Source organism: Streptomyces sp. NPDC043853, from assembly GCF_056436025.1.
Map to the genome: position 1 here is coordinate 116,933 of NZ_JBWKDJ010000013.1, position 102,396 is coordinate 219,328.

Sequence of the window (102,396 nt, forward strand, 5' to 3'; positions counted from 1 at the left end):
CGCTGCGGGCACATGGGCCTGCCGCGCCGCCGGATCCGGCTCGCCGAGATCAGCGCGGCCGAGTTCGTGCCCAAGGTCACCCCGCAGCAGTGGGGCGGCTGGGGGCTGCGCTGGCGCCCCGAGAAGGGCACCTGCGTGGTGGTCCGCCGGGGCGAGGCGCTGCGGCTCCGGCTGGACGACGGGAAGTTCTTCACCGTGACGGTCGACGACGCGGAGAACGGCGTCCGCGTCATCCGCGCCCACCTCCGCGCCCTCGCGCCGTGACGCGGCACGGGTGACGGCCGCGCCGGGCGCGGCAGCAGGTGACAGGCTGGGCAGGCGCCGGGGCGCGGCAGCAGGCGACGGGCAAAGCAGGCGACGGGCGCGGCAGCAGGCGACGGGCAAGGCAGGCGGCACACGGCAGGCAACGGGCGAAGGGCGCCGCGCTTCGGGCCGCACAGCCCGGCGACGTACACTCCGCGAATGAGCAGCAGTGCCACCAACGTGGTCGACAACGAGCCGCCGCAGCCCCCGTCCGGTGCCCCCGCGACCACCGACGCCCTCGCGACCACCGACGCCCCCGCCACCGACGCCCCCGCCACCGCGCGGCCCGGCGGGAGCCTCGCGGACCGCGTGCGGTCCGGCCGGGCGGCGGTCCTGCTCCGCGCCGCCGGCGCCGCGCTCTCCGGCGGCCTCCTCTACCTGAGCTTCCCGCCGCGCCCCCTGTGGTGGCTCGCCCCCTTCGCTCTCGCCCTGCTCGCCGGCTGCCTCCACGGACGCCGCGCCCGCGCCGGCTTCGGCCTGGGGCTGCTCGCTGGCCTCGGCTTCCTGCTGCCGCTGCTCGTGTGGACCGGCGAGGAGGTCGGCCCGGTGCCGTGGCTCGCGCTGTCCGCCCTCGAAGCCGTCTTCATCGGCCTCACCGGCCTCGGCATCGCGCTGGTCAGTCGGCTCCCCGCCTGGCCGCTGTTCGCCGCCGCGGTGTGGATCGCGGGCGAGGCGCTCCGGGCCCGGGTCCCGTTCGGCGGGTTCCCCTGGGGCAAGCTGGCCTACGGCCAGGCCGACGGCGTGTTCGTGCCGCTCGTGGCCCTCGGCGGCACCCCGCTGCTGTCCTTCGCAGTGGCCCTGTGCGGGTTCTCCCTGTACGCCGTCCTGCGCGCGGCCCGCGCCCACCCCCGCCGGGCCGGCGCCGTCCTCGCCGCCCTCGGCGTCGCGGCCCCGCTCGGCGCGGCCCTCGCCGCCCGGCCGCTGGTCTCCGACAGCGCCCAGGACGGCACCGTCACCGCCGCCGTCATCCAGGGCAACGTCCCCCGGCTCGGCCTCGACTTCAACTCGCAGCGCCGCCAGGTCCTCGACAACCACGCCAAGCGGACCGTGCAGCTCGCCGAGGACGTCAAAGCCGGCCGGGCCGCCAGGCCCGACTTCGTGGTCTGGCCGGAGAACTCCTCCGACCTGGACCCCTTCGCCGAGCGCGACGCGTACGAGGTGATCGACAAGGCGGTCAAGGCGATCGGGGTGCCCGTCGCGATCGGTTCCGTCCTCGCGCCCGAGGACCGGCCCACCCTCCGCAACACCATGATCCTCTGGGACCCGGTCAAGGGCCCCACCACCACCTACGACAAGCGGAAGATCCAGCCCTTCGGCGAGCGCATCCCGATGCGGTCCGTGGTCCGGCTCTTCAACTCCGACGTGGACCGGGTCCGGCGCGACTTCGGCCCGGGCAAGGAGCCCGGCGTCTTCGACATGGCCGGCAGCCGCGTCGGCATGGTGACCTGCTTCGAGGCCGCCTTCGACGACGCCGTGCGCTCCACCGTCCGGGCCGGCGCCCAGGTCATCGCGGTCCCCAGCAACAACGCCACCTTCGGCCGCTCCCAGATGACCTACCAGCAGCTGGCCATGGACCGGATCCGGGCCGTCGAGCACAGCCGGACCGTCCTCGTCCCGGTCACCAGCGGCGTCAGCGCCGTCATCCGGCCCGACGGCGAGGTGGTCGCGCAGACCGAGATGTTCACCCCGGACGCCCTGGTCACCCGGATCCCGCTGCGTTCCGGCGAGACCCCGGCCACCCGGCTGGGCCCGGCGCCCGAGTACGCCCTCCTCGCCGTCGCCGCGGCCGGGTTCGTGCTCCTGGCGGTACGCCGCCGCGGCTCCCGCGGCTCCCGGGGCACCGCCGCGTAGGGGCACTGCGGGCGGTCGCGCCGGGCGGCCGGGCCGGTCGCCGGGCGGTTGCGCCGGGCGGTGGCGCCGGGCGGCCGGGCCGGTCGGCCGTGGCAGGCCGGGCCGCGCGGGGCGTTCGCGGCGGCGCACCGGTCACCGCGTAGGGTCGGGGGATGAGCACCCCCGAGTACATCCGCAGGATCCGCGCCACCGCGGGGCGGCAACTGCTCCTGCTGCCCGGCGTGACCGCCGTCGTCTTCGACGACGAGGGCCGGGTGCTGCTCGGCCGTCGGGCGGACACCGGGAAGTGGTCCGTGATCGGCGGGATCGTCGAGCCGGGCGAACAGCCCGCGCTGACCGCGGTGCGAGAGGTGTACGAGGAGACCGCCGTCCGGTGCGAGGCGGAGCGGGTGGTGCTCGTCGAGATGCTCGCGCCCATCACCTATCCCAACGGAGACGTCTGCCAGTTCCTGGACACCACCTTCCGCTGCCGGGCGACGGGTGGAGAGGCCCGGGTCAACGACGCCGAATCACTGGAGGTGGCCTGGTTCCCGGTGGACGACCTGCCGCTGCTGCCCCAGTTCGCCGCCCACCGGATCCGGCAGGCCCTCAAGGACGAGCCCACCTGGTTCGAGCCGGCCGCCGCGCCGGACGGGGGCACGCCATGAGCGGACCGGCCCGGACCGGTCGGCCGCGCCGGCCGCGTTGGACACGCTGGGCGCTGCTCAGCGCCGCACTGTACCTGCCGGTGTTCCCGGTGGGCTGGACGATCGGCGCACTGGGGATGGCGGGGATGGAGGAGGGGCCGTACGGCCCGGCCTTCGCCGAGCTGTGGACGGCCATGCCCGGCTTCGCCGCGGCCTTCGGCGGGCCGTCCCTGGCGATCCTGCTGCTGTGCGGCCGGTGGCGGCACCGGGACCGGGTCGGGTTCCGGTTGGCGGCAGGCCTGCTGCCCAGCCTGCCCCTGCTCCTGCTGGTGCCCTTCGCGCCGCCGCTCGCCGTGGCGCTCGGGCTCGTGCACCTGGTGTACGCGCTGACGGTCATGCCGGCGTACGGTCCCGGCCCGGGAGTTCTGCGCACGCTGCGGGAGAGCATGACGGAGACCTTCCGGGCCGAGCCGGTACGCGAGCCCGTACGCGACTGACCCGGGGCTCAGTCAGAGCTGCGGATCCTGCGGATCCCGGAGGACTTGGGGAAGCAGGAGGCCGCGTCGAAGTTCGTCGTGGTCGGTGCGGTCCGCGTCGACACGATGGTGAACCGGGGGGCGGTTCCGGTCGCGTCCTCCACGCGCAGCCGGAAGAGCTGCCCGGCATTGCGGAAGAGGCCGAGGTCGCCGTTGCGGTGGACGAACACGCCGCCGAAGTCGGAGCCTCCCGGAAGGACACCGGGGAAGAAGTCCACGCTCTCGTCGGCGATGTCGATACGGGTGAGGGCGCCCGAGTCGGTCGACCCCCAGAGGAAGCCGTCGCGGAAGGCGATGTCGAAGATGTCGAGCGACGGGTCCTGGAGTTCGGGGACGTCGACGGTTCCCGTCACGGAGCGGCTGACGACGTCGATCCGGTAGATCACCCCGGTGTCGTCGGCCAGGACGTAGTAGTTTCCGGCGTCGTCGAACGTGCCCGAGATGTAGAGGGCGGGCGGCAGACCGGCGATGGGGCCTAGCGATTGGGAGGTCCCGTGGCGGTCGAAGCGGATCAGGACGTTGCCGCCGGTGCCGAACGTGGTCGCGTAGACGAATCCGTCGCGGGAGTTCTGCCCGAGGGCGTTGTAGAGGGTGGTCTGCCGGGACAGCTCCTTGAACTCGACCGTTCCCGGTCTGCTGACGGCGGTGGCGAACACGTTGGTCGGGTTGCCGAACGAGACGTACACCTTCCCGTTGCACGCCGCGGGCCGCGCGGTGAGACCCCCGCGCGCGTCATCCGCCGCCGCCGGCACGCCCGACGCGAGCCCTGCGACGAGGCCGACCACGCCGAGCGCGGCCAGTGGCCGCAACCGCCTCTTCCTCCGGTCCGCCCCGATCCTTCCTCGGTTCATGCCCATGTCCCTTCCACTGGGTGCCGGGTGCCGGTGATACCGGAACACAGGCGAACACAAGGGACATCGGGTGCGGGCTCACGGCTCGGGTATCCGGCACGGAGTTCCCTCCAATGCCAGACCGCCCGCGCGCGGCCGGATTCCCGCTCGCGGGAACAGTTCGCGGGCCGGGGCGGCCAGTACGGCGCTGTACGACACGTCCGGGTCCGTGCCCCCGCCCTCGTGGCCGCCGAGCACGCCCGCCAGCGCTCCGTCCACCAGCCATGGGCTGCCGCTGGTGCCGCCGCTGAAGTCCGGGCACGCGATGCGGCGCTGACCGGCCCGCCACAGCCGGGTGCGGTTGGTGCAGCGGAGCGGGGAATCCCGGGAACTCGGGTAGCCGAGGAGCGTGACCAGCGCGTCGGCCGGCTGCTCCGGCGCGACCGGGAAGCCGCCGACCACGTCCTCGATCCGCCGGCCGTCCAGCGGGGCGACGGTGGCGAAGGCGATGTCCGCGTCCGGGTCCCGGGTCTGCCGCCAGGCGGGGGCCACCTCCGCTCCCGTGAGCCGCCACGTCCCGTACGGGGCGGTCCCGTCGCGGTAGCCGGGGACGAAGACGGTGCCCGTGCCCGTGTCGGTGTCGGTGCCGGTGCCGGTGACATCGCCGAGGCAGTGGGCGGCGGTGGCGATCACGTCGCGGCCCGCGCTGTGCACGACGGAGGCGGTGCAGAAGTGGCCGCCGTCCGGTCCGCCCGCGAAGAGGGCGCCGACCCGGTCGGCGACCGCGCCGGGCGAGGCCCCGGCGGTGGTCCCGGGCGGCGATGCCGCGGAGGCGTCCGGCACGTCCACCGAGAGCAGTGCGGCGACCGCGACCATCGCGAGCGCGGCCCGCCCGGCGATTCGGCCGGGGCGGCGGAGGCGATGGCCGGGCCGGCAGGGGCGATAGCTGGGCCGGCGGGGGCTATGGCGATCCATGGGCCGACCCTCGACGCCCCACCTGTGCGGGACCCCCGGGTTCCCTGGGAATCACCTGTGAATCCGACCCTCCGCGTTGGCGAGCCCCTGCCTTTTCGCCGCGCGCGGGCGATACTCGCTGAGGTCGGTGCCCCCGCCGACCGGCCAGCTCGGTGGCTTCGCCGGGCCCGGCCAGGGCGGTGGCTTCGCCGGGCCCGGCACGGCCCGGAGCGGGAGTTCCGCCCGGACGGGGTCCGGACCGCTGCCGGACCGGGGCGGGGGGTGGCTGCGCGAGCCCTCGCGGGGCCGGGGTGCCGTGTGCCCACCCGTGCCGCCCCAGCGGCACGACTGCCCACACGGCCGGCGGGACGGGGCCGGCGCGCCCGACCCACACAGCGGCGGCAAGGGGGCCGGCACGCCCGCCCCGCGACCGTGGCAACAGCCGACACCCTCCTATGGTGGCGGGGTAGGGCAAGCCTGCCCACACGGCGGCGAGGGGTCGGCGCGCCCGCCCCACGGCCGTGGCATCGGCCGACACCCCTGCGGGGGCGGGGGCCGGCGGGCCTGACCGCACCCGCTGCGGGGGTGGCAACGGCAGGAGGTCGGGGTGCGGGCACACGCCCGCAGGAGCCGGCCGCGCCATGGCCTGCGCCGCCGGGGACGGGTCAGGGCTTGCGCTCGTAGAGCGTGACTCGGCGGCCGCGGACCTGCTCGTCCGCCACGACGGTGAACCGTTCGCGAAGGACCGCCAGCTTCATCCGGTCCCGCGCCGCCGAAGCCGGCTTCGCCACCCTCGCCGCGTCCGTGACCAGCAGGATCCGCCGCTGGCCCAGCATCGCGGCGCGGATCCCCGCCGGGTCCCCCTCCTCGCCCTTCAGGGTCCCGGAGGCCACCGGGGAGCGGTCCAGGGCCAGGTCCGCGAGGCCGGCGAAGGCTTCGGGGGAGACCAGCGCGGTGTCCCGCCGGGCCGCCGGCACGAACAGCACCCCGTCCCCCGCCCGCTTCAGCCGGTCCACCTCCGCCGAGACGGCCAGGACGTCGTCGACCCGGCTGCCGGGCGCCCGCTTGGCCAGCTCCACCGGCAGCAGCGCGACCACCGCCACGCCCACCACCACCGGCACCAGCGCCCGCGCCGCGCGCGGAGCCGGCCCGGCCAGGGCCCGTACGCCCGCGCCCAGAGCAGCGCCGATCAGCAGCGCCAGGCCCAGCATGCCGAACAGCACGTACCGGTCCAGGAACAGCGGCTGGAACAGGGACAGCCCGATCAGACCCAACTGGGGCACCGCCAGCAGCGGCAGCCCGACCGCGGCCGCGGACAGCCGCCGGGCACCGCCCGCGTCCGCCCTCCGCGACCGGAGGTCCAGCCAGGCGCACAGCCCGCCGATCGCCAGCAGCACCCCGGGGCCGATCATCATGTGCCAGGTCAGGGGCGGTATCCACGACACCTGGTCGGACTGGGTCCGGCTGAACAGGATCAGCGGGAGCGCTCCCGCGACGGCCGCCGCCGAGGCCGCCGCCCAGCGCAGCCACAGCGCACGCCCGGCGCGCACCCACCACAGGGTGGCCGCGTGCGCGGGCAGCAGGAGCAGCGACAGCCAGTTCAGCAGGGCGCAGAGCAGGACCAGGGTGCCGTACGCCGCCCAGTACGGCCACGTCCGCGACCGGGTCGGCGTACGAGCGGCCCCGAGCTGCCGGACCAGCAGCAGCGTGGACAGTCCGGCGCCCGCTGCGACCAGTGCGTACGGCCGCCCCTCCTGGAGGTAGAACTGCACGGCCGGCAGCAGCCCGAGTGCCAGGCCGCCGCCCAGCCCGGCCCAGTGGCCGGCCAGCCGCTGCCCGATCACGCCCACGCACGCCGCCGCGACCGCCATCGCCAGCACCGACGGCAGCCGCAGGGTCGCCGTACTCGCGCCGAACACCTCGAAGAGGAGGTGCATCAACAGGTAGTAGAGGCCGTGCACGGCGTCCACGTTGCCGAGCATCTGCCAGATCTCGCCCGCCGACCGGCCCGCCACCTGCCAGGTCGCCGCCTCGTCCCGCCACACGCTGTCCTGCCGGGACAGCCCCCACAGGCCCAGCCCGAGGGTCCACAGGGCCGGGATCAGCCACACCGTCCAGGGGCGCCGGGGCCCGGACACGGGCGCGGCTGTGTGCGAAGTCATGAAACGGTCCGGTCCTCGGTGCGCTCGTCTTGGCGGAAGGCACCAGTCTATGGACGCCACGGAGGGGTTCCGGACCCCTGGTTGTGCACCGCGGAGCGTGATCGTCCAGGCCCCCCGCGCCTAGCCTCACCGCCAGGAGCAGCACCCGCGGCGCACGCAAGCGCCCCGGCGAGCGTCTTGAGCGAGGGCCTTGGGCGCCCGGGTGCGCGGAAACGAGGGGCGGTACCTGGTGAACTGGCTCATCCACGACTACCGCGAGAGCGATCTCGCCGCGGTCGTCCACCTGATCGACACGACGGCCGAGCTCGGCCAGGAGTCCGTGTTCTCGCTCGCCGAGTGCATCAGCGCCCTCACCGACCGGCAGCCCGCCGTCGTCGCCGTGCACCAGGGGGTGCCGATCGGGGCCGCCCTGGCCACCGTCTCCGGGGAACGGGCCTGGGTCATGCGGATCGCGATCGCCTCCGGCTGGCGCGGCCGCGGGCTGGCCAGCGCGCTGCTGGTCGAGCTGGAGCGGCGGCTGATCGCCGCCCGGGTGGGCCGGATCGCCTACGTGCTTCCCGAGGAGGACCTGCTCGGCGAGGGCCTCCTCAACGCCGGCTACACCCGGCAGCCCGCCGTCGCCTACTTCGAGAAGACGGAGCCGCTGCACGGGCCCGCGGCCGGCCTGCTCGACGACCTCGGAGGCCGCTTCCTGCCCAACGACCTGTGGGTCAAGGTCGCCGGGATGGAGACCGAGAAGGACCTCATCGAACGCCGCGTGGTGCTGCCGCTCGCCGAACCCGAGCGGGCCGCGCAGCACGGCGTGCAGCCGCCGCGCGCCATCACCCTCTTCGGTCCGCCCGGCACCGGCAAGACCACCTTCGCCCGGGCCATCGCCTCCCGGCTCGGCTGGCCGTTCGTGGAACTGCTCCCGTCCCGGCTCGCCGACGAGGGCAACCTGGCGGCCGCGCTGCGCACCGCGTTCGCGCGGATCGCGGAGCTGGAGCGGGTGCTGGTCTTCATCGACGAGGTGGAGGAGATCGCGCCGGTCCGCACCGAGCCGGCCCAGCCCGGCGGCATCCACGGGGTCACCAACGAACTCCTCAAGCTGATCCCCGGCTTCCGGGAGGGCGGCGAGCGGCTGCTGGTGTGCGCCACCAACTCGATCCGTTCGCTGGACCCGGCGTTCCTCCGGCCCGGCCGTTTCGACTACCTGATCCCCATCGGCACGCCCGACGCGGGTGCGCGGGCGGCGATCTGGTCCCGCTACACCGCGGGCCGGGCGGACGTCGACGTGGCGGCGCTGGTGGGGGCGACCGAGCTGTTCACCCCGGCGGACATCGAGCACGCGGCACGGATCGCGGCACAGGTGTCCTTCGAACGGGACCTGGGGGCGGTCGGTGCACGCTCGGTCTCCGCGATACCGCCCGGCGCGACCACGGAGGACTACCTGGCGGCCGCCGCCCAGTGCCGGCCCACCGTGACCCCGGCCATGACGGGCGAGTTCAAGGCGGACATCACCGCCCACGCCCGGGTCTGAGCCCCGCCCGACCCGGCCCGACTCGGCCCGACCCCGCTCCGTCCAGGCCCCGCCCCCTGGCCTCAGCCCTCAGCCTCAGGCCAGGGGCCGCCGGGCCCGGGGCCCGGGGGCCGGTGGCATACGCTCGCGCCATGGGATTCGTCGTCTTCATGACCCTGCCGGGGTTGGCGCTGCTGCTGACGGCGATGGCCTTCGCCGACCAGGCGCTCGTACGCGCCGGCCGGGCGGGCGTGCTGCCGTGGCGGTGGAACGGGCGGCAGGGCCAGATCTCCTCGACCGGGTTCGAGCAGCTCCACGCGAGCTTCTCGCCGGGCAAGCAGAACGAGCTGCGCGAGCGGCGGAGCGCGCTGGTCATGCGGGACGACGAGGAGGACGGCGCCCCGCCGCGCACCCGCGTGGACCTCGACTCCGGTACGGCGGTGATCCGCCTCCCGGGCACGCCCTGACCCCGCGTCGGCGCCCGCACGTCCGTTCAGGGGAATGAGGCGCGGGCCGCTCAGGTGCCGCGAGGGGCCGCCCGATAACCGGGACCGGAGCCCAGAGATCCGTCCCCACATCGGGAGGCACGATGTCACACCCCGCCGACACCTCTGCCCCGGACTTCATCCCCCGCGCCGCCCCACCCGTCCGCGCACACCTCGCCGCGTCCACGGGGCTGACCGAGTTCCTCGCCGGAGCGGGCACCCTCACGCTGGACGAGCGCCGGCTCATCGTCGACCAGGCACTGCTCATGCTGGAGCAGAACTACGTCCACCTGCCGCTCAAGACCGCGATGCACGCGGTCAACCCCCTGCAGCGCCTGCGCTTGCTGCGCCGCCGGCTGGACCGGCAGACCCGGACGACCATGCCCGCGGAGTGGATGTTCCACGCCGAGATGTCGGAGATCTTCCACTCCTTCAGGGACCTCCACACCAACTACCTGCTCCCCGCCCCCTACTCCGGCAAGGTGGCCTTCCTGCCGTTCCTCGTCGACCGGTACGAAGAGGGCGGAGCCGAGCACTTCATCGTCACGCATGTCGCGCAGGGCTTCACCGCCCCGGGCTTCGAGCCCGGCGTGGAGATCACCCACTGGAGCGGCATCCCCGTCGCCAAGGCCGTCGAGCTCAACGCGGCCCGTTTCGCCGGCAGCAACCCGCCCGCCCGCCGCAGCCGCGGGGTCCAGTCGTTGACCCTGCGGCCGCTCCGCATGCACCTTCCCCCGTTCGAGGAATGGGTGACCGTCAGCTACGTCGACGCGGGCGGCACCCAGCGCGAGCTGCGGGAGATCTGGCGGATCGTGGACAACATCGCCCTCCCGGCGTTCCGCGGCGACGCGCGGGCGCCGATGGGCACCGCGCTGGCCGAGGGCCTGGACCTGGACATGGACGAGGCCAACCGGGCCAAGGTCATGCTGTTCGCGCCGAAGGTCCTCGCCCGGAAGAGGGCCCTCGAAGCGGGCGAGGCCGCCCCCGAGGTACGCGCCGGTGAGATCCCCACCTCGAAGCCCGACGTGTTCCGGGCGCAGGAGGTGCAGACCTCCTCCGGCACCTTCGGCTACATCCGGATCTTCACCTTCATGGACCGCGACGTGGAAGGGTTCCTCGCCGAGTTCGTCCGGCTGCTCCAGCGCATGCCGGACCGCGGCCTGATCCTCGACGTCCGGGACAACGGCGGCGGTGTCATCTTCAACGCCGAGTTCGCGCTGCAGACCCTCACCCCCCGCCGGATCACCCCCGAGCCGGTGCAGTTCATCAGCAGCCCGCTCAACCTGCGGATCTGCCGGAAGTTCCCGCAGGAGATGGGAGCCTGGCTGCCCTCCCTGGAGCAGGCCGTCGAGATCGGTGCGACCTACTCCAGCGCCGTGCCCCTCTCGCCCGAGGACGGCGCCAACCGGATCGGGCAGCAGTACTCCGGCCCGGTCGTCCTCATCACCAACGCCCGCTGCTACTCGGCCACGGACATCTTCGCCGCCGGATTCCAGGACCACCGGATCGGCCCCGTACTCGGCACCGACGACAACACCGGGGCCGGCGGCGCCAACGTCTGGGAGCACAAGCTCCTCGTCGACCTCCTCGAGGACGAACCGGACACACCGTACGTGCCGCTGCCCAAGGGAGCCGGCATGCGCGTGTCGATCCGCCGCACCCTGCGGGTCGGCGCCAACTCCGGCACCCCGGTGGAGGACCTCGGCATCACCCCCGACGAGACGCACCGGATGACCCGCCGCGACCTGCTGGAGGGCAACGCCGACCTGTTCGACCGCGCCGGACAGATCCTCAAGGGCGTCGAACCGCACGGCGTGGCCATCACGGACGCGACCGCGGCCGGCGATGCCCTGCGGCTCAAGGTCAAGACCACCAACATCGACCGGTTGGACGTCTACGTCGACCAGCGCCCGCGCGCCTCCGTCGACCTCTCCGACGGTCAGGCCGACGTCACCGTCCCCGAGGCGGGCGCCGCCCGGTCGGCCCGGGTGGAAGGCTTCGCCGCCGGAGAACTCGTCGCGAGCATGACCGCTCAGCTCAACTGAGGGTGGATCGGTCGTGACCCCAGCGGTGGGCCGCGGACGTGGCGCACCGCTGGGCCTGGCGCACCGCTGGGCGTGGCGCACCGCTTGACCTGCGAGGCAGTGGCCGCGTGGCTTGCGTGGCGGTGGAGGCCGGCGGATAGTCCGAGGTATGGACGAGCGCGAGGCCGCGCTCCGGCAGGCGTACGAGCACGCCGTCCGCTGGCTGGCCGGTCTGTCCGATTGCCGGATTCCCGCCCGCGCCTCGGTCGACGAGGTGGTGCGCGCACTCGGTGCCGCACTGCCCGACGGTCCCGCCCGCCCTGCCGAGGTCGTCGACCTGCTGGCCACGGCCTGTGAGCCGGGGCTCACGGCGTTCCCCAGCGGCCGGTTCTACGGCTTCGTGGTCGGCGGCACCGAACCGGCCGCACTCGCCGCGGACTGGCTGGTCAGCGCCTGGGACCAGAACTGCGTGATGCGTTCCGTCTCGCCCGCCCACACGGCGGTGGAGGACATCGCCGGCGCGTGGCTGCTCGACCTGCTCGGCCTGCCGCGGGAGAGCGCGGTCGGTTTCACCACCGGTGCCACCATGGCCAACTTCACCTGCCTCGCCGCCGGGCGCGACGACGTGCTGGGCCGCGTCGGCCGGAACCCCGCCCGCGACGGTCTCGCCGGCGGGCCGGGCGTCCGCGTCCTCGCGGGCGCGGACCGCCACATGGCCGTCGACCTGGCCCTGCGCTACCTCGGCCTGGGCCGCCCCGAACTCGTCCCCGCCGACGCCCAGGGACGCATCGAGCCCGGACCGCTGCGGCGGGCCCTGGCCGCCGGTGGGCCGCGGCCCACGCTCGTGGTGCTGCAGGCCGGGGACATCCACTCCGGCGCCTTCGACCCCTTCCCCGAGGCGGTCCGGGCCGCCCGGGAGGCCGGCGCCTGGGTGCACGTCGACGGAGCGTTCGGGCTGTGGGCGGCGGCCTGCCCGGCGTACGCGCACCTCACGGCGGGCTGCGCGGACGCAGACTCCTGGGCGACGGACGCCCACAAGACCCTCAACGTCCCCTACGACTGCGGCCTCGCCGTCGTCCGCGACCCGGCGGCGCTCCGGGCGGCGATGGGCCTGCGCGGCGACTACCTCATCCAGGACGAACGCGGGGACCCCGTCGACAAGGTCCCCGAGCTGTCCCGGCGCGGCCGCGCCTTCACCGTGTGGGCCGCCCTGCGGTCGCTGGGCCGGTCGGGCGTGGCCGACCTGGTCGGGCGACTGTGCGGACACGCCTGCGCGTTCGCCGCCGGCATCTCCGCGATCGAGGGCGCGAGGGTGCTCAACGACGTGGTGTTCACGCAGGTCTGTGCGGAGTTCGGCGACGAGGCGCGCACGGACCGGGTCATCGCCCGGCTGCTGGAGGACGGGACGACCTGGATCAGCGGCTCCGTCTGGCACGGACGCCGCGTCATGCGGATCTCGGTGAGCAACTGGTCCACGACCGACGAGGACGTGTCCCGCACGCTCGCCGCGATCCGCCGCGCCGCGGCCGACGTCTGACCGGCCCCCGTCCCGCCGAAGGGCACCGGGGCCGGTCGTCCGGCCCCGGGCCCGAATCGCCCGATCAGTAGGTGCCGGCGTGCACGAGGTGTCCGTAGAACCGGTTGCCGACGGGGGAGTTGGGGTCACCGGTGAACCCGTACGAGACCGGCCGGTCCGCGGCGTCCGCGCGGAGCCGGGCGATGACCTGAGCAGGGGTCATGCCGGCACAGGGCCCGGTGAGGCACAGGGCGGCCACACCGGCGACGTGCGGCGAGGACATCGAGGTGCCCGACAGGACCGTGGTGGTGCCGCCGGAACCCCGGGTGAACCGGGTGGACAGGATGCACACCCCCGGAGCGGCGATGGTGTGGGCGGCGTCCGCCGACCCGATGGCGGTGAAGTTGGAGAACGCCGCGAACCGGTCGTCCGTGTACAGGCGGGCACCGGGCGCCGTCCCCACGACGTCCGCGTCGTTGTCCTCGGCCCCGACCGTGCCGGCGACGTGCGTGCCGTGCCCGTTGTCGTCCTGCGGGTTTCCGGGCCGCCCCATGCAGGAGAACCCGCCGGCCACGTTGAGGTCGGGGTGGGTCATGTCGATGCCCGTGTCGAGGATCGCAACGCCGGCATCCACCGAGCCGCTGCCGTCACCGGCCCGCGTGCTGCCCTGGTCCGCTTCGATCCGGTCGACTCCGGAGGGCAGGACCTGGGCATCGGCCCGGACCAACCGGTCCTCGCCCACCATCAGTACGCGGGGATCCGCCCGCAGCCGCGCCAACTGGGACTGCGGGATCATCGTGGAGTAGCCGGTGAAGGCGTGCCGGTAGCGGAAGCCCGGCTCGCCCTGGTAGCGGCGGCGGTGGTCCTCGACGACCGAGTCGAGCCGGGCCCGGGCGGAGTCCCGCAGGACCACCACGTAGTGGCCCATGGCCTGCTGCCCGCCCGCGGGTTCCGCTGCCACCGGCCCGGCCGACGTCCCGGCCAGCACCCCGGCCCACACCACCGTCGCGGCGGCCAGCTTCCGCGGCAGCCGCTTGCCCCATTGTCCGAACATCACGCCTGACTCCCGTTCCCGTCACCGGCCGCGCCCCGGACCGTCCGGATGCACACAGGAGGAAAGCGCACGGCCGCCCGCGGATGCGCCCGGGAAGCCCGGGCTCCGGCGAGGCTCCCCCGAAAGGCCCACACCCGCACGCCCGATGGGCGGCATCCGCGCGCCCGCAGCCGCCGAGCCACCGCACCCGGTGGGGGAGCACCTCACCCCAGGGGGGTATTGTCGTCCGGTCACGGACGGCAATCGGATCGTCTGTTCAACCCGAGGGAAACGACATGACCGATCTGAACTCGCTGCGGGCAAGCCTTGCGTCGGGTGAGCACGAGTTCGCCGACACCCTGGCCTTCGTCGCCGCGCACTACGAGTACCGGCCGCAGGCGTTCCGCAACGGGGAACTGGAAAATGCCGCAGGCGAGAACGAGGGTTCCTGCAAGACGCTGGGACTGGCCCTGCTGGAAGGGCTGAGCGACCAGGAAGCGCTGCTGGCATTCGGTGAGCACTATCGCAGTGTGCTCGCGACGCCGAACGACACCGATCACGGCAACATCCGCAACCTCATGGCCCACGGCCTGGCAGAGGTGAGCTTCGCGGAGCAGCCGCTGACCCGCAAGAGCTGAACGGCGACGGCACCGTCAGCGGGGTGGGTCCGGCCTTCCCGGCGCGCCCCGGGCCACGGCGAGCGCGTCCGACGAGCTGCCCGCGCCCGGACAGACCCTAGGCGCAGTGGTAGGTGAATTCGGCGGCGGCCGTGCGGGGTTGCGGTTCCAGGAGGTGGACCTCGGCTCGGGCGGGGAGGGTGCCGCGGCCCCGGAAGGTCCACAGCAGGTGCAGCCGGGCCTCCGTCTGGCCGCTGGTGACGCGTTCGGTCAGCGGGGCGGAGCGGGTGCCGTCGCTGCGCACCCAGCGGTAGCGGATCGTTCCGGGGCGGCCGTCGGTGCGCACCACGGCGGTGACCTCGGCGGCCGAATCGCACGCCGGGCCCTTGGGGTCGGTGCTGACGGCGAGCTCGCGCACCTCGACCGCCGGCCCGTACCGCTGCCAGCCGAGGTAGAGCAGTACGGCGGCCAGGACGGCGGCGGCGAGCGCGTACCGGCGCAGCCCGCGGCGCCGGACCCGCGGTGCCGCGTACGCCTCCCCCACCGGGAACCGCAGGGTCGCGTGCGCGGTCACGCCGGGGCCGAACCGCAGTACCGAGCCCTCCACCCGGTCGGGGCGCGCGTCCGGCGCCGGCGCCGGGCCGGAGAACCACTGGCTGCCCAGGACGGTGGCGCTGTAGTCGTCGTCGCTCATGAGATCGTGCACCGCCTGATGAAGACCTGCTGGTACGAGGAGCCGTTGCCCGCCGCCGGCCTGGTCGTGGCCCGCACGGCCCAGTAGCAGCCCCGGCCGGTGAAGGTGTGGCTCCGCACCGAGGGGGCCGCGCCGCCCTGCTCGTAGGGGAGGGTGTCGGTGCCTTCCCGGGTGCCCAGGACGCCCTTCTCGTCGCTGGTGAACCACTCCAGTACCACCGTCACCGGTGATCCCTTGGCCTCCACGGACACCGTGGCCTGTCCGGTGGTCGGACCGGTCTGCCGGAAACCGGTCACGGACACCGCCCCCACCACCGCCGGGGGCGTGGGGGACGGCGGGGGAGTGGTGGGCGGCTTCGTGGTCGGGCCGGTGGTGGGTGTGTGGCGCGGATCGGTGACCGTCGGAGCCGGACTGGGCCTGGTGGTCGGCCAGTGGGTCGGCGTCGTCGACGTCGTGGGCGGCGCCGGCGGCGTCGATGGCGGGGCCGTCGTGGGGGCGCCGGGTGTGGGTGGGGGCGTGCTCGTCGGGGAGTGGCTCGGGGAGGCGGTCGGCGAAGGGGACGACGGCGGAGCAGGGGCCGGGGAGCCCGGCTCCGGGGCGGCCGGGCTCGTCGTGGCGAAAGAGCTCAGCGCCTCCGCACCGCCCGTCTGTCCGCCCGCGGCGGCGTCCGCGAAGACCAGCAGCGCCCCCACCACCAGGGCCGCGCCCGCGGCGAGCCAGCCGCGCCGCCCCGGCGCCCACCCGGAACCGGGGCCCGGGCCCAGTGAGGTGTCGGCCAGCGCGGTGGTGCCCACGGCCGGCACCCCCGCGGAGGGGAACAGCAGCGGCAGCAGCGCGGCCAGCGCTGCGAGCTTCCGCTGCCCGCGCTCCTCCCAGTCCGGCCCGTACGCGGCCCGGGCGACGCCCTCCAGTTCGGCCACGAACGCCTCGGCGTTCTCCGGCCGTTGCTCCGGGCGCTTGGCCAGGCCCCGCCGGATCAGCGGCCGCACCGGCTCCGGTGCCGCGTCGGCGGGAACCGGGGCCTCGACGTGCTGCAGGGCCAGTTCCGCGAAGTTCGCCCCCGTGTACGGCTTGTGCCCGGTCAGGCACTCGAAGAAGACGGCCGTCGCCGCGTACACGTCGGCGGCCGGGGAGGCCGGCCGGCCCTGCCACTGCTCGGGCGCCATGTAGGAGGGGGTGCCCGCCACGCCGGGGGTGGTGCCGCGGCCCGCGGCGATGCCGAAGTCCACCAGCTTCGACGTGCCGTCCGCCGCGACCAGGACGTTCTCCGGCTTGTAGTCCCGGTGCACGACCCCGGCCCGGTGCGCGGCGGCCAGCCCGAGGAGGGACCCCTTGAGGACCGTCAGCGCCGCCTCGGCGTCCAGCCGGCCGCCGGCCGCGGCCTCCTGCGCGAGCAGGGCGCGCAGGGCGAGGCCGTCCACGAGCTCCATCACGATGGCGGCTCCGTCGGGCGCCTCCACGTACTCGTACAGGCCCACCACGTAAGGCGAGCGCAGCCCGCCGAGCAGTCGGGCCTCCGCCCGGAACTCCGCGACGAAGGCGGGATCGCGGCGGAACCGGTCGCTGAGGTACTTCACCGCGACCGGCGTGCCCGTGGCCGTGTGCAGCGCCAGGACCACGCGGCCGCTGCCGCCCGAGCCCAGTTCCCGGGTCTCGGTGTAACCGGGGACCGTCCATGCGTTCATCGGTGCGCCGCCCCCCTGGGTGTCCTTGCGAGTGGTCTGCCGACCGTGGCTGCCGACCGTGTGCCGGCCGTCACTGAGGACACGGTTTCCGCCACGGCCGGTTCCCAACCTTGTGGTTGACGGGGGCGTGCCCCCGCCGCCGTGTGGGCAGGCGTGCCGCAGGGCGATGGGGGTCCCCCGGACGGAGTCTGGGGGAGGTGGGCACACGGCACCGGCCCCGCGCCGCACGCGCAACACCGCTTCCGCCCCCGGTTCGCCTCCGGCGGGTCAGGCCCGGTCGGGCGGGGCCGGAAGGCTTGGCCCCCCCCTGCGGCGGCACGCCCGCACACGCGGCGGTGGGGCGGCACGCCTGCCCACGTCGGCGGCGTGGCGTCAGGCTGCCGCGCGGGTGGCGCGGTTGGTGATCAGGGTGTGCAGCCGGTCTGCCGCGGCTCGGCCGAAAGCCGGGTCGTTGATGTGCGTGTCGTAGTCGAACACCTCGGTGCCGCTGCCCCGCAGGCCCTCGCGCAGAGCCGTGAACAGGGCCCGGTCCGCGGACGGATCGTGGTACGGGCCCTCCGGCGCGCCCAGTGTGGACAGCCCGCGCAGCGGTACGCACACCTCCGTCGGCCCGGTCGCCCCCCGCAGCTTGTCCGCCACCAGCCGCCCGAGGTCGGCGCATTCCTCCGCGGTGGTGCGGATCACCGTGATGGACGGGTTGTGCACCCGCACCCTGCGGTACCGGGCCCGCTCGGGCAGCGTCTCCGGCGGCCCGAACTTGACCATGTCCAGTGCCCCCAGGCTCACCACCTGCGGGATCCCGGCCCGTCCGGCCGCGGTCAGCCGGTCCGGACCGGCCGTCAGGATGCCCCCGCACAGCTCGTCCGCGAGCTCGCTGAGCGTCAGGTCGAGGACCCCCGCGAACACCCCCTGCCCGGCCAGGGACTCCAGGGTGCGTCCGCCCGTCCCGCTGACGTGGAACACCAGGACCTCGTAGCCGAGTTCGGTCAGCCGCTCCCGGGCCGCGTCCACCCCCTCCGTGGTCACCCCGGCCATGCTGGCCGCGACCAGCGGCCGCCCGCCCGAGCCCAGCTGCCCCGGCCTGACCTCCCGGGAGGCCTCGGCGAACCCCTTCGCCATGCCCGCGGCCGCGTCCGCCGCGTTCGCCAGCACCGGAGCGGAGACGCTGTTGATGCCCGCGATGTCCACCACGCTGTACATCATGGTGATGTCCGAGGAGCCGACGTACAGGGACACGTCCCCGGAGGCCATCGAGGACACCATCAGCTTCGGCACGCCGAGGGGCAGTGCGCGCATCGCCCGGGTGGCGATGGACGTGCCGCCGCTGCCTCCGATCGCGAGCACCGCGTGCAGCCGGCCCTCGGCGTGCAGGCGTAAGAGGACGGCCTCCGCGCCGCGCGCCATCGCGGTGACGGCGGCGCCGCGGTCGGCGGCCGCCCTCAGTTCCGACAGTTCCGTTCCCGCCGCCCGCGCGACCGCCCCGCGCGGGACCTCCGCGGGCACCCGTGGCTCACCCATCACTCCCGTGTCGACCATCAGGACATCGACGCCGGCGCGCTCGAGCCGCTCGCGCAACCAGCCGTACTCCAGACCTTTGGTGTCCAGACATCCCACCAGCACGACGTTCGTCATATGAGCAATGTCCAGGCGGACGGCACGGCTGACAAGCCCGCCGGGGATCATTCGGCCAGCAGCCCCGCCAGCCTTTCCAGGAACGGCGCCTGGGCCGCGATGATCAGCTCCCGGGCGGCCTCGGGACGGAACCAGGCCACCCGGTCCAGCTCGGGGAACTCCTGGTACCGGCCCGAGCCCTGCGGCCACTCCAGGGTGAAGGTGCCGGGGCGCACGTGCTCCGGGTCGAGGTCCGCCTCCACCGCCCAGACCGTCACCAGCTTGCCGTTCGTCTGCAGCACCTCGCCCAGCGGCAGGTACGGGCCCTCCGGCGGCGGCAGGCCCAGCTCCTCCCGGAACTCGCGACGGGCCGCCTCCTGCGGCTCCTCGTCGTACGGCTCGTACTCACCCTTGGGGATCGCCCAGGCCCTGGCCTCCCGACGGGCCCAGAACGGCCCGCCCATGTGGCCGAGCAGGACCTCCACCGCGCCGCCGCCGGCCGGACCCGTGCGCCGGAACAGCAGCAGCCCGGCACTGTACTTCCGCGTCATGGGCCGAGCCTTCCCCGGGCGGAGGCCTTCCAGGCCACCTTTCAGTGGTCGTGCGGGCCCTCGCGGTGCACCGGGCCGTGCGGGGCCGAGCAGTGCGGGTCGGCCGGATCCGGCTCACCCGGACGGCCTACGCTGAGCAGAGCCTCCTGGGCGTGGTCCACCTGGAGGGTGGTGTGGCTGATGCCGTACTCGGCGCCGAGCAGCTTCTCCAGGTCGCGGCGGACCGCGTGGCAGTCACCGGCGGGTTCCACCAGCACGTGCGCGGACAGCGCCGCCTCGCCCGAGGTGATCGTCCAGATGTGCAGGTCGTGCACCTCGGTGACCGGGCCGTGCGCCACGAGGCGGTCGCCGACCGCGTCGGGGTCCACGTGTGCGGGGGCCGCCTCCAGGAAGATCCGCCCGGACTCGCGGACCAGCCCGTAGCCCGCCTTCACCATCAGCACCACCACGACCAGCGTGGCGATCGCGTCGGCCTGGACGAAGCCGGTGGTCAGTACGATCAGGCCGGCCACGGCGGTGCCGATGAACGCGTACAGGTCGTTGAGGATGTGCTGGTAGGCGCCCTCGACGTTGAGCGAGGTGCGGTTCGCCCTGGAGATGCACCAGGCCGCGAGCACGTTGACCACGATCCCGGCCAGGGCGGTGACCAGGACCAGCCCGCCCGCCACCTCCGGCGGATCGAGCAGCCGCCGCACCGCCTCGTAGGCGAGCCAGACCGCGAGCAGCAGCAGGGTGAGCCCGTTGGCCTGCGCGGACAATATCTCGGCGCGCTTGAGCCCGTAGGTGAATCCGCCCCGGGCGGGCCGGGCCGCCAGCCGCATCGCGATCAGCGCCAGCACGATGGACACGGCGTCGGTCAGCATGTGGGCGGCGTCGGAGATCAGGGCCAGCGAGTCGGCCACGATGCCGACGACCACCTCGGCGGCCATGAAGGCGCAGATGAGGGAGAGCGCGAAGGCGAGCCAGCGGCGGTCCGCGTCGGCGGCCACGCCATGGCTGTGGCCCCCGTGGCCCCCGTGCCCGCCGTCGCCGTCGTGCGAGTGACCGTGGTCGTGATCGTGTCCAGCCATCTCTTCCCCCGCGTGTCCGCCGGGCCGCGCCCGGGGTGCCCGTGTCCGCCGACCGCCGACCGCCGACCGCCGTTCGTCGTTCGTCGGCTGTCGTCCGTCGGCTGTCGTCCGTGTCCTGACGCGTGAAGTGAACCTCACCTTCGCGAGATCGGCAAAGGCTGCAACGGGGACCGTTGTCATTACCCATAAGCGTGCTCTGACCTGCGGTTATGCCCCGACGGAAGGATCGTGGGAAAATCTGCTCATGGTCCAGCGCCCGAGTGTGCCGACCGCGCCCGAGCTCGTCCTGGAGACCGACACGGGCTCCACCGTGATGAATCCGGGCCGCGTGTACCACGTAGGCCGGGACCCGCTGAGCGACGTCTTCCTCGACGACGCCCGGGTCTCCTGGCACCACGCCAACCTCCATACCGACGGGGACCACTGGACCCTGGAGGACGAGGGGAGCACCAACGGGACCTGGGCGGACGGCCACCGGGTCCGCGAGTGGGGCGTCGGCCCCGGTACCGAGCTGCGGTTCGGCAGCGTGTACGACGGCCCGCGCGCCGTCCTGGTCGGCCGTGCCCAGGAAGCACCGGCGTGGTCGGCCCCACCCGCCGCCCCCGCCCCACCCGCATCGTCCACCCCGGAGTCCCCGGCCGCTCCGCCCCGTGCCGCCGCTCCCGGCTTCGCGGGGCCCGCCCCCGCGGGTGCCGCCGGCCCGACCGGCGTGGCCAACCCCTCGCTGACCGCCACCTTCCGCGAGCCGACCACCGTCCGGCCGGTCCCCGCCCGGACGGCCGTGCGCATCGGCCGCTCCTCCGAGAACGACCTGGTCCTCGAAGACCTGGTGATCTCCCGCCGGCACGCCGAGTTCCGCGCCCTCGCCGACGGCACGTACGAGATCGCCGACCTCGGCAGCCACAACGGCACCTACCTCAACGGCACCCGGATCGACCGGGCCGCCGTCGCCCAGGGCGACATCATCGGCATCGGCCACCACTCCTTCTGCCTGGTCGGCGACCAGCTCCAGGAATACGTGGACACCGGCGAGGTCTCCCTCGACGTCCAGGACCTCACCGTCAGCGTGGACGGCGGCCGCCGGGTCCTCCTGGACCACGTCTCCCTCCCGGTCGGCGCCAAGTGCCTGCTCGGCATCGTCGGCCCCAGCGGCGCCGGCAAGTCCACCCTGCTCGGCGCGCTCACCGGCCTCCGCCCCGCCGACCAGGGCACCGTCCTCTACGACGGCCGCGACCTCTACCACGACTACGCCGAACTGCGCAGCCGCATCGGACTGGTGCCCCAGGACGACATCCTGCACGCCCAGCTCACCGTCCGCCGCGCCCTGTCCTACGCCGCCGAGCTCCGCTTCCCCGAGGACACCGTGAAGGCCGAACGCCAGGCCCGGGTCGACGAGGTGATCCGCGAGCTCGGCCTGGAACAGCGTGCCGACCTGGCGATCCACAGCCTCTCCGGCGGCCAGCGCAAACGCGTCTCCGTCGCCATGGAGCTCCTCACCAAACCCTCCCTGCTGTTCCTCGACGAACCCACCTCCGGCCTCGACCCCGGCATGGACCGGTCCGTGATGCACATGCTGCGCGGCCTCGCCGACGACGGCCGCACGGTCATCGTCGTCACCCACAGCGTGCTCAGCCTGGACGTCTGCGACCGGCTGCTGGTCCTGGCCCCGGGCGGCAGGACCGCCTACTACGGCCCGCCGGACCAGGCCCTCGGCTTCTTCGGCTACGACCAGTGGCCGGAGGCCTTCGAGGCGTTCGAGGCCCGCACCGACCGCGACTGGGCGGCGGAGTACCGCGCGTCCGCCTTCCACGACCAGTACGTCGCGGGCCTCGCCCGGCAGCCCCTGCTGTCCGCGGAACGCCCCGCCGCCGAGGGCCGGACGGCCCCGCCGCCGCCCCCGGCCCGGAGCTGGGGTGCCCAGCTCTCCACCCTGGTCCGCCGCTACGCCGCCGCGCTGAGCGCCGACCGCACCTTCCTCGCCATCATGGTCGGGCTGCCGTTCGTGATGGGCGCGATGGTGCGCGCCCTGGCCGGCTCCGAACTCACCCCCGACACCGCCACGAACGCCCTGCTCATCCTGTGCGTCGGCGGAGTGCTCACCGGCGCCGCCAACGCGGTCCGTGAACTGGTCAAGGAACGCGTCATCTACCAGCGGGAACGGGCCGTAGGACTGTCCAGATCCGCCTATCTGACCTCCAAGGTGGTCGTCCTCGGCGCGATCACCGTCGCCCAGGCCGTGCTCCTCACGGTGGTGGGACTGGCCGGAGTGGACCTCAACGCCCCGCGCGGCCAGGGGGTGCTGATGCCACCGCTGATCGAGATCACCCTCTCCGTCGCGCTGCTGTCCTTCTCCGCGATGATGCTGGGCCTGGTGATCTCGGCGCTGGTCCGCAAGGAGGAGGTCACGATGCCGCTGCTGGTCCTCCTCACCATCGTCCAGGTCGTGTTCTGCGGAGCCGTACTGGACCTCGAAGGAGCCATCGTGCTGGAGCAGATCGCCTGGCTCGTGCCCGCCCGGTGGGCCTTCGCCTCCATGGCCGGCACCATCCAGCTCGGCGCGATCGTGCCCCGCCCCTACACCAAGGACCCTCTCTTCGCCCACGACGCCGACGTCTGGCTGACCAACATGGGTGTGCTGGTCGTGCTGTCGGCGGTGTGCTGGGTCCTGGTGAGCCGCCTGCTGCGCCGCCAGGAACCCGCCATCATGCGGAAGTAGCCGCCCATGACCAGTCCCGATGCCGGTCCCGAATTCTCCGCGCTCCCCGACTTCCACCCCACCCACGTGGTCCCGCGGGAGGGACTGCCCGCCTGGGAGGCGCCGGACGCCTCCCGCCCCACCATGCCCCTGGACGCCTTCCTGCCCGTCCGGCTGCTCTCCCGGCGCGGCGCGTGGGGCGAGGTCCAGTGCGCCAACGGCTGGACCGCCTGGGTCGACGGCCGGCTCCTGGTGACCGTCCCGCAGCCGCCCCCCACCGGCGGACGCCCCCTCGAACGCTCCGATGACGTCCGCCCGCTCCTCGCCCGCTCCGCCGACTCCCTGGACCGCTACCGCCGGGCGGCCGAGGACCACGCGGCGGGCCACACCGACCCCGACGCCTTCCGGACCGCCACCCGCGGCCTGCGCGCCGGCATCGTCCTGGACGGCGAACAGGTCTGGCTGTACGACGAGTCCTCCGGGCGCTGGATGTACGGCGACGGGACCGCGCTGGCCACCTACGCCGTCGCCGGCGGACCGGAGCGGACCGGACCGGGGGCCGCCGCAGCCCCCGGCGGAGCCGCGGGCTCGGCGGCTCCCGCGTCCGCGGCCTCCGCTGCGCCCGCCGCGGACTCCGGTTACGGGCCGCCCACACAGGTCGACGTACCGCGGGAGGACGCCGCACCGCCCGGCGGACCCGGTACGGAGACCCCGGACCACGCACCCACCCGGGTCGACCACCCGCGCCCGCCCGACGGAGGACGCTGATGCCGGCCCGGCCCGGTGATGACAGCTCTCCCTTCGTCGACGGCCGCCCCTCCGGCCTCCAGGGCAAGCAGTTCGCCGGCTACCGGGTGGAGAACGAAATCGGGCACGGCGGCATGGCGGTGGTCTACCGGGCCACCGACCTGCGCCTGGACCGCACCGTCGCCCTGAAGCTGCTCGCCCCCGAACTCGCCCGCAACGACACCTTCCGCAAGCGGTTCGCCCACGAGTCACGGGTGGCCGCGGCCATCGACCACCCGCACATCGTCCCCGTCTTCGAGGCGGGCGAGGCCGACGGCATGCTCTACATCGCCATGCGCTACGTCCGCGGGCTCGACCTGCGGACCCTGCTGGACCGGAGCGGGCCGCTGCCCCTGGACACCGCCACCCGGATCACCGGACAGGTCGCCTCCGCGCTGGACGCCGCCCATGACCACGACCTCGTCCACCGTGACGTGAAACCCGGCAACATCCTCATCGCGGAGGGCACCGACCCCGACCATCCGGAGCACGTCTACCTCACCGACTTCGGGCTGACGAAGAAGTCGCTCTCCCTCACCGGGTTCACCAGCGTCGGAGAGTTCGTCGGCACCCTCGACTACGTCGCCCCCGAGCAGATCTCCGGCAAACCGGTGGACGGGCGCTGCGATGTCTACGGCCTGGGCTGCGTGGTCTTCGAAGCCCTCGCCGGCGGCCCGCCGTTCGAACGCGACGACGACATGGCCCTGCTGTGGGCCCACCTGTACGATCCGCCGCCCCCGGTGAGCGCCCGGCGGCCCGGCCTGCCGCCCGCCCTGGACGACGTACTGGCCAAGGCGCTGGCGAAGGTACCCGAGGACCGCTGGGCCACCTGCCTGGAGTTCGCCGCCGCCCTGCGCCGCGCCGGGGCCGGCCACACCGACGCCGGCCCGGACCCCGGCGGCACGCAGCCGCTGCCGCCGGCGGACACCGGCCCGGCGGCGCCACCGCCCGAGCCGCCGCAGTGGGCACTGCCGGTGTTCCGGCGCGACTAGGCGGTGTCTGACAAATGATCACGGACTGGTTCACGGAGCCAGAGGATCAGTGAGGCCAGGACCACTCCGGCGCGGTAGCGGTCGGCGAGCTTGTCGAACCTGGTTGCGATCGCGCGGAACTGCTTGAGGCGAGCGAAGCATCGTTCGACCACATTGCGGTCGCGGTAGACCTCCTTGTCGAAGGCGGGCGGCCGGCCGCCGATGCGTCCTCGGCGCCGGCGGTTGGCCGCTTGGTCGCGGCGTTCGGGGATCGTTGCGGCGATGCCCCGACGCCGCAGCAGGTGCCGGATCGCCCGGCTGGAGTAGGCCTTGTCGCCCAGGACTCGGACCGGTGTCGTGCGCGGGCGGCCGGCTTCGGCTCGCGGAACACGGATCCCGGCCAGGACCTGGCCGAACGCGGTGGCGTCGTTGACGTTGCCGGGCGTGAGCACGATGGACAGGGGCAGGCCCCGGCCGTCGACGGCGAGGTGGACCTTGGTGGTCAACCCGCCTCGGGACCGGCCGAGGGCCTGGCACGTCTGCGAGCGGCCCGAATTTTCCACTTCACCCCCGTCTGCGACCCCTTTTTACGTGCGCCGGCGGCGTGCTGGTGGGCCCGGTTGATCGTGGAGTCGACGGCGATGGTCCACTCCACCCGGCCCACCGCGTCGTCACGGACCTGCACATGCTCCAACAGCCTTGCCCACGTGCCGTCCGCCTCCCACCGGGCGAACCGCTCGTAGACCGTCTGCCACGGCCCATAGCGTTCGGGCAGGTCACGCCACGGAGCCCCGGTCCGCAACCGCCACAGCACACCATTGACCACCTGCCGGTGATCACGCCACGGCCGACCACGCCCGTCCGCCTGCGGCAACAAGGGCTCTATCCGCTCCCACGCCACATCCGCCAACTCACCTCGACCTGCCACAAGATCAATTATCGGACAAGCCTTGGCGCGCTCTGCAGGTGCCGCCCAAGCAGGCTGGCGGCACCTGCCTGCCAGGGAGAGCAACCTGTCGAGCAACAGCTGTGCCACAGGGCGCGTTTCCCTCTGGCGTGGCAAATGCCTATCCCTGTTGAATGCCTGGGTAGCTGCTTCTAGTTGGGTGTTCGACGGGGGGCCAGTGAGCACAGGGGCGGGGTCTGAATCCGAAGCTCCGACCGAGGCATCAGGCCCACCGCCGGTCGCACCACGCCGACCAGGCAGGCTGGGGGAGATCGCGGCAGTGCTGTCTGCTCTCGCGGCCGTAGCCGGCGTGCTGCTGGTGGTCTTCGGTGTCGCGAGCCCTCAGCCCTCGAAGGGCGGGGGCGGATCTGCTTCCCAGCCTGAGCCGACGGTCACTGCACCCCCGACGGCAGCCGGCTCTGCACCACTGTCTTCACCGCCGCCGACTACACCACCAGCGTCGCCATCTGTGCCGCCTGGCACGGTGCTTCGCACCGAGAGCTTTGACCTCGCCAATGGCTACGGGTTCAAGGTCGGCAGCGCGCCACTGCGTCCAAAGCCGAACGACACCGAGCACGATTGGCATGTGTGGAACAGCGACGTGTCGATGACCACCCTCCAGGCGGTGGGAGGAGCGCACTTCGTGCTCCTAGGCCAGGACGAGGACCCCAGCTTCGCAACCTGCCAGCGCCGCTCCGCGTACGTGGATTATCTCGAAAGCAACAAGCTGGACGGCAGGAATGTCTGCGTCTACACCACAAAGGGCATGATCGCCCTGATACACGTCGACTCAAGTACCCGGCTGGACCAGTACTCCTACAATTTGGGAGTGACGGTCACGATCTGGTCGGCCTGAATCAGAGCCGATGTATCGCTCGCGGCTCCTTAAACTTGGGGCATGACCCCCCATGCTCTGGCTCCGCTAACCCAGCCAGGTGACCATTTGTCAAACAGGCTCTAGGCCGTCATCAAGCAGTGGCGCGACCTCGCCACCCGATCCGACAAGACCGCCACCACCTACCTCGCGGCACTCCACATCGCCGGAATCCTCGTCTGGTCCGCGAGCTGATCCAACGCCTCAGGCCACCGCGCCAAGAACCGCCAAGGTCAGGGCGATACCGGCCGTTGCCCCCAATACCAGAGCGGCGACAGCCGCCGCCCGGCCGACACCCTGCTCGAACGGGACACTCTGCACAACCTTGTGCAGCACGGGCGCCACCACCGCGATGAGGCCGAAGCCGAGAGCGTGGAGTCGACTGCGCCGGCGCCGCGGCCCATCAGCGAGCGGCGTCCGGCACCGCAGCCCGCCGCGGCCGCCGCCGGGCGTGCGGAGGAGCTCACCCCGTGGTGCGGTCCGTCCTGCGCCGCTGCACCGGCTTCGCCAGCAGGGCCCCCAGGAACCCCGCCACCGCCCCCCACAGCAGCGCGAGGCCGACGGTGCGCCAGAGCACCGCGCGCAGCTCGATCCGGCCGCCGAGGGCGTCCGTCTCGCCCAGGCCCAGCAGGGACAGCCCGAACCGGGCCTCGATCCGTCCCAGCAGACACACGGTCAGCACGGCCAGGGCCAGCGCCACCGCCAGGTGCAGCGAGTGCTGCCAGGGCCGTACCCGCGCGGAAGACCGTACGGCGGCCAGGAAGCCCGTACCGAGCAGCAGTACGGCGGCCAGGACGACCAGCCACCAGGCCCGGGCGTCGTGCTCGGCGAGCGCGTGCACGTCGAGCGTGGACACGCTGCCGTCCGGGGTGCGCAGCACACGGTCGAGGGCCGGGGGCATGGGCAGGCCGAACGGGCCCTCGACCCGGCCCTCCCAGGCACCGCCGAAGCCCACGGTGAACGCGAGCCAGGCCAGGTTCGGCAGGCCGAGCAGGATCACGGCGAGGGTCTCGGGCGTCCGGTCCCGGGTCACCGCGGTCACCAGCCCGACGACCACGCCGATCGCGACGTACGCGAGGAGCAGCACGACGGTGGCGTAGGCGGCGGGCCGCACCGCCTCGTGGAACCGGACCAGTCCGGCGGGCAGCGGGGCCCGCCGCGAGACCAGCAGGGTGATCAGCAGCAGGCCGAGGATCCACAGCAGGCCGAAGAGCAGGGTCTGCGGGACGTCGGCCCGGAACCCGAGGGTGGGGGCGGTGTCGAGGAGGTCACCGAGGTCGCCCAGCTCACCGAGATCGCCCAGGTCGGAGGCGTCACCGGGGTCGCCCGGGTCGGTGGACCCGTCGGTGCCCTCATCCTCGTCGGTGTCGCCGTCCTGGCCCAGCGGGGTGCCCACGGAGATGCCGAAGGTGTGGCGGGCGGCGAACGCGAACCCGGTGAGCACCACCAGCCAGAGCACGACCAGGGGCGCGGCCCGCAGGAGGAGTTCCCCCGGCGCCGCGACGGCCCGGCCGCGCAGCGGCCGCAGAAACCGGGAGCCGGTGGCGAGCGCCCCGGCCAGGCTGACGGAGAGCGGCAGCACCGAGAGCACGGCCTCGGCGCCCGCGAGGAAACCCGCGTCGCCGGACACCTCGACCGAGCCGCCGGCCGCCATCACCACCACCGCGGCCACCACCCGCGGATAGGCCCCGCCGGGCAGGTCGGCGGCGCCCGCGAAGGCCAGGCCGGCCGCGGCGAGCACGGTCATCGCCGCGAACCCCGCCAGGACCGCGAGCGCGGCATCGCCCCAGGTGCGTTTCGCGGAAGGGCGCAACGGTTGGGTCACGTGCCACGGTAGGCATCCTCCGCTTGCGGGCACCACCGCAGCGGCGCACACAATGGTTCGCAGGAGTGACAGCAGCGACAGGGGGTCGGCCGGCCGCTCGGGAGGGCATCCGTGACCACACAACCCTCGGGCACACCTCCGTCGGAACGCCCCACCGGACCTCCGGCAGGCCCGCTCTCGGGCGGGTCCTCAGACGGGTCCTCGGGCGGCGGTCCGCCGCCCCCGCCGCCTCCGTCCGCCCAGGGACCCCCCAGCGGGCCCATCGGACCCGCCGGTACGGGCGGGACCGGCGGGTCCTCCGGCGGCGGTACGGGCGGCCATGGCGGCCCCGGCGGCCCCGGAGGGGACGGAGGCTCCGGTTCCGGTGGGGAGAACGGGCGCCCGTGGTGGCGGTCGCTGCCCCGGGCGATCACCGCGGTGGTCGTCCTGGCGGCCGCGGCGGTGCTGGCCGTGGTGCTGATCCGGCCGGCCGGGACACCGGTGACCGGCGGCGAGCTCTTCCTCCAGCCGGCCGGGTCCACCGGCCAGGACCCCTTCACCGAGTCCACCGCCACCACCGGCGGCGACCAGATGCCCCCGCCCGCCACCGGCAGCACCCCCACCGCCCCGGCGACCGGCATCGTGGCCACCCGGCCGGTCAGCGGCGGTGAACCGGGCCTGTACGGCGGAACGAGGGACCAGGCCAGCTGCGACGTGGAGAAACAGATCGCCCTGCTGACGGCGGAGCCGCAGAAGAACGCGGCCTTCGCCTCCGCCCTCGGAATCCGGCCGGCCGCCGTCCCCGGCTACCTGCGCTCGCTGACCCCCGTGCAGCTGCGCGTCGACACCCGGGTGACCAACCACGGCTACCAGGACGGCCGCGCCACCAGCTACCAGGCCGTGCTCCAGGCGGGCACGGCCGTCCTGGTCGACAACCGCGGCACGCCCCGGGTGCGCTGCGCCTGCGGCAACCCGCTGAGCGAGCCGGTGGCCCTGCAGCCCGACTCCAAGCGGTACGGACCGCTCTGGCCGGGCTACCACCCTCAGCAGGTGGTGGTGATCGCCCCGTCCAGCACGATCGTCAAGACGGTCCCGATCTACGACCACAGGGAGGGGCGCTGGTTCGAACGCCCGCCCGGTGACCACAAGGAACCGGACAAGCCGATCCCGCCGCCGGTCATCAGACTCCCCGAGATCCCGCCCCCGGTCACCGGCACCCCGACGGGCTCGGGCATACCCACCGGCTCGGGCATACCGACGGGGTCCGGTACCCCCACGGGCACGGATACCCCCACGGGCACGGGTACCCCGACCGGCACCGGTACCCCGACGGACTCGGGTAAGCCGACGGGATCCGGGACGTCGACGGAGACCGGGAAGCCAACCGGATCCGGGACTCCAACGGAGACGGAAACGGGCACGGGTACGCCGACGAAATCCGGGACCGCGACCGAGCCCGGTACGCCGACGAAATCGGGGAGCGCAACGGACACCGGTACGCCGACGAAGTCCGAAGCGCCAGAGACCGGGACGGCAACGGACACCGGAACGCCCACCGGCACGCCCGCGAAACCCGGGACCGCCACGGAAACCCGCACCCCCACCCCCACCGGCACCCCCACCGGCTCCCGTACGCGCACCGTCACCCCCGGGGAGACCGGCACGCGCACGCAGAACGAAGAGGAGGAGGGGGAGGACAGGGGCGAGGAGACCGGCACTCCCGCCGAGCCCCGGCGGACAGGGCCGAGCAGGCCCACCGTAACCCCGCCGCCGGCCACCTCCACGACGCGCCGGCCGACCGTGCCCCCGACCGCCTTCCGGCCCACGTCCCGGCCGCCCACCCCCTCCCCCTCCCTCTCCCAGTCCTCGTTCCGTCCGTTCCGGACCGACTCCGGAACGCCGAACACCCCGCGCTGACCGCCGACCAGACCAGACCAGACCAGAGCAGGCCAGGCCAGGGATACGGTCAGGAGATCCGCTCCACCGACGCCGCCACGTCCGCCAGGTCCTTGGCGATCGCCTTGGCCACCGCCCTGGAGCCCAGGCCACCGAGCAGCCGCGCGAGCAGCGGCAGCTTGCCGCCGGGCAGCGGCCGGGCCGAGAACGTCATCCGCACCGCCGTCCGGCCAGGCGTAGGTGCCGTCAGCCGGAACTCGGAGAAGTAGTGCATCCCGTGGTTCTCCGCCTCGGTCACGTAGCGCACCGGCGCGTCGCACACCGTCACCCGCATCTCCTCGGTGGCGGACTTGCCGAACATCCGGCGGGTCTCCCGCCACCGGGTGCCCACCCGGAACGGTCCGGGAGTGAGTACCTCCACCGCGTCCACCCCGCTCACCACCAGCGGCATCGACTCGAGATCCGTCAGCGCGTCCCAGACCGCCGGCATCGGTGCCGCGATCTCCCGTTCGACCGAAACCTCACTGTTCGCCATGGTCCGGATTGTCCCGCCGCCCCGACCCCCGCGCGCGGCGCCGATCGGGCCGATCGGTGAGACAGTGGCTGCATGGCCCACCAGGTCGACTGGCCGGCCCGGCCGGACCTGAGCCTCGCGCTCAACCGCATGGGCACCTTCGACTGGGACCTCGACAGCGGACAGATGCATCTGGACCCGACCGCGCTCGAGGTCTACGAACTGCGCCCGGAGGAGTACAGCGGTACGCCGGTCGGCCTCAGGCTGCGCATCCCGCCCGCCGAGGAGGCCCGTATCGACGCCCTGGTGTCGCAGGCGCTCAAGGACGGCCGCGACCGCTTCGGCGCGTACTTCCGGATCCGCCGCCGGGACGGCTCTCCCCGCTGGACCCACATCCAGGGCCACATCCTGCGCGACACGGCCGGACGGCCGTACCGGATCATCGGGATCGTCCGGGACGCCGCCCACGACCCCCGCGAGCCGCAGTCGCAGGGCCGGCAGAGCGAAGGCCGCCGCCGGATGACCGGGGTGGTGGAGCGTACGACGGCGATCCTGGCCCACGCGCGCACCGTCAACGACGTGACCGATGTCCTCAAGGACCCGGAGGCGCTGGGCCATCTGGGTGCGGTCAGCGTGATGCTCGGCGTCATCGACGGCGGCCGGATCCACCTGGTCGCCGAGGGCCAGCTCGGCTCGTACGTGCCCGAGATCGAGTACACCCGGATCGACGCCGCCTTCCCGATGAGCGAGGCGGTACGCACCCTGCAGCCGGTCTTCATCCGGTCCCGGGAGGAGTTCCAGCGGCAGTACCCGCTGCTCTGGCCGTACATCGAACCGCTTTCCGTGCGCAGCGGGGTCTACCTGCCGCTGATCGCCCAGGGGCGTCCCATCGGCGCGCTGGGTCTGCTCTACACCCGGGACGGCGACTTCTCCGCCGAGGAGCGGAACCTCCTCGTGGCCCTGGGCAGCGGCATCGCGCAGAGCCTGCAGCGGGCCATGCTCTTCGAACAGGAGCACGACCTGGCCGAAGGGCTGCAGCGGGCCATGCTGCCGCGGCGCATCCCGGAGGTGCCCGGTGCGCGGATCGCCGTGCGGTACCAGGCCGCGCGGATGGGCCGGGACATCGGCGGGGACTGGTACGACGTGATCCCGCTCGGCGAGGGGCGCGTCGGGGTGATGATCGGCGACGTGGAGGGCCACGACACCGATGCGGCGGCGGTGATGGGGCAGCTGCGGATCGTGCTGCGGGCCTACGTCACCGAGGGGCACACCCCGGGCACGGTGCTGGCCCGGGCCTCCGCCTTCCTCCGGGAACTGGAGACGGAACGCTTCGCCACCTGTACCTACGCCGAGGTGGACCTCAACTCCGGCATGGTCCAGATGGTCCGGGCCGGCCACCTCGACCCGGTGGTCCGGCGCGGCGACGGCAGCTGCCACAGGGTGGCGGTGGCCGGCGGCCTCCCGCTCGGGCTGGCACCGCGCGAGCACCTCGGTTTCGGTCCCGGATCCGGCGGAAGCGGATCCGGGTATCCCGTCACCAGCCTGGAGCTCCACCCGGGTGACACGCTGCTGATGTGCACGGACGGGCTGATCGAGCGGCCCGGCGAGGACCACGACACGGGCTTGCGCGCGTTCATGGAGGCGGTGCGGGACGGCCCGGCGGACGTGGACGGTCTCGCGGACGCGCTGGTGGACCTGGTCGGTGACGCCGGCGGGGCGGACGACATCGCCCTGCTGCTGCTGCGCCGCAGGGGCAGCCCGGCACCGCGCGGGAGCGGCCCGCTGCGCCAGCAGTTCGTCCCCGGCGACCCGGACGGCCCGGCCACCGCCCGCCATCTGATCCGCGCGGCGGCGGCCGCGTGGGGCGCCCTGGAGCGGGCCGACGAGATCGTGCTCGCGGCCGACGAGCTGATCACCAACGCCCTGGTGCACACCGACGGCGGCGGGCAGGTCAGCCTGCGGCTCACCCCGGAGCGGCGGATCCGGATCGAGGTGGAGGACAGCTCCAGCGCGCTGCCGCGCCGCCGCGACGCCGGGGACTGGGCGGTCTCGGGACGCGGCCTGATGCTGGTCGACCGGCTGGCCCGGGACTGGGGCGTGGAACCGCGCGGCAACGGCAAGTGCGTGTGGTGCGAGTTCGTCGTCCCGGATCCGGGAAGCCCGGCGGGCGGACAGCCGTAATCGTCCGACCGTCGGTCCGTCCGACCGTCGGTCCGTCCGACCGCCCGGGCGCCCGGGTTCCCGCATCGCGCGGCTCGGTTCAGGCGGCGGCGTGCGGGCCGTGGACGGACATGACCTGCTGCATGGCCGTCAGCTGCCGGACGAACCGCATCGCCAGGAGCGCCGCCACCAGCATGAGCAGGTTGCCGCCGGCGCCGAGCAGCGCGGCGTCGCGCAGCTGTTCCGCCGTCTCGGCGGCCTCGTAGACCTCGTCGGCGATGTAGCCGGCGACCGAGCCGACCGCCCACATCACCCACCACGCCGTCACCGGGGCGGTGGACACCTTCCGGAACTCGCCCCCGGGGCCGTACTGCGTGCTCGCGTGCCAGGTGTCCTTGGCGATCCCGTACGGCATCACGAGATTCACGAACGGGAAGAACCAGGCCGCGACGGCCCACCCCGCCGTGCGACGGAACCCGTCCCGCCGGAACACCTCGCCGTTCACCCGGACCCGGTAGAACCAGACGAGGAAGACCACGCCTGTGGCGAGGAAGAGGACCCCCAGGACGCCCCCGACGGCGATCAGCGTCCCATCCGCGGCGTCGAGGTCCTTCCCGGCGGCCGGTCCCTCGGTGAACGCCCGGTGAGCCGCGAGGTGAACCCAGACGCCTGCCGCCACGGCCGCCGCCAGCAGCGCGACCACCAGGGAGAACAGGATGCCGAGGGCGGTCGCGAGCCCCTGCACGGGACGCGTCGCGGGCGGGGCCGGGGCCGGATACGCGGTCGGATCGGAGGACCGGGGGCCGAAAACGTCGGCGGACATGCTGGAAGAACCCCCTACGGGTTGAAGTTCGGTAAGCGGTGACTGGTCACCGGGCGCGCGGCAGCACGCGGATCGCCCATTTCACGGCGACGGGTCGGACGCTACCCGTGGGGATCAGCAGGAGGAAGTGGTCCGCCGCACAACCATTGCGGCGGTCAAGGGTCAGCGTCGTGGGCCGGGCCGGGCCGGATGGGCTCGGGTCGGCGCGGTTCGGTGGCGGCCGCGCAGGCATCTCATCGCTTTTGACGACGAATGGCTGAACAACAAGCCCTGGCCGGTTGGCTCTCCTGTGTCGTCGCCGAGCGCACGTGCCGACGGGCCGATGCTGCCTGGATGGTGACTCTTCGTCCGATCATCGGCGTGGCACTGCCGTTGCTGCTCTCCGCCCTGCCCGCCACCGGCGCGGCGGCCGCGGGGACCCCCGGACCGGCTTGGGTCACCGGGGCGGCCGGCGCCGCGGGTACGGCCGGGGCCGCCGGGGGCGCGGGAACCGAAGGCGGCGCAGGCGGAGTCGGGGGAGCGGGCGGAGCAGGGGGCGCCGACGCCGCCCGTACCGTCCGCCGGATCGCCCCCGGGGTCCGCCTGGAGTCCTACGACCGGGTGGAGGCCGACCGCTGGCTCCGCATCGACGAACTCGTCGTCGACCTCGATGCTCCGGGCCTCGGCGTCGAGTACCTCGGCGGATCCGGACCGGGGTTCGCCACCGCTCGCGGAGGGGCCTACGGCACCGTCGCGGAGGCCGCCGCCCGCCACCCGGCCGGCCCCGGCCGGCGCGTGGTCGCCGCGGTGAACGGGGACTTCTTCGACATCCGCCGCACCGGCGCCCCGCTCGGCCCCGGCATCGCCGCCGGCCGGCTGCTGCACTCCCCGGCACGGGGCGCGGGCGCCGCAGTCGGCTTCGGCCCCGGCCCGCTCGGCCGCGTACTGCGCCTCGCCCTCGACGGCACCGTCACCCTGCCCGGCGGTGCCGTCCGCCGGCTCGTCGGACACAACTCCGCCCGGCCGCCCGCGCACGGCATCGCCGCCTACACCGCGGAGTGGACCGGCATCGGGGCCACCCTCCCGCCCGGCGCGGACGTCGAGGCCGAAGTCTGGAACGGCCGGGTCACCGCCGTCCGCCGGCCCGCACGCGGCATCGCCCCGCTGCCCGGCGGACTGCTGCTCGCCGGGCGCGGCAGTGCCGCCGCCGACGTGGCCGCGCTCCGCCCCGGGGACCCCGTACGGATCAGCGTGGGGCTCACCGCCGGGGCCGGAAGGCCGGTGCCCACGGCCGCCGTCGGCGGGCGGGAACGGCTGGTCGTGGACGGGGTACCGCAGAACCACGACGGCACACGGAACAACACCCCCGCCCCGCGCACCGCCGTCGGCTTCTCCCGGGACGGGCGGCAGGTCCGCATCATCACCGTGGACGGACGCCGGCACGACAGCCCCGGCATCACCCTCACCGCACTCGGCCGGCTGCTCCGCGAACGGGGCGCCCGTGACGCACTCAACCTCGACGGCGGCGGCTCCAGCACCCTGCTCGCCGGGCACCCCGGCGGGGCGGCCCTCACCCTGGAGAACTCCCCGTCCGACGGCAGCCTCCGTACGGTCCCCAACGGCCTGGTGCTGACCACCCGGCTGGGCAGCGGCAGGCCCGCCGGATACCGGGTGGCGGCGGTCGCCGGAACCACCCGCGTCTTCCCCGGCCTCACCCGCACCCTCACCGCCACCGCCCACGACGAGATGCTCGGGCCCGCCGTGGCGGCCCGCCCCGACTGGTGGACCGCCCCCGGCAGCACGGGCCGCGCCGGGCGGGACGGGGTCTTCCACGCCGACCGCCCCGGCAGCGCACGGGTGTACGCGGGGCGCGCGGAACACCCCGGCCGCGCGGGACGCAGGCCCCACGCGCCCCGCGCGCCGCGTACCGGCGAGCTCCGGCTGGAGGTGCTCGGCCCGCTCGCCCGGGTCGAGGCCTCGGAGGACCGCATCACCCTGCCCGCCCTGGGCGAGCAGCGGTCCTTCCAGCTCCTCGGCTCGGACGCCGAGGGCAACCTCGCACCGGTGGAGGCCCGCGACGTCCGCTGGCAGTACGACCGCTCGCGGTGGCGCGTCACCGACGACGGCCGCGGCGGCTTCACCGTGACCGCCCTGTCCGCCGAAGGCACCGCGGAACTCCGCGCGACCGTCCCGGCAACCGGAGCCACGGCCCGGCTTCCCGTCGCCGTCGGCGGCGACCCGGAGCCGACGGACACCGAGGCCGAACCCGGGGACACCGGCGGGACGGAGCCCGCAGACCTCGGCGACGCGGAGCCGCCGGCCCCCGGAACCCCACCCGGCGATCCGGCGCGGGCGCCTGAAGGCGTCGGCGGCGCCTCCGGACCGCGGGGGCCGGCCGGTGGACCGGGACGGGCGCGGGCCGGTGCTCTGCGGTGGCCCGCCGCCGGCGGGCGGACCGGCGGAGCGGGAACCTTCCTTCCGGCATCCGGGCCGGTGCACGGCTCCGGGACGCGGGTGGTCGGGATCGGCTTCGACCGCTACCCGGCGGGCGTCCCCCGGGGGTTGGCGGCCGCCGTCGCCGCCGTGTGGTACGGGCCCGGCCGGGCCGGCCGGGGAGCCGCCACGGCCGCCGGTCCGCCGCGTGGCGAGGGCGTGGTCCCCGCCTGGCTGCCGAAGCGGCCGACGGGACCGGGGACGGCGGCCCCGGCGGGCGCCGGCGCGGCCGCGGACGAAGCCCGCCACCGCCCCTGGCGGTTCGTCCTGTGCCCCGGCGGCATGTCCGACGCCGAAGCCCGGCGGGCGGTGGACCGCGCCGGAGCGGGGCCGGTGGACTTCGTGCTGTCCGGCCCCGTCGGCCGGGGCGGCACGCCGAGGTCGGTCGCCGCCGGACCGGCCGCGCGACCCCCGGCGGAAACGCCCGCGGAGACGCAGAGGGAAGCACCCGCGGAAGCACCCAAGGAAGCATCCGCGGACACACCCACGGAAACGTTCCGCCCGATGCCCGGAACCGCCTCCTTCCGGCATCGGGGCGTCCGCTTCCTCCCACTGGACGGCACCCGCCCGACCCTGGACGGCGGCGGCCTCGTCCGCCTGGGAGCCCTCCGCGCCGGCATCGCCGAGGCCGCCGGGGACCCGGAGACCGGCGCCCTGGCCGTCGTACAGCGGTACGCCGGACCGGACCACGTGGACGACCGGGAGGCACGGGCCCGGGAGCGACTGCTCGCCGAGTTCCGCCGCACCAGCGGCAAGAGCGCAGCCCTGATCACCCTGGACGCCCCGGCCCCCACCACGACCCGCGCGGACGGCGTCCTGTACCTCGCGACCACCCACCGGGCGTACCCGGTGCTCGACGTGGACACCAGGTCACCGACGGGCCGCCCGTGGCTCTCCGCACCGTCTCGGCCGTCGCCGCCGGGCAGTTGAGCGAAGGAGGCCGTGGCCGCCCGGTAGTGTCCGGCGCATGACCGACGCCCCTTCCGTCCGGACCCCACAGCCGCACGGCATACGGATCAGGCCCGGCGGCCCCGCCGACGCACCGGCCATCCTGGACCTGCTCGATTCCGCCGTCGCCTGGATGAACGCGCGCGGCAACACCGAGCAGTGGGGCACCGTGCCGTACTCGCGGCGGCCGGGCGGGAGGGAGCGGGTCGGGCGCTACACCACCGAGAACGCCCCGTACATCGCCGAGCTGGACGGCACTCCGGTGGGCGCCATGGTGCTGGACTCCGGGCCCAGCCCGCAGCTGCCGATCGCGGCGGCCGGTGAGCCCGAACGCTACGTGCGGCTCCTGGTGTCGGACCGCCGGTACGCCGGACAGGGCGTCGGGGCGGCGCTGCTGGACCGTGCCGTGGAGGAGACCCGGCGGGCCGGCGTGGAACTGCTGCGCGTGGACTGCTGGGCGGGCGGCGGGGGCGAACTGGTCGCGTACTACGAACGCCACGGTTTCCGCCGCACCGAGACCTTCCTGTCCGACGCCTGGCCCGGACAGGTCCTGGCCCGCCGGGTGGTCTGACGCGCCGGCTGGTCCGACACGGGGGTCCGACACGGCGGGTCCGACGCGTCGCGGCTGATGCGCCGTGGCTGTCGGGCCGGGGACGGCGGGCCGGTCCCTCCCGTGCGGCCGCGCGTCAGAGCTCCACGAGGGTGACCTCGGTCGCCTTCACGCTCGTCCAGACCGGGGCCCCGTCGGACAGGCCGAGTTCGGCCGCCGCGTCCGGGGTAATCTCCGCGACCAGATCGGGGGCCTCCGCGGAGGTGACCAGGACGCGCAGCCGACTGCCGACCGTGGTCATCTCGCGGACCGTGCCCGGCCACACGTTGCGCGGGCTGCCGCCCGGACGGTCCCGGTGCACGGACACCGACTCCGGTGCGATGATCGCCAGGGCCCGGCTGCCCTCGGCGACCGGGTCCGCCACCACCAGACGGCCGCCGGCGTCCAGCACCAGGCCGTCCGCACCGGCCTTGCCGGGCCACGCGTTGCGGCCCAGCATCCGGGCCACCCACGGCGAGCGCGGATGCCGCGCCACCTCGGCCGGCGGCGCGTCCTGCAGCGCTTTCCCGTCGGCGAGTACGAGAACCCGGTCGGCCAGCGAAACCGCCTCCACCGGGTCGTGCGTGACGATCAGGCAGACCCCGCCGAAACCGGCCAGGTGGCTGCGCAGCGTGTGCCGCACGTGGGCCCGGGTGGTCTGGTCGAGCGCGGCCAGCGGCTCGTCGAGCAGCAGCAGCCGCGGCCGGGCCGCCAGCGCCCGGGCCAGCGCAACCCGTTGGGCCTGGCCGCCGGAGAGCTGCGGGGGCCGACGGTGGGCGAGGTGGCCCACACCCAGCCGGTCCAGCCACTGCCGCGCCTCCCGGCGCGCCTCGGCGCGCGGCACTCCGCGGGCGCGCAGACCGTAGGCGGTGTTGGCGAGCGCGCTCAGGTGCGGGAACAGCGCGCCGTCCTGCGGCACCCAGGCCACCTGCCGCCGGTGCGGGGGAAGTGCCGTGACATCGGCGTCGCCCAGCCGCAGTTCGGCATGGGCGCGCGGGGTGAGACCCAGCAGGGCGCGCAGCAGCGTCGTCTTGCCGGCGCCGTTCTCACCCACGACGGCGATGGTCGTGCCGGGCTCCGCGGCCAGCGTGAGCTCGTTGAAGCCGGTCACCTCGGCGTGCAGCGGCCACCGTTCGGCCGGTACCGCCCGGCCGGCCGGGGCCACCCCGGCCTGCGCCACCGCGGGCTCGCCGACGCCGACGCCCACGGCGTCTCCGTCCCCGGCGCCCCCGGCAGCCGGTGCCGCCGACGCACGCGCCACGGGCGTGCCGCTCCACCGGCCGCGCAGCGCGATCAGCACCGCCATCGCGATGGCGAGCAGCAGCAGCGACAGCGAGGTGGCGGCCTCCGGCTGGTCCTGCAGCAGCAGGTACACCTGCAACGGCAGGGTCTGCGTGGTCCCCGGCAGGTTGCCCGCGAAGGTGATCGTCGCCCCGAACTCGCCGAGCGCCCGCGCCCAGGTGAGCGCCGCGCCCGCGATCAGGCCGGGCGCCACCATCGGCAGGGTCACCGTCCAGAACACCCGGAACGGCGCGGCCCCGAGCGAGGCGGCCGTCTCCTCGTAACGCTGCCGGAGACCGCCCAGCGCCCCTTCCAGGCTGATCACCAGGAAGGGCATCGCCACGAAGGTGGCCGCCACCACCGCGCCGGACGTGTGGAACGGCAGCGTGATGCCGAACGTGTCCTCCAGCCACGGTCCGAGCAGCCCGCGCCGCCCGAACCCGAGGAGCAGCGCCACACCGCCCACCGTCGGCGGCAGCACCATCGGCAGCAGCACCAGCGACCGCACCAGCGCCTTGCCCGGGAAATCGACCCGGGCCAGCAGCCACGCGAGAGGCACGCCGAGCAGCAGCGACAGCCCGAGGGCCCAGAACGACACCAGCAGGGACAGCTTCAGCGCCTCGACCACGCCGGGCGTGGTGAGGTGGTCGCCGAGTTCGCCCCAGGAGGTCCGGACGAGGATGCCGACCAACGGCAGGAGCAGGAACGCCACGGCGAGCAGCGCGGGCAGCGCGAGGGCGACGGGCGGGCGGGTACGGGGTCTGCGCATGTGGGTTCCTGGCAGGGCGGAAGCGGGGGCCGGGGAGGACAGGGGAGGACAGGGGCGTGCGGGTCGATCACCGCGTGTTCGCCCGGGGTTCGGACGGCCGGCGGCCGGTTACGGCTGCTGGAAGCCGTACTCCTGGAAGATCTTCTGCGCTTCCGGCGTGCTCAGCCAGGCGACGAACGCGGCCGCGGCCTCGGCGTTCTTGGACGCCTTCAGCGTGGCGGCCGGGTAGGAGGCCACCGCGTTCTGCTCGTCCGGGATCTCCACGGCCTCCACCTTGTCCTTGGACTTGGAGGCGTCCGTCTTGTAGACGAGACCGGCGTCGGCCTCGCCCAGCTCGACCTTGCTCAGCACAGCACGGACGTTGGGCTCCTGGGAGACCGGCTTCACCTCGACCTTCTGGGCGTCGAGGATCTGCTTGCTGTAGCGGCCCACCGGAACCTCGGGCGCGGCGAGGACGACCTTCAGCTTGGTGTCGGCGAGGTCCTTCAGGGCGCCGACCTTGTGCGGGTTGCCCTTACCGGTGGCGATGACCAGGCGGTTCTTGGCGATGATCGCCGGCGTGCCGGTCTCCGCCCTCAGGCCGTCCATGGTCTTGGTGTCGGCGGTGACCAGCGCGTCGGCCGGGGCCCCCTGCTTGACCTGGGCGGCCAGTTCCTGCGAGCCCGCGAAGGAGAACGTGATCTTCGTGCCCGGGTGGCTCTTCTGGTACGTGTCACCGGCGGCCTTGAACACGTCGGTGAGCGAGGAGGCGGCGAGCACGGTCAGGTTGGCGCCCTTCGGGGCGCTCGAGGACGGTGCCGAGGCCTTCGACGCGTCGGCCTTGTTTCCGTCCTTGTCGCCACCGCAGGCGGTGAGCGGGACCAGCAGGGCAGCGGACAGCACGGCGGCAGCGGCGCGGCGGCGGGTCAGGAACGAGGTCTTCGGGGACATGAGCGGTACTCCGATGGGTGCGGCGCGGTCCGGCGTCCGGGGATCGGACGGTCCGGCGTCAGGCGCGGTCGATGTGGACGTTGGTCGACTTCACGCGGGCGGTGGCCCGCACGCCGACCTGGAGTCCGAGTTCCTCGACGGCCTCCCTGGTGAGCAGGGAGACCAGCCGGTGCGGACCGGCCTGGATCTCGACCTGGGCGGATACGTCGCCGAGCTTCACGGCGGTGACGATCCCGGGGAAGGCGTTGCGGGTCGAGGTGTACGGCTCGTCGTCCTCGGTCGGGGCGTTCTGGCCCAACTCGATGGAGAAGGCGGCCAGGTCGCGGCCGTCGATGAGCCGTCGGCCGCTGTCATCGCGATGGGTCGCGACCCGGCCGGCGTCGGCCCAGCGGCGTGCGGTGTCGGGACTGACGCCGAGCAGACGCGCCGCCTGACCGATGGTGTAGGACTGCATGTGCGACAAGGTAGGGGGATGCGTGGCGCATTTGCAATTCTCTTGGGATCATCTCCATGGCAGGTGCTGAGGCTGTTGTCGCATCTGCCAAAAAACGTTCCGGTTCGCGGCGCCCGGATCGGTAGAGTCGGTGTATGGCAGCCACGGAAAGCGAACAGACTTCGGCACGGGTCGACGCCTGGATCTGGGCGGTCCGCCTGACGAAGACCCGCTCGATTGCGGCGGCGGCCTGCCGCGCGGGACATGTGCGCGTCAACGGCGACCGTGCCAAGCCGGCCCAGTCGGTGAAGCCGGGTGACGAGGTCCGCCTCTTCCACGAGGGTCGGGAACGGATCGTGGTGGTCCGGCAGACGCTCACCAAGCGGGTCGGTGCTCCCGTCGCCGCGGAGGCGTACGTCGACAACAGCCCGCCGCCGCCCACCCGCGTCGAGCAGGCCGCCACCGGCCTTCGCGACCGCGGAACGGGCCGTCCGACCAAGCGCGATCGGCGCGAACTGCAGGAGCTGCGCGGGCGCTGACCGGCCGCGGGCACGGACACCCTCCGGTGCGGGGCGGGCCCACGAGACGCCCGCCCCGCACCCGCTGCCCCGTCACGTCTTCCGGTAGCTGTACGCCTCCGCCGCCGAGGCGGCCACGGCGTCCAGTGGCGCCCCGGCCGAGGCGGTCACCAGCGCGGAGACCGCGCCCTCCACGAAGGGGGCGTCCACCAGAAGGGCGCCCGGCGGCAGCTCCTCCTCGGCGATCAGCGACTTCACCGTGAGCACCGAGCTGCCCAGATCGGCCAGCAGGGCCACCCCGGCGCCGCGGTCCACGGACATCGCCGCGGCCACGATCAGGTCCGCGCTGGTACCGAGCCCGCCCTCGGCGGTGCCGCCGGCGGCGGCCAGCGGCGCCACCGGCCCTCCGGCCGCCAGGCCCCGGGCCAGGTCCGCGACCGAGCGGGCCACCTGCGCACTGTGCGACACCAGCACGATCCCCACCAGTGGACCCGCGCCGCCGTCCGTACCCGGACCGTTCATGCCCCGCCCTCCTGTCCCGCTCCGTGCTCCGCTCCGTCCGCCGGGGCCACCGGGGCGTCCGGCGCGTCTGCCGCTGCTGCCGCTTCTGCCGCGTCCGCGAGTGCGCCCAGCAGCAGGGCCGAAGAAGTGGCGCCGGGGTCCTGGTGGCCGATGCTCCGCTCGCCCAGGTAGCTGGCCCGGCCCTTGCGGGCCTGCAGGGGCACCGTTGCCAGGGCTCCGCTCTCCGCGGCGTCCCCGGCCGCCCGGTAGGAGGTGCCCATCGCCTCGACGCCCGGCACCAGCGCGTCCAGCATCGTCGCGTCGCCCGGCGCCGCACCGCCCAGCCGGGCCACCGCGTCGACGCCCGCGGCCAGCGCTTCCCGCAGGTCCCCGTCGGAGACCTCGGCGGCCGTGCCGAGCTCCTTGCCTGTGCGCCGCAGCAGCGTTCCGTACAGCGGTCCGGACGCCCCGCCGACGGTGGAGATCAGCGTCCGCCCGGCCAGCTGGAGCACGGCCCCCGGCAGTTCCGGCCGCTCGGCTTCCAGTTCCCGTACGACCGCGGTGAAACCGCGGAGCAGATTGCTGCCGTGGTCCGCGTCCCCGATGGGGGAGTCGAGTTCCGTCAGCCGGTCCGCCTCCCGCTCCACCGCGGCCGCCACGGTCGCCATCCAGCGCCGGAAGAACTCTGCGTCACGCACCGGATCTCCTCGCACCTGACTCGGCCCCGACCCTCACCTGACTCGGACCTGACTCGGGCCTGCCCCGGGCCTGCCTCGAACCGCCGCCTGCGGTCACCATACGGTCAGCAGCCCCAGCGCAGCGCGACGGTCCGCACGGGCGCGTCCCACCATCGCAGCAGCTCCTCGTCGGCCCGGCACAGCGTCACCGAACACCCCGCCATGTCCAGGGAGGTGACGTAGTTGCCGACCAGGGTCCGGGCCACCGGCACTCCGCGTTCCGCGAGTACCCGGTGGACCTCCGCGCCGAACCCGTAGAGCTCCAGGAGCGGGGTCGCGCCCATTCCGTTGACCAGCGCGAGGACCGGACCGTCGGCCGGCCCCGGCAGGTCGTCGAGTACGGCACCCACGGCGAACTCCGCGATCTCCCGCGCGGTCATGACCGCGCGCTGCTCGCGGCCCGGTTCGCCGTGGATGCCGATGCCCAGCTCCAGCCGGCCCTCGGGCAGTTCGAAGGTCGGGCTGCCCTTCGCGGGGGTGGTGCAGGCGCTCAGTGCCACTCCGAAGCTGCGTGAGGAACCGTTGACCTTGCGGGCCACGGCCGCGACCCGGTCGAGCGGTGCGCCCTCCTCGGCCGCGGCGCCCGCGATCTTCTCGACGAAGAGCGTGGCTCCGGTGCCGCGCCGGCCGGCCGTGTACAGGCTGTCCACGACGGCCACGTCGTCGTTCACCAGGACGCGCTCGACCCGGATGCCTTCTTCCTCGGCCAGCTCGGCGGCCATCTCGAAGTTCAGGACGTCCCCGGTGTAGTTTTTGACCACGAACAGCACACCCTGCCCGCCGTCCACGGCGGCAGCGGCCCGCACCATCTGGTCGGGCACCGGCGAGGTGAACACCTCCCCGGGGCAGGCGGCGGAGAGCATTCCGGGCCCGACGAACCCGGCGTGCAGCGGCTCGTGGCCCGACCCGCCGCCGGACACCAGGCCGACCTTCCCCGGCACCGGGGCGTCCCGGCGTACGACGAGCCGCCGTGCCACGTCCACGGACAGCTCGGGATGGGCGGCGGCCATCCCGCGCAACGCGTCCTCGACCACGGTCCCGGGGCTGTTGATGAGCATCGTCATGGGCTCATCCTTCCCGACCGGGCCTCCGGAGGGCGGCCATTGCGCCGGATTCGGCGGGTACGGGCCCAGGGCCGCGCCGGTGCGTCGGACCGGCCGCCGGAGGCCTTCCCGGACGCCTCCACGGACGCGTTCCCGGACGCCTTCCGGGACAGGACCGCCGACAGGGCCGTGGACAGGGCCGTGGACAGGGTCGTGAACAGGGCGGTGGACAGGGCCGCGGAGAGGGCGCTGCCGTTCGCGCCGCTGCTGCCACGGCCCTCGCTCCTGCCGGTCCTTCCGGCGCGGCCCGGGCCCGGCCGCCTGAACTGCCGGGAGACCCGCACCAGCGCGTCCCGGTCCAGCAGCGGCAGGGTGACGCCGGGGCCGTCCAGTTCGGGCTCGGGTTCCCCGCTCCACTCGGCCGCGATCCTGGCGGCCAGCGCGGCCGCCAGCACCGCCGCTTCCACCGCCGCACAGGCGGCGTCCCCGGACAGGCCCGCGGCCACGGCTCGGGCCCTGGCGCCCGCGGCGACGGCGTCGCTCCGGTACGGCCGCAGCGAGAGCCGGTAGTCCTGGATCTCCGCGACCCGCCGGGTCACCCGCAGTTCCATCTCCCACCACGGCACGGGCAGCGCGACCACCACGCCCGGGCCGGCGGACCGCAGGGCCCGCCACAGCGGACCCAGCCGCACGAAGGTCCGTACGTCCGTCACGGCGCCCGACACCCGTTCCCCGACCAACGGCAGGATGAAACCGACGCACATGAACAGGGTCGAGGTGAAGGCGAACAGCGGGGCGATGCTGTTGTTCAGCACCTCCCAGTCGCCACCGGCCCAGCGGGCCCCGATCGACGCGAACTTGGAGACGTCCAGGCCGAAGTTGAGGGCGAAGCCGAGGATGAGCACCCGCAGCCCCCGGCGCAGCCAGGGCGGACCCGCCACCTTCGCGAACCAGCGGATGCACAGCACGGTCGCGGTCAGCACCGCCCCGGTGTGCGCCAGCAGGTAGAGGAGGATCATCTCGCGGATGTACGGGGTCTCGGCGTAGTAGGTGTCGAAGTCGATCCGGCGCTCCTCCGGCGCCTCGCCGATCGCGAACAGGACCACCAGCGCGGCGATGATCACGCCGTAGGCGGCCTGCCAGCGCCTGGCGGCCCGTCGGGCCTGTTCCTCCGGTCCCTCCCGCCAGTACACCAGCAGGGTGAGGATCAGGGCGCTCTCGGCGGTGAGCAGGCTGTAGACGAGCGGGGCGGAGAAGTTGGGCACGCCGGTCGCCGCGTTCACCGCACCGATCACGTCGGGGTTCGCGCAGCAGTAGGCGATGCCGCCGAACAGCAGCACGCCGCACACGGTCAGGGACAGGGGACTCCGCCGATGGCGCAGGCCCGGTGCCTTGATCAGGCACGCGCTCCACATCGCCCCGGCGAGGATCCAGTAGCCGGAGTTCTCGTTCACCAGACCGCTTCGGGCCCCGGTCGGCCGAGGGAGGTGTGCAGCCGGCGTTCGAACTGGCTGGAGGAGCGGGGCAGGGTGTGGGGGCCGCCGTCCAGCCAGCGCATGCAGTGACCGGCGACGAGGGACCCGAAGATCTCGCAGTCCGCTTCCGCGTCGGCGTTCCGGGAACAGTCGGGGCGGGCGGACGGGTGGGCGGAGGGGTGTGCGGACGGCGGAATGTCCGGGTGAACGTCGAAGCGGATGTCCGCGTGGGCGTCGAATGGTGCGCCCGGTCCTGTGCCCGCTCCCGCGCCGGGTCCCGTGACGGGTCCCGCGCCCCGGCGGGTGTCCAGGCGGGAGGAGGGGCCGGAGGATCGTGCCGCGTCCTGCTCCAGGTGCCAGAGCTCGTGGCCCAGGATGCCCAGCTGGTGCTCGGTGGAGGTGTTCTCCTCGATGAGGATCAGGTTGCGGTGCTCGGTCCTGACGAGCAGGCCGCTGACCGTGCTCACCGGGAACCGCACCAGCCGGTACTCGACGGGCTGGCGGTGGCGCCGCGCCATCGACGCGCACAGCGCCGAGAACACACCCGGCGCGTCCACCGGCGTGGGCAGCTCCAGTCCGCGGAGTATCGCGTCCCGGGTCCGGCGCATCGCTTTGATGCCCATGCCGTGCCTGCTGCCGCTCAGCCGTGGAGTGAAGGTCACGGGCTGATCGTAAAGTCCGTCTCCGCTGGCCGAAAGGCAGTTCCGGGACCGATCTCCAGCCTTTCCGCGGACGTGCCGTGCCGTCACGGCAGGTGCGCTGTGCCCGAATTGGGGCAGTGACATGTCCTTGGTTGTGCGGTATTGCCGACGAATGGCGCCAGTTATCGGCCGAAGTGCGGGTCGGACGATGATCGTTCCAGTCGTGCGCGATGACCGGAAATCCGGCCCCGGGGTGGGGAGCCGCCGGCGGCGGGGGCATGCGGCAGGACGCGTGCCGGGACTGCGCGCTCCCTCCAGCGCTCTCTGTGCGCCTCGCTGTGCGCCCCGTCATGCGCCCCTCGCGCGCCCCCTCACCCGGCCCTCATGCGGGACCGCGGCCCGCCCCGCACCGGTGCCCCTCGTGCACCCCGTACGGCGTACCGACTGAGCCGAACGCCGACCCGTCCGGGGGACCGCACGGCTCCCGCGCCCGTAGGTGTCCGGGCGTCGGCGGGAGCATGGCGGGCATGCGGCACGACTACCACCTGCAGTACGACGTGATCGGCGCGCGCTTCGAGGAGTCGAAGAGCACGGCGGCGTTCTCCGCCGCCGACACGCACACCCTCGTCACGGTGCTCGACCAGCTCGGCGGCGTGAAGCGGCTCGACGTCCTCGATCTCGCCTGCGGCTACGGGTTCAACACCCGGCTGCTGGCCCGGGCGGGCGCACGGCGCACGGTCGGCGTGGACATCTCCGCCGAAATGATCAGACTGGCAAAGGCCTACGATGCCGCCGACGACATCGAGTACGTGACGGCCGACGTGGCCGAAATGCCACCCCTGGGCGCCTTCGATCTGGCGACCGCGGTCTACCTCTTCAACTACGCCGAGGACCGGACCGCGCTGCACGCCATGTTCCGGGCGGTCCGCGCCAGCCTCCGGCCGGGCGGGCGGCTGCTGGCGATCGTGCCCAATCCGGGTGCCTACCCGCACGTGGACTGGTCGCCGTGGGGGCTGCGCATCCTGGAGCGGATCCCGGAAGGGGACGCCCCGCTCCTGCGGCTGTCCTTCCTGACCGATCCGCCGGTGCCCTTCACCTGCCGCGAGTGGCCGCACCGGGAGTACGCCGAAGCCGCGGTCGAGGCGGGCTTCGCCTCGGTCAGCTGGCAGCCGAGCCGTACCCCGCCGCCGGACGGGGACCGGGACGAGGCGTTCTGGACGGCGTACCGGGCCGCGCCGGTCAGCTCGCTGATGATCTGCACGGCCTGACGCCGGGGCCGCGCGCCGACGGGCGTCGTGCGGTCGGGCGCTTCGCCGACCGGCTTTGTGCCCCCGGGGCCGTGCCGGCGGGGGCAGTGCCGGGGGCGTCGTGCCTTCGGGGGCCGTCGGGCGTCGTGCCTTCGGAGGCCGCGCCGCGGTCATTCGTCCGCCGCGTCCCTGACCAGGGAGACGATCCGGTCGCGGGCCGCCCGGCCCTCCGGCACGGGCAGCAGCGGATAGGTGTGCGGCAGTCCCGGCGCCTCGTGGAACTCCACCTCGACGCCGTCCGCCCGCGCCCGGCGCAGCAGCTCCCGGCTGTCCGTCGTCAGGACGTCCCGGGTACTCGTGAACACGGTGATCGGGGCCAGCCCGGCGAAGGCCCCGTGCAGCGGACTGACCAACGGATCGTCCAGGTCGAGCGTGCCCGCGTAGAGGCGGCCGGCCTCGGCCAGCCCCGGCAGGGCCAGCATCGGGTCTGCCGCCTCCAGTGCGGCCTGGTCCGGATGGCTCACGCTCACGTCCAGCCAGGGCGAGATCAGCACGATCCGTGTGGGCTGCGCACCGGTGCGGTCGCGCAGCCGCTGTGCGGCGGCGAGGGCCAGACCGGCGCCCGCCGAGTCGCCGATCAGCACCGTGCCCCCGTCCCCGCTGCTCGCGATGAGCCCGCTCAGCAGGTCGGCGGCGACCGGAACGGTGCGGTCGGCGGTGCCGCGCGGGGCCAGGACGTACGCCGGGACCACACAGTGCGCCCGTGCCTCGGTGACCAGCGTCCGTACGAGGGACCAGTGCGGCCGGACCAGCTCGTCGATGTAGCTGCCGCCGTGGATGTACAGGACCCGGGTGACCGGCTCGGCCCCGCGCGGCACGGCGTCGTACACCGGCCAGGCACCCACGAACGTACGGGAGACCTCCGCGACCCGGCCCAGTGAGCGCGGCGGCAGGTGTGAGGCCGGCCGCCGCGCGGAACGTGCCACCTGGTCACGGACCGCCTCGGCGGACGCGAAGCGTCTTCGCCGTCCGGCCGCCATCAGAGCGGCCGTCAGCGCCCGACTCCGCAGACTCGGCACGCCCGCCACCTCCCCGCTTCCTGCTCCCTGCCCTACCCCGGTCACGGGAGGAGCATAGAGGTGCAGGTCAAGCGAGGTGCAGGGGCGTGCACGGGTGAACCTTCCGGTGAGGGCCGGTACACGCTCCGTAGGGGCTCGGGGGGCGGTCGTTGCGGTGAACGTCCAGGCATGAAGGTTTGCTGTCGGCCCGCTTAAGAAATCCTCGATGGACTGATCACCATCGGCCTCGGCAGATTGGTCTCGTCCCAGACGCCGCACCGGTCACAGCAGCGGTCTGTGGTCTGTCGACCGTGCCGGTCTTGCCGACTCTGCGCGTCGACCTGCCGGTCGCGTTCGCCCCCTCACATGCCTGGAGCCCACCCATGAAGGCACTCGTCAAGCACAAGGCCGAGCCCGGGCTGTGGCTCATGGACGTGCCGGAGCCGGAGTACGGCGCCGGCGACGTGCTGATCAAGGTGCTCCGGACCGGGATCTGCGGTACCGACCTGCACATCCGTTCCTGGGACGGGTGGGCGCAGGGTGCCGTCCGCACCCCGCTGGTCCTCGGCCACGAGTTCGTCGGCGAGGTCGCCGCGGTCGGCGCCGACGTCCAGGACATCGAGGTCGGCGCGCTGGTCAGCGGCGAGGGCCACCTGGTCTGCGGCAAGTGCCGCAACTGCCTGGCCGGCCGCCGCCACCTGTGCCGGTCCACGCTGGGTCTCGGCGTCGGCCGGGACGGCGCGTTCGCCGAGTACGTGGTGCTGCCCGCGCAGAACGTGTGGGTGCACCGGACCCGGGTGGACCTGGATGTGGCCGCGATCTTCGATCCGTTCGGCAACGCGGTGCACACCGCCCTGTCCTTCCCGCTGGTCGGCGAGGACGTCCTGATCACCGGCGCGGGCCCGATCGGCATCATGGCCGCGGCCGTCGCCCGGCACGCCGGTGCCCGCAACGTGGTCATCACCGACGTCAGCCCGGAGCGCCTGGAACTGGCCCGCAAGGCGGGCGCCACGCTGGCCGTCAACGTCGCGGAGTCGACGATCGCGGACGCGCAGCGCGAGCTCGGGCTGCGTGAGGGCTTCGACATCGGCCTGGAGATGTCCGGCCGGCCGGAGGCCATGCGCGACATGATCGACAACATGACGCACGGCGGCCGGATCGCCATGCTGGGGCTGCCGGCACAGGAGTTCCCGGTGGACTGGGCCAAGATCGTCACCTCGATGATCACCATCAAGGGGATCTACGGGCGCGAGATGTTCGAGACCTGGTACGCGATGACCGTGCTCCTGGAGGGCGGCCTGGACCTCAGCCCGGTGATCACCGGCCGGTACGCCTACACCGACTTCGAGGCGGCCTTCGACGAGGCGGCCACCGCGCGCAGCGGGAAGATCATCCTGGACTGGACCGCCGTCTAGGGCCCGTGCGGCGCCGTGCCGTACGGCACCGTACGACACGGCGCCGCACGGCACGGCCCCACCGAGCCACTCCCCCCGGCCGGGCCCCGCACCCTCCCTCCCCCTCCGCGGGGTCCGGCCCTCCCTCCGTTTCGCCGCACGCACTGCCGCACTAGGAGTCCGTACATGTTCACGTCCGTCCGCGACGACCTCCGCGCCACCCTCGACGAGATCCGCTCCGCCGGTCTGCACAAGCCCGAGCGGGTCATCGGAACCCCGCAGAGCGCCGCCGTCGAGGTGACGGCGGGTGGCACCCCCGGCGAGGTCCTCAACTTCTGCGCCAACAACTACCTGGGCCTGGCCGACCACCCCGAGGTGACCGCCGCCGCCAAGGAGGCCCTGGACCGCTGGGGCTACGGCATGGCCTCCGTCCGCTTCATCTGCGGCACCCAGGAGGTCCACAAGGAGCTTGAGGCCCGCCTTTCGGCCTTCCTGGGCCAGGAGGACACGATCCTCTACTCGTCGTGCTTCGACGCCAACGGCGGCGTCTTCGAGACCCTGCTCGGTGCCGAGGACGCGGTGATCTCCGACGCCCTCAACCACGCCTCCATCATCGACGGCATCCGGCTGTCCAAGGCCCGCCGCTTCCGCTACGCCAACCGCGACATGGCCGAGCTGGAGGCCCGTCTGAAGGAGGCCACCGAGGGCGGAGCGCGGCGCAAGCTGATCGTGACCGACGGCGTGTTCTCGATGGACGGGTACGTCGCCCCGCTGGCCGAGATCTGCGACCTGGCGGAGCGGTACGACGCGATGGTGATGGTCGACGACTCGCACGCGGTCGGTTTCGTCGGGGCGGGTGGCCGCGGCACTCCCGAGCTGCACGGGGTCATGGACCGCGTCGACATCATCACCGGCACGCTCGGGAAGGCGCTGGGCGGCGCGAGCGGCGGTTACGTGGCCGCGCGTGCCGAGATCGTGGAGCTGCTGCGCCAGCGTTCGCGCCCGTACCTGTTCTCGAACTCCCTCGCCCCGGTCATCGCGGCGGCCTCGCTGAAGGTCCTGGACCTGCTGGAGTCGGCCGGCGACCTGCGGGAGCGGCTGGCCGCGAACACGGCCCTGTTCCGCACGAAGATGACCGAGGCCGGCTTCGAGATCCTGCCCGGCGACCACGCCATCGCCCCGGTGATGATCGGCGACGCGGCGGAGGCGGCCCGCATGGCGGAGCTGCTGCTGGAGCGCGGCGTGTACGTGATCGGCTTCTCGTACCCGGTCGTGCCGATGGGTGCCGCCCGTATCCGGGTGCAGCTGTCGGCCGCGCACTCCACCGAGGACGTGGAGCGGGCCGTGGCCGCGTTCGTGGACGCCCGGGCGGCGCTGGGCGCCCCGGCTTCCCAGGGCTGAGGCGGGGGGCCGGTCTTCTCCCTGGGCTTGGGTGGGGTGGAGGCCGGTTGTTTCCCTGGGCTGAGGCGGGGCGGGGCGTTTCCCCGGGCTGAGGCAGGAGGCGGGCACCAGGCCGTTCGAGGGCTGAGATGATGGTGGGGTGATCGACCCCCGCCGGCTGCGCATCCTGCGGGCCGTGGCGGACCACCGTACGGTGACCGCCGCGGCCGCAGCGCTGTACCTCACCCCGTCCGCCGTGTCCCAGCAGCTGGCGGCCCTGGAACAGGAGACCGGGCACGCCCTGTTGACCCGCAGCGGACGGGGCGTCCGGCTGACCGCGGCCGGGGAGATCCTGCTGGAGCACGCCCATGAGGTGCTGGCTCAACTGGAGCGCGCGGAAGCGGAGCTCGCGGCGTACGCGGGCGGTGCCTCGGGGGAGGTCACGGTGGCGGCCTTCGCCACCGGCATCGCGGAGGTACTGGCTCCGGTCATCGCCCGGCTCGGGGTGGACCGGCCGGGGATCCGGCTGCGGGTCCGCGACGCGGAGGGAGACCAGAGCCTGCCGATGGTGCTGGACGGCGAGGCCGATGTCGCGCTGGCCGTGGAGTACCGGGGCGGCCCGGGCACGGACGACGTGCGGTTCTCGGTGGTCCCGCTGTACGCCGAGCCCTTTGACGCGGTACTGCCGCCGGGACACGCGCTCGCGGACCAGCCGTCGGTCGCACTGGCGGACCTGGCCGAGGCGGACTGGGTGGGCCAGTACCCGGGCAACCCGTGCCACGACGTGACCCTGCTGGCGTGCGAGTCGGCCGGTTTCGCGCCGCGGTTCGTGCACTCCTCGGACGATTTCCGGGCCGTGGTCGCGCTGGTGGGGGTGGGCGCGGGGGTTGCCCTGGTCCCGCGCTCGGCACTGCGGGGGATGGACCTCAAGGAGGTCCGCGTGCGCCCGGTGGTCGGGTTCTCCGTGACGCGCCGCGTCTTCGCCGCCACCAGGCGGGGCGCGGAGTCGCATCCCCTGCTCGCTCCGGTGCTGGAGGCACTCGTGCGGGAGTCGGCGCATCTGCGGCGGGACTGAGGGGCGGCCGGCCGCGGGAGCCTCGCCCGAACGAGAGGGCTGGTTGTTCTGTCCCAATCCCGGACCAGGGTCGGGGAGATCCGATCTGCTGGACCGATTTTTCCCGCTCGTCGTAGAGCCGTTGGGCGCGCGCGGCCTGGTCCGCGGTGAGCTTGGGCCGGCGCCCGCCGATCCGGCCGCAAGCACGTGCCTAGGCGAGCCCGTCGTTGGTGTTCGCCACGATCCCAGCCGGGCGGGTTGGGGCGGCTGCGGCGTGGCCCGGACCCGTCTGATGCGGACGGCCCACTCGGGATGCGTTCCGTGCCGAATCCGGTGATGCTGACCGAGACCCCCGAGTTGCCCCCTTCCTGCTCGTCCGCGCCGACGACGACAAGCACGACGGGCACACGACAGGCCGAGGAGGAGCCGTGGCACCCCTGGCTCGGATTCCGTTGGAGGGTGGGGGCTGCGTGCTGTTGGAGGCTCCGGCCGCGCTGGACGGGCCCGTGAAGGCCGGCCGCGTGAGCGATGCCGTCCATGACCTGTCGGGGAGTCTGCAAGAGGCTCTGGAACCGGTCACCGAGGCCGTCCACGCCACCCTCGAACAGCTGCGCAAGGCCCGCCCTGACGAGATCACGCTGGAGTTCGGCGTCGACCTCGCGGTCGAGGCCGGGGCCGTGATCACCAAGAGCAGCGCCCACGCCCACCTGAAAGTCAGCGTGCTGTGGAAGAGGGACCGTCCCGGCCATCCCGGTACGGACGAGAGGGCGGGCTGATCCCGTGGGCACCGCCGGCAGCGGTCCGGACAGTGACCGTGCCTCGGGGTTGCTCCCCGCCGTGGCCCAGATCCTCGGGACGCAGGGCGGGGTGGCCGGCGCGGGGTTCCTGCTCTCCGAGGACCTTCTGGTCACCTGCGCGCACGTCGTACGCGGGGCCGGATCCGGGCCCGGCGAGAGCGTGCGGCTGACGTTCCCACATGCGGTGGGTGTGCCTCAGGTCGAGGGGCTGGTCCTGGACGCGCCCTGGCGGGACCCTGAGGACGAAGACGTGGCCCTGGTGCGTCTGAGCAGTACCCCGCCGAATACGGCGGTGTTGCCATTGGGCTCCGCGGCAGGCTGTCGGGGGCATCAGGTGCGCTCGTTCGGGTTCCCCGCCCACGCCCCGCCGGGCGGGCACTTCGGGTTCGGCGTCGCGGGTGATCTGCTTCCGTCGGCCGGGCGCGGTGGTGCGCACCTGCAGTTGACGGACGCCAACGACCTCACCACGGGGTTCAGCGGCGGGCCGGTCCTCGACGAGGTGACCGGCCTGGTCATCGGCATGCTCACCGAGATCACCGCCCCCGACGCGTACGAAAGGGGGCAGGGCATCGCCTACGTCACGCCGACGCAGGTACTGCGCGAGATCTGGCCGGAACTGACCGAACAGGACGTGTGCCCGTATCGGGGGCTGGAGCCGTTCACCGCAGAGCAGGCCCAGTGGTTCCAAGGCCGGAAGGACGCGGTGCGGCAGGTACTGGCGAACCTTGCCCATCAGCAGCGGCTGACGCTGCTGCTCGGGCCCTCCGGTTCGGGCAAGTCGTCACTGGTCGAAGCCGGTGTCCTGCCGGCGCTGGCCGCAGGCGAACTGCCGGGCAGCGACCGGTGGTTGCCCGTCCTCGCCCGGCCGAGGCAGGACCTGCTGGCCGAGCTGGAGCGTGCCGGTCTGCCCGGGGTCACGACCGACGGCATCGCCGCGGCGGTTGCCCGCAGGCTCGCGGCCGAACCGCAGTACGACCGCGCCGTCCTGATCATCGACCAGTTCGAAGAGCTGCTGGCCCAGCCTGTCATCGGCCCGCAACAGGAGCGCCGGGTTGCCGCCACCGACCAGATCACCACGGCGGTCAAGTCACACGCCGAGCTCAGCGTGATCCTGATCATGCGCGACGACTTCTACCCCCAGCTGGCAGCCTTGGCCAGGATGCTGGAGGCGGCGATGCCGGGGCTGCTCAACGTGCCGAGCACCCTGAGCCAGCAGGACCTGCACGACATCATCACCCTGCCCGCCCAGGCCATGGGAGCCCGCTTCCAGGACGGGCTGCCCGAGCAGATCGTCAACGACGTCCTGGCCACCACTCCCGAGGGGGCCACGGCCCGGGAGGCACCCGTCACCGTGCTGCCCCTGCTGGAGTTGACGCTCAGCCAGCTGTGGCAGAGGCGCCAGGACGGTTACCTCACCCATGACGCGTACCGGCGCATCGGCGGAGTCACCGGCAGCCTGACCACCTGGTGCGACACCGCCCTCAACCAGCTTCCCCCCGATCACCGGCCCATTGCCCAGCGGATCCTGACCTCCCTGGTCCGACCCGCGGATCCCGCCCACCACATCCCCGCCATCCGCGCGCAGGTCCCGCTGTGGGAACTGCGCGACCTGGCCTCCGACCCCAACGCGGTGCCCAACGGCGAGCACGACATCGACGAGGTTCTGGCCGCCCTCACCCGCCGCCGCATCATCACCACCCACACACCCCGAACCCCCGGACACCCCGACGCCCCTGCGGGGCCGCCGGTGGCCGAACTGATCCATGACGCGCTCATCCAGGACTGGGGCACCCTGAACGAGTGGGTCGGCCAGGACCACCAGTTCCAGCAGTGGCTCGACCGCACCCGTGAACGGCGCGCCCGCTGGGCCGAAGGGACGGACACCGGCGACCTGCTCGGGGGAACGGCACTCGCGGAAGGCCTCGAATGGTCGCAGCAACGCCGGCTACCGGGCGACATCGCGGCCTTCCTCACCGCCAGCGGGCAACACCAACACGAAGTCATCCGGCGAAGCAGACGCCTCAACGCAATCCTGGCCACCCTCCTCGCCTTCGCGCTCGTCGCCGTGGGCGGAGCCATCTGGCAGTGGCGGACAGCCGATGCCCAACGTCAAGCGGCCTCGTCACGTCAGCTTGCCGCCCAGTCCAACACGCTCATCAGCGCCAACCCCGACCTCGCCGCGCTGCTGGCCATCAAGGCGTACCGCACCAGCCATACTCCCGAGGCCATCGAAAGCCTGGCAACCGCCGCGGCCCTCCCACTGCAGCGGCGCCTGGCCGGCCATACGGACGAGGTGAACTCGGCGGCGTTCAGCCCCGACGGACGCACCCTGGCCACCAGCAGCGACGACAAGACGGTGCGGTTGTGGGACGTGGCCACCGGCAAAGGCCGCCCCCCGCTGACCGGCCACACAGACGAGGTGTGGTCGGCGGTGTTCAGCCCTGACGGACGCACTCTGGCCACCGGCAGCCTCGACAAGACGGTGCGTCTGTGGGACGTGACCACCGGCAAAGGCCGCCCCCCGCTGACCGGCCACACAGATGAGGTGTTGTCGGTGGCGTTCAGCCCCGACGGACGCACCCTGGCCACCGGCAGCTACGACAAGACGGTGCGGCTGTGGGACGTGGCCACCGGCAAAAGCCGCACTACGCTGACCGGAAACGGCGACGCGGTGAGCCAAGTGGCGTTCAGCTCCGATGGACGCACCCTGGCTACCGGCAGCTACGACAAGACGGTGCGGCTGTGGGACGTGGCCACCGGCAAAGGCCGGCCCCCGCTGACCGGCCACACGGACGAGGTGAACTCGGTGGCGTTCAGCCCCGACGGACGCACCCTCGCCACCGGCAGCCTCGACTACACCGTGCGTCTGTGGGACGTGGCCAGCGGTAAGAGCCGCATGCTGAAGGGCCCCAGGAATTCGGTGAACTCAGTGGCGTTCAGCCGCGACGGGCATACCCTCGCCACCGGTGACAGCGATGGCACCGTATTGCTGTGGGACGTGGCCAGCGGTAAGAGCCGCACCCCACTAACCGGTCACACAAATGCGGTGTGGTCAGTCGCGTTCAGTCCTGACGGACGCACGCTGGCCACCGGCAGCGCCGACGAGACGGTGCGGCTGTGGGACGTGGCCACGGGTACGAATCGCGCCCCGCTGACGGGCCACACGGACGAGGTGAACTCGGCGGCGTTCAGCCCTGACGGACGCACCCTGGCCACCGGCGGCGCCGACGAGACGGTGCGGCTGTGGGACGTGACCACCGGCAAGAGCCGCACCCTGAACGGCCACGCCGATGCGGTGTGGTCGGTGGCGTTCAGCCCTGACGGGCGCACCCTGGCCACCGGCAGCCTCGATGAGACGGTGCTGCTGTGGGACGTGGGCACCGGCAAGAGCCGCACGCCGCTGACCGGCCACCCAGGAGGGGCGTGGTCGGTGGCGTTCAGCCCCGATGGCCGCACCCTCGCCACCGGCTGCGGCTGCGGCAGCGTGCTGCTGTGGGACGTGGGCACCCACAAGAACCGCGCCCTGACCGGCCACACGGGAGGGGTGAACTCGGCGGCGTTCAGCCCTGACGGACGCACCCTGGCCACCGGCAGCGACGACGAGACGGTGCGGCTGTGGGACGTGGCCACCGGCGAGAGCCGCACTACGCTGAACGGCCACACTGCTTCGGTGAACTCAGTGGAGTTCAGCCCCGACGGACATACCCTCGCCACCGCCAGCCATGACTTTACGGCGCGGTTGTGGAACGTCGGCACGGAGAGGACGCGCGTCACCCTGACCGACCACGGTGACATTGTGTCCTCGGTTGCGTTCAGCCCTGACGGGAAGACCCTGGCCACCGGCAGCCTCGACAAGACGGTGCGGCTGTGGGACGTGGCCACCGGCGAGAGCCGCACCACGCTGACCGGCCACACAGGAGGAGTGTGGTCAGTAGCGTTCACCCGCGACGGACATACCCTCGCCACCGCCAGCATGGACAAGACGGCTCGGCTGTGGGATTTCGTCCCCTCCCGGCCCGCCGCAGCGATCCGGAAGATCTGTCATGCCGTCAACCGCGACCTCACCCCGGAGGAGCGGGCAGCGTACATGCCGGGCCAGTCGGTCGGCCACGTGTGCCCCTCACGTTGATGCGGGGCACACGCGACCCTGTCCGGCACCCGCTACGCCACTGGCGACCGGATGCGGACGCCGTACGCCGACGGCAGGTCCGCCTGGCCGCCATGAGAGATCGCTACGCGCTGCGGTTCGGGTTCGTGTTCAGGAGGAGGGCCATCAGGCCCACCAGGGTGGCGCTGCTGACGATCTCGCGGCGGGCGATCATCGCGGGGACGTCGGACAGCGGGATCCATTCGATGCGGTCCGACTCGTTGCGTTCGGTCGGGGCGCCGACACGGTGGCAGTCGTCGGCGCGGAAGACGAAGTGCTGGGCGTCGGTGATGCCGGCGGCCGGCTGGGCGTAGATCAGGTCGTGGAGGGTGCCGGGGCGCCAGCCCGTTTCCTCTTCCAGTTCGCGGGCGGCGGCCGTTGCCGGGGTTTCGTCGCCCTCGACCAGGCCCATGGGGAGTTCCCAGGCCCAGGTGTCCGTCACGAAGCGGTGGCGCCACATCATCAGGACGCGCTGCCGGTCGTCGACGGCGGCCGTGACGGCCAGGTCACGGAGTCGTACGACGTCGTAGGCGACCCGGGCGCCGTCCGGCTGTTCCACGTCCAGGGAATGGAGGCGCACCCAGGGGGTGTCGATGATGGTCTGTTCGCCGTGAACGGTCCAGCGCATGGGGTGAATTGCCTGCTCTCACGTGGTGGATGTGTGCGGTCATTGTACGAAGGGCTTCGAAGTTTGACGGACGTCGTACTTTGGGGTTGAGTGGGTGTCAGGTAGGTACGAGGGAGGGTGTTGAGGTGTTAGGTGTGAACGGGAGCGGTGTGGCTCGGACCGTGTTGTTCCGGGAGCTGGGCGGGCCCGAGGTGATGCACCTGGAGGAGGTTGCGGTCGGTGAGCCCGGTCCGGGTGAGGTGCGGATACGGGTGGATGCCATCGGGCTGAACCGGGCCGAGGTGCTGTTTCGGAGCGGGCATTACATCGAGCCGGTGAAGCGGTTTCCCGCTCGGTTGGGGAACGAGGCGGCCGGTGTGGTCGAGGCCGTGGGGGAGGGGGTGGGCGGGTTCCGGGTCGGGGATGCCGTGAGCACCGTGCCGGCGTTCTCGCAGAACGACTACGGGGTCTACGCGGAGCGGGCGGTGGTGCCCGCCGCGGCGGCGCTGCACCGGCCCGAGGGGCTGGGCGCGGTCGAGGGGGCCGCGGTGTGGATGCCGTACGTGACGGCGTACGGGGCGCTGGTGGAGGTCGGCGGGATGCGGCCCGGCGACACCGTGGTGCTGAACGCGGCCTCCAGCAGTGTGGGGCTCGCGGCCATCCAGGTCGCCGAGCGGGTGGGGGCCGTGCCGATCGCCCTGACGCGGACGGCTGCGAAGCGGGAGGCCCTGCTGAAGCTGGGCGCGGCCGAGGTGGTGGTGACCGACGAGGAGGACGTCCTCGAGCGGGTGCTGGCGGCGACGGGAGGCAAGGGGGCCGAGTTCGTGTTCGACGCCGTTGCCGGGCCCGGTGTGATGGAGCTGGCGAGGACCGTGGCGGACCAGGGCACGCTGTTGGTGTACGGCGCGCTCAGCGGGGAGCCGACGCCGTACCCGGGGATCGAACTCGGGATGCCCGCCCTGAACATGCGGACGTACACGATGCTGGAGACGGTGAGGCGGCCCGAACGGCTGCGGCGGGCGGCCGCGTTCGTGGCGTCCGGGCTGCGGGCCGGTGCCTTCCGGCCCGTGGTGGACCGTACGTTCGAGCTGGAGCGGATCGTGGACGCGCACCGGTATCTCGAGTCCAACGCGCAGATCGGGAAGATCGTGGTGACCGTTGCGCACTGATCGCGCCGGCGGTCAGACCAGGCGTACCTCGATCCCGGCTTCCCGGAAGGCGGACGCGGCGTCGGCGGGCATGCCCGTGTCCGTGACCAGGACGTGGACCCCGCCGATCGCGCCGATGCGGGCGAAGGCGCGGACGCCGAGTTTGGTGGAGTCCGCGGCGACGATGACGCGGCGGGCGCGTTCGCAGAGGAGGCGGTTGACCGCGGCCTCGTCCTCGTGGCGGGTGGAGACGCCCTCGGCGGGGTCGAAGCCGTCCACGCCCAGGACGGCCGTGTCGAGGGAGATTTCGTTCAGTACGTGGTTCGCCAGCGGGCCGGTCAGTTCGTAGGACTGGGGGCGGGCCACGCCGCCGGTGACCACGATCTTGAACTGGGGGCGGATCGTCAGTTCCGCCGCGATGTTCAGGGCGTTGGTGACGACGGTCAGGGCGGGGGAGCCGGCCGGGCCCTGGGCCAGGTCGGGGCGGGCCGCGAGGGCGCGGGCCACTTCGGTGGTGGTCGTCCCGCCCGTCAGGCCCACCACCTCGCCCGGTGTCACGAGGTCGGCGACGGCCTGGCTGATCCGGTGCTTCTCCGTGGCCCGGCGCGAGGTGCGGTAGCGGAGCGGGAGTTCGTAGGAGACCCCGTGCTGCACCGCCCCGCCACGTGTGCGGAGCAGCAGTTGCCGTTCCGCCAGCTGGTCGAGGTCGCGGCGGATGGTGGCCGCCGACACGCCGAGCGTTTCCGCTGTCGGCTCCACCTCCAGACTGCCGTTCTCCGCCAGTAGCTCGAGCAGTGACTGCCAGCGCGTCTCCCGGGACATGCCCCTCCTTCGGGTGCTTGAAGTTGCTCGAAACAGGTGGATATCTTGCACGAAACTGCAATGTCTCGCAGAGGGAGACGGCATGAGTCATGTCGCGAACGAGCTGAGCACACAACCGGACTGCTGGGAACGGGCCGCTGACATTGCTTCCGGCCGGCGGGACGTGCTGCCGCCGGCGGGGGAACGCGTCGCGATCGTGGGATGCGGGACCTCGTACCACATGGCCCAGGCCGGTGCGGCGCTGCGGGAGGCGGCCGGTCAGGGGGAGACGGACGCCTTTGCCGCCTCGGAGTTCCCCCGGCACCGCCGCTACGACCGGGTGGTCGCCCTGACGCGGTCCGGGACGACGACCGAGGTGCTGGACCTGCTCGCCGGGCTCCGCGAGGCCGGTGTCCGGACCGTGGCGGTCATCGGGGATGCCGCGACGCCCGTCACGAGCCTCGCCGACGATCTGGTCGTGCTGGATTTCGCCGACGAACAGTCGGTGGTGCAGACCCGGTTCGCCACCACCGCCCTGACGCTGTTGCGGGCCCATGTGGGTGCCCATGCCGCGTCGGTGGTCGAGGACGGGCGGGCTGCGCTGGCGGAGCCCTTGCCCGAACGGTTGGTGGGGTGCGGGCAGTTCACCTTCCTCGGACGCGGCTGGAGCGTCGGGATCGCCCACGAGGCGGCGCTGAAGATGCGAGAGGCGTCCCTGTCGTGGGCCGAGGCCTATCCGGCGATGGAATACCGGCACGGTCCCATCAGCGTCACCGGGCCGGGGACGGTCACCTGGTCGATCGGCGAGGCCCCCGAGGGACTGGCCGCGCAGGTGGCGGGGACGGGTGCCCAGTGGGTGGCCGGGCGGCTCGATCCGCTCGCCGAGCTGGTACGGGTGCAGCGGCTCGCGGTGGCCGTCGCCGACGGGCAGGGGCTGGACCCGGACCGGCCCCGCCATCTGACCCGGTCGGTGATCCTCGCGTCCGGTGAGGAGGCCGTGCGATGAGCCTGGCGGTCACCGGGGACCTGGTGCGGGAGGCGGCAGCCGGCGGGCGGGCGGTCGCGGCGTTCAACATCATCACGCTGGAGCACGCGGAGGCGGTCATCGCCGGCGCCGAGCAGGTGCGCGCGCCCGTGGTGCTGCAGCTGAGCGAGAACGCGGTGAAGTTCCGGGAGGGGCGGCTGCTGCCCATCGCCCGTGCGGCGGTGGCCTGTGCCGAGGCCGCCGCCGTTCCCGTGGGGCTCCACCTCGACCATGTCAAGAGTCCCGAGCTGCTGCGGCAGGCCGCTGACGCCGGTTTCGGTTCGGTGATGTACGACGCCGCCCACCTGCCGTACGGGGAGAACCTGGAGGCCACCCGGTCCGCGGCGGACTGGGCGCACGCCAACGGGCTGTGGATCGAGGCCGAACTGGGTGAGGTCGGCGGGAAGAACGGGGCCGCGCCGCTGGACCCGCACGCCCCGGGCGCCCGGACGGACCCCGACGAGGCCCGCCGGTTCGTCGCCGACTCCGGAGTCGACGCGCTGGCCGTCGCCATCGGCAGCACCCACGCGATGACCACCCGGACCGCGGCCCTCGACCACGCCCTGCTGGCCCGCCTGGTCAAGAGCCTCGACGTGCCGCTCGTGCTGCACGGCTCCTCCGGCCTGCCCGACTCCGAGCTCGCCGCCGCGGTGGCGGGCGGCATCCGCAAGGTCAACATCGGCACCGCGCTGAACGTGGCCATGACCGAGGCCATTCGGAACAACCTGACCACGGCGGACCCCCGCCCCTACCTGACCGCCGCACGCACGGCGATGACGGCGACGGCAGCCGCTATGATCTCGGCGCTGAACTGAGGAGCGGTGGGGGGAACGGATGGGCGGGCAGGGGGCCGGTGGCGGACGGCGGCGGTTCCTGCGGTTGGTGGGCGGTTCGCTGCTGGTCGTGGGCGGTGCGGCCGGCTGCACCGCCGGGTCCCAGCGGCAGGCCCCGGACCACCTGAGGGTCCGCACCGACGCGGGGCCCGTACGCGCCCGTCTGGGCGGCCTCGGTGAACTGTCCGACCCGCACTGGCTCGGCTACGACATCGACGGGGCGGGCAGCGCTCGGCAGACCCTGCCGGGTCCGGACTCCCGGATCCGGCTCGTCGGGCTGGCCCGGCTGCCGAAGGGCGCGGTGGCGGCCACCCTGGCCTCCCGCCCGGCCACCTTCGAGCCGGCCGCCCTGCCGGAGGTGCCGGAACCCCTCGCCGAGCACCTCCCGGACCCGTCGGCGGCCGACTGGCGCACCAGTGCCGACTACGACGCCGAGGTCCTGCCGCCGGCCCCGGGACAGACGGTCAACACCGCGGCCGACGGACGGTTCTTCCTGAGCGAGCCGCTCGGCCTGGTGTGGTTCGACACCCTGTTCCTCTCCACGTAGGCGTGAAGCCCCGCTAAGCGGGACCGCGCGGTGTCCGCCGTGGAAGCCGCGGCGCGCACGGTGTTCCGTCGGACGGCGGGCGTCGTCCGACGGAATCGCCGGCCCGTGCCGCCGGTCCGTTCGGATGCCCCCGCCGCGGACCTTCCGCATTCCTGCAACGGGTTCTAGTCTGTGCGCCGCCGCCACGGCGGTCACGCAGTCACGCAGCCAGCCTTCCGGAGGGGCCGTGCACCTCGAATACACGCCTGAGCAGCAGCAGTTGCGCGCCGAGCTGCGTGCCTACTTCGCCGAGCTCGTGCCCGACGACGTCTACGGCCGCTACGAGGATCCGGCGGCGCAGAAGCGGTTCTACCGCGAGACGATCCGGCGGCTCGGCGCGGACGGCTGGCTCGGCGTCGGCTGGCCCGTCGAGTACGGCGGTCGCGGGATGACCCCGATGGACCAGTTCATCTTCTTCGACGAGGCCGCCCAGGCCGTGGTCCCGCTGCCGCTGATGGCGCTGAACACCGTGGGACCCACGATCATGCAGTTCGGCACCGACGAGCAGAAGGCGTACTTCCTGCCCCGCATCCTCTCCGGCGAGATCGACTTCGCCATCGGCTACAGCGAGCCGGACGCCGGCACCGACCTGGCGGCGCTGAAGTGCAAGGCGGTCCGCGAGGGCGACGAGGAGACCGGCACGTACGTGGTCAACGGACAGAAGATCTGGACCACCAACGGCGACACCGCCGACTGGGTCTGGCTGGCCGTCCGCACCGACCCGGACGCCCCCGCCCACAAGGGCATCACCATGCTCCTCGTCCCGACCTCCGACCCCGGCTACTCCTGCACCCTGATCAACACCCTCGCCTCGCACGACACCACCGCCAGCTACTACGAGGACATCCGGGTGCCCGCGAGCCGCCGGGTCGGCCGGGAGAACAAGGGCTGGCGGCTCATCACCAACCAGCTCAACCACGAACGCGTCACCCTCGCCGCGCACGGCACCATGGCGATCCGCGCCCTGCACGACGTCCAGCGGTGGGCCGCGAACACCAAGCTCGCCGACGGCCGCCGCGTCATCGACCTCGGCTGGGTCCGCGGCCGCCTCGCCCGCACCCACGCCCGCCTCGACGCCATGAAGCTCCTCAACTGGCAGATGGTCAACGCCGTCCAGGCCGGCACCCTCACCCCGCAGGACGCCTCCGCCGTCAAGGTCTACGGTTCCGAGGCCCGGCGCGACGCCTATGCCTGGCTGATGGAGGTCGTCGGCGCGGCCGGCCCCCTGAAGGACGGCTCGGCGGGCGCGGTCCTGCACGGTGAACTCGAACGCGGCTACCGCAGCGCCGTCATCTTCACCTTCGGCGGCGGCAACAACGAGATCCAGCGGGAGATCATCTCCTGGATCGGCCTGGGCATGCCCCGAGTCCGCCGCTGAGTCGCTGTGACGAGGTTCTCCGGTCGTCTCGGGGCCGGCCGGCCCGGGTCGGCGCACCGGGACGTCCGTGTCCGGTTGCGCTGTCGCGGGTCCGCGACACCCTGGAAGAGCCGGGGACGGCCTCCTCTCGGGCGTCACCGGAGGGCTGCCGGACGTCACCGTCCCGTCGGCGCGGCCCGTCCGGAGGGACCCGACCGGTCCCCGCCACGGGGCCGACCGGCCCAAGCGACGCGAAGGGGTACGGGCGGAGCCTGGCGGTGACCCTCCCGCGCAGCACAGCACCGCACAGCACAGCGCGTACCCCGCACCGCACACAGAGAGGAAGGCCGCGCCATGAAGGCACTCGTCTTCCACGGGCCCGGACAGACCTCCTGGCAGGACGTCCCGGACCCCGCGATCAAGGACGCCGCCGACGTGATCGTCGGGGTCGACGCCGTCACCATCTGCGGCACCGACCTGCACATCATCAAGGGCGACGTCCCCGAGGTGACCCCCGGCCGGATCCTGGGCCACGAGGCCGTCGGAACGGTCGTCGAGACCGGCGGCGACGTCAGCACCGTCCGCCCCGGCGACCGCGTCCTGATCTCCTGCATCTCGGCCTGCGGCCGCTGCCGCTTCTGCCGCGAGGCCCGCTACGGCCAGTGCCGCGGAGACGGCGGCTGGGTCCTGGGCCACACCATCGACGGCACCCAGGCCGAGTACGTACGCGTCCCCTTCGCGGACCTCTCCGTCCACCCGCTGCCCAGCACCCTGCCGGGCCATGAGGCGGTGCTGCTCGCCGACATCTTCCCGACCTCGTACGAGGTGGGCGTCCTGAACGGCAACGTGCGCCCCGGCGACACGGTCGTCGTGGTCGGCGCCGGCCCGATCGGCCTGCCCGCCATCGCCACCGCGGCGCTCTACAGCCCGTACCGGACCATCGCCGTCGACCTGGCCCCCTCCCGGCTCGAGGCCGCCCGCCGCCTCGGGGCCGATGCCACCGTCAGCGCCCGGGAAGAGCCCGAGCAACTGGTACGGGACCTGACCGACGGGCTCGGCGCGGACGTGGTCATCGAGGCCGTCGGCGTCCCCGAGGCGTTCGAGCTGTGCACCCGCATGGTGCGTCCCGGCGGCCGGGTCGCCAACATCGGCGTCCACGGCAAGCCCGCGACCCTCCACCTCGAAGACCTGTGGATCAAGGACGTCACCCTCACCACCGGTCTCGTCGACACGCATTCGACGCCCATGCTGCTGCGGATGCTGGCGGCGGGCCGGCTGCCCGGGGCCGCGATGGTCACCCACCGCTTCGAGCTGGACCAGATGGAGGAGGCGTACGACGTCTTCTCCCGCGCCGCCGACACCGGTGCCCTCAAGGTGGTCCTCGGCGGACCGCGGCACGACACCGTCGCCGTGCCGGCCCGGGAGCGGTGAGGACCGTGCAGAGCACTCCGCGCACCCCGCACCCGCCGTCCGGTGGGAGGATCCGCCGCACCGACCTGGGCCGCCGTCTGGCGGCCCGCCGCGAGGCCCTGGGCCTGACCCCCGAGGAACTGGGCCGGAGGTGCGGAGCGGACGGCCACTACATCTCCTACCTGGAGGAGCATGCCGCCTCGCCGTCCATCGGCACCCTGGTCCGGGTCGCCGACGCCCTCGGCGTCACCGTCGACGACCTGACCGGCGCGGGCGCCGACCGGGTTCCCGGCCGGTCCGGCGCCCAGCACGACACCACGCTCGTGCCGCTGGACGAGGCCGAATGCCGGCGGCTGCTGGGAACGCACGGCGTGGGCCGCATCGCGGTCTTCGCCGCCGACGGCCCGGCCGTGCTGCCCGTCAACTACCTGGTCGCGGGCAACACCATCGCCTTCCGTACGCACGCCCGGGCCGCCGCAGCCAGAGCCGCGGGGACCGAGGCCGCCTTCGAGATCGACCACATCGACGACGTGACCGCCGAGGGCTGGAGCGTGCTGGCCGTGGGCGAACTCCAGGCGGTCACCGACGCCGGGGAACTCCAGCGCCTGAGCGCTGCGGCCCGGTCCCACCCCTGGGCCGGCGGCGCCCGCACCCACTGGATGAGGCTCACCCCCGTCCGGCTCACCGGCCGTCGCGTGGTGCGCGACTGATGGACGCCCCGGGCGCTCCGCGCCCGGTCACGGTGACCACCGCGCGGTGACCCGCCCGGCGGTCACCGGATCCGCAGGACGTCCGTCACCGGGCGGCGCGGTGTGGCCGCTCCCCGGGGGCCGTAGCCGAGGCGCAGGACCATCTGGACGTGGCCCATGGAGGCGAGCGGGTCCCGGACCGTCCAGCGCAGCTCCGGCCACTCCAGGGGCTGGGAGGTCATCGAGGTGGCCAGGCCGTCCGCACTGGCCTGGAGAAGGACGCGTTCCAGCGCCTGGCCGGCCCGCAGCCAGTCGGCCGGGGTGTCGCCCGGGGTGGCCGGCAGGGCGAGCCGGGGCCGCTCCTCGAACACGGCCCAGCCGCGGTCACGTACCGGGTGGGCGCGGCCGAAGTCGCGGACCGGTGCCGGGCGGTGACGGCGTCGCCGACGAGCAGGGCGGCGGTTCCGGCGTCGAGGAGGGACGTGGTCATGGCACTGGTCCTGTCTGTGCGGCCTCAGCCGTGTGCCGGGACGGCGACCGGTGGGGCGGTGAGGCGGCTGCCGACGTCGACGACCCGTCGACGCATCGGCAGAGCCGGACGACGATCGGCAGCAGTCCGGCGCGCGGTACGGTCCCGCTGAGCGTCACCACACCGTCGTCGACGTCCACCGTGATCGCCGACGGCGCCAGGCCCAGCGTCCGGGTGAGGACGTCCTCGACGATCTCCGCGCGTTTCACGCTGCCGCGGCCCGTCACGCGGCACGATGGTCCGGCACACGCGCCCCGCCGCAGGGAGTCCCGGAGGTGCCATGGCGAAGCACGGACGGACCTCTTCCTGGGGCCGCTGTTGGCCCACACGCCCGTCGCCGCCCTGGGCGCGATCGTCGTCTACGCCGCCGTCCGGCTGGTGGAGGTGGGCCAGTTCCGCCGGCTCGCGGCCTTCCGCCGCCGCGAACTCCTGCTGGCCCTGGGCTGCACCCTCGGCGTCCTCACCCTCGGCATCCTGTACGGCGTCCTGGTCGCGGTGGCCCTCTCCGTCATCGAGCTGCTCGCCAGGGTCGCCCGGCCGCACGACGCCGTACTGGGCATGGTCCCCGGCCTCGCCGGGATGCACGACATCGACGACCACCCGTCCGCCCGCACCATTCCCGGCCTGCTCGTCTACCGCTACGACTCCCCGCTCTTCTTCGCCAACGCCGAGGACTTCCACCGGCGTGCGCTCGCCGCCGTCGACGGGCAGGAGGAACCCGTCCACTGGTTCGTCCTGAACACCGAGGCCAACGTCGAGGTCGACATCACCGCCCTCGACGCCGTCGAGGCCCTCCGCGCCGAACTCGTCCGTCGGGACATCGTGTTCGCCCTGGCGCGCGTGAAACAGGACCTCCGTGAGCCCCTCGACGCCTACGGGCTCACGGCGGCCGTCGGAGGCGACCGGATCTACCCCACCCTCCCCACGGCGGTCGACGCCTATCGCAGGTGGCAGCGCGCCGTGTGAGGCGTGTGGCCTCATACGGCACTGGATGGCACTGGATGGCACTGGGGCACCGGATGGCACTGGTTGATGCCGGCCGGCCCTGGGTGGCGCCATCAAGTGCCATCAGGTGCCATGTGGCGCCAACCGGCGCCAGTCGGCCCTCCGGAGAGTGCCTGTGCGTGCGTGGCGCCGTCCTGAAGCGCGCTGCTGCGGTTGTGTTTGTGCAGGTCAGGGGTCACTCCCTGGAGGAGGTGCGCCAAGGTGTGCCATTCGGGCTTGCGCGTGGTGCCATGTTGGTGCCATGATGACGTCATGGACCTCACCCCGTATGTCGACACCCTCCGCCGCGATCTCGCGGTGGCCGCCGAAGCCGGCGGGGAAGACGCCCGCGGGCTGGCCGACAGGCTCACCGCTCCGCTGGAGTCCGCGACCCGGCTGGCCATGCTGAACGTACTCTCCGCCGCGATGGACGAGATCACCCGCGACCTCGCGCCCGGCTCGGTCGACCTGCGGTTGCGCGGCCTGGACCCCGAGTTCGTGGTGTCGCTGCCGCCCGCCGACCGCGGCGCCCCCGTGGAGCCGGCCGGCCCCGTCGAACCGTTCAGGACCCCGGTCCCGGCCGACGTCGACGAGGGTGGCACCGCGCGCGTCAACCTGCGTCTGCCGGCCCACCTCAAAGCCCGCGCCGAGGAGGCCGCGAGCCGCGAGGGCCTGTCGGTCAACGCCTGGCTGGTCCGCGCCGTGTCCGCCGCGGTCGACGGCGGCGCGCGGCCGGGCACGACGGACAAGATCCAGAGCATCGGGCAGAGCGCCTCGGGCTGGGTGCGCTAGCCGAGCCCGCGGTGGGCTCGCGCAACGCCCCACCCGCATCACTTCACCCGCATCACTTCACCCGCATCACTCCACCCGCACCGACTCATCCACATCACGTCCCACCAGCGGGGACGTTCCGAACACCCAAGAGGACGGGACAGCCATGCCTTCTTTCGACACTCCCGAAGCGATCACGGCCGTGGCGCACGTGGAGGCCGGTTCCATCCGGTTCACCGCGAGCGACCGCCTCGACACCGTCGTCGACGTACAGCCCCGTGACCCGAAGAAGGACCAGGACGTGCGTGCGGCCGAGCGCACCGAGGTCACGTACGCGAGCGGCGTACTGACCGTCAAGACGTCCAAGCAGCGGAACTCGCTGCGCCGCCCCGGCACCGTCGACGTGACGGTCGAACTGCCCACGGGCTCCCGCATCGACATGGCCGGCTCCTGGGCCCAGGTGCTCGGCGAGGGCCGGCTTGGTGAGGTCCGCGTCAAGACCTCCTCCGGCGACGTCCGCCTCGACACGACCGGTCCGCTGAAGCTGACCGCATCGCACGGCTCGATCACCGTGGACCGGGTCGAGGGCGCGGCCGAGATCACCACCAGCTCCGGCAGCCTGCGCGTGGGCCTCGTCGACGGCCCCGCCGTCCTGAAGAACTCGCACGGCGGCACGACGGTCGGCGCCGCGACCGGCGACCTGCGGGTGAGCGGCGCCAACGGCGACATCGACATCCGGCGCGCCGAAGGCTCGGTCACCGCCACCACCGCGCACGGCACCCTGCGCGTGGGCGAAGCCGCCCGCGGCACCCTCCAGCTGGAGACCTCCTACGGCGCGATCGAGGTCGGCATCCGCCAGGGCACGGCCGCCTGGCTGGACGTCAGCTCCGGTTCCGGCCAGGTGCGCAACATGCTCTCCGCCTCCGACGCCCCGGAGAAGACCGAGGAGACCGTCAAGATCCACGCTCGCACCCGGCACGGCAACATCGACATCCTCCGCGCCAAGGTCTGACCCGCGGCGGATCCGGCGCCACCGCACCCCACCCCACCCCCACCCCGCTCTTTCAGCCGCTTCACCCTTCGAACGGAGGGCCCCATGCCTTCTTCTGTCATGCCCACATCAGGAATCGGTGGTGGCGGTGGTGGTGGTCACGCCTCGCCGCCGGCCGTCTCCGCCCTCGGTCTGCGCAAGTCCTACGGTGACAGAACCGTCCTCGACGGCATCGACCTGCGCGTCCCAGCCGGGTCCGTGTTCGCGCTGCTCGGGCCGAACGGCGCCGGCAAGACCACCGCCGTGAAGATCCTTTCCACCCTCATCTCCGCAGACGGCGGACAGGCCCAGGTGGCGGGACACGACCTCGCCGCCGACCCGCAGGCCGTGCGCGCCGCGATCGGCGTCACCGGACAGTTCTCCGCCGTCGACGGCCTGATCACCGGCGCGGAGAACATGATCCTCATGGCGGACCTGCACGGCCTCCCCAAGCGCGAAGGACGGCGGGTCTCCGCCGAGTTGCTGGAGCGCTTCGGCCTCACCGAGGCGGCCGGGAAGCCCGCCTCCACCTACTCCGGCGGTATGAAGCGCCGCCTCGACATCGCGATGACCCTGGTCGGCAACCCGCGGATCATCTTCCTCGACGAGCCGACCACCGGCCTGGACCCGCGCTCCCGGCACAACATGTGGCAGATCATCCGCGAGCTCGTCTCCGGCGGCGTCACCGTCTTCCTCACCACCCAGTACCTGGAGGAGGCCGACGAACTCGCCGACCGCATCGCGGTGCTGAACGACGGAAAGATCGTGGCCGAGGGGAGCGCCGAGGAGCTGAAGCGGCTGGTCCCCGGCGGACACGTCCGGCTCCGCTTCTCCGACCCGGCGGCGTACCGCGCCGCCGCCTCCGCCCTGGGCGGGGCGGCCCGGGACGACGAGGCGCTGGCGCTGCAGATGCCGAGCGACGGGAGCCAGCGCGCCCTGCGCTCCGTACTCGACCGGCTGGACGCGGCCGGCATCGAGGCCGACGAACTGACCGTGCACACACCCGACCTCGACGATGTGTTCTTCGCCCTGACGGGCGGCACCGCCGTTCCCCACCAGTCGAACGAGCCCAAGGAGGCCGCCCGATGAGCACCCTCTCCCTCGCCGCCCGCAACTCCTCCACGATGCTGCGCCGCAACCTCCTGCACGCCCGGCGCTACCCGTCCCTGACCCTGAACCTGCTGCTGACGCCGGTCGTCCTGCTGCTGTTGTTCGTCTACGTCTTCGGCGACGTGATGAGCGCGGGCATCGGAGGCGGTGGCGCAGACCGCTCCGAGTACATCGCCTACATCGTCCCAGGCCTGCTGCTGATGACCATCGGCAGCACCACGATCGGCACCGCGGTCTCCGTCTCGAACGACATGACCGAGGGCATCATCGCCCGCTTCCGCACCATGGCGATCCACCGCGGATCCGTGCTCATCGGACATGTCATCGGCAGCGTGCTACAGGCGGTCGCCAGTGTGGTCCTCGTCGGCGCCGTCGGCGTGGCCATCGGCTTCCGCTCCACCGGCGCCACGTTCCCGGAGTGGCTCGCGGCGTTCGGACTGCTCGCCCTGTTCGCCCTGGCGCTCACCTGGATCGCCGTCGGCATGGGCCTGGTCAGCCCGAACGCCGAGGCCGCCAGCAACAACGCACTGCCGCTGATCTTCCTGCCGCTCATCTCCAGCGCCTTCGTCCCCATCGAGGCGATGCCGGGCTGGTTCCAGCCGATCGCCGAGTACCAGCCGTTCACGCCGGCCATCGAGACCCTGCGCGGCCTGCTGCTCGGCACCGAGATCGGGAACAACGGCTGGATCGCCCTGGCCTGGTGCCTGGGCCTGGCGGCCCTCGGCTACCGCTGGTCCAAGGCGGTGTTCGACCGCGACCCGAAGTGACCGCACCCCCACGGCCCGCCTCCCGCCGCCGCCGCACCCCCACGGCCCGCCTTCCGCCGGTCCGGGTCGTGGTGCGGCGGCGGCGGTCGTACGGTGGAGGGAGCAGGAGGCGCGCCCCGCACCATGCTGCGGCGGTATCCGTCTCGCCACAGGCCGCGCACCGTCCTGCGGCCGCTCGCACGCGGCCGCCCCGGGGGCCGGGTGCCGTGAGCGGCCCCCTCACCCCTGACGGGAATTCCCATGCGTACCAAGAACCACCGGATCCGACGCGTGTGCGCAGCGGCTTGTACGGCCCCGCTGCTCGTGCTGGGCGGCGCAGTGACCGCGATGGCCGCTCCCCTGCCGACCGCCGCGGCACCGGCCTCCGTCACCGCCGCAGTTCAGCAGTCCTCGTCGAGCGAGATCCTCGCCCTGGTCAACGCCGAGCGGGCCAAGGTCGGTTGCCAGCCCCTGAAGGAGGACCCGCGGCTCACGCAGGCAGCCCAGGCACACGCGGACGACATGGCGGCGAACGGGCTCACCGCTCACACCGGCTCGGACGGGTCCACCATGGAGTCCCGGATGCAGAAGGCCGGTTACAACCCCATGGGGCAATGGAGTGAGAACGTCTCCGGACCCGGCTTCACCTCCTCCAAGGCCCATGTCGACGGTTGGATGAACAGCACCAAGGGCCACAAGGAAACCATCCTGAACTGCGCGTTCAAGGAGACGGGCGTCGGCACGAAGGGCGAGTACGCGGTCCAGCTCTTCGCCGTCCAGTCGGGTTAGCCGCTTCCAATCAGCCGCTTTCAACCAGGAAAGCAGGTGCGTCCCATGCGCACGTCGACCCGTACGGCCGGTGTCCTCACCGGCCTGACCCTCACGCTCGGCGGCACGGCTCTGGCCGCCCCCGCGGTGCAGGCGGACATCCCCGCCTGCACGCGGATGGTGGAGCAGGCCGGTGTCACGGTCACCGACTCCGTCACGGCGGCGTGCACCCGTGGCGTGGTGGGGGACCTGCAGACCTGCGTGAACGGCCTGACCGCGGCGGGAGCGCCGGGCGGCGCCGCGACCGGCGCCTGCCGCGAGGCCGCCCACGAGCCGCGCTAGTCGCGTCGTCAAAGTCCCGTCCGGCCGGCGGCTGGCACGCACGCACGCCGCGTCGTCGGCGCTGTCAGTGCCGCCTGCCAGGATCCGGCCATGCACTACGACGCCCTGGTGGCCGGAACCCGTAGGAACGACGCGCTCGACGGCGTGCGGTCCGCCGCGCTCGAGCGCGCCCGCAGGCTCGTCGAACTCCTGGAACGCTGGCGGGCCGCGCACCGGCGGGCCCGGCACTGGGGGCCCGACCACCTGCGGACCGCGGAGCAGGAGGTGTCCCGGGAGCACAGCGCGGCGCTCCGGACCGAGATCGAGGCACTGCTCGCCGCCTACACGGGCGAGGAGGGCCGGGCGGCGGCGCTGTGCCTGCTGCTGGCCGACCGCGTCGACGACACGAGCCTGGGGTACTACGAGGCCGATCTCGGAGCGCTGATCTCACGGCTGGGCGGCTGGACGCCCGAGGAGGTCGGTGTGCTGCTCTGCCGCGCCTCCGAATACACCAAGGGCCCCTGGTTCGCACGCGTGCTGCGGTGCGCGCTGAACGCCGCCGACCGGCTTGACACCGACGGCCGTCGCGCGCTCCTGCCCCGGCTGCGGCACGCTCACGCGGAGATCATGAACAGCGAGGTCGAAGCGGGGGTGCGCACGGCACTCGCCCAGCGCCTGCGCACACTGATCGCGAGCGTGGACGAGGCCGGTGTCCCCGAGGGCCTGGTACCGGCCCGGGCCTCCTGGGCCGCTCCGCTGCGCGATCGGATCGGCACCGCGGCCACTCCTGAACTCGCCGGATTCGCACGCCATCTGGCGAGCCTGTCGGCGCCTCGCCCGACCCGGCGATGGCGGCGGAGCTGCCTCGAACTCGCGGAGGCCGCGTCGGCGCGGGGTCTCGTGGCCGACAGCCTGCGGGTCCTGGCCGAGGGAGATCCGCTGTGCAGCAGGGAACACGGCGCGCACAGCAACTGGTCCTACGGCGACCACCACCTCCACTACGTCGTCCACCAGAACGACGGCGACCTCGCACGCGGCGTGGTCTGGGCGGCCGCGCTGACCGGCGGCCCCGCCGCGGTGCACCACCTCGGCGCGCTCGCCCTGCGGACCGGCGGCCCCGCATCCGACGTGATGGCGGACCACAAACTCGCCGGCGCAGCGGTCAACGCACTGGCCGAAACCGGCGGCGAGGCCTCCCTGGAGGCCCTGTGGCGGCTGAAGTCCCGGATCAGGCACCGGGCGTTGCTCAAGCAGCTCGACACCGCCCTGGTAACGGCCGCGGGCAAGCAGGGCATCACCGCGGAACAGCTCATCGAGCGCAGCGTGCCGGACCACGGCCTGGCCCCCGACGGTTCGCTGGAGAGGGAGGTGGGCGGGCACCGGGTGCGTGTGTCGATCGAGGACGCGGCGACGGTCCGCCTCACCTTCACCCGCCCCGACGGGGTGACCACCCGGACGGCCCCGGCGCAGGTGAAGGACGGCTTCCCGGACGAACTGCGGGTGCTGAAGGCCCTGGCCAAGGAGGTGCGGGAGACGCTGTCGGGCGAGCGGGCCCGCGTCGAGGCGCTGATGTCGGCCGGGAATGGACGTACCGGGAGTGGTGCCGCCACTACCGAGACCACCCGGTCACGGGCACCCTCACCCGCGGCCTCATCTGGGAGTTCCGGGACGAGGACGACGGCGAGTGGCGTACGGCGGCACCCGCGGGCCCGCCGCCCGGCGAGCCCGCGCGCGTACGCCTGTGGCACCCCATTCGCGCCTCGGCGGAAGAGATCGCGGCGTGGCGCGGGCGGCTCGTCGCCGACCAGCGGAGGCAGCCGTTCAAACAGGCCTTCCGCGAGATCTACCTGCTCACCCCGGCGGAGGAGGAGACCGGCGTCTACTCCAACCGGTTCGCCGCCCACATCGTCCACTACCGGCAGTTGTACGCGCTGTTCAAGGAGCGCGGCTGGCAGGCCAACTTCCTCGGTCGGCACGACGGCGGCCACGCCGGGCTCGCGCGCGGGGAGTTCGGCGGCGGCGCATGGCGGGCCTGCTTCCACCACGAGCCCGCCACGGGGGAAGACGAAGGTTACGGGCCCGCGCACGCCGCGACCGACCAGGTCCGCTTCGAGCGGCGCGACGGCCGGCGCTGGCAGGAGGTTCCACTCGCCGACGTGCCCCCGCATGTGTTCAGCGAGGCGATGCGGGACGTCGACCTGTTCGTGGGGGTGACCTCGATCGCCGCCGATCCCGACTGGACCGACCGCGGCGAGGACCGCCACACGGGGTACTGGCGCAATGCCTCCTTCGGAGATCTGACGGCGAGTGCCGAAGTGCGCCGGGCGGCCCTGGAGCGGATCCTGCCGCGGTTGAAGATCGCCGGCCGGTGTGCGCTGGAGGGGCGTTTCCTGGTCGTGCGCGGGGATCTGCGGACGTACCGGATCCACCTCGGCTCGGCCAACGTCCTGATGGAGCCGGACGGCTCCTACCTGTGCATCGTTCCGGCCCGGGGGAAGGGCGGCCGGCGGAAGGTGTTCCTGCCGTTCGAGGACGAACGTCTCTCCCTCGTACTGAGCAAGGCCTTTCTGCTCGCCGAGGACGCGAAGATCACCGACGAGTCCATCCTCGTCCAGATCAAGCGGGGCGCCTGATGGCGGCGGTGAGGTTCCGGGACGAGACCGCGACGGGCGCCGCGGTCGCCGAGTGGACGGTCGACGGGCTGCCGGAACGGATGACCGTGGGGGAGCTGATCAGGCTCCGGGTACGCGAGGAGGTCGCGCGGTACAACAAGTGCCCGAGCGACCGCTTCCACGGCCTCGTCCGCCCCGACGGGGCCGAGGCGGAGCCGAACGGCCACCGGCTCCGCGAGCCGCGCCGCATCGACTGGGAACGCCAGGCCGAGATCGCCGAACGTGCCTTCCTGGCCAACGGGTTCTTCGTGCTGGCCGGCGACCGGCAGGCCGAGGACCTCGACGAGGTCGTGGACCTCACCACGGATCCGGAGCTGGTGTTCATCAAGCTCGTTGCCCTGGCCGGGGGTTGACCTTCACGGCCCGTTGGGCGATCGGCTCCCCCTCGCCTGGTTAATCCGTGGCGGTCGCCGGCGAGCGGTCGTATGATCACCGCGATGAACACTTCTCCTCTGTACAGATCGGGGGAACCGTCCGCGCAAGGTGAGTGCTGATGCACCCTCACCTGACGGACGAGGATTCCCGTCTTTCGCTCTGGCTGCGCGTGCGCGAGTACGCCGTGCCGCCCTCCATGATCGAGACCGCGACCGCCCGCCGATCCGTCGGCGACTGGGCGGGGGCGTGCGCCGCCGCGGGCTTCGACGTCGATCTCCACCTGCCCTCCCTGGCGCGCACCCACGGCCGGGAGCTCGTGGCGCGGATCCGGGCCGATCTCCGGCACCTGGCGCCCGACCTGCTGCGCTGGCACATGCCCAGAATCGCCCCCGACGGACTGCTGCGCCCCGGCCTCACCGTGGCCCTGGCGCGGTACGAGGACCCGGGGCGGGACGGTGACGACCCGGTGCACCTCGTGGCCCGGACCGCGCCCGCCTGGGCGGACGCCGGCCAGCGGATCGTCCTCACCCTGTGGGACGGGTCCCGCGCCGACGCCGGCACCCGGAACCACCCGCACCCGCGGCCGAGCCAGCGCTTCCGCCTGGACCTGCACCGCCATCTCTGGGACGTGCGCAGGGCTCACGAGTTGCGCCGCCGGTCGGGCGCCGGCCGGCCGCCCGGCGGTGAACCACCCATGGCGGTCCCGGACCTGCCGGTGGCGGCCACGGCGATGGCGGCGTCGCCGCACCGCTGGGCCGTGGACCGCTGGGCGGCGGAAGCCGGGCTCCTGCTCGCCACCGACCGGCCGGACTCCCGTACCGTCGAGGTGCGCCTGGGCGGCAGGCACCGTCTCCTCCTCGACCTGGTCGGCACCCCTGACGGCAGCGGCCCCGACGGCACCGGCCCGCCGACGGTGCGCGGGGCGGCGGCACCCGGTCCCGGCGCGCTCGCGCCGCCCGTGCTGCCCGACGCCGCGACCTGGGTGCCCCCGGACCTCGAACTGCTGCGCGCCGGCCTGATCGGGGCCGGCCGACTGCACCCGCTCGTCGCGGGGTCCCTCGTACCCGGTCACGTGCCGACGGCGCCCGGGACCGTCCCGGACCCGGCAGTTGAACCCCGGTTCGTGGACTGTCGCGGCGCCCGCCACCGGATCGGCATGGTCGACGGGGTCCTGTCCCCCCTCGACCACGATCCGGACGAGATCCGGCGCGAGGAACTCCTGGTCGCACTCAGCGGTACGCCGCTGCCCTGCCTGCGGGCGATCGACCAGGCACACCGCAGCCCCGAGTCCCTCTCCGGCATACGCGAACGCCTCGTGCACGGCGACACCGCCGGCGCGCTGGCCGTCGTCGAGGGACTGCTCGGTCCCGAGGCGGTGCTCCGCGACGGCGCCCTGCGGGACGAGCTGGAAGCGGCGGCGGAACAGCGCGTCATCTACGGCCTGTTCAGGTCCGGGCTGCTCGGACCAGGGCCCGGACACAGCCCCGTGACCGGATACGTGCGCCCGCGCCCTCGCAGGTCCGCGGCCCACCGAGGGCGCGCGCGCCAGGCCGGCGTCCGCTGACCCGCTCGCCACACCTGCTCCGCCTTGCCCCACCCGCCGCGCGTCACTGATTACACGTCACTCGCCACACGTCACTCGCCACACCTCACTCGCTTCACCGACGAACCCACAGGTGATCACCCATGTCTTCTGCCGTGTCTTCCGCCATGCCCGCGTACGCCCCGTTCCCCGCCGCCGACGCAGCCGCGCACCCGGCTCCCGCTCCCACAGCCGCCCCCGCGCAGCTCGACGTGGCCGCCGACTTGCTGGCCCTGCTGCGCGACACCACCACCGAACCGCGCCCCGACATCCAGCTGGAAGCGCTGACCCTGGCCGTTGCCGCCGACCTGCCGGTCCTCCTGTGGGGTGAGCCGGGAATCGGCAAGACCGCGGCCCTCACCCAGCTCGCCGAGAACCTGGACCTCCCCCTCACCACGGTGATCGCCAGCGTGCACGAGCCGTCCGACTTCTCGGGCCTGCCCGTCATCGGCGACGACCCCGCCGTGCAGGGCGTCCCGATGGCCCCGCCGGACTGGGCCGTCCGCCTGGTGCGGGCCGGCCGGGGACTGCTGTTCCTGGACGAGCTGTCCACCGCGCCCCCGGCCGTGCAGGCCGCCCTGCTCCGCCTCGTGCTGGAACGCCGCATCGGCGCGCTGAGGCTGCCGCCGGACGTACGGATCGTGGCGGCGGCCAACCCCCGTTCCTCGGCGGCCGACGGCTGGGAACTGAGCCCGCCGCTGGCCAACCGGTTCGTCCACCTCCAGTGGATCCACGACCAGGACGTCGTCGTACGCGGCCTCGGCGGCACCTGGCCCCGGGCCACCCTGCCCCGGCTCGACGCCGCGAAGCTGCCGGAGGCGGTGGACCTCGCCCGCCGGGCGGTGTGCGGGCTCCTGTCCGCCCGGCCCGCCCTCGTGCACCGCCTCCCCAACAGCGAGACCCGGCGCGGCGGCGCCTGGCCGTCCCCGCGCAGCTGGGAGATGACCCTCCGCCTGATCGCCTTCGCCACCGCGGCCGGTTCCTCCCGCGACGTCCTGTCCCTGCTGGTCAGGGGCACCGTAGGGGACGGGCCGGGGCTGGAGCTGCTGGCGAGCCTGGACCGGATGGACCTGCCGGACCCCGAGGAACTCCTCGCCGACCCGGTGGGCGCCGTCCTGCCCGAGCGCGGGGACCTGCGCCAGGCCGTGCTCGACGCGGTGGTCGCGGCCGTCCGCAAGCGCCCCGACCGGTCCCGCTGGGACGCGGCCTGGTCCCTCCTGGTCCGGGCACTGGACACCGGCGCCCCCGACCTGGTGGTCGTCCCCGCGACCACCCTCGCCGCGCTGCGCCGCGAGGACTGGGACGTCCCGGAGGTGATCGAGCAGCTCGCCGGAGTGGTGACCCTCTCGCGCCGGGCCGACCAGGCCGCCGCCAAGGCCGCGCTCGCCGCGAAGCCCCGCCGATGACCGCGGGAACAGCCGGGGCACTGGACCTCGACAAGCTCTACGCCGCCCGGCTGCAGGCCACGCGGGCCCGGCCGTACCTCGCGACGGCACTGTTCGCCCTGCACACCGTCGCCTCCGGCCGGGTGCCGACGATGGCCGTCGACCGGCACTGGCGGTGCTACGTCTCCCCCGGGTTCGTGGACCGCACCCCGGTGGAGGAACTGGCCTCCGTATGGGTGCACGAGGTGTCGCACCTGCTCCGGGACCACCACGGGCGCAGCGACCGGGTGGCGCGGCAGCGCGGACTCACCGGGCGTGCGGAGCGGCTGCGGATGAACATCGCCGCCGACTGCGAGATCAACGACGACGCCTTCGGCGACGGGCTCGTGCAGCCCGAGGGCGTGGTCCTGCCGGAGACGCTGAACCTGCCGCCGGGGCAGCTGATGGAGGAGTACCTCAGCCGGTTCCGGCTCGGCCGGCACACCGAGGAGCTCGCCTGGCTGGACTGCGGCAGCGGCGCCGACGGGCTGGAACGCGAGTGGGACCTCGGACCGGACGGCGCCCGCGGGCTCAGCGCCCAGGAACGCGACGCCGTCCGCTTCCGGGTGGCGGAGGGCATCAAGGCCCGTCCGGGCGACACCCCGGAGAAGTGGGAGCGGTGGGCGGAGGAGGCCTTCCACCCGCCCCAGCCCTGGCGGCAGCTGCTCGGAGCGGCGATCCGTTCGGCGGCCTCCGCCTCCGGGGCCGGCCAGGACTACAGCTACGGCCGCCCGTCGCGGCGCTCGGCCGCGCTGCCCGGCACCGTGCTGCCGAGCCTGCGGCGCCGGCCGCCCCGCGTGTCCGTGGTCATCGACACCTCCGGATCCGTCAGCGACGCCGAACTGGGCAGCGCCCTCCTGGAGGTCGCCGCGATCTCCCGGGCCGTGGGCGGCCGCCGCGACCTGGTCACCGTACTCAGCTGCGACGCCGCGACCCACGTGGCCCACCCGCTGTGCCGGGCGGAGGGCATCCCCCTACTGGGAGGCGGGGGCACGGACCTCCGCGCGGGCTTCGCCACGGCGCTGCGGTCCCGCCCGCGGCCGGACGTCATCGTGGCCCTCACCGACGGCCAGACGCCCTGGCCGGAGCGGCGCCCCTCGTGCCGGACGGTGGTGGGGCTGTTCCCCCGGGAGCTCTCGTCACGCGCGGTGCGCCGCCGCGAGGACGATCCCGACTACGAGCCCGACCGGCCGCCGGAGTGGGCCCGTGTGGTCACGATCGGATAGGTGCGGCCCCTCGGCCGCGGTGTCCCTCGGCCGCGGTGCCCCTCAGGCGCGGTTCCCCTCAGTCGCGGTCCCAGAGACCGTCGCCCGGGGTCGCGGCGAGGGGCTCGTCACCGCCCTGGTCCAGCCGGAAGGGCGGATAGACGTCGGTCATCAGGGCGGCGTACGCGGTGACCCGCAGCACCCACCGGTTCAGGCCGATGACCAGGTCGAAGATGTCCCGCGGGTAGGTCTCCCGGAACAGCAGCACCACCGCCGCGATGATCACCAGGAGGGTGATCAGACCGCAGCCGTACGCGCGGTAACCGCCGGTGAAGAAGACGAGGACGAGGTAGTGGGGGAGGGCGAGCAGCCACCACTTCACCAGCACCAGGCCGCGCGAGAGCCGCTCCGGATAGGCGATGTCCAGGCGGGCCGGATAGTCCGGCTCCGGACCGAGGCTGAACGGAGGGTACCGGTCCGTGCCCAGTGCGCTGTACGCGTAGAACCCCACCCGCCACGACCAGCGCAGCACGCCGAGGTTGAAGTCGAACAGTGCCCGCGGATACCGCTCAGTGAACAGGATCGCGAAGAACGCGATCACCCACACCACGACGAAGGCGATCCACAGGAAGAACAGCACGACGTAGTGCGGGATGGCCAGGATCCACTTGAGCAGCCAGAGCCAGCGCGACAGCGGGGCGTCCAGCCGCGCGGACACGACGACGGGCCGCGCCCCGCCGGGCAGCGGGGTGAAGGGGCCGGTGGGGGTGGTCATGGGATCAACTCCTTCGCACGGGACTGGCCCGGAGCGCCCCCTTCCAGCATGACGAAGGGCTCCCGGGCGTGCAGCCCGGCGACGGGGACACCGCGCAGGCGCACTTCCGTCACACGCTCCCGTCAGTACGCTGGACCGATGCGGAGAGCTCCGGCAACGGCCACCGACAGTGATCCCGACCCCGGGTTCTACGGGCCCGCCTCGGTCACCTGGAACTGCCACGGCGACCCGATGATGTGGATCGCCGGAGTCCGCGCGCTCTACCTGCAGGCCCTGCACCCCCGCGCCGTGCGCGGGGTGATGGAGAACTCGGCCGCATTCCAGAACAAGGGGGGCAGACGCGACGCCTGGGGGCGACTGCTGCGCACCGCCGACTTCGTCGGCACCGTCACCTACGGCACCACCGAGGCGGCCGAAAGGGCCGGCGCCCGGGTCCGCGCCATCCACCGCACCCTCACCGCGACCGACCCCGCCACCGGCGCCCGCTTCCGCGTCGACGACCCCGAACTGCTCCTGTGGGTGCACTGCGCCCAGATCGATTCCTTCCTGCACATCCTGCGCAGGTCCGGCGTACCGCTCACCGGCGGCCAAGCCGACCGCTACGTCGCCGAGAACGTGGTCAACGCCCGCCTCGTCGGCCTCGACCCGGACCGGGTGCCCGCCGACACCGCCGCACTGGCCGCGTACTTCGAGCGGATCCGTCCCGAACTCGCCGCCGGCCCCGACGCCCACGCCGTCGACGCCTTCCTCCGCCGGCCGCCCGTACACCCCCTGCTGCGGCCCGCCCGCGCCCTGCTGTGGCGCCCGCTCGCCGCCCTCGCGTACGGGTCACTGCCCGGCTGGGCCCACCATCTGTACGGCAGGCCCGCACCCGCCCCGCGCGCCGTCACCCGGCGCCTGCGCCTCACCGGACGCCTGCTGCGCACCGTTCCCGCAGGTCTGCGGTGGCAGATGCCGCCAGGTCACATCTTGAGAGCAATGCGCCGCATGGGCCCCTCCAGTCGCCCCTCGGCGTACACACTGCGCAGAGCGACGGCCATACTTGGGGTACTGCCCCCGGCTTGGCCGGGGGGACCCCCGCCGCCAAAGGCAGGGGGAAGGCCGGGGAGGGCATGACGGCACAGCACGACAACGGGGGCGGCACCAGGAGATGGCGGAGAGCAGACTGATCCATGGCCGTTACCGGTCCCTCGACCTGATCGGCCGGGGCGGCATGGGCGAGGTGTGGCGCGCCCGCGACGAGTCCCTCGGCCGCCATGTCGCCGTCAAGTGCCTCAAACCGCTCGGACCGGAACAGGACGCCCACTTCACCCAGGTGCTGCGCGAACGCTTCCGGCGCGAGGCGCGGGTCGCGGCCTCCCTGCAGCACCGCGGCGTCACCGTCGTCCACGACTTCGGCGATGAGAGCGCCTCCGGCGGCATGCTCTACCTGGTCATGGAACTGCTGGAAGGCCGCAACCTCAGCCAGCTGATGGAGGACAACGGCCGACGCCCGCTGCCCGTGGACGTGGTCGTGGACATCGCCGAACAGGTGGCGGCCGCCCTCGCCTACACCCACGAGCAGGGCGTGGTGCACCGCGACCTGAAGCCCGCCAACATCATGCGGCTGACCGACGGCACCGTGAAGATCTGCGACTTCGGCATCGCCCGGCTCGCCCACGACATCGGCTTCACCGCCAAACTGACCGGCGGCGGCATGGCCATGGGCACCCCGCACTACATGTCCCCGGAGCAGATCGCCGGCGGCGAGGTCGACCACAGCAGCGACCTCTACTCGCTGGGCTGCGTGCTCTACGAGATCGCCACCGGAGCACCCCCCTTCGACCTCGGCGACAACTGGTCGGTGCTGGTCGGCCACCGCGACACCCCGCCGGTGCCGCCGCGGCAGCACCGGCCCGAGCTGCCCCCCTACTTCGAGCAGGTGGTGCTCGACCTGCTCGCCAAGTGCCCTGAGGAACGCCCCGGCGACGCCCGGCGCCTGCACGACCGGCTGCTCACGGCCCGCCGCGGCCCGCTGCCCGGCACGGGCCCGGTCGAGCTGCCGCTGCCTGCCTGGGCCCGCGGCATGACCGGCGGCCGTCGAGCGGGCCTCGACGCCCGCCCGGCGAGCGGTGCCTGGACGGTGCTGACCGGCGCCTGGACGGCGCCCCGGCCGGCCGGCGCGGCTGCCGCGGGCGCCGAAGGCGTGCCCGCGGGACGGGCTGCCACCGCTCCGGCGGCTGCGTCCGTGGCCACGTCCGCGGCCGCTTCCGTGCTCCCCGCCGGATCCGTGCCCGCCCCCGCCGGCGAGTCCCGCTCCGTCGGCACCGGCACCGGCACCGGGACCTCCGTGTCGGCGCGCCCGGCCGCCTCCGAGGACCCGCGGCTCACCGCTCCCTACGGAGTGCCCCGCCCCGCCGGTCACGCCGACCCCGAACACCCCGAGACCCTCACCGCCCGCTTCGAGGCGGCCTGCACCCTCAGCCGGACCGGTCGCCCCGCCGACGCGCTCGCCGAGCACCGCGCCGTCGCGGCCGCCCGCGCCCGGCTCCTGGGAGCCGACCACCCCGACAGCCTCGCCGCGCGCCAGGAGACCGCGTACGTGCTGGGCCAGCTCGGGCGGTACCAGCAGGCCCGGGAAGCGTACGAGGAGGTGCTCGCCGCACGCGTCCGGACCATGGGCGCGGACCACCCCGACACCCTCCTCTGCCGTCACAACCTGGTCTGCGCGCTCGGCCGCCTCGGCCGGCACGCGGAAGCGCACATCACCGCCGAGGAGGTGGCCGCGGCCCGCGCCCGGGTGCTCGGACCCGACCACCCCGACACCCTCCTGACCCGCTACGAGGCGGCCTACGCGCTGGGCCAGCTCGGCTGCTGGGAGGACGCCCTCGACGGCTACCGGCAGGTGGCCGGCGCCCGCGAGCGGACCCTGGGACGGGACCACCCCGCCACCCTGGCCGCCCGCTACGAGGTCGGCATCGCCCTGGGCCGGCTCGGCCGCGGCACGGAGGCCCTCGACCTGTTCCGCTCCCTGGTCCGCGACCGCACCCGCGCGTACGGCGCCACCGACCCGGAGACCCTGCGCGCCCGCCACGTCCTCGGCGTCAACCTGGGCCGGCTGGCCCGCTGGGACGAGGCCGTGGCCGAGGCCCGCCACGTGGGCGGCCTGCGCGCCAAGGTGCTCGGCGCCGACCACCCCGACACGCTGGTCAGCCGCCGCGAGGTCGCGGTCGGGCTGGGCTGGCTCGGCCGCTGGGGCGAAGCCCTGCCGATCTACCGGGAGATCGCCGGGGCGCGCGAGCGTGCGCTGGGCCCCGACCACCCCGAAACCCTGGACGCCCTCGGCGACGAGGCGTACTGCCTGGACCGGCTCGGCCGGGAGGCGGAGGCCGCGAACGTCCGCGCCCGCGCCGTCGAACGGCGTGGGCAGGGCTTCACCTACGGCAGCGCACTGCCGCCGGCGGTGGGCGCGCCCGGCGGGTAGGGGTGCGCGGTGGTCCCGGATCCGGTTCTGCCGGGCGCGGTTCCCGGGCGCGCCGCACGCCCTCTGGCCGGGGCGGGAGTGCCGTGTTAGGAAGGGCCATGAACAGGACTCATGGCTTCCGGACGGACCTGTACGACGCCGTGATCGTCGGCGGTGGGCACAACGGGCTGGTGGCCGCCGCCTATCTGGCCCGCGCGGGGCGCTCCGTACTGCTCCTCGAACGGCTCGGGCACACCGGCGGCGCCGCCGTGTCCACCCGCCCCTTCGCGGGCGTCGACGCCCGGCTCTCCCGCTACTCGTACCTGGTCTCGCTGCTGCCGCGGAAGATCGTGAGCGAGCTGGGACTCGACTTCGCGGTGCGCAAACGTACCGTGTCCTCCTACACCCCAGCGGTCCGCGACGGCCGGGCCACCGGACTGCTGGTCGGCGGCGGGGAGGACCGGACCCGGGAGTCCTTCGCCCGGCTGACCGGTTCGGACCGGGAGTACCAGAGCTGGCGGGAGTTCTACGCCATGACCGGCCGGGTAGCCCGGAAGGTGTTCCCCACGCTCACCGAACCGCTGCCGGACCGCACGGAACTGCGCAAGCGGATCGACGACGAAAGCGCCTGGCGCGCCCTGTTCGAAGAGCCGCTCGGAGTGGCGCTGGAGGAGCGCTTCACCGACGACCTGGTACGCGGCGTGGTCCTGACGGACGGTCTGATCGGCACCTTCGCCGACGCCCACGATCCGTCGCTGGCGCAGAACCGCTGCTTCCTCTACCACGTGATCGGCGGCGGGACCGGAGACTGGGACGTGCCCGTCGGCGGAATGGGCGCGTTCACGGACGCGCTGGCGGCGGCCGCGCGGGCGGCCGGGGTGGAGATCGCCACCGGCCACGAGGCGGTACGGATCGACACCGACGGCGTGGACGCGGCCGAGGTGACGTTCCGTACGGCCAGGGGCGAGGGGCGCGTCGCCTGTCGCCGGGTGCTCGTGGGGGCCTCGCCGCGGGAACTGGCCGGCCTGCTCGGCGAAGAGCCGGCCGGGCCCGCGGCCGAGGGCGCCCAGCTGAAGGTCAACATGCTGCTGCGGCGGCTGCCGAGGCTCCGTGACTCCGCGGTCGATCCGCGCGAGGCCTTCGCCGGGACCTTCCACATCGGGGAGGGCTACGCCGAACTCGCCCGCGCCTACGCGCAGGCAGCCTCGGGGGAACTGCCCGCCGCACCGCCCTCGGAGATCTACTGCCACTCGCTGACCGATCCGTCGATCCTCGGCCCGGAGCTGGTGGAACGCGGCTACCAGACGCTGACCCTGTTCGGACTGCACACTCCGGCCCGGCTGTTCGAGCGCGCCAACGAGGAGACCAGGGAAGTGCTGCTGGCCGGGACGATCGCCCAGCTCGACGCGCACCTCGCGGAGCCGCTGATGGACTGCCTGGCGGAGGACGAGGACGGGCGCCCGTGCATCGAGGCCAGGACGCCGCTGGACCTGGACCGCGATCTGCGGCTGCCGGGCGGGAACATCTTCCACCGCGAACTGTCGTGGCCGTACGCGGAGGGCGGGGGTGCGTCGGGGGCGGGGCGCTGGGGCGTGGAAACGAAGCACCGGACGGTGCTCCTGTGCGGCGCGGGCGCGGTCCGCGGCGGTGGCGTCAGCGGCATCCCGGGGCACAACGCGGCGATGGCGGCGCTGGAATCCCTTTAGCGGACGTCGGCTTCGGGTGCGGGGGCGTTTGCTGCCGGGCCGGCCCGGCCCGGGGGTCGGTTCGGCTTCGGGTGCGGAGGTCACGGCTGCCGGGCCGTCGAGGGGCGGTGGGCGCCGTCAGCCGACGGCAACCAGGCGGGGGAGACGCGCGGAGACCACCGCCACCAGCAGGGCCAGCCCGGCCGCGGCGAGCAGGAGGCCTTGCAGCGGTAGGCCCGAGGCAACGTACGCCGCCCCGGCCAGCCCCCCGGCGAACATCGCGAGTACGGACACGGCCCGCCTGCCGCTCGCCCCGGGCGCGTGCCCGAAGGCGGGATCGTGACCGAGCGACGATCCGCCGAGGAACGCGGTCAGCGCCCGCGTCGCCAGCGTGGTCGGCATGTCCGGCACGCTCACCCGCATCGCGGTGACGTTGCGCAGACCCATCGCCGCGCCGAGCACCGCGATCGTCGCCAGATGGCGTCCGGCCGGGGAGGAGCGGACCGGCTCCAGGTCCCAGGCGAGGAGGGCGGCGCCGGAGACCATGGCCACCTCCAGCAGGAGTGCGGGGACGAACCAGCGCCGGCCGTGCCGTTCCAGCGCCCACTCCAGGCGGGCCCCCGCCACCGCCCCGACGGTGAACGCGCTGAGCGAGGTGGCGGGAGCCACGACCGAGAGGCCGCCCTCGCCGACCGTGCCGAAGGCGAGGAACAGGACGTTGCCGGTCTGGCAGGCGGTGAAGACGGTGCCGAGCGCGAGCAGGCTGGCCGCCTCGATCAGGCCGGTGGCCAGGGTGAGGACGGTCATCAGCGCGGTGAGCGCGGCCAGGGGCCTGCGCGCGCTCCGTTCCGGCGGTTCCGGGGGTTGTGCCGGGTGCACGGGTGCGGGGGCCTCCTTCGGGGGCCTGGCGGTCAGTCGGTCGAGCGGGTCCAGCCGACCGCCTCGATGCGGGCGGCGTCCTCGGGGCGGTCCTCGGCGAACAGGGGTGCCCCGGCCCGCTCCGTGACGCGCAGCACGTCCAGGTACACCCCGCGCCCCACGTACCGGCCGGTGGCCGTGTGGCGGAAGCGGAGCCGGACCTCCCGGCCCGCCCACGCGGCGAGGGGCGCCTCCAGGCGGTGCCAGATGCGGCCCGACCAGCCGCCGACGGTGCCGCCGGGCCATTCCTCGGGGCTGCCACCGGTGGTGCGTACGGTCGTGAAGGGCGCGGGAGTCCATGCCACACCGTCGCCCGAGGCTTCGAGGGTCAGCGAGCCCTCACCGGGCACCGTGTCCCACCAGACGGCGCAGCGCAGCCGGGCGCCGCCGGAGGGGGTGAGCGGGGGAAGGGTGAGGGTTCCGGAGCCGCCGGGGGTCATGCCGGAGAACCAGGCGGGGCCGCCGTGCCGGGTGCGGACCGGTACGGCGCGGGCGAAGGCGTTGCCCGCGGCGACTCGGGGAGCGCTGCCGGCCCGCCAGGTGCGCACCGGGTGGACGGAGTTGCCGAGGAGGATCAGGTAGGAGTCGGTGGACGGGTCCAGGACCAGGGAGGTGCCGGTGAAGCCGGTGTGGCCGGCGGACCGCGGGGTGGCCATGGCGCCCATGTACCAGTGCTGGTAGAGCTCGAAGCCCAGGCCGTGGTCGTGGCCGGGGAAGGCGGTGTTGAAGTCGGTGAACAGCAGCTCGACGGAGGCGGGGCGGAGGATCCGCTTGCCGGCGTAGCTGCCGCCGTCGAGCAGGGCGCGGGCGAGGACGGCCAGGTCCCAGGCGGTGCCGAAGATGCCCGCGTGGCCCGCGACCCCGCCGAGGGCGTACGCGTTCTCGTCGTGGACCTCGCCCCAGACCAGGCCGCGGTCCACGCCGGACCAGGGCGGCCGCTGCACCTCCGTGGCAGCGGTGGTCCGGCGCCAGGAGGGCGGTGGGTTGTAGCGGGTGCGGTGCATGCCGAGCGGAGCGGTGATCTCGTCGTGGAGCAGGACGTCCAGGGGGCGACCGGTGATCCGTTCCAGGAGCAGTTGGAGTGCGATCAGGTTGAGGTCCGAGTAGCGGTACACGCTCCCGGGGGCCTCCTGCGGCCGAACCGACCACAGCAGCCGCAGCCGCCCCTCCCGGGTGGACTCGTGGTAGAAGGGCGCCCACGAGCGCAGCCCCGAGGTGTGGGTGAGCAGCTGACGGACCGTGATCAGTTCCTTGCCGCCGCCGGTGAACTCCGGGAGGTACCGGTCCACCCGGGCCTCCAGTTCCAGCCGGCCGCGCTCCATCTGCTGCACCGCGAGCACCGAGGTGAACAGCTTGGTCAGCGAGGCGAGGTCGAAGACGGTGTCCTCCGCCACCGCGATCCGCTCCGCCGCCGGGAACTCGCGCGGCCGGTCGGTCCGGCCGTCGTAGTCGGCGTAACGGACCGCGTCGCCCATGGCCCGGTGGAGCGCGACCGTGCGGCCCCGACCGGCGAGCACCACGGCACCGGCGTAGTAGGGGTGTTCGGGGGACGGGCCCAGGAAGCGGCGGGCCTCCTCGGCCACCGCCTCCAGGTGCCGATCCACCAGTCCCGCCTGCCGGGCCGACCCGTAGCGGAGCCGCAGTCCCTGCAACGCCCGCCGCTCGGCCGGCCCGCCCGCCGCGCCGGCCGCCCCGGGAAGCGCGGCACCGAGCAGCACCACCCCGCCCAGCGCCAGCAGCCGCGTCCCGAGCCGTCGCCGGCTCAGCCCGCCACCGTCTCCGTCTGTCCTGCGCGCGGCCCCGCCGGGCCTGGTGGTTGCTGCTCCGTCCGTCCTGCGCGCGGCTTTGCCGGGACCGTACGCGTCCGGTCCGTCCGCCCTGCCTGCGGCCCCGCCGGGCCCGGCGGTTCCCGGCCCGTCCGTCCCGCGTGCGGCCCCGGCGGCGCCGCGGATGCCCGGTCCGCCGGGCCCACCGGTCGGCCGGGGGATGCCGAACGCACCTCCGTGCCGCCGCGGGCTGGTCCCGTCCCCGTCCCCCCGGCCCCCGGCCGAACCCCCGCCGGGGGAGTCCGCGCGGCCGCCCGCCGACAGCCCTTCCCCGGCGCGCGGCGCGCCCCGGTCGCCGTCGTGACGGCCGGCCCGGGCGTATCCGCTCCGGCCCCCGGCCGTACCCGCGGACTGCCCGTCGGCCGCCCCCTCGTACGCCCCCGTCTCCCCGTCCATGAGCCGCCCTCCTGTCGGTCCTCGCGCACGCTAACGGTTATCTGCCCGTCCACCCGGCACCTGGCGCCCCGACCGGCCCGCAAAGAATCTGACGCTGCATCAGAAAACCTCTTCCCTCGGCCGCCGCGCTGCGGCATCCTGCGCCCCATGGAGACGGAGCTGAGCAAGAAACTGGGAGTCGAGCACGCCATCTTCGGCTTCACGCCCTTCCCGGCGGTCGCCGCTGCCATCACCCGCGCCGGCGGATTCGGCGTGCTCGGCGCGGTCCGCTACACCGCCCCCGACGACCTCAAGCGCGACCTCGACTGGATGCAGGACCACACCGACGGCAAGCCCTACGGCCTGGACGTGGTCATGCCCGCCAAGAAGGCCGTGGACGGCGTCAGCGAGGCCGACATCGAGGCGATGATCCCCGCCGCGCACCGCGAGTTCGTCCGCGACACCCTCGCCAAGCACAATGTGCCCGAACTCCCCGAGGGCGAGGCGTCCGGCTGGCGCATCACCGGCTGGATGGAACAGGTCGCGCGCAACCAGCTCGACGTCGCCTTCGACTACCCCATCAAGCTCCTCGCCAACGCCCTCGGCTCCCCGCCCGCCGATGTCATCGCCCGCGCCCACGACCACGGAGTGCTCGTCGCCGCCCTGGCCGGCAGCGCCAAACACGCCCGCAGGCACGCCGAGGCCGGCATCGACATCGTCGTCGCCCAGGGCTACGAGGCCGGCGGCCACACCGGCGACATCGCCACCATGGTCCTGGTCCCCGAGATCGCCGAGGCCGTCGCCCCCCTCCCGGTGCTCGCCGCCGGCGGCATCGGCAGCGGCGAACAGGTCGCCGCCGGGCTGGCGCTGGGCGCCCAGGGCGTCTGGCTCGGCTCCCTCTGGCTCACCACCACCGAGGCCGACCTGCATTCCCGCGCCCTCACCGGGAAGCTCCTCGCCGCCGGCAGCGGCGACACCGTCCGCTCCCGCGCCCTCACCGGCAAACCCGCCCGGCAGCTCCGTACCGAATGGACCGACGCCTGGGACGACCCGAACGGCCCCGGCGCCCTCCCCATGCCGCTCCAGGGCCTCCTCGTCGCCGACGCCGTCTCGCGCATCCAGAAGTACGAGGTCCAGCCCCTGCTCGGCACCCCCGTCGGCCAGATCGTCGGCCGGATGAACAGCGAACGCAGTGTCCAGGCCGTGTTCGACGACCTCACCCGCGGTTTCGAGCGGGCGGTCGACCGCATCAACCGCATCGCCGGCCGAGCCTGAGGAGCGAACCCGCCATGACCGACACCAAGGTGCCGAACGGATTCTGGGCCCAGGCCGCCGCCGATCCCGACCGGATCGTGCTCACCGCTCCGGACGGAGAGCAGTGGTCCGCCGCCCGGCTCCACGCCGACGCCAACCGCCTCGTGCACGGCCTGCGCGCCGCCGGACTCGAACGCGGCGACGCCTTCGCCGTCGTCCTCCCCAACAGCGTCGAGTTCTTCACCGCCTACCTCGCCGCCTCCCAGGCCGGCTTCTACCTGGTCCCCGTCAACCACCACCTCGTCGGACCCGAGATCGCCTGGATCGTCTCCGACTCCGGCGCCAAGGTGCTCATCGCCCACGAACGCTTCGCCGAGGCCGCCCTCGCCGCCGCCGACGAGGCGGCCCTGCCCGCGAGCCACCGCTACGCCGTCGGAGCCGTCGCCGGCTTCCGTCCGTACGCCGAACTCCTCGACGGGCAGCCCGGCACCGCACCTGACGCCCGCACCCTGGGCTGGGTCATGAACTACACCTCCGGCACCACCGGCCGGCCCCGCGGCATCCGCCGTCCGCTGCCCGGCAAACTCCCGGAGGAGACCTACCTCGGCGGCTTCCTCGGCATCTTCGGCATCCGCCCCTTCGACGACAACGTCCACCTGGTCTGCTCGCCGCTGTACCACACGGCCGTGCTCCAGTTCGCCGGGGCTTCCCTGCACATCGGCCACCCGCTCGTGCTGATGGACAAGTGGACCCCGGAGGAGATGCTCCGCCTCATCGACACCCACCGGGCCACCCACACCCACATGGTGCCTACCCAGTTCCACCGCCTGCTCGCGCTCCCGCAGCCGACCAGGGAGGCGTACGACGTGTCCTCGATGCGACACGCCATCCACGGCGCCGCGCCCTGCCCCGACCACGTCAAACGGGCCATGATCGAGTGGTGGGGCCGCTGCGTGGAGGAGTACTACGCGGCCAGCGAGGGCGGCGGCGCCTTCGCCACCGCCGAGGAATGGCTGAAGAAGCCCGGCACCGTCGGCAAGGCCTGGCCGATCAGCGAGCTCGCCGTCTTCGACGACGAGGGCAACCGGCTGCCCGCCGGCGAACTCGGCACCGTCTACATGAAGATGAGCACCGGCGGGTTCAGCTACCACAAGGACGAGGGCAAGACCCGGAAGAACCGCATCGGCGAGTTCTTCACCGTCGGCGACCTCGGTGTGCTCGACGAGGAGGGCTACCTGTTCCTCCGCGACCGCAAGATCGACATGATCATCTCGGGCGGGGTCAACATCTACCCCGCCGAGATCGAGTCCGCGCTGCTCACCCACCCCGCCGTGGCCGACGCCGCCGCCTTCGGCATTCCGCACGCGGACTGGGGCGAGGAGGTCAAGGCCGTCGTCGAACCCGCCGAGGGCTTCACCGCCGGACCCGAACTGGCCGCCGAGATCCTCGCCCACTGCGCACGCGGCCTGGCCGGATACAAACGCCCCAAGAGCGTGGACTTCATCACCGCCATGCCGCGCGACCCCAACGGCAAGCTGTACAAGCGCCGGCTGCGCGACCCGTACTGGGAGGGCCACGACCGCCCGATGTGACCGGGCCGCCACCACGCTGGCCTCACCCGAGGGAGACACCTGGTCACCGCCGGCGGCGGGGGCGGCGGCGGAGGCGGTCTGGGCGGCACCACCGTCGACGGCGGCCAGGGGGCGGACGGCACCGGCGGCACCGGCACCTGCCGTACCGGAGGCCTGACCCGGCCCGGCGAGGACGGCGGGATCCCGGGCGGCGGCGGTGGCGTCGCGGACGGCATCGTCGGCCTCCCGGGCACCAACGACGGCCACGGCGGTTTCGGCGCCGCGGGCGGAGGTTCCGGCACCACGCGCGGCGGCGACGGTGGCAGCTCGATCGGCAGCGGCGACGGCTACGCCGTCATCTTCAGGTAGCCCGGGGCCGCGACGGCCGGCCGCGCGCACCGTGCGCGGCGGCCGGCCGGCGCGCCGCCGGTCGCGCGGCGGATCACCAGCCGTGGCAGCGTGGGGGCATGAGTGCGGCGACGCGGAGATCCCCCCTGACCGACTGGACCCTGCTGGTCCCCTTCGTGGCGCTCGCCGCGCTGATCCTGAGCTGGGGGCGGCACCTGCCCGGCTACGCGGTGGCCCTGGTCGCGTTCTGCCTGGCCGGTGCCGTCCTGGCGGCGGTCCACCACGCCGAGGTGGTGGCCCACCGGGTCGGCGAACCCTTCGGCTCGCTGGTCCTCGCCGTCGCCGTCACGGTCATCGAAGTGGCCCTCATCGTCACCCTGATGGCCGACGGCGGCCCCAAGACCAGTACCCTCGCGCGCGACACCGTCTTCGCCGCCGTGATGATCACCTGCAACGGCATCGTCGGCCTGTCCCTGCTCGTCGGCTCCCTGCGCAACCGGGTCGCCGTCTTCCACGCCGAGGGCTCCGGCGCCGCCCTCGCCACCGTCGCAACCCTCGCCACGCTGAGCCTCGTCCTGCCCACCTTCACCACCAGCAAGCCCGGCCCGGAGTTCTCGGCGGGCCAGCTGGCCTTCGCCGCCGTGGCCTCACTCGCCCTCTACGGGCTGTTCATCGCCGTCCAGACCGTCCGGCACCGGGACTACTTCCTGCCGGTGGACGACGGCAGTACCTCCTCCGAGGACGAGCACGCCGACCCGCCCGCCCTCCGCGCCGCAGTGATCAGCCTCGGCCTGCTGCTGGTGGCCCTCGTCGCCGTGGTCGGCGACGCGAAGGCCGTCTCGCCCACGATCGAATCGGCCGTGGCCGACGCGGGCCTCCCGCAGGCCGTCGTCGGCGTGGTCATCGCCCTGCTGGTGCTGCTCCCCGAAACCCTCGCGGCGGTCCGTGCCGCCCGCCGCGGCCGCGTCCAGACCAGCCTCAACCTGGCCTTCGGCTCCGCCATCGCCAGCATCGGCCTCACCATCCCGGCCATCGCGCTGGCCACCGTGTGGCTGTCCGGGCCGCTGATCCTCGGCCTCGGCGCGACCCACACGGTACTGCTCGCCCTGACCGTGGTCGTCGGAGCGCTGACCGTGGTCCCCGGCCGGGCCACCCTCCTCCAGGGCGGCGTCCACCTGGTCATCCTCGCCGCGTACCTCTTCCTGGCCGTGAGCCCCTGAGGCGGTCCGGCGTGACCCCGACGGGTCGGCCGTCCGGCCCTCCACACCGGGCGGGGGCTCACACCGGGCGGGGGCCCCGGAGCGGCCGCCGGATGCGGACGACCGCCGTCCAGACCCCGGCGCCCTCGGGAGGGACCCTGCCGGCACACCGCCGCCGCGGGGCGGCTCGCGCCGACCGCCCTCGTCCTCCACCGCCTCGACGGCGCGGACCCGGCCGCGCCTCCGGCCGACTCGGCGCGCGGCACCGAGGACCGGACGGCGCGAAGCCCTGCGGATGCCGCGGGGATCTGCCAACATCCCGCTTGGCACCCCCTGCCGTCCCCTGCCATCCCCTTGGCGCCCCACCGGTGAGAAGAGGTCCGCGTGACGAAGCAGCAGCAGGTGCGGCACAACACCGTCGACGGCCTGGTCCGGGACACCGCGGCCCGAGTCCCGGACCGGACGGCCGTCCGCTACCGGGACCGGCACTGGACGTACGCCGGACTCGACGCGGCGGTCTCCGCGGCGGCCGCCCTGCTCCGCGGCCCCTGGGGACTGGCGGCGGGCGACCGGGTCGCCACCTTCGCCCACAACTCCGACGCCTACCTGATCGCCTACCTGGCCTGCGCCCGGGCCGGGCTGGTGCACGTCCCGGTCAACCAGAACCTGACCGGCGAGGACCTGGCGTACATCCTGGGGAACTCCGGCAGCGCCCTGGTCCTCGCCGACCCGGAGCTCGCCGGGAAGGTCCCCGCGGGCCACCCGGTGCGCCCGCTGGATGACCTGACGGCCGCGCCGCCGGCACCGTACGACCCCTCCACCGACCCCACCGCGCTGCTGCAGCTGCTCTACACCTCGGGGACCACCGCCCTGCCCAAGGGCGCGATGATGACGCACGAGGCGCTGTGCCACGAGTACGAGAGCGCCATCGAGGCCCTCGACCTGGCGGAGGGGGACCGCCCGCTGCACTCCCTCCCGCTCTACCACTCCGCGCAGATGCACGTCTTCCTGCTGCCCTACCTGGCCGTCGGCGCCGAGAACACCGTCCTGGACGCGCCGGTCGCCGAGCAGGTCTTCGGCCTGGTGGAGGCGGGCCGCGCGGACAGCCTGTTCGCCCCGCCCACCGTGTGGATCGGCCTGGCCAACCACCCGGAGTTCCCGGTCCGCGACCTGGGCGCCCTGCGCAAGGCGTACTACGGCGCCTCGATCATGCCCGTGCCCGTCCTGGAACGGCTCCGCGGCCGGCTTCCGGACCTGGCCTTCTACAACTGCTTCGGCCAGTCCGAGATCGGCCCGCTCGCCACCGTCCTCGGCCCGGACGAGCACGAGGGCAGACTGGAGTCCTGCGGCCGTCCCGTACGGCACGTGGCGGCGAAGGTCGTCGACGAGGACGGCACGGAGGTGCCCGACGGAACGCCCGGCGAGGTGGTGTACCGGTCCCCGCAGCTGTGCCAGGGCTACTGGAACGACCCCGAGGCCACCGAACAGGCCTTCCGCGACGGCTGGTTCCGCTCGGGCGACCTGGCGGTCCGCGACGCGGAGGGCTACTACACCGTCGTCGACCGGGTGAAGGACGTCATCAACTCGGGCGGCGTCCTGGTCGCCTCCCGCCAGGTCGAGGACGCCCTCTACACCCACGAGGGCGTGGCGGAGGCGGCGGTCATCGGCCTGCCGGACGACCGCTGGATCGAGGCGGTCACCGCCGTCGTCGTCCCGCGCGGCACGGTGACGGAAGAGGAGCTCCTCAGCCACGCCCGCGAACGCCTGGCCCACTTCAAGGCACCCAAGCGCGTCCTCTTCGTCGACTCCCTGCCCCGCAACGCCAGCGGGAAGATCCTCAAACGCGAACTCCGCACCCGCTTCGGCTCCTGACGCGAAGCCCATCGCGTCGAGCGGCAGCATGACCGGGCGCACCGGGTCGACGCCACGTCGCCGAAGTGCCCGGCCGCGCGGCGAGGCCGGAGCACCCGCCGGCACGACGCCTGGCGTACCGCCACCACCGGCGTCCTCGCAGCCGTGCGCAGCTCGTCACCCGAGCGGTGGGAGGCGAGGACGGCGTCCGCAAGGGCCAACCGGCGGCGACTGTGAAAATCGCTGTCCGATCATCGGAGCACGGTGATAGACATCCGGCGTGGAAAAGAATCTTGAGTTCCCCGACCTGCTGCGACTGATCGATGAACGGTCGACCGCGTTCCGCGCCGCGGTCGCCGCCGCGCCCAGTCTCGACGCACAGGTGCCGACCTGCCCCGGGTGGACGCTGTTCGATCTGGTGAAGCACCTGGGTGGGGGAGACCGTTTCTGGGCCGCCATCGTCGGCGCGGGGCCTGCCGACGCTCCCCCGGCCGAGGCCACCGCTGCGCGCGCCGCTCTGGAAGTGCCGCGGGAGCGTGAGGCCCTGCTGGCCTGGCTGGCCGCGTCGACGCAGCTTCTGCTGAGCGCCCTGCGCGGGGCGGGCCCGGACGCCGGCTGCTGGGCGTGGTGGAGTGCCCTGCAGACGCCGCGGACCTCCGGCGGAGTCGCCCGGCACCGGGCCCAGGAGACCGCGGTGCACACGTACGACGCCCAGCTCACCGGGGGCGCCCCGCAGCCGCTGCCGGTCGAGGTGGCACTCGACGGTGTGGAGGAGTTCCTGTTCACCTGCGTCGCGACGCCCAGCGCCTGGCCGCACAAGCCCACGGCCTTCGACTTCCACGCCGCCGAGGGCCGCTCCTGGCGCCTCACGGTCGACGGCGACGGCGCACGCTCCACCCGCATCCCCGCGCCGACTGCCGCGACCGGCGAGGACCCGGACGCAGCCGGCGCCTCCGTCCATGGCACGGCCGGTGAGTTGGTCCTCTACTTGTACGACCGTATCCCGGCGGACTCCATGCACGTTGACGGAGACGCAGGGCTGCTCGACCTGCTCCGCGCCTGGGAGCCGGAGGAGTAGGACGGAGCGGGGGCGGTTGGCCGCGCCTCGGGCCGGCAGGACACGGCACGGCCCGAAGACGCCGAGTCCGCCCCCAGCACGGCGACCGCGGCGGCCGCCTGAAGCAACGGCATCGGGCCGGTAACGTACGGGTCCCGCGGGCCGCACCGGTGGCCCGCACGCTGCGGAGAGTGGTTCCGATGACCGGCCTACGACCGACGACGACCTTGTGGCGGCCCACCGGGCCCGAGGAACTGGAGCTGGTGCGGGAGTCGGACTGGCGTGCCTGGCCGCCGCGGCTCGCCGATCAGCCGATCTTCTATCCGGTGCTGAACGAGGACTACGCGATCAGGATCGCGCGGGACTGGAACGTCAAGCACAGCGGTGTCGGGTTCGTGACCCGCTTCGAGGTGGACTCGGAGTTCCTGACCCGGTACCCCGTCCGGCAGGCGGGGGGACGGACGATCCTGGAGCTGTGGGTGCCTGCCGAGGAGCTGGACGGGTTCAACGCCCACATCGTCGGCAGGATCCAGGTGGTGCACGAGTTCCGGTAGCCGGTGCCCGGGCCCGGGCACCGGGCGCGGACTCCGCCGGCGCGGCCGGGTCAGCGGCTCAGGACGCTGCGCGCCAGGATGCGCAGCGGGGCCGGCCCGCCGTAGCCGATGTCCTGGCGCAGGGCCGCGGGGCCGGCGCGTTCGACCAGGGTGAGCTGGTGGGCCATCAGCTCCAGCATGGTGCGGCCGACCCGGCGCAGGCCCGGGTCGGCGTGGCCGACCACGTCCTGCGCCGCGTCGAGCGAGGTCCGGGCGCGGGCGCACGCGCCGGACAGGAGGGCCCGCACGGCGGCGGTGTCGCGCCCCTGTTCGAGGTCGGCGCGGGTCACCCCGTGCTCGGTCAGCCGGTCCAGCGGCAGGCACAGGCGGCCCGCGGCGAGGTCGCCCGCCAGATCGGCGAGGAAATCGACCCGTTGCGCGGCGTCCACGAAGCGGCGCCAGGCCGCGGCCTGTTCCGGATCCGGTCCGCCCTGGTACTGAAGTCCGGTGAAGACCGTGACCCCCGGCCAGGCGTACGCGTCCAGGTACGCCTGGAAATCGGCCTCCGTGGTGAAGCCGGTGAAGCCCGCCTCGGCGGTCTCCGCCCCGGCGAGGAAGTCGGCTATCCAGTGTCCGGGCAGCCCGCGCACCGATACGGCGTGTGCGTACGCCCGCAGGACCGGGTCCGTGCCGCCCCCGTCGGCGAGGCGCGAGCCCAGTGCGGCGAGGCCGGCGGATCGTTCCTCCGCGCTGCCGTTCTCGGCGGTGTCGTCGACCAGGTTCATGAAGGCCAGGCCCGCCGTCAGATACGGGACCAGGGGCGGGGCGGCCAGCAGCCGCAGCGCCAGGTACGGCGCCTTCTCACGGCTGAGCACCCGTCGGGCGGCGGCCGTGTAGTCGGCCCGCAGCGCCGGGTCGGTGACCTCGGCCGCGGTGAGGGTACGGCGCCAGCTGGGCACGGGATTGCTCCGTTCGGGTGATCGGTGTGGATGATCACCGTACCCGGCGGGTACCGCGGGCGGGCCGGGACGTCAGCCGTCCGGCAGGACGCCGCTGCGGCGCAGCCGCCGGAGGGTGATGTGCTCGTGCACCAGACGGCCCACCAGGGCGCCGCCGTACACCACGAAGCCGACGCCGACCAGCCAGGACTGTACGACCAGGAGGGTGCCGAAGGGGCCGTACGTGACGGCGTTCGACGCGATCAGGGGGGAGAACACCAGCTGCGAGAAGATGCGCAGGCCCAGCAGGCCGACACTGGTCGCCACCGCGCCGGGCAACAGGGCCCGCCACTTCACCCGGCCGCCGAGCAGGACGCGTTGCGAGCCCCAGAAGAACAGGCAGGTGCCGATGAGGTCGCCCAGGGTGCCCGAGACCGTCCCGACGGTGGTGTGGGGCGGGGCCGGGATCAGCACCAGCAGGCCGAGGTAACCGACCAGCAGGGCCAGCCAGATCACGTGCCGCCACATGGTGTGCCAGCGGGCCGTGGGCACGTCCCAGATCTTCTCGTAGCAGGTCTGCACGGCCGAGCCGAAGGTCAGGCCGAAGACGGTGACGGCGGCCAGGCCGAACGCGGTGGTGCGTTCCAGCGCCAGGTCGGCCGAACCGAACAGTGCTTCCAGCTGCGCCCGGGAGGCGGGGGTGACGCCGAGCGCCTGCGCGAACCAGCGGCCGAAGTTCTCGCCGCTGCCGGGCGCGGCCGCCGCCACCACGATCAGCAGCGGCACCAGGGTGAGGAAGCCGAGCGCGGCGAACCCCATCGCCCGGTGCATCAGCTCGATCTCCCGGCCCCGGCTCCAGGCCAGACCGATCTGGGAGGCCAGGAGCCGGTCGTGCAGGTGCCGGAACGTCGAGGTCACACCAGATGCCCTACCCGCCGCCCGGCCGTGGCCCGCGGGCCCGGACCGCAAGAGCGCCCGAAGGGGTGCATCCCCCGGCACGATCCGACGGGCACGGCCTAAGCCCGCGCGGTGACGAGCGCCTCCAGGCCGTCGAGGATGCGTTCGAGGCCGAACTCCAGGGCCTGGTTCCTCGCCTCCGGTTCGGCCGCCGCCGTGGCCAGGGCGGCGGCGAGCTCGGGGTAGCGGTCGCCGTGGTCGCTCATCAGGCGGCCCAGTACGGAGGCGAGTTGTCCCTCCGGGTCGTCCCCTGAGCCCGCCATGGCACGGGTCTGCTGGGCGATGCCCCGGACGTGGCTGGTGAGCAGGACCACCGCGTCCAGCCGCTCGGCGCCGGTGAGGCCGGTCGCCCGGAGCGCGTCCAGCGCCTCCTCCATCCAGTCGAGTTCCCTGGGGCCCGTAACCCGGGCTCCGAGTGTGGCGTCCAGCAGCCACGGATGCCGGTCGAAGACCGCCGCCAGGGACCGGGCCCAGAGCCCGAGCCGGTCGCGCCAGCCCGCGTCGGCCGTGCCCCGCCCGGCCGCACCGGGCGCGTCGCCGATCGCCGACTCGACCATCAGCGCGACCAGTTCGGCCCGGCCCGGGACGTAGCGGTAGAGCGACATCTTGGTCTTGTCGAGCAGCTCCGCCACGCGCTGCATGGACAGTGCGGCGAGCCCCTCCGCGTCGGCGATCTCGATACCGGCTCCGGCGATCATGTCCAGGCTCAGGGCAGGCTTGGGCCCCCGCCGCGGCCCGGCGGGCGGGCCCCACAGCAGCCGCACCGTTTCGTCCATCCCCGCTTCCTCCCTTGCGCACACCGAGAACTGTGTCTACCGTACACATATGGAAACTGTGTCCAAGGGACGCAGTTAAGAGTCCGATCCCGAGCCCGATCCCAAGCCAGAACCTCAGGAGTCGTTATGTCCCGCACCGGGCGCACCGTCCTCATCTCCGGCGCCGGCATCGCCGGACCCGCCCTCGCCTACTGGCTCGGCCGCCACGGCTTCGAGGTCACCGTCGTGGAGGTCGCCCCCGGCCCGCGCGAGGGCGGTCAGGCCGTGGACTTCCGCGGCGAGACCCACCTCACCGTGCTGGAGCGGATGGGCGTGACCGACCGGCTGCGAGCCGTGGAGACCGGCGGCAGCCCGATGCGCTTCGTCGACGAGCGGGGCAGGGAACAGCTCCACCTGCCCGCCGAGTTCGCGGGCGGCGACATCGAGGTCCTGCGCGGGGACCTGGCCCGGGTGCTGTACGAACACGGCCTCCCGTACGCCGACTACCGCTTCGGCGACTCGATCACCTCGCTCACGGACACCGGGGAGGGCGTGCACGTCACCTTCCGCCACGCCGCACCGGCCGTGTACGACCTGGTGATCGGCGCCGACGGCCTGCACTCGCAGGTGCGCCGCCTCGCCTTCGGCCCGGAGGAGCGGTACGTGCGCCACCTCGGCTACTACGCGGCCACCTGGAGCCTGCCGAACCACCTCGGCATCGGCTTCGGCGAGGGCTCCGTCGGCCTCAACGTCCCCGGCCGGCTCGCCAGTGTCGGCACCGACAACCTGCACCCCGACCGGGCGCGCGCCTTCTTCGTGTTCGCCGCCCCGGAACGGACGTACGACCGGCACGACCTCCGGCAGCGGAAGACCCTGATCGCCGAGGCGTTCGCCGGCCTGGGCTGGGAGGTCCCCCGGCTCCTCGCATCCCTCCGGGACGCGGGTGAGCTGTACTTCGACTCCATCAGCCGGGCCGACGTGGATTCCTGGTCCAGCGGCCGGATCGCCCTCCTCGGGGACGCCGCCTGCGGCGCCACCATCGGCGGCATGGGCACGGGCACCGGCGTCGTCGCCGCGTACGTCCTCGCCGGGGAGCTCGCCTCCCACCCCGACCACCGCGTCGCCTTCGCCCGGTACGAGCGACTGCTCCGCCCCTATGCGGAGGGCTGCCAGAAGGGCGGCGACCGCACCGGCTCCTTCCTCGCCCCCGCCACCCGCTGGGGCCTGCGCACCCGCAACGCCCTGCTCGGGCGGCGCCGGATCCTCCACTGGATGATGGAGCAGGGCAGGAAGGCCACCAACACCGTCGACCTGCCCGACTACCGGCCGGCGGCCGCTACGCGTTCCGCAGGTCCACGATCCGCTTGATCTTGCCGATCGAGCGCTCCAGGGTCCCCGGATCGACGATCTCCACGGCCACCGAGACCCCGATGCCCTCCTTGACGGCACGTACCACGGACGCCGCCGCGGCCTCCCGCTCGGCCGCGCCCGTCCCGGGCCGGGCCTCCGCGCGGACCGTCAGGGCGTCCATCCGCCCCTGCCGGGTCAGCCGGAGCTGGAAGTGCGGGGCCACCCCGGCCGTACGGAGCAGGATCTCCTCGATGTTCGACGGGTACAGGTTGACCCCGCGCAGGATGATCATGTCGTCGGCGCGCCCGGTGATCCGCTCCATCCGGCGGAAGGCCGGCCGGGCCGTGCCGGGCAGCAGCCGCGTCAGGTCGCGGGTGCGGTAGCGGACCACGGGCATCGCCTCCTTGGTGAGCGAGGTGAACACCAGCTCGCCGGGCTCGCCCTCCGGCAGCACCTCGCCGGTGACCGGGTCCACCACCTCGGGCAGGAAGTGGTCCTCGAAGACGTGCAGCCCGTCCTTGGTCTCGGCGTACTCCTGCGCCACGCCCGGGCCCATGACCTCGGACAGCCCGTATATGTCCACCGCGTCGATGCCGAGCCTGTCCTCGATCTCCCGGCGCATCTCCTCCGTCCACGGCTCGGCCCCGAAGATGCCCGTCCGCAGGGAGGTCGCGCGCGGGTCGATGCCCTGCCGCTCCATCTCGTCCAGCAGGGTCAGCATGTACGAGGGCGTGACCATGATGATCTCGGGCCGGAAGTCCTGGATCAGCCGGACCTGGCGGTCCGTCATCCCGCCGGACGCGGGCACGACCGTGCAGCCGAGCCGCTCGGCACCGTAGTGCGCCCCCAGCCCGCCGGTGAACAGGCCGTATCCGTAGGCGATGTGCACCACGTCCCCGGGGCGGCCGCCGGCCCCGCGGATCGCCCGCGCCACCACACCGGCCCAGACGTCCAGGTCGCGCTCGGTGTACCCGACCACCGTGGGCCGGCCGGTGGTGCCGCTGGAGGCGTGGATCCGCCGCACGTCCGTGCGCGGTACGGCGAACATCCCGAAGGGATAGTTGTCCCGGAGGTCCGCCTTGGTGGTGAAGGGGAAGCGGGACAGGTCGGCGAGCGACTCGCAGTCCTCCGGGCGCACCCCCGCCTTGTCGAAGGACTGGCGGTAGAACGGCACCCGGTCGTAGACCCGGTGCAGCGTTGCCCGCAGCCGTTCCAGTTGCAGTGCCGCCAGCTCCTCGCGGCCCAGCCGCTCGCCCTCGTCCATGCCCCTCGCCCCCTCGCCTCTCTCCCGACCCGCCCCCGACTTTCCCGACCGATCATTCGGTAGCGTGCCGGACCGCGCGCACTAATTCAATGACTCGAACGAGTGATCGCTGCTTTGATGGCCCCCATGCCGATCTTCACCAGCCATGACGGAACCCGGCTCGCCTACCGCGCCGAGGGGCGCGGCGAGCCCCTGGTCTGCCTGCCCGGCGGCCCGATGCGGGCCGCCGAATACCTGGGCGACCTGGGTGGACTCGCCGCGACCCGGCGCCTGATCCTGCTGGACCTCCGAGGTACCGGCGACTCGGACGCCCCGGTCGACGAGCGTACGTACCGGGTGGACCGCCAGGTCGCGGACGTGGAGGCACTCCGCGTCCACCTCGGCCTGGAGCGCATGGACGTGCTGTCCCACTCGGCGGGCGGCCTGCTGGCCCAGCTCTATGCCGCAGCGCACCCGGAGCGGCTGCGGCGGCTCCTGATGGTCACGCCGAACGCCACGGCCCTCGGCCTCCCCGCCACCCCCGGACACCGGCTCGCGGCGGCCCGGCTGCGCCTGGACACGGTGCCCGGCTTCGACGCGGCCGTGGCGGCGTACGAGCGCATCCTCGCGGGCGAGGACGAGGACGACGCGCTGTGGGACCGGGCGATGCCGGTGTTCTACGGCCGCTGGGACGACACCGCTCGGGCGGACGTGGAGGCGGGCCCGCGCCAGCAGAACGAGAAGGCGGCCTCCGCCTACTCCGGGCCCGGGGCCTTCGACCCGCCCGCGACCCGGGAGGCGCTCCGGGCGGTGACCGCGGAGGTGCTGGTCCTGGCGGGGGAGTACGACGGCAATCCGCCGCCGTCGCTCGCCGCGGAGATCGCCGCGGTCTTCCCGCGGGGCGCCGTGGCCGTCCAGCCCGGTGCGGCCCACTTTCCCTTCCTGGACGACCCGGCCTGGTTCGCCGCCCGCGCGGAGCGGTTCCTGGCCACCGGGGAGTAGGCACGTCCGAAGTGCCGCAGGGCGCACGAGCGGCGCGGCGGGCGCCGGGCGCGGGTCCGGCGTACCGTCGGAAGGGAGACCACCGCCGAAGGGAGGAGCGGCGATGTCCGTCATCGACCCCGCGGTCTCGGTCCACCTCGGCGCCTCCGATGCGCGCAGGCTCGTCGGCCTGCTGGCCGAGGTCTCCCGGCTTCTGGAGGACCCCGGTCCCGACCGGCTCACCGATGCGCAGGTACGGGCGCTCGCCGGCCCGGACGCGGGCCGGCAGGAACTTGCCGAGCGCGCCCGTAACCTGGCGGCCGAACTCCGCGGCAAGCTCTAGGTCTGTCCGGCGGATCAGGGTCGGAGTGGCCGCGGTGTCTGGTGCATGGGGTCTCCCCAGGCCCGCCAGGGCCGAGGGGACGCATCGCAAGGCG

General features: G+C 73.6%; 87 protein-coding genes and 3 pseudogenes (1 of these 90 running past the window's edge). 56 read left to right on the forward strand and 34 right to left on the reverse strand.

Annotated features, from left to right (window positions below):
• The 4 genes from AC067U_RS29010 to AC067U_RS29025 all read left to right on the forward strand — a co-directional run.
• On the forward strand, window positions 1-264 hold the 3' portion of the coding sequence (locus AC067U_RS29010) for a hypothetical protein (protein ID WP_478832746.1). Its footprint begins 261 nt before the window's first position; the window shows 264 of its 525 coding nt (coding positions 262-525); its start codon lies off the left edge, out of view; it ends in the stop codon at window positions 262-264.
• 198 nt (window positions 265-462) lie between these two features.
• Window positions 463-2,154: an apolipoprotein N-acyltransferase gene (gene lnt, locus AC067U_RS29015; protein WP_478832747.1), complete on the forward strand. Its 1,692-nt coding sequence runs from the start codon at window positions 463-465 to the stop codon at window positions 2,152-2,154.
• A 152-nt stretch (window positions 2,155-2,306) separates the two neighbouring features.
• Window positions 2,307-2,801 (forward strand): NUDIX hydrolase, encoded by a 495-nt coding sequence (locus AC067U_RS29020; protein WP_478832748.1) that lies wholly within the window; start codon window positions 2,307-2,309, stop codon window positions 2,799-2,801.
• A complete protein-coding gene (locus AC067U_RS29025) occupies window positions 2,798-3,277 on the forward strand; it encodes a hypothetical protein (protein ID WP_478832749.1) in 480 nt (159 codons plus the stop codon). The genes AC067U_RS29020 and AC067U_RS29025 overlap by 4 nt, the downstream gene beginning before the upstream one ends.
• Before the next feature lie 8 nt (window positions 3,278-3,285).
• Here AC067U_RS29025 and AC067U_RS29030 read toward each other — a convergent pair whose 3' ends face one another.
• The 3 genes from AC067U_RS29030 to AC067U_RS29040 form a co-directional block, all read right to left on the reverse strand.
• A complete protein-coding gene (locus AC067U_RS29030; protein ID WP_478832750.1) occupies window positions 3,286-4,167 on the reverse strand; it encodes a DUF6923 family protein in 882 nt (293 codons plus the stop codon).
• A 78-nt stretch (window positions 4,168-4,245) separates the two neighbouring features.
• Window positions 4,246-5,121, reverse strand: a complete 876-nt coding sequence (locus AC067U_RS29035; protein WP_478832751.1) for a trypsin-like serine peptidase — start codon at window positions 5,119-5,121, stop codon at window positions 4,246-4,248.
• A gap of 644 nt (window positions 5,122-5,765) precedes the next feature.
• Window positions 5,766-7,262 carry a glycosyltransferase family 39 protein gene (locus AC067U_RS29040; protein WP_478832752.1) on the reverse strand — a complete coding sequence of 499 codons (1,497 nt, stop codon included), beginning with the start codon at window positions 7,260-7,262 and terminating at the stop codon, window positions 5,766-5,768.
• A gap of 229 nt (window positions 7,263-7,491) precedes the next feature.
• On the opposite strand from AC067U_RS29040, the gene AC067U_RS29045 reads away from it, so the two are divergent.
• From AC067U_RS29045 to AC067U_RS29060, 4 genes are all read left to right on the forward strand, one after another.
• Entirely contained in the window at window positions 7,492-8,781 is a 1,290-nt protein-coding gene (locus AC067U_RS29045) for an ATP-binding protein (protein WP_478832753.1), read from the forward strand.
• A 131-nt stretch (window positions 8,782-8,912) separates the two neighbouring features.
• Window positions 8,913-9,227 carry a DUF6191 domain-containing protein gene (locus AC067U_RS29050; protein ID WP_478832754.1) on the forward strand — a complete coding sequence of 105 codons (315 nt, stop codon included), beginning with the start codon at window positions 8,913-8,915 and terminating at the stop codon, window positions 9,225-9,227.
• A gap of 122 nt (window positions 9,228-9,349) precedes the next feature.
• The gene (locus AC067U_RS29055) at window positions 9,350-11,290 is read left to right on the forward strand and encodes a S41 family peptidase (RefSeq protein ID WP_478832755.1); all 1,941 of its coding nucleotides are present in this window, start codon (window positions 9,350-9,352) and stop codon (window positions 11,288-11,290) included.
• Window positions 11,291-11,438: 148 nt separating this feature from the next.
• Window positions 11,439-12,806, forward strand: coding sequence for a pyridoxal phosphate-dependent decarboxylase family protein (locus AC067U_RS29060; RefSeq protein ID WP_478832756.1), 1,368 nt, complete (start codon window positions 11,439-11,441; stop codon window positions 12,804-12,806).
• Between the two features lie 64 nt (window positions 12,807-12,870).
• Here AC067U_RS29060 and AC067U_RS29065 read toward each other — a convergent pair whose 3' ends face one another.
• Complete coding sequence (locus AC067U_RS29065; protein WP_478832757.1) at window positions 12,871-13,839, reverse strand: S8 family serine peptidase; 969 nt, start codon at window positions 13,837-13,839, stop codon at window positions 12,871-12,873.
• A gap of 275 nt (window positions 13,840-14,114) precedes the next feature.
• Here AC067U_RS29065 and AC067U_RS29070 point away from each other — a divergent pair, with 275 nt between their 5' ends.
• A complete protein-coding gene (locus AC067U_RS29070; protein ID WP_478832758.1) occupies window positions 14,115-14,456 on the forward strand; it encodes a HopJ type III effector protein in 342 nt (113 codons plus the stop codon).
• 97 nt (window positions 14,457-14,553) lie between these two features.
• Here AC067U_RS29070 and AC067U_RS29075 read toward each other — a convergent pair whose 3' ends face one another.
• From AC067U_RS29075 to AC067U_RS29095, 5 genes are all read right to left on the reverse strand, one after another.
• Window positions 14,554-15,129 carry a hypothetical protein gene (locus AC067U_RS29075; RefSeq protein ID WP_478832759.1) on the reverse strand — a complete coding sequence of 192 codons (576 nt, stop codon included), beginning with the start codon at window positions 15,127-15,129 and terminating at the stop codon, window positions 14,554-14,556.
• Window positions 15,126-16,814 (reverse strand): serine/threonine-protein kinase, encoded by a 1,689-nt coding sequence (locus AC067U_RS29080; RefSeq protein ID WP_478832760.1) that lies wholly within the window; start codon window positions 16,812-16,814, stop codon window positions 15,126-15,128. The genes AC067U_RS29075 and AC067U_RS29080 overlap by 4 nt, the downstream gene beginning before the upstream one ends.
• A gap of 372 nt (window positions 16,815-17,186) precedes the next feature.
• Window positions 17,187-18,446, reverse strand: coding sequence for a Tm-1-like ATP-binding domain-containing protein (locus AC067U_RS29085; RefSeq protein WP_478832761.1), 1,260 nt, complete (start codon window positions 18,444-18,446; stop codon window positions 17,187-17,189).
• Between the two features lie 47 nt (window positions 18,447-18,493).
• Window positions 18,494-18,976 (reverse strand): NUDIX hydrolase, encoded by a 483-nt coding sequence (locus tag AC067U_RS29090; protein ID WP_478832762.1) that lies wholly within the window; start codon window positions 18,974-18,976, stop codon window positions 18,494-18,496.
• A 41-nt stretch (window positions 18,977-19,017) separates the two neighbouring features.
• On the reverse strand, window positions 19,018-20,046 hold the full coding sequence (locus AC067U_RS29095; RefSeq protein ID WP_478832763.1) for a cation diffusion facilitator family transporter: 1,029 nt from the start codon (window positions 20,044-20,046) through the stop codon (window positions 19,018-19,020).
• A 244-nt stretch (window positions 20,047-20,290) separates the two neighbouring features.
• On the opposite strand from AC067U_RS29095, the gene AC067U_RS29100 reads away from it, so the two are divergent.
• The 3 genes from AC067U_RS29100 to AC067U_RS29110 are packed head-to-tail and all read left to right on the forward strand — an operon-like array spanning window position 20,291 to window position 24,519.
• A complete protein-coding gene (locus AC067U_RS29100; protein ID WP_478832764.1) occupies window positions 20,291-22,762 on the forward strand; it encodes an ABC transporter ATP-binding protein/permease in 2,472 nt (823 codons plus the stop codon).
• Window positions 22,763-22,768: 6 nt separating this feature from the next.
• A complete protein-coding gene (locus AC067U_RS29105) occupies window positions 22,769-23,509 on the forward strand; it encodes an SH3 domain-containing protein (protein WP_478832765.1) in 741 nt (246 codons plus the stop codon).
• Window positions 23,509-24,519, forward strand: coding sequence for a serine/threonine-protein kinase (locus tag AC067U_RS29110; protein WP_478832766.1), 1,011 nt, complete (start codon window positions 23,509-23,511; stop codon window positions 24,517-24,519). Before AC067U_RS29105 ends, AC067U_RS29110 begins: the two co-directional genes overlap by 1 nt.
• Here AC067U_RS29110 and AC067U_RS29115 read toward each other — a convergent pair.
• Window positions 24,516-25,426 (reverse strand): IS5 family transposase gene (locus AC067U_RS29115; RefSeq protein WP_478832767.1). Its coding sequence is split into 2 segments (ribosomal slippage): window positions 24,516-25,066 and window positions 25,066-25,426, totalling 912 coding nucleotides; the frame shifts between segments, so codons are not numbered across the junction. The genes AC067U_RS29110 and AC067U_RS29115 overlap by 4 nt on opposite strands.
• Before the next feature lie 502 nt (window positions 25,427-25,928).
• Here AC067U_RS29115 and AC067U_RS29120 point away from each other — a divergent pair.
• The gene (locus AC067U_RS29120) at window positions 25,929-26,300 is read left to right on the forward strand and encodes a hypothetical protein (RefSeq protein ID WP_478832768.1); all 372 of its coding nucleotides are present in this window, start codon (window positions 25,929-25,931) and stop codon (window positions 26,298-26,300) included.
• 481 nt (window positions 26,301-26,781) lie between these two features.
• On the opposite strand, the gene AC067U_RS29125 is transcribed toward AC067U_RS29120, so the two are convergent.
• On the reverse strand, window positions 26,782-28,143 hold the full coding sequence (locus AC067U_RS29125) for a streptophobe family protein (protein WP_478832769.1): 1,362 nt from the start codon (window positions 28,141-28,143) through the stop codon (window positions 26,782-26,784).
• A gap of 417 nt (window positions 28,144-28,560) precedes the next feature.
• On the opposite strand from AC067U_RS29125, the gene AC067U_RS29130 reads away from it, so the two are divergent.
• A complete protein-coding gene (locus AC067U_RS29130) occupies window positions 28,561-30,039 on the forward strand; it encodes a DUF6777 domain-containing protein (RefSeq protein ID WP_478832770.1) in 1,479 nt (492 codons plus the stop codon).
• A gap of 49 nt (window positions 30,040-30,088) precedes the next feature.
• Here the strand turns inward: AC067U_RS29130 and AC067U_RS29135 are convergent, their stop codons facing one another.
• Window positions 30,089-30,553 (reverse strand): SRPBCC family protein, encoded by a 465-nt coding sequence (locus AC067U_RS29135; protein WP_478832771.1) that lies wholly within the window; start codon window positions 30,551-30,553, stop codon window positions 30,089-30,091.
• Between the two features lie 72 nt (window positions 30,554-30,625).
• On the opposite strand from AC067U_RS29135, the gene AC067U_RS29140 reads away from it, so the two are divergent.
• Window positions 30,626-32,713: a SpoIIE family protein phosphatase gene (locus AC067U_RS29140; RefSeq protein WP_478832772.1), complete on the forward strand. Its 2,088-nt coding sequence runs from the start codon at window positions 30,626-30,628 to the stop codon at window positions 32,711-32,713.
• 79 nt (window positions 32,714-32,792) lie between these two features.
• On the opposite strand, the gene AC067U_RS29145 is transcribed toward AC067U_RS29140, so the two are convergent.
• Complete coding sequence (locus AC067U_RS29145; RefSeq protein ID WP_478832773.1) at window positions 32,793-33,515, reverse strand: DUF4328 domain-containing protein; 723 nt, start codon at window positions 33,513-33,515, stop codon at window positions 32,793-32,795.
• Between the two features lie 333 nt (window positions 33,516-33,848).
• Between AC067U_RS29145 and AC067U_RS29150 the strand changes: the two genes are divergently transcribed.
• Window positions 33,849-36,917, forward strand: coding sequence for a phosphodiester glycosidase family protein (locus AC067U_RS29150; RefSeq protein WP_478832774.1), 3,069 nt, complete (start codon window positions 33,849-33,851; stop codon window positions 36,915-36,917).
• 37 nt (window positions 36,918-36,954) lie between these two features.
• Entirely contained in the window at window positions 36,955-37,506 is a 552-nt protein-coding gene (locus AC067U_RS29155; RefSeq protein ID WP_478832775.1) for a GNAT family N-acetyltransferase, read from the forward strand.
• A 115-nt stretch (window positions 37,507-37,621) separates the two neighbouring features.
• On the opposite strand, the gene AC067U_RS29160 is transcribed toward AC067U_RS29155, so the two are convergent.
• The 3 genes from AC067U_RS29160 to AC067U_RS29170 all read right to left on the reverse strand — a co-directional run bounded on the left by AC067U_RS29160 (window position 37,622) and on the right by AC067U_RS29170 (window position 40,958).
• Window positions 37,622-39,574: an ABC transporter permease gene (locus tag AC067U_RS29160; protein ID WP_478832776.1), complete on the reverse strand. Its 1,953-nt coding sequence runs from the start codon at window positions 39,572-39,574 to the stop codon at window positions 37,622-37,624.
• Between the two features lie 108 nt (window positions 39,575-39,682).
• Window positions 39,683-40,504 (reverse strand): molybdate ABC transporter substrate-binding protein, encoded by an 822-nt coding sequence (modA, locus tag AC067U_RS29165; protein ID WP_478832777.1) that lies wholly within the window; start codon window positions 40,502-40,504, stop codon window positions 39,683-39,685.
• Window positions 40,505-40,562: 58 nt separating this feature from the next.
• Window positions 40,563-40,958 carry a TOBE domain-containing protein gene (locus AC067U_RS29170; RefSeq protein WP_478832778.1) on the reverse strand — a complete coding sequence of 132 codons (396 nt, stop codon included), beginning with the start codon at window positions 40,956-40,958 and terminating at the stop codon, window positions 40,563-40,565.
• 134 nt (window positions 40,959-41,092) lie between these two features.
• Here AC067U_RS29170 and AC067U_RS29175 point away from each other — a divergent pair, with 134 nt between their 5' ends.
• Complete coding sequence (locus AC067U_RS29175; RefSeq protein WP_478832779.1) at window positions 41,093-41,476, forward strand: RNA-binding S4 domain-containing protein; 384 nt, start codon at window positions 41,093-41,095, stop codon at window positions 41,474-41,476.
• A gap of 72 nt (window positions 41,477-41,548) precedes the next feature.
• Here the strand turns inward: AC067U_RS29175 and AC067U_RS29180 are convergent, their stop codons facing one another.
• The 5 genes from AC067U_RS29180 to AC067U_RS29200 form a co-directional block, all read right to left on the reverse strand.
• Complete coding sequence (locus tag AC067U_RS29180; RefSeq protein ID WP_478832780.1) at window positions 41,549-41,977, reverse strand: PTS-dependent dihydroxyacetone kinase phosphotransferase subunit DhaM; 429 nt, start codon at window positions 41,975-41,977, stop codon at window positions 41,549-41,551.
• Complete coding sequence (gene dhaL, locus AC067U_RS29185; protein WP_478832781.1) at window positions 41,974-42,654, reverse strand: dihydroxyacetone kinase subunit DhaL; 681 nt, start codon at window positions 42,652-42,654, stop codon at window positions 41,974-41,976. Before dhaL ends, AC067U_RS29180 begins: the two co-directional genes overlap by 4 nt.
• A gap of 104 nt (window positions 42,655-42,758) precedes the next feature.
• Window positions 42,759-43,757, reverse strand: a complete 999-nt coding sequence (gene dhaK, locus AC067U_RS29190; protein ID WP_478832782.1) for a dihydroxyacetone kinase subunit DhaK — start codon at window positions 43,755-43,757, stop codon at window positions 42,759-42,761.
• Window positions 43,754-45,190 (reverse strand): MAB_1171c family putative transporter, encoded by a 1,437-nt coding sequence (locus AC067U_RS29195; RefSeq protein WP_478832783.1) that lies wholly within the window; start codon window positions 45,188-45,190, stop codon window positions 43,754-43,756. Before AC067U_RS29195 ends, dhaK begins: the two co-directional genes overlap by 4 nt.
• Entirely contained in the window at window positions 45,187-45,873 is a 687-nt protein-coding gene (locus AC067U_RS29200) for a hypothetical protein (RefSeq protein WP_478832784.1), read from the reverse strand. The genes AC067U_RS29195 and AC067U_RS29200 overlap by 4 nt, the downstream gene beginning before the upstream one ends.
• A 506-nt stretch (window positions 45,874-46,379) precedes the next feature.
• Here AC067U_RS29200 and AC067U_RS29205 point away from each other — a divergent pair.
• Window positions 46,380-47,120, forward strand: coding sequence for a class I SAM-dependent methyltransferase (locus tag AC067U_RS29205; protein ID WP_478832785.1), 741 nt, complete (start codon window positions 46,380-46,382; stop codon window positions 47,118-47,120).
• 149 nt (window positions 47,121-47,269) lie between these two features.
• On the opposite strand, the gene AC067U_RS29210 is transcribed toward AC067U_RS29205, so the two are convergent.
• The gene (locus AC067U_RS29210; protein ID WP_478832786.1) at window positions 47,270-48,178 is read right to left on the reverse strand and encodes an alpha/beta hydrolase fold domain-containing protein; all 909 of its coding nucleotides are present in this window, start codon (window positions 48,176-48,178) and stop codon (window positions 47,270-47,272) included.
• Between the two features lie 362 nt (window positions 48,179-48,540).
• Here AC067U_RS29210 and tdh point away from each other — a divergent pair, with 362 nt between their 5' ends.
• The 5 genes from tdh (at window position 48,541) to AC067U_RS29235 (ending at window position 56,911) form a co-directional block, all read left to right on the forward strand.
• Entirely contained in the window at window positions 48,541-49,572 is a 1,032-nt protein-coding gene (gene tdh, locus AC067U_RS29215) for an L-threonine 3-dehydrogenase (RefSeq protein ID WP_478832787.1), read from the forward strand.
• Window positions 49,573-49,737: 165 nt separating this feature from the next.
• Complete coding sequence (locus AC067U_RS29220) at window positions 49,738-50,952, forward strand: glycine C-acetyltransferase (RefSeq protein ID WP_478832788.1); 1,215 nt, start codon at window positions 49,738-49,740, stop codon at window positions 50,950-50,952.
• A gap of 139 nt (window positions 50,953-51,091) precedes the next feature.
• Window positions 51,092-52,006 carry a LysR family transcriptional regulator gene (locus AC067U_RS29225; protein WP_478832789.1) on the forward strand — a complete coding sequence of 305 codons (915 nt, stop codon included), beginning with the start codon at window positions 51,092-51,094 and terminating at the stop codon, window positions 52,004-52,006.
• 407 nt (window positions 52,007-52,413) lie between these two features.
• The gene (locus tag AC067U_RS29230; protein WP_478832790.1) at window positions 52,414-52,761 is read left to right on the forward strand and encodes a CU044_2847 family protein; all 348 of its coding nucleotides are present in this window, start codon (window positions 52,414-52,416) and stop codon (window positions 52,759-52,761) included.
• A gap of 4 nt (window positions 52,762-52,765) precedes the next feature.
• Window positions 52,766-56,911 (forward strand): nSTAND1 domain-containing NTPase, encoded by a 4,146-nt coding sequence (locus AC067U_RS29235; protein WP_478832791.1) that lies wholly within the window; start codon window positions 52,766-52,768, stop codon window positions 56,909-56,911.
• Between the two features lie 103 nt (window positions 56,912-57,014).
• Here AC067U_RS29235 and AC067U_RS29240 read toward each other — a convergent pair whose 3' ends face one another.
• Window positions 57,015-57,557: an NUDIX hydrolase gene (locus AC067U_RS29240; protein ID WP_478832792.1), complete on the reverse strand. Its 543-nt coding sequence runs from the start codon at window positions 57,555-57,557 to the stop codon at window positions 57,015-57,017.
• Window positions 57,558-57,706: 149 nt separating this feature from the next.
• On the opposite strand from AC067U_RS29240, the gene AC067U_RS29245 reads away from it, so the two are divergent.
• Window positions 57,707-58,705, forward strand: a complete 999-nt coding sequence (locus AC067U_RS29245; protein WP_478832793.1) for a zinc-dependent alcohol dehydrogenase family protein — start codon at window positions 57,707-57,709, stop codon at window positions 58,703-58,705.
• 12 nt (window positions 58,706-58,717) lie between these two features.
• Here AC067U_RS29245 and AC067U_RS29250 read toward each other — a convergent pair whose 3' ends face one another.
• Window positions 58,718-59,506 (reverse strand): DeoR/GlpR family DNA-binding transcription regulator, encoded by a 789-nt coding sequence (locus AC067U_RS29250; protein WP_478832794.1) that lies wholly within the window; start codon window positions 59,504-59,506, stop codon window positions 58,718-58,720.
• Between the two features lie 82 nt (window positions 59,507-59,588).
• On the opposite strand from AC067U_RS29250, the gene AC067U_RS29255 reads away from it, so the two are divergent.
• The 6 genes from AC067U_RS29255 (at window position 59,589) to AC067U_RS29280 (ending at window position 65,405) form a co-directional block, all read left to right on the forward strand.
• Entirely contained in the window at window positions 59,589-60,491 is a 903-nt protein-coding gene (locus AC067U_RS29255) for an SIS domain-containing protein (RefSeq protein ID WP_478832795.1), read from the forward strand.
• Entirely contained in the window at window positions 60,488-61,324 is an 837-nt protein-coding gene (locus AC067U_RS29260; RefSeq protein ID WP_478832796.1) for a class II fructose-bisphosphate aldolase, read from the forward strand. Before AC067U_RS29255 ends, AC067U_RS29260 begins: the two co-directional genes overlap by 4 nt.
• A 19-nt stretch (window positions 61,325-61,343) precedes the next feature.
• Window positions 61,344-61,889, forward strand: a complete 546-nt coding sequence (locus tag AC067U_RS29265) for a hypothetical protein (RefSeq protein ID WP_478832797.1) — start codon at window positions 61,344-61,346, stop codon at window positions 61,887-61,889.
• Between the two features lie 226 nt (window positions 61,890-62,115).
• Window positions 62,116-63,306: an acyl-CoA dehydrogenase family protein gene (locus tag AC067U_RS29270; RefSeq protein WP_478832798.1), complete on the forward strand. Its 1,191-nt coding sequence runs from the start codon at window positions 62,116-62,118 to the stop codon at window positions 63,304-63,306.
• Window positions 63,307-63,639: 333 nt separating this feature from the next.
• Complete coding sequence (locus tag AC067U_RS29275; protein WP_478832799.1) at window positions 63,640-64,716, forward strand: zinc-dependent alcohol dehydrogenase family protein; 1,077 nt, start codon at window positions 63,640-63,642, stop codon at window positions 64,714-64,716.
• 5 nt (window positions 64,717-64,721) lie between these two features.
• Complete coding sequence (locus AC067U_RS29280; protein ID WP_478832800.1) at window positions 64,722-65,405, forward strand: helix-turn-helix domain-containing protein; 684 nt, start codon at window positions 64,722-64,724, stop codon at window positions 65,403-65,405.
• Window positions 65,406-65,467: 62 nt separating this feature from the next.
• On the opposite strand, the pseudogene AC067U_RS29285 reads toward AC067U_RS29280, so the two are convergent.
• Window positions 65,468-65,827 (reverse strand): annotated as a pseudogene (locus tag AC067U_RS29285) (Acg family FMN-binding oxidoreductase); the annotation flags it as partial.
• Between the two features lie 43 nt (window positions 65,828-65,870).
• On the reverse strand, window positions 65,871-66,140 hold the full coding sequence (locus AC067U_RS29290) for a BON domain-containing protein (protein WP_478832801.1): 270 nt from the start codon (window positions 66,138-66,140) through the stop codon (window positions 65,871-65,873).
• A gap of 73 nt (window positions 66,141-66,213) precedes the next feature.
• Here AC067U_RS29290 and AC067U_RS29295 point away from each other — a divergent pair.
• The 7 genes and pseudogenes from AC067U_RS29295 to AC067U_RS29325 form a co-directional block, all read left to right on the forward strand.
• Window positions 66,214-66,879: pseudogene (locus AC067U_RS29295) on the forward strand (STAS domain-containing protein); the annotation flags it as partial.
• 291 nt (window positions 66,880-67,170) lie between these two features.
• A complete protein-coding gene (locus tag AC067U_RS29300) occupies window positions 67,171-67,689 on the forward strand; it encodes a hypothetical protein (RefSeq protein ID WP_478832802.1) in 519 nt (172 codons plus the stop codon).
• Window positions 67,690-67,834: 145 nt separating this feature from the next.
• Window positions 67,835-68,680 (forward strand): DUF4097 family beta strand repeat-containing protein, encoded by an 846-nt coding sequence (locus AC067U_RS29305; RefSeq protein ID WP_478832803.1) that lies wholly within the window; start codon window positions 67,835-67,837, stop codon window positions 68,678-68,680.
• Between the two features lie 84 nt (window positions 68,681-68,764).
• Entirely contained in the window at window positions 68,765-69,787 is a 1,023-nt protein-coding gene (locus AC067U_RS29310) for an ATP-binding cassette domain-containing protein (protein WP_478832804.1), read from the forward strand.
• Window positions 69,784-70,575, forward strand: a complete 792-nt coding sequence (locus tag AC067U_RS29315) for an ABC transporter permease (RefSeq protein WP_478832805.1) — start codon at window positions 69,784-69,786, stop codon at window positions 70,573-70,575. Before AC067U_RS29310 ends, AC067U_RS29315 begins: the two co-directional genes overlap by 4 nt.
• A gap of 240 nt (window positions 70,576-70,815) precedes the next feature.
• Complete coding sequence (locus tag AC067U_RS29320) at window positions 70,816-71,343, forward strand: CAP domain-containing protein (RefSeq protein WP_478832806.1); 528 nt, start codon at window positions 70,816-70,818, stop codon at window positions 71,341-71,343.
• A gap of 45 nt (window positions 71,344-71,388) precedes the next feature.
• A complete protein-coding gene (locus tag AC067U_RS29325; protein ID WP_478832807.1) occupies window positions 71,389-71,664 on the forward strand; it encodes a hypothetical protein in 276 nt (91 codons plus the stop codon).
• Window positions 71,665-72,257: 593 nt separating this feature from the next.
• On the opposite strand, the gene AC067U_RS29330 is transcribed toward AC067U_RS29325, so the two are convergent.
• On the reverse strand, window positions 72,258-72,419 hold the full coding sequence (locus tag AC067U_RS29330; RefSeq protein ID WP_478832808.1) for a hypothetical protein: 162 nt from the start codon (window positions 72,417-72,419) through the stop codon (window positions 72,258-72,260).
• 72 nt (window positions 72,420-72,491) lie between these two features.
• Between AC067U_RS29330 and AC067U_RS29335 the strand changes: the two are divergent.
• The 6 genes and pseudogenes from AC067U_RS29335 to AC067U_RS29360 all read left to right on the forward strand — a co-directional run.
• Window positions 72,492-73,535: pseudogene (locus AC067U_RS29335) on the forward strand (DUF4132 domain-containing protein); the annotation flags it as partial.
• A gap of 264 nt (window positions 73,536-73,799) precedes the next feature.
• Entirely contained in the window at window positions 73,800-74,276 is a 477-nt protein-coding gene (locus tag AC067U_RS29340) for a DUF7737 domain-containing protein (protein WP_478832839.1), read from the forward strand.
• The gene (locus AC067U_RS29345) at window positions 74,276-74,668 is read left to right on the forward strand and encodes a hypothetical protein (protein WP_478832809.1); all 393 of its coding nucleotides are present in this window, start codon (window positions 74,276-74,278) and stop codon (window positions 74,666-74,668) included. The genes AC067U_RS29340 and AC067U_RS29345 overlap by 1 nt, the downstream gene beginning before the upstream one ends.
• Before the next feature lie 140 nt (window positions 74,669-74,808).
• Entirely contained in the window at window positions 74,809-76,254 is a 1,446-nt protein-coding gene (locus AC067U_RS29350; RefSeq protein ID WP_478832810.1) for a hypothetical protein, read from the forward strand.
• Between the two features lie 146 nt (window positions 76,255-76,400).
• Window positions 76,401-77,678, forward strand: a complete 1,278-nt coding sequence (locus AC067U_RS29355; RefSeq protein WP_478832840.1) for an AAA family ATPase — start codon at window positions 76,401-76,403, stop codon at window positions 77,676-77,678.
• Window positions 77,675-78,922, forward strand: coding sequence for a vWA domain-containing protein (locus AC067U_RS29360; protein ID WP_478832811.1), 1,248 nt, complete (start codon window positions 77,675-77,677; stop codon window positions 78,920-78,922). Before AC067U_RS29355 ends, AC067U_RS29360 begins: the two co-directional genes overlap by 4 nt.
• Window positions 78,923-78,980: 58 nt before the next feature.
• Here the strand turns inward: AC067U_RS29360 and AC067U_RS29365 are convergent, their stop codons facing one another.
• Entirely contained in the window at window positions 78,981-79,676 is a 696-nt protein-coding gene (locus AC067U_RS29365; RefSeq protein ID WP_478832812.1) for a DUF4389 domain-containing protein, read from the reverse strand.
• 138 nt (window positions 79,677-79,814) lie between these two features.
• On the opposite strand from AC067U_RS29365, the gene AC067U_RS29370 reads away from it, so the two are divergent.
• From AC067U_RS29370 to AC067U_RS29380, 3 genes are all read left to right on the forward strand, one after another.
• Complete coding sequence (locus AC067U_RS29370; RefSeq protein ID WP_478832813.1) at window positions 79,815-80,792, forward strand: oxygenase MpaB family protein; 978 nt, start codon at window positions 79,815-79,817, stop codon at window positions 80,790-80,792.
• Window positions 80,793-80,826: 34 nt separating this feature from the next.
• Window positions 80,827-83,139, forward strand: a complete 2,313-nt coding sequence (locus tag AC067U_RS29375; protein WP_478832814.1) for a serine/threonine-protein kinase — start codon at window positions 80,827-80,829, stop codon at window positions 83,137-83,139.
• Window positions 83,140-83,237: 98 nt separating this feature from the next.
• Window positions 83,238-84,824, forward strand: coding sequence for a phytoene desaturase family protein (locus AC067U_RS29380; RefSeq protein ID WP_478832815.1), 1,587 nt, complete (start codon window positions 83,238-83,240; stop codon window positions 84,822-84,824).
• A 117-nt stretch (window positions 84,825-84,941) separates the two neighbouring features.
• On the opposite strand, the gene AC067U_RS29385 is transcribed toward AC067U_RS29380, so the two are convergent.
• Together AC067U_RS29385 and AC067U_RS29390 are read right to left on the reverse strand one after the other, a co-directional pair.
• On the reverse strand, window positions 84,942-85,682 hold the full coding sequence (locus tag AC067U_RS29385; RefSeq protein WP_478832816.1) for a YoaK family protein: 741 nt from the start codon (window positions 85,680-85,682) through the stop codon (window positions 84,942-84,944).
• A 32-nt stretch (window positions 85,683-85,714) separates the two neighbouring features.
• A complete protein-coding gene (locus AC067U_RS29390; RefSeq protein ID WP_478832817.1) occupies window positions 85,715-87,943 on the reverse strand; it encodes a serine hydrolase domain-containing protein in 2,229 nt (742 codons plus the stop codon).
• 147 nt (window positions 87,944-88,090) lie between these two features.
• On the opposite strand from AC067U_RS29390, the gene AC067U_RS29395 reads away from it, so the two are divergent.
• From AC067U_RS29395 to AC067U_RS29420, 6 genes are all read left to right on the forward strand, one after another.
• Complete coding sequence (locus AC067U_RS29395) at window positions 88,091-89,197, forward strand: NAD(P)H-dependent flavin oxidoreductase (protein ID WP_478832818.1); 1,107 nt, start codon at window positions 88,091-88,093, stop codon at window positions 89,195-89,197.
• A gap of 14 nt (window positions 89,198-89,211) precedes the next feature.
• Window positions 89,212-90,768 carry an acyl-CoA synthetase gene (locus tag AC067U_RS29400; protein ID WP_478832819.1) on the forward strand — a complete coding sequence of 519 codons (1,557 nt, stop codon included), beginning with the start codon at window positions 89,212-89,214 and terminating at the stop codon, window positions 90,766-90,768.
• A gap of 446 nt (window positions 90,769-91,214) precedes the next feature.
• Window positions 91,215-92,315, forward strand: a complete 1,101-nt coding sequence (locus AC067U_RS29405) for a calcium:cation antiporter (protein ID WP_478832820.1) — start codon at window positions 91,215-91,217, stop codon at window positions 92,313-92,315.
• Between the two features lie 363 nt (window positions 92,316-92,678).
• Window positions 92,679-94,166 carry an AMP-binding protein gene (locus tag AC067U_RS29410; protein ID WP_478832821.1) on the forward strand — a complete coding sequence of 496 codons (1,488 nt, stop codon included), beginning with the start codon at window positions 92,679-92,681 and terminating at the stop codon, window positions 94,164-94,166.
• A 259-nt stretch (window positions 94,167-94,425) separates the two neighbouring features.
• Window positions 94,426-95,223, forward strand: a complete 798-nt coding sequence (locus AC067U_RS29415) for a maleylpyruvate isomerase family mycothiol-dependent enzyme (protein WP_478832822.1) — start codon at window positions 94,426-94,428, stop codon at window positions 95,221-95,223.
• A gap of 179 nt (window positions 95,224-95,402) precedes the next feature.
• The gene (locus tag AC067U_RS29420; protein WP_478832823.1) at window positions 95,403-95,756 is read left to right on the forward strand and encodes a hypothetical protein; all 354 of its coding nucleotides are present in this window, start codon (window positions 95,403-95,405) and stop codon (window positions 95,754-95,756) included.
• Between the two features lie 50 nt (window positions 95,757-95,806).
• Here the strand turns inward: AC067U_RS29420 and AC067U_RS29425 are convergent, their stop codons facing one another.
• The 3 genes from AC067U_RS29425 to AC067U_RS29435 form a co-directional block, all read right to left on the reverse strand.
• The gene (locus AC067U_RS29425; RefSeq protein ID WP_478832824.1) at window positions 95,807-96,694 is read right to left on the reverse strand and encodes a phytoene/squalene synthase family protein; all 888 of its coding nucleotides are present in this window, start codon (window positions 96,692-96,694) and stop codon (window positions 95,807-95,809) included.
• Window positions 96,695-96,766: 72 nt separating this feature from the next.
• Window positions 96,767-97,591 (reverse strand): YhjD/YihY/BrkB family envelope integrity protein, encoded by an 825-nt coding sequence (locus AC067U_RS29430; protein WP_478832825.1) that lies wholly within the window; start codon window positions 97,589-97,591, stop codon window positions 96,767-96,769.
• Between the two features lie 98 nt (window positions 97,592-97,689).
• Window positions 97,690-98,406 (reverse strand): TetR/AcrR family transcriptional regulator, encoded by a 717-nt coding sequence (locus AC067U_RS29435; protein WP_478832826.1) that lies wholly within the window; start codon window positions 98,404-98,406, stop codon window positions 97,690-97,692.
• A 126-nt stretch (window positions 98,407-98,532) separates the two neighbouring features.
• Between AC067U_RS29435 and AC067U_RS29440 the strand changes: the two genes are divergently transcribed.
• Window positions 98,533-99,753 (forward strand): FAD-dependent monooxygenase, encoded by a 1,221-nt coding sequence (locus tag AC067U_RS29440; RefSeq protein WP_478832827.1) that lies wholly within the window; start codon window positions 98,533-98,535, stop codon window positions 99,751-99,753.
• On the opposite strand, the gene paaK is transcribed toward AC067U_RS29440, so the two are convergent.
• Complete coding sequence (gene paaK, locus AC067U_RS29445; protein ID WP_478832828.1) at window positions 99,722-100,999, reverse strand: phenylacetate--CoA ligase PaaK; 1,278 nt, start codon at window positions 100,997-100,999, stop codon at window positions 99,722-99,724. The two genes, AC067U_RS29440 and paaK, sit on opposite strands and share 32 nt — an antisense overlap.
• Before the next feature lie 126 nt (window positions 101,000-101,125).
• Here paaK and AC067U_RS29450 point away from each other — a divergent pair, with 126 nt between their 5' ends.
• Both AC067U_RS29450 and AC067U_RS29455 read left to right on the forward strand, forming a co-directional pair.
• Window positions 101,126-101,980, forward strand: a complete 855-nt coding sequence (locus AC067U_RS29450) for an alpha/beta fold hydrolase (protein ID WP_478832829.1) — start codon at window positions 101,126-101,128, stop codon at window positions 101,978-101,980.
• 103 nt (window positions 101,981-102,083) lie between these two features.
• Window positions 102,084-102,302 carry a hypothetical protein gene (locus AC067U_RS29455; protein WP_478832830.1) on the forward strand — a complete coding sequence of 73 codons (219 nt, stop codon included), beginning with the start codon at window positions 102,084-102,086 and terminating at the stop codon, window positions 102,300-102,302.
• Window positions 102,303-102,396 lie beyond the last annotated feature (94 nt).

Excerpts from the sequence above, each read along its gene's own strand:
- lnt (WP_478832747.1), top strand. The coding sequence starts at position 463 with ATGAGCAGCAGTGCCACCAACGTGGTCGACAACGAGCCGCCGCAGCCC.
- AC067U_RS29020 (WP_478832748.1), top strand. The coding sequence starts at position 2,307 with ATGAGCACCCCCGAGTACATCCGCAGGATCCGCGCCACCGCGGGGCGG.
- AC067U_RS29025 (WP_478832749.1), top strand. The coding sequence starts at position 2,798 with ATGAGCGGACCGGCCCGGACCGGTCGGCCGCGCCGGCCGCGTTGGACA.
- AC067U_RS29030 (WP_478832750.1), bottom strand. The coding sequence starts at position 4,167 with ATGAACCGAGGAAGGATCGGGGCGGACCGGAGGAAGAGGCGGTTGCGG.
- AC067U_RS29035 (WP_478832751.1), bottom strand. The coding sequence starts at position 5,121 with ATGGATCGCCATAGCCCCCGCCGGCCCAGCTATCGCCCCTGCCGGCCC.
- AC067U_RS29040 (WP_478832752.1), bottom strand. The coding sequence starts at position 7,262 with ATGACTTCGCACACAGCCGCGCCCGTGTCCGGGCCCCGGCGCCCCTGG.
- AC067U_RS29050 (WP_478832754.1), top strand. The coding sequence starts at position 8,913 with ATGGGATTCGTCGTCTTCATGACCCTGCCGGGGTTGGCGCTGCTGCTG.
- AC067U_RS29055 (WP_478832755.1), top strand. The coding sequence starts at position 9,350 with ATGTCACACCCCGCCGACACCTCTGCCCCGGACTTCATCCCCCGCGCC.
- AC067U_RS29060 (WP_478832756.1), top strand. The coding sequence starts at position 11,439 with ATGGACGAGCGCGAGGCCGCGCTCCGGCAGGCGTACGAGCACGCCGTC.
- AC067U_RS29065 (WP_478832757.1), bottom strand. The coding sequence starts at position 13,839 with ATGTTCGGACAATGGGGCAAGCGGCTGCCGCGGAAGCTGGCCGCCGCG.
- AC067U_RS29070 (WP_478832758.1), top strand. The coding sequence starts at position 14,115 with ATGACCGATCTGAACTCGCTGCGGGCAAGCCTTGCGTCGGGTGAGCAC.
- AC067U_RS29075 (WP_478832759.1), bottom strand. The coding sequence starts at position 15,129 with ATGAGCGACGACGACTACAGCGCCACCGTCCTGGGCAGCCAGTGGTTC.
- AC067U_RS29080 (WP_478832760.1), bottom strand. The coding sequence starts at position 16,814 with ATGAACGCATGGACGGTCCCCGGTTACACCGAGACCCGGGAACTGGGC.
- AC067U_RS29085 (WP_478832761.1), bottom strand. The coding sequence starts at position 18,446 with ATGACGAACGTCGTGCTGGTGGGATGTCTGGACACCAAAGGTCTGGAG.
- AC067U_RS29090 (WP_478832762.1), bottom strand. The coding sequence starts at position 18,976 with ATGACGCGGAAGTACAGTGCCGGGCTGCTGCTGTTCCGGCGCACGGGT.
- AC067U_RS29095 (WP_478832763.1), bottom strand. The coding sequence starts at position 20,046 with ATGGCTGGACACGATCACGACCACGGTCACTCGCACGACGGCGACGGC.
- AC067U_RS29100 (WP_478832764.1), top strand. The coding sequence starts at position 20,291 with ATGGTCCAGCGCCCGAGTGTGCCGACCGCGCCCGAGCTCGTCCTGGAG.
- AC067U_RS29105 (WP_478832765.1), top strand. The coding sequence starts at position 22,769 with ATGACCAGTCCCGATGCCGGTCCCGAATTCTCCGCGCTCCCCGACTTC.
- AC067U_RS29110 (WP_478832766.1), top strand. The coding sequence starts at position 23,509 with ATGCCGGCCCGGCCCGGTGATGACAGCTCTCCCTTCGTCGACGGCCGC.
- AC067U_RS29135 (WP_478832771.1), bottom strand. The coding sequence starts at position 30,553 with ATGGCGAACAGTGAGGTTTCGGTCGAACGGGAGATCGCGGCACCGATG.
- AC067U_RS29140 (WP_478832772.1), top strand. The coding sequence starts at position 30,626 with ATGGCCCACCAGGTCGACTGGCCGGCCCGGCCGGACCTGAGCCTCGCG.
- AC067U_RS29145 (WP_478832773.1), bottom strand. The coding sequence starts at position 33,515 with ATGTCCGCCGACGTTTTCGGCCCCCGGTCCTCCGATCCGACCGCGTAT.
- AC067U_RS29150 (WP_478832774.1), top strand. The coding sequence starts at position 33,849 with ATGGTGACTCTTCGTCCGATCATCGGCGTGGCACTGCCGTTGCTGCTC.
- AC067U_RS29155 (WP_478832775.1), top strand. The coding sequence starts at position 36,955 with ATGACCGACGCCCCTTCCGTCCGGACCCCACAGCCGCACGGCATACGG.
- AC067U_RS29160 (WP_478832776.1), bottom strand. The coding sequence starts at position 39,574 with ATGCGCAGACCCCGTACCCGCCCGCCCGTCGCCCTCGCGCTGCCCGCG.
- modA (WP_478832777.1), bottom strand. The coding sequence starts at position 40,504 with ATGTCCCCGAAGACCTCGTTCCTGACCCGCCGCCGCGCCGCTGCCGCC.
- AC067U_RS29170 (WP_478832778.1), bottom strand. The coding sequence starts at position 40,958 with ATGCAGTCCTACACCATCGGTCAGGCGGCGCGTCTGCTCGGCGTCAGT.
- AC067U_RS29175 (WP_478832779.1), top strand. The coding sequence starts at position 41,093 with ATGGCAGCCACGGAAAGCGAACAGACTTCGGCACGGGTCGACGCCTGG.
- AC067U_RS29180 (WP_478832780.1), bottom strand. The coding sequence starts at position 41,977 with ATGAACGGTCCGGGTACGGACGGCGGCGCGGGTCCACTGGTGGGGATC.
- dhaK (WP_478832782.1), bottom strand. The coding sequence starts at position 43,757 with ATGACGATGCTCATCAACAGCCCCGGGACCGTGGTCGAGGACGCGTTG.
- AC067U_RS29205 (WP_478832785.1), top strand. The coding sequence starts at position 46,380 with ATGCGGCACGACTACCACCTGCAGTACGACGTGATCGGCGCGCGCTTC.
- tdh (WP_478832787.1), top strand. The coding sequence starts at position 48,541 with ATGAAGGCACTCGTCAAGCACAAGGCCGAGCCCGGGCTGTGGCTCATG.
- AC067U_RS29220 (WP_478832788.1), top strand. The coding sequence starts at position 49,738 with ATGTTCACGTCCGTCCGCGACGACCTCCGCGCCACCCTCGACGAGATC.
- AC067U_RS29240 (WP_478832792.1), bottom strand. The coding sequence starts at position 57,557 with ATGCGCTGGACCGTTCACGGCGAACAGACCATCATCGACACCCCCTGG.
- AC067U_RS29250 (WP_478832794.1), bottom strand. The coding sequence starts at position 59,506 with ATGTCCCGGGAGACGCGCTGGCAGTCACTGCTCGAGCTACTGGCGGAG.
- AC067U_RS29255 (WP_478832795.1), top strand. The coding sequence starts at position 59,589 with ATGAGTCATGTCGCGAACGAGCTGAGCACACAACCGGACTGCTGGGAA.
- AC067U_RS29260 (WP_478832796.1), top strand. The coding sequence starts at position 60,488 with ATGAGCCTGGCGGTCACCGGGGACCTGGTGCGGGAGGCGGCAGCCGGC.
- AC067U_RS29265 (WP_478832797.1), top strand. The coding sequence starts at position 61,344 with ATGGGCGGGCAGGGGGCCGGTGGCGGACGGCGGCGGTTCCTGCGGTTG.
- AC067U_RS29275 (WP_478832799.1), top strand. The coding sequence starts at position 63,640 with ATGAAGGCACTCGTCTTCCACGGGCCCGGACAGACCTCCTGGCAGGAC.
- AC067U_RS29300 (WP_478832802.1), top strand. The coding sequence starts at position 67,171 with ATGGACCTCACCCCGTATGTCGACACCCTCCGCCGCGATCTCGCGGTG.
- AC067U_RS29305 (WP_478832803.1), top strand. The coding sequence starts at position 67,835 with ATGCCTTCTTTCGACACTCCCGAAGCGATCACGGCCGTGGCGCACGTG.
- AC067U_RS29310 (WP_478832804.1), top strand. The coding sequence starts at position 68,765 with ATGCCTTCTTCTGTCATGCCCACATCAGGAATCGGTGGTGGCGGTGGT.
- AC067U_RS29315 (WP_478832805.1), top strand. The coding sequence starts at position 69,784 with ATGAGCACCCTCTCCCTCGCCGCCCGCAACTCCTCCACGATGCTGCGC.
- AC067U_RS29320 (WP_478832806.1), top strand. The coding sequence starts at position 70,816 with ATGCGTACCAAGAACCACCGGATCCGACGCGTGTGCGCAGCGGCTTGT.
- AC067U_RS29325 (WP_478832807.1), top strand. The coding sequence starts at position 71,389 with ATGCGCACGTCGACCCGTACGGCCGGTGTCCTCACCGGCCTGACCCTC.
- AC067U_RS29345 (WP_478832809.1), top strand. The coding sequence starts at position 74,276 with ATGGCGGCGGTGAGGTTCCGGGACGAGACCGCGACGGGCGCCGCGGTC.
- AC067U_RS29350 (WP_478832810.1), top strand. The coding sequence starts at position 74,809 with ATGCACCCTCACCTGACGGACGAGGATTCCCGTCTTTCGCTCTGGCTG.
- AC067U_RS29355 (WP_478832840.1), top strand. The coding sequence starts at position 76,401 with ATGCCCGCGTACGCCCCGTTCCCCGCCGCCGACGCAGCCGCGCACCCG.
- AC067U_RS29360 (WP_478832811.1), top strand. The coding sequence starts at position 77,675 with ATGACCGCGGGAACAGCCGGGGCACTGGACCTCGACAAGCTCTACGCC.
- AC067U_RS29365 (WP_478832812.1), bottom strand. The coding sequence starts at position 79,676 with ATGACCACCCCCACCGGCCCCTTCACCCCGCTGCCCGGCGGGGCGCGG.
- AC067U_RS29370 (WP_478832813.1), top strand. The coding sequence starts at position 79,815 with ATGCGGAGAGCTCCGGCAACGGCCACCGACAGTGATCCCGACCCCGGG.
- AC067U_RS29375 (WP_478832814.1), top strand. The coding sequence starts at position 80,827 with ATGGCGGAGAGCAGACTGATCCATGGCCGTTACCGGTCCCTCGACCTG.
- AC067U_RS29380 (WP_478832815.1), top strand. The coding sequence starts at position 83,238 with ATGAACAGGACTCATGGCTTCCGGACGGACCTGTACGACGCCGTGATC.
- AC067U_RS29390 (WP_478832817.1), bottom strand. The coding sequence starts at position 87,943 with ATGGACGGGGAGACGGGGGCGTACGAGGGGGCGGCCGACGGGCAGTCC.
- AC067U_RS29395 (WP_478832818.1), top strand. The coding sequence starts at position 88,091 with ATGGAGACGGAGCTGAGCAAGAAACTGGGAGTCGAGCACGCCATCTTC.
- AC067U_RS29400 (WP_478832819.1), top strand. The coding sequence starts at position 89,212 with ATGACCGACACCAAGGTGCCGAACGGATTCTGGGCCCAGGCCGCCGCC.
- AC067U_RS29405 (WP_478832820.1), top strand. The coding sequence starts at position 91,215 with ATGAGTGCGGCGACGCGGAGATCCCCCCTGACCGACTGGACCCTGCTG.
- AC067U_RS29420 (WP_478832823.1), top strand. The coding sequence starts at position 95,403 with ATGACCGGCCTACGACCGACGACGACCTTGTGGCGGCCCACCGGGCCC.
- AC067U_RS29435 (WP_478832826.1), bottom strand. The coding sequence starts at position 98,406 with ATGGACGAAACGGTGCGGCTGCTGTGGGGCCCGCCCGCCGGGCCGCGG.
- AC067U_RS29440 (WP_478832827.1), top strand. The coding sequence starts at position 98,533 with ATGTCCCGCACCGGGCGCACCGTCCTCATCTCCGGCGCCGGCATCGCC.
- paaK (WP_478832828.1), bottom strand. The coding sequence starts at position 100,999 with ATGGACGAGGGCGAGCGGCTGGGCCGCGAGGAGCTGGCGGCACTGCAA.
- AC067U_RS29450 (WP_478832829.1), top strand. The coding sequence starts at position 101,126 with ATGCCGATCTTCACCAGCCATGACGGAACCCGGCTCGCCTACCGCGCC.
- AC067U_RS29455 (WP_478832830.1), top strand. The coding sequence starts at position 102,084 with ATGTCCGTCATCGACCCCGCGGTCTCGGTCCACCTCGGCGCCTCCGAT.